Annotated in this window: 89 protein-coding genes, 1 tRNA gene and 1 pseudogene; 38 read left to right on the forward strand and 53 right to left on the reverse strand. The window is 69.1% G+C overall.

The genetic code is table 11. The features are described from left to right. Both ON26_RS25370 and ON26_RS25375 read right to left on the reverse strand, forming a co-directional pair. Positions 1 to 2,162, reverse strand: a 2,162-nt coding sequence (locus ON26_RS25370) for an ATP-binding protein (protein ID WP_040799525.1), incomplete at its 3' end; no start/stop codon positions are given. Between the two features lie 85 nt (positions 2,163 to 2,247). Then, the gene (locus ON26_RS25375; protein WP_040799399.1) at positions 2,248 to 3,537 is read right to left on the reverse strand and encodes an adenylosuccinate synthase; all 1,290 of its coding nucleotides are present in this window, start codon (positions 3,535 to 3,537) and stop codon (positions 2,248 to 2,250) included. A 288-nt stretch (positions 3,538 to 3,825) separates the two neighbouring features. On the opposite strand from ON26_RS25375, the gene ON26_RS25380 reads away from it, so the two are divergent. Both ON26_RS25380 and ON26_RS25385 read left to right on the forward strand, forming a co-directional pair. Beyond that, on the forward strand, positions 3,826 to 4,485 hold the full coding sequence (locus tag ON26_RS25380) for a hypothetical protein (protein WP_040799527.1): 660 nt from the start codon (positions 3,826 to 3,828) through the stop codon (positions 4,483 to 4,485). Beyond that, complete coding sequence (locus tag ON26_RS25385; protein WP_083884346.1) at positions 4,482 to 5,258, forward strand: site-2 protease family protein; 777 nt, start codon at positions 4,482 to 4,484, stop codon at positions 5,256 to 5,258. The genes ON26_RS25380 and ON26_RS25385 overlap by 4 nt, the downstream gene beginning before the upstream one ends. Before the next feature lie 85 nt (positions 5,259 to 5,343). Here the strand turns inward: ON26_RS25385 and ON26_RS25390 are convergent, their stop codons facing one another. From ON26_RS25390 to ON26_RS33960, 3 genes are all read right to left on the reverse strand, one after another. After that, the gene (locus tag ON26_RS25390) at positions 5,344 to 6,501 is read right to left on the reverse strand and encodes an FUSC family protein (RefSeq protein WP_174375445.1); all 1,158 of its coding nucleotides are present in this window, start codon (positions 6,499 to 6,501) and stop codon (positions 5,344 to 5,346) included. A 7-nt stretch (positions 6,502 to 6,508) separates the two neighbouring features. After that, positions 6,509 to 6,961 (reverse strand): DUF3151 domain-containing protein, encoded by a 453-nt coding sequence (locus ON26_RS25395; RefSeq protein WP_040799401.1) that lies wholly within the window; start codon positions 6,959 to 6,961, stop codon positions 6,509 to 6,511. A 636-nt stretch (positions 6,962 to 7,597) separates the two neighbouring features. Continuing rightward, positions 7,598 to 8,206, reverse strand: coding sequence for a hypothetical protein (locus tag ON26_RS33960; RefSeq protein ID WP_169333768.1), 609 nt, complete (start codon positions 8,204 to 8,206; stop codon positions 7,598 to 7,600). A 1,170-nt stretch (positions 8,207 to 9,376) separates the two neighbouring features. On the opposite strand from ON26_RS33960, the gene ON26_RS25405 reads away from it, so the two are divergent. Both ON26_RS25405 and ON26_RS25410 read left to right on the forward strand, forming a co-directional pair. After that, on the forward strand, positions 9,377 to 9,910 hold the full coding sequence (locus ON26_RS25405; RefSeq protein WP_051027559.1) for an Rv0361 family membrane protein: 534 nt from the start codon (positions 9,377 to 9,379) through the stop codon (positions 9,908 to 9,910). Between the two features lie 96 nt (positions 9,911 to 10,006). Beyond that, positions 10,007 to 11,071: a fused (3R)-hydroxyacyl-ACP dehydratase subunits HadA/HadB gene (locus ON26_RS25410; protein ID WP_245546047.1), complete on the forward strand. Its 1,065-nt coding sequence runs from the start codon at positions 10,007 to 10,009 to the stop codon at positions 11,069 to 11,071. 45 nt (positions 11,072 to 11,116) lie between these two features. Here the strand turns inward: ON26_RS25410 and ON26_RS25415 are convergent, their stop codons facing one another. The 3 genes from ON26_RS25415 to fbaA form a co-directional block, all read right to left on the reverse strand. Then, positions 11,117 to 12,571, reverse strand: a complete 1,455-nt coding sequence (locus tag ON26_RS25415) for a glycoside hydrolase family 183 protein (RefSeq protein ID WP_040799405.1) — start codon at positions 12,569 to 12,571, stop codon at positions 11,117 to 11,119. A 112-nt stretch (positions 12,572 to 12,683) separates the two neighbouring features. Further along, entirely contained in the window at positions 12,684 to 13,799 is a 1,116-nt protein-coding gene (locus tag ON26_RS25420) for a BTAD domain-containing putative transcriptional regulator (RefSeq protein WP_040799408.1), read from the reverse strand. A gap of 36 nt (positions 13,800 to 13,835) precedes the next feature. Further along, on the reverse strand, positions 13,836 to 14,885 hold the full coding sequence (gene fbaA / locus ON26_RS25425) for a class II fructose-bisphosphate aldolase (RefSeq protein WP_281032414.1): 1,050 nt from the start codon (positions 14,883 to 14,885) through the stop codon (positions 13,836 to 13,838). 154 nt (positions 14,886 to 15,039) lie between these two features. Between fbaA and ON26_RS25430 the strand changes: the two genes are divergently transcribed. Both ON26_RS25430 and ON26_RS25435 read left to right on the forward strand, forming a co-directional pair. Then, positions 15,040 to 15,783 (forward strand): VTT domain-containing protein, encoded by a 744-nt coding sequence (locus tag ON26_RS25430; RefSeq protein WP_040799413.1) that lies wholly within the window; start codon positions 15,040 to 15,042, stop codon positions 15,781 to 15,783. A gap of 4 nt (positions 15,784 to 15,787) precedes the next feature. After that, entirely contained in the window at positions 15,788 to 16,558 is a 771-nt protein-coding gene (locus ON26_RS25435) for a DedA family protein (protein ID WP_083884347.1), read from the forward strand. Between the two features lie 26 nt (positions 16,559 to 16,584). Here ON26_RS25435 and ON26_RS25440 read toward each other — a convergent pair whose 3' ends face one another. The 10 genes from ON26_RS25440 to clpB all read right to left on the reverse strand — a co-directional run bounded on the left by ON26_RS25440 (position 16,585) and on the right by clpB (position 26,921). Next, positions 16,585 to 17,673 (reverse strand): glycoside hydrolase family 76 protein, encoded by a 1,089-nt coding sequence (locus tag ON26_RS25440; RefSeq protein ID WP_040799416.1) that lies wholly within the window; start codon positions 17,671 to 17,673, stop codon positions 16,585 to 16,587. Between the two features lie 169 nt (positions 17,674 to 17,842). After that, positions 17,843 to 18,529, reverse strand: a complete 687-nt coding sequence (locus ON26_RS25445; protein ID WP_040799418.1) for a TrmH family RNA methyltransferase — start codon at positions 18,527 to 18,529, stop codon at positions 17,843 to 17,845. 48 nt (positions 18,530 to 18,577) lie between these two features. Further along, positions 18,578 to 18,901 carry a hypothetical protein gene (locus ON26_RS25450; RefSeq protein WP_040799421.1) on the reverse strand — a complete coding sequence of 108 codons (324 nt, stop codon included), beginning with the start codon at positions 18,899 to 18,901 and terminating at the stop codon, positions 18,578 to 18,580. A gap of 11 nt (positions 18,902 to 18,912) precedes the next feature. Further along, the gene (locus tag ON26_RS25455) at positions 18,913 to 19,620 is read right to left on the reverse strand and encodes a lysoplasmalogenase (protein ID WP_245546049.1); all 708 of its coding nucleotides are present in this window, start codon (positions 19,618 to 19,620) and stop codon (positions 18,913 to 18,915) included. After that, entirely contained in the window at positions 19,613 to 20,677 is a 1,065-nt protein-coding gene (locus ON26_RS25460; protein ID WP_040799424.1) for a beta-ketoacyl-ACP synthase 3, read from the reverse strand. Before ON26_RS25460 ends, ON26_RS25455 begins: the two co-directional genes overlap by 8 nt. Before the next feature lie 51 nt (positions 20,678 to 20,728). Next, positions 20,729 to 21,301, reverse strand: coding sequence for an orotate phosphoribosyltransferase (gene pyrE / locus ON26_RS25465; protein ID WP_051027561.1), 573 nt, complete (start codon positions 21,299 to 21,301; stop codon positions 20,729 to 20,731). A gap of 15 nt (positions 21,302 to 21,316) precedes the next feature. Next, complete coding sequence (locus tag ON26_RS25470; protein ID WP_051027563.1) at positions 21,317 to 22,129, reverse strand: SDR family NAD(P)-dependent oxidoreductase; 813 nt, start codon at positions 22,127 to 22,129, stop codon at positions 21,317 to 21,319. Between the two features lie 178 nt (positions 22,130 to 22,307). Next, entirely contained in the window at positions 22,308 to 23,330 is a 1,023-nt protein-coding gene (locus tag ON26_RS25475; RefSeq protein ID WP_373280961.1) for a TtfA family protein, read from the reverse strand. Between the two features lie 23 nt (positions 23,331 to 23,353). Next, positions 23,354 to 24,160 (reverse strand): DUF5666 domain-containing protein, encoded by an 807-nt coding sequence (locus ON26_RS25480; protein ID WP_040799547.1) that lies wholly within the window; start codon positions 24,158 to 24,160, stop codon positions 23,354 to 23,356. A 199-nt stretch (positions 24,161 to 24,359) separates the two neighbouring features. Further along, entirely contained in the window at positions 24,360 to 26,921 is a 2,562-nt protein-coding gene (clpB, locus tag ON26_RS25485) for an ATP-dependent chaperone ClpB (RefSeq protein ID WP_040799550.1), read from the reverse strand. Between the two features lie 288 nt (positions 26,922 to 27,209). On the opposite strand from clpB, the gene ON26_RS25490 reads away from it, so the two are divergent. From ON26_RS25490 to ON26_RS25510, 5 genes are all read left to right on the forward strand, one after another. Further along, positions 27,210 to 27,707: a YbaB/EbfC family nucleoid-associated protein gene (locus tag ON26_RS25490; RefSeq protein ID WP_083884348.1), complete on the forward strand. Its 498-nt coding sequence runs from the start codon at positions 27,210 to 27,212 to the stop codon at positions 27,705 to 27,707. Continuing rightward, positions 27,704 to 28,021 carry a WXG100 family type VII secretion target gene (locus ON26_RS31840; RefSeq protein ID WP_051027566.1) on the forward strand — a complete coding sequence of 106 codons (318 nt, stop codon included), beginning with the start codon at positions 27,704 to 27,706 and terminating at the stop codon, positions 28,019 to 28,021. The genes ON26_RS25490 and ON26_RS31840 overlap by 4 nt, the downstream gene beginning before the upstream one ends. A 64-nt stretch (positions 28,022 to 28,085) precedes the next feature. Next, on the forward strand, positions 28,086 to 29,171 hold the full coding sequence (locus tag ON26_RS25500; protein ID WP_218000629.1) for a DUF6882 domain-containing protein: 1,086 nt from the start codon (positions 28,086 to 28,088) through the stop codon (positions 29,169 to 29,171). 185 nt (positions 29,172 to 29,356) lie between these two features. Beyond that, positions 29,357 to 30,517 carry an FAD-binding oxidoreductase gene (locus tag ON26_RS25505; RefSeq protein WP_040799429.1) on the forward strand — a complete coding sequence of 387 codons (1,161 nt, stop codon included), beginning with the start codon at positions 29,357 to 29,359 and terminating at the stop codon, positions 30,515 to 30,517. 53 nt (positions 30,518 to 30,570) lie between these two features. After that, entirely contained in the window at positions 30,571 to 31,353 is a 783-nt protein-coding gene (locus ON26_RS25510) for an FAD-binding oxidoreductase (RefSeq protein WP_051027568.1), read from the forward strand. A gap of 7 nt (positions 31,354 to 31,360) precedes the next feature. Here the strand turns inward: ON26_RS25510 and ON26_RS25515 are convergent, their stop codons facing one another. The 8 genes from ON26_RS25515 to ON26_RS34965 all read right to left on the reverse strand — a co-directional run bounded on the left by ON26_RS25515 (position 31,361) and on the right by ON26_RS34965 (position 43,152). Further along, positions 31,361 to 32,533 carry an FAD-binding oxidoreductase gene (locus tag ON26_RS25515; protein ID WP_040799431.1) on the reverse strand — a complete coding sequence of 391 codons (1,173 nt, stop codon included), beginning with the start codon at positions 32,531 to 32,533 and terminating at the stop codon, positions 31,361 to 31,363. Positions 32,534 to 32,852: 319 nt separating this feature from the next. Next, positions 32,853 to 33,248 carry a heat shock protein transcriptional repressor HspR gene (locus ON26_RS25520; RefSeq protein WP_040799433.1) on the reverse strand — a complete coding sequence of 132 codons (396 nt, stop codon included), beginning with the start codon at positions 33,246 to 33,248 and terminating at the stop codon, positions 32,853 to 32,855. Beyond that, positions 33,248 to 34,411 carry a molecular chaperone DnaJ gene (gene dnaJ / locus ON26_RS25525; RefSeq protein WP_040799436.1) on the reverse strand — a complete coding sequence of 388 codons (1,164 nt, stop codon included), beginning with the start codon at positions 34,409 to 34,411 and terminating at the stop codon, positions 33,248 to 33,250. The genes ON26_RS25520 and dnaJ overlap by 1 nt, the downstream gene beginning before the upstream one ends. Positions 34,412 to 34,447: 36 nt before the next feature. Continuing rightward, complete coding sequence (grpE, locus tag ON26_RS25530; protein WP_040799437.1) at positions 34,448 to 35,137, reverse strand: nucleotide exchange factor GrpE; 690 nt, start codon at positions 35,135 to 35,137, stop codon at positions 34,448 to 34,450. Beyond that, the gene (gene dnaK / locus ON26_RS25535) at positions 35,134 to 36,978 is read right to left on the reverse strand and encodes a molecular chaperone DnaK (protein ID WP_040799439.1); all 1,845 of its coding nucleotides are present in this window, start codon (positions 36,976 to 36,978) and stop codon (positions 35,134 to 35,136) included. The genes grpE and dnaK overlap by 4 nt, the downstream gene beginning before the upstream one ends. Before the next feature lie 333 nt (positions 36,979 to 37,311). Continuing rightward, a complete protein-coding gene (locus ON26_RS25540) occupies positions 37,312 to 38,835 on the reverse strand; it encodes a dynamin family protein (RefSeq protein ID WP_040799440.1) in 1,524 nt (507 codons plus the stop codon). Beyond that, positions 38,832 to 40,676 (reverse strand): dynamin family protein, encoded by a 1,845-nt coding sequence (locus tag ON26_RS25545; RefSeq protein WP_040799442.1) that lies wholly within the window; start codon positions 40,674 to 40,676, stop codon positions 38,832 to 38,834. The genes ON26_RS25540 and ON26_RS25545 overlap by 4 nt, the downstream gene beginning before the upstream one ends. A 58-nt stretch (positions 40,677 to 40,734) precedes the next feature. Continuing rightward, complete coding sequence (locus ON26_RS34965; RefSeq protein ID WP_040799444.1) at positions 40,735 to 43,152, reverse strand: IniB N-terminal domain-containing protein; 2,418 nt, start codon at positions 43,150 to 43,152, stop codon at positions 40,735 to 40,737. Between the two features lie 328 nt (positions 43,153 to 43,480). Here ON26_RS34965 and ON26_RS25555 point away from each other — a divergent pair, with 328 nt between their 5' ends. From ON26_RS25555 to ON26_RS25580, 6 genes are all read left to right on the forward strand, one after another. After that, a complete protein-coding gene (locus ON26_RS25555; RefSeq protein WP_051027571.1) occupies positions 43,481 to 45,268 on the forward strand; it encodes an Hsp70 family protein in 1,788 nt (595 codons plus the stop codon). Continuing rightward, positions 45,261 to 47,783: a LuxR C-terminal-related transcriptional regulator gene (locus ON26_RS25560; protein WP_040799564.1), complete on the forward strand. Its 2,523-nt coding sequence runs from the start codon at positions 45,261 to 45,263 to the stop codon at positions 47,781 to 47,783. Before ON26_RS25555 ends, ON26_RS25560 begins: the two co-directional genes overlap by 8 nt. Before the next feature lie 39 nt (positions 47,784 to 47,822). Further along, positions 47,823 to 48,986 carry an Hsp70 family protein gene (locus tag ON26_RS25565; protein WP_051027572.1) on the forward strand — a complete coding sequence of 388 codons (1,164 nt, stop codon included), beginning with the start codon at positions 47,823 to 47,825 and terminating at the stop codon, positions 48,984 to 48,986. Between the two features lie 199 nt (positions 48,987 to 49,185). After that, positions 49,186 to 50,541: a S1 family peptidase gene (locus ON26_RS25570; RefSeq protein WP_040799445.1), complete on the forward strand. Its 1,356-nt coding sequence runs from the start codon at positions 49,186 to 49,188 to the stop codon at positions 50,539 to 50,541. A 116-nt stretch (positions 50,542 to 50,657) separates the two neighbouring features. Continuing rightward, the gene (locus ON26_RS25575) at positions 50,658 to 51,929 is read left to right on the forward strand and encodes a S1 family peptidase (protein ID WP_444543703.1); all 1,272 of its coding nucleotides are present in this window, start codon (positions 50,658 to 50,660) and stop codon (positions 51,927 to 51,929) included. A gap of 141 nt (positions 51,930 to 52,070) precedes the next feature. Then, positions 52,071 to 52,952, forward strand: a complete 882-nt coding sequence (locus ON26_RS25580; RefSeq protein WP_040799448.1) for an NRDE family protein — start codon at positions 52,071 to 52,073, stop codon at positions 52,950 to 52,952. 327 nt (positions 52,953 to 53,279) lie between these two features. Here the strand turns inward: ON26_RS25580 and ON26_RS25585 are convergent, their stop codons facing one another. Continuing rightward, the gene (locus ON26_RS25585) at positions 53,280 to 54,056 is read right to left on the reverse strand and encodes a DUF8020 domain-containing protein (RefSeq protein WP_040799450.1); all 777 of its coding nucleotides are present in this window, start codon (positions 54,054 to 54,056) and stop codon (positions 53,280 to 53,282) included. A gap of 447 nt (positions 54,057 to 54,503) precedes the next feature. On the opposite strand from ON26_RS25585, the gene ON26_RS25590 reads away from it, so the two are divergent. After that, positions 54,504 to 57,812 (forward strand): (Fe-S)-binding protein, encoded by a 3,309-nt coding sequence (locus ON26_RS25590; protein ID WP_040799453.1) that lies wholly within the window; start codon positions 54,504 to 54,506, stop codon positions 57,810 to 57,812. A gap of 36 nt (positions 57,813 to 57,848) precedes the next feature. Here ON26_RS25590 and ON26_RS25595 read toward each other — a convergent pair whose 3' ends face one another. From ON26_RS25595 to ON26_RS25615, 5 genes are all read right to left on the reverse strand, one after another. Continuing rightward, positions 57,849 to 58,172, reverse strand: a complete 324-nt coding sequence (locus ON26_RS25595) for a hypothetical protein (protein WP_157171997.1) — start codon at positions 58,170 to 58,172, stop codon at positions 57,849 to 57,851. A gap of 348 nt (positions 58,173 to 58,520) precedes the next feature. Then, positions 58,521 to 59,663 carry an acyl-CoA dehydrogenase family protein gene (locus ON26_RS25600; protein WP_040799455.1) on the reverse strand — a complete coding sequence of 381 codons (1,143 nt, stop codon included), beginning with the start codon at positions 59,661 to 59,663 and terminating at the stop codon, positions 58,521 to 58,523. Beyond that, positions 59,663 to 60,892, reverse strand: a complete 1,230-nt coding sequence (locus ON26_RS25605) for an acyl-CoA dehydrogenase family protein (RefSeq protein ID WP_040799456.1) — start codon at positions 60,890 to 60,892, stop codon at positions 59,663 to 59,665. Before ON26_RS25605 ends, ON26_RS25600 begins: the two co-directional genes overlap by 1 nt. Positions 60,893 to 61,007: 115 nt before the next feature. After that, entirely contained in the window at positions 61,008 to 61,628 is a 621-nt protein-coding gene (locus tag ON26_RS34760; RefSeq protein WP_245546051.1) for a hypothetical protein, read from the reverse strand. A 124-nt stretch (positions 61,629 to 61,752) separates the two neighbouring features. Continuing rightward, entirely contained in the window at positions 61,753 to 62,322 is a 570-nt protein-coding gene (locus ON26_RS25615; protein ID WP_085999090.1) for a YdcF family protein, read from the reverse strand. A gap of 142 nt (positions 62,323 to 62,464) precedes the next feature. Between ON26_RS25615 and ON26_RS25620 the strand changes: the two genes are divergently transcribed. After that, positions 62,465 to 63,787, forward strand: a complete 1,323-nt coding sequence (locus ON26_RS25620) for a UDP-glucose dehydrogenase family protein (protein ID WP_040799460.1) — start codon at positions 62,465 to 62,467, stop codon at positions 63,785 to 63,787. 168 nt (positions 63,788 to 63,955) lie between these two features. Continuing rightward, a complete protein-coding gene (locus ON26_RS25625) occupies positions 63,956 to 65,383 on the forward strand; it encodes a DUF7159 family protein (protein WP_245546053.1) in 1,428 nt (475 codons plus the stop codon). 650 nt (positions 65,384 to 66,033) lie between these two features. Here the strand turns inward: ON26_RS25625 and ON26_RS25630 are convergent. The 4 genes and pseudogenes from ON26_RS25630 to dcd form a co-directional block, all read right to left on the reverse strand. After that, positions 66,034 to 67,314, reverse strand: a pseudogene (locus ON26_RS25630) (YibE/F family protein); the annotation flags it as partial. A gap of 431 nt (positions 67,315 to 67,745) precedes the next feature. Then, complete coding sequence (locus ON26_RS25635) at positions 67,746 to 68,999, reverse strand: pyridoxal phosphate-dependent aminotransferase (protein ID WP_040799462.1); 1,254 nt, start codon at positions 68,997 to 68,999, stop codon at positions 67,746 to 67,748. A gap of 51 nt (positions 69,000 to 69,050) precedes the next feature. Then, positions 69,051 to 70,391: an NsdA family TPR-like regulatory protein gene (locus ON26_RS25640; RefSeq protein ID WP_169333770.1), complete on the reverse strand. Its 1,341-nt coding sequence runs from the start codon at positions 70,389 to 70,391 to the stop codon at positions 69,051 to 69,053. A 481-nt stretch (positions 70,392 to 70,872) separates the two neighbouring features. Continuing rightward, complete coding sequence (gene dcd, locus ON26_RS25645) at positions 70,873 to 71,472, reverse strand: dCTP deaminase (protein ID WP_040799466.1); 600 nt, start codon at positions 71,470 to 71,472, stop codon at positions 70,873 to 70,875. Positions 71,473 to 71,572: 100 nt separating this feature from the next. Between dcd and ON26_RS25650 the strand changes: the two genes are divergently transcribed. The 5 genes from ON26_RS25650 to ON26_RS35130 all read left to right on the forward strand — a co-directional run bounded on the left by ON26_RS25650 (position 71,573) and on the right by ON26_RS35130 (position 74,038). Next, complete coding sequence (locus tag ON26_RS25650; RefSeq protein WP_040799469.1) at positions 71,573 to 72,346, forward strand: SDR family NAD(P)-dependent oxidoreductase; 774 nt, start codon at positions 71,573 to 71,575, stop codon at positions 72,344 to 72,346. Positions 72,347 to 72,399: 53 nt separating this feature from the next. Next, positions 72,400 to 73,149, forward strand: coding sequence for a phosphatase PAP2 family protein (locus tag ON26_RS25655; RefSeq protein WP_051027576.1), 750 nt, complete (start codon positions 72,400 to 72,402; stop codon positions 73,147 to 73,149). A 166-nt stretch (positions 73,150 to 73,315) separates the two neighbouring features. After that, complete coding sequence (locus tag ON26_RS25660; RefSeq protein WP_157171998.1) at positions 73,316 to 73,717, forward strand: hypothetical protein; 402 nt, start codon at positions 73,316 to 73,318, stop codon at positions 73,715 to 73,717. A gap of 74 nt (positions 73,718 to 73,791) precedes the next feature. Continuing rightward, positions 73,792 to 73,862 (forward strand) — tRNA-Gly (locus ON26_RS25665). 8 nt (positions 73,863 to 73,870) lie between these two features. Continuing rightward, positions 73,871 to 74,038 (forward strand): DUF5615 family PIN-like protein, encoded by a 168-nt coding sequence (locus tag ON26_RS35130; RefSeq protein WP_169333771.1) that lies wholly within the window; start codon positions 73,871 to 73,873, stop codon positions 74,036 to 74,038. Here the strand turns inward: ON26_RS35130 and ON26_RS25670 are convergent. The 6 genes from ON26_RS25670 to ON26_RS25690 all read right to left on the reverse strand — a co-directional run bounded on the left by ON26_RS25670 (position 74,035) and on the right by ON26_RS25690 (position 78,404). After that, complete coding sequence (locus tag ON26_RS25670; RefSeq protein ID WP_040799473.1) at positions 74,035 to 74,448, reverse strand: hypothetical protein; 414 nt, start codon at positions 74,446 to 74,448, stop codon at positions 74,035 to 74,037. The two genes, ON26_RS35130 and ON26_RS25670, sit on opposite strands and share 4 nt — an antisense overlap. 31 nt (positions 74,449 to 74,479) lie before the next feature. Next, positions 74,480 to 74,992 (reverse strand): DUF2231 domain-containing protein, encoded by a 513-nt coding sequence (locus ON26_RS25675; protein WP_174375446.1) that lies wholly within the window; start codon positions 74,990 to 74,992, stop codon positions 74,480 to 74,482. 260 nt (positions 74,993 to 75,252) lie between these two features. Continuing rightward, positions 75,253 to 75,561, reverse strand: a complete 309-nt coding sequence (locus ON26_RS25680) for a hypothetical protein (RefSeq protein ID WP_040799475.1) — start codon at positions 75,559 to 75,561, stop codon at positions 75,253 to 75,255. Beyond that, positions 75,534 to 75,815, reverse strand: coding sequence for a hypothetical protein (locus ON26_RS33600; RefSeq protein WP_157171999.1), 282 nt, complete (start codon positions 75,813 to 75,815; stop codon positions 75,534 to 75,536). Before ON26_RS33600 ends, ON26_RS25680 begins: the two co-directional genes overlap by 28 nt. Beyond that, positions 75,805 to 77,100 (reverse strand): cytochrome P450 family protein, encoded by a 1,296-nt coding sequence (locus ON26_RS25685; protein WP_051027578.1) that lies wholly within the window; start codon positions 77,098 to 77,100, stop codon positions 75,805 to 75,807. The genes ON26_RS33600 and ON26_RS25685 overlap by 11 nt, the downstream gene beginning before the upstream one ends. 17 nt (positions 77,101 to 77,117) lie before the next feature. Further along, positions 77,118 to 78,404: a cytochrome P450 gene (locus ON26_RS25690; protein ID WP_051027580.1), complete on the reverse strand. Its 1,287-nt coding sequence runs from the start codon at positions 78,402 to 78,404 to the stop codon at positions 77,118 to 77,120. Between the two features lie 565 nt (positions 78,405 to 78,969). On the opposite strand from ON26_RS25690, the gene ON26_RS25695 reads away from it, so the two are divergent. From ON26_RS25695 to ON26_RS25710, 3 genes are all read left to right on the forward strand, one after another. Next, the gene (locus tag ON26_RS25695; protein ID WP_157172000.1) at positions 78,970 to 80,139 is read left to right on the forward strand and encodes a helix-turn-helix domain-containing protein; all 1,170 of its coding nucleotides are present in this window, start codon (positions 78,970 to 78,972) and stop codon (positions 80,137 to 80,139) included. Between the two features lie 106 nt (positions 80,140 to 80,245). Beyond that, positions 80,246 to 80,758 (forward strand): hypothetical protein, encoded by a 513-nt coding sequence (locus ON26_RS25700; protein WP_157172001.1) that lies wholly within the window; start codon positions 80,246 to 80,248, stop codon positions 80,756 to 80,758. A gap of 59 nt (positions 80,759 to 80,817) precedes the next feature. Further along, positions 80,818 to 82,221 carry a hypothetical protein gene (locus ON26_RS25710; RefSeq protein ID WP_157172002.1) on the forward strand — a complete coding sequence of 468 codons (1,404 nt, stop codon included), beginning with the start codon at positions 80,818 to 80,820 and terminating at the stop codon, positions 82,219 to 82,221. Between the two features lie 66 nt (positions 82,222 to 82,287). Here ON26_RS25710 and ON26_RS25715 read toward each other — a convergent pair whose 3' ends face one another. The 3 genes from ON26_RS25715 to ON26_RS25725 all read right to left on the reverse strand — a co-directional run bounded on the left by ON26_RS25715 (position 82,288) and on the right by ON26_RS25725 (position 84,794). Beyond that, on the reverse strand, positions 82,288 to 82,587 hold the full coding sequence (locus ON26_RS25715; protein WP_040799487.1) for a hypothetical protein: 300 nt from the start codon (positions 82,585 to 82,587) through the stop codon (positions 82,288 to 82,290). Positions 82,588 to 82,737: 150 nt separating this feature from the next. Next, a complete protein-coding gene (locus tag ON26_RS34285) occupies positions 82,738 to 82,947 on the reverse strand; it encodes a KOW domain-containing RNA-binding protein (protein ID WP_040799489.1) in 210 nt (69 codons plus the stop codon). Between the two features lie 155 nt (positions 82,948 to 83,102). Then, positions 83,103 to 84,794: a TerD family protein gene (locus ON26_RS25725; RefSeq protein WP_040799492.1), complete on the reverse strand. Its 1,692-nt coding sequence runs from the start codon at positions 84,792 to 84,794 to the stop codon at positions 83,103 to 83,105. Positions 84,795 to 85,444: 650 nt separating this feature from the next. Here ON26_RS25725 and ON26_RS25730 point away from each other — a divergent pair. The 3 genes from ON26_RS25730 to ON26_RS33605 all read left to right on the forward strand — a co-directional run bounded on the left by ON26_RS25730 (position 85,445) and on the right by ON26_RS33605 (position 87,697). Continuing rightward, positions 85,445 to 86,368, forward strand: coding sequence for a DUF3800 domain-containing protein (locus ON26_RS25730; RefSeq protein WP_157172003.1), 924 nt, complete (start codon positions 85,445 to 85,447; stop codon positions 86,366 to 86,368). Positions 86,369 to 86,671: 303 nt separating this feature from the next. After that, positions 86,672 to 87,190, forward strand: a complete 519-nt coding sequence (locus tag ON26_RS25735) for a hypothetical protein (protein WP_157172004.1) — start codon at positions 86,672 to 86,674, stop codon at positions 87,188 to 87,190. A gap of 285 nt (positions 87,191 to 87,475) precedes the next feature. Then, a complete protein-coding gene (locus tag ON26_RS33605; protein WP_157172005.1) occupies positions 87,476 to 87,697 on the forward strand; it encodes a hypothetical protein in 222 nt (73 codons plus the stop codon). A gap of 406 nt (positions 87,698 to 88,103) precedes the next feature. Here the strand turns inward: ON26_RS33605 and ON26_RS25745 are convergent, their stop codons facing one another. Together ON26_RS25745 and ON26_RS25750 are read right to left on the reverse strand one after the other, a co-directional pair. Then, positions 88,104 to 88,493, reverse strand: coding sequence for a hypothetical protein (locus tag ON26_RS25745; RefSeq protein WP_040799497.1), 390 nt, complete (start codon positions 88,491 to 88,493; stop codon positions 88,104 to 88,106). Further along, complete coding sequence (locus ON26_RS25750) at positions 88,483 to 88,836, reverse strand: hypothetical protein (RefSeq protein ID WP_157172006.1); 354 nt, start codon at positions 88,834 to 88,836, stop codon at positions 88,483 to 88,485. The genes ON26_RS25745 and ON26_RS25750 overlap by 11 nt, the downstream gene beginning before the upstream one ends. A gap of 177 nt (positions 88,837 to 89,013) precedes the next feature. On the opposite strand from ON26_RS25750, the gene ON26_RS25755 reads away from it, so the two are divergent. Further along, the gene (locus ON26_RS25755; protein WP_040799502.1) at positions 89,014 to 90,291 is read left to right on the forward strand and encodes a vWA domain-containing protein; all 1,278 of its coding nucleotides are present in this window, start codon (positions 89,014 to 89,016) and stop codon (positions 90,289 to 90,291) included. Between the two features lie 8 nt (positions 90,292 to 90,299). Here the strand turns inward: ON26_RS25755 and ON26_RS25760 are convergent, their stop codons facing one another. Beyond that, the gene (locus tag ON26_RS25760; protein WP_040799504.1) at positions 90,300 to 91,526 is read right to left on the reverse strand and encodes a PucR family transcriptional regulator; all 1,227 of its coding nucleotides are present in this window, start codon (positions 91,524 to 91,526) and stop codon (positions 90,300 to 90,302) included. A gap of 170 nt (positions 91,527 to 91,696) precedes the next feature. Between ON26_RS25760 and ON26_RS25765 the strand changes: the two genes are divergently transcribed. From ON26_RS25765 to kilB, 4 genes are all read left to right on the forward strand, one after another. Then, the gene (locus ON26_RS25765; protein ID WP_051027584.1) at positions 91,697 to 93,190 is read left to right on the forward strand and encodes a class I adenylate-forming enzyme family protein; all 1,494 of its coding nucleotides are present in this window, start codon (positions 91,697 to 91,699) and stop codon (positions 93,188 to 93,190) included. Positions 93,191 to 93,313: 123 nt separating this feature from the next. Then, positions 93,314 to 95,128 (forward strand): DUF3556 domain-containing protein, encoded by a 1,815-nt coding sequence (locus tag ON26_RS25770; protein WP_040799507.1) that lies wholly within the window; start codon positions 93,314 to 93,316, stop codon positions 95,126 to 95,128. Positions 95,129 to 95,153: 25 nt separating this feature from the next. Continuing rightward, complete coding sequence (locus tag ON26_RS25775; RefSeq protein ID WP_040799509.1) at positions 95,154 to 96,593, forward strand: phytoene desaturase family protein; 1,440 nt, start codon at positions 95,154 to 95,156, stop codon at positions 96,591 to 96,593. 60 nt (positions 96,594 to 96,653) lie between these two features. Continuing rightward, complete coding sequence (gene kilB / locus ON26_RS31845) at positions 96,654 to 97,052, forward strand: plasmid transfer protein KilB (RefSeq protein WP_051027586.1); 399 nt, start codon at positions 96,654 to 96,656, stop codon at positions 97,050 to 97,052. Positions 97,053 to 97,133: 81 nt separating this feature from the next. On the opposite strand, the gene ON26_RS25785 is transcribed toward kilB, so the two are convergent. The 4 genes from ON26_RS25785 to ON26_RS25800 form a co-directional block, all read right to left on the reverse strand. After that, positions 97,134 to 97,577 (reverse strand): helix-turn-helix domain-containing protein, encoded by a 444-nt coding sequence (locus ON26_RS25785; RefSeq protein WP_040799609.1) that lies wholly within the window; start codon positions 97,575 to 97,577, stop codon positions 97,134 to 97,136. Positions 97,578 to 97,718: 141 nt separating this feature from the next. Further along, the gene (locus ON26_RS25790) at positions 97,719 to 98,231 is read right to left on the reverse strand and encodes an NADPH-dependent FMN reductase (protein WP_040799511.1); all 513 of its coding nucleotides are present in this window, start codon (positions 98,229 to 98,231) and stop codon (positions 97,719 to 97,721) included. Between the two features lie 21 nt (positions 98,232 to 98,252). Further along, positions 98,253 to 99,368 carry a dimethylsulfone monooxygenase SfnG gene (gene sfnG / locus ON26_RS25795; RefSeq protein WP_040799514.1) on the reverse strand — a complete coding sequence of 372 codons (1,116 nt, stop codon included), beginning with the start codon at positions 99,366 to 99,368 and terminating at the stop codon, positions 98,253 to 98,255. A 137-nt stretch (positions 99,369 to 99,505) separates the two neighbouring features. After that, positions 99,506 to 100,897 (reverse strand): styrene monooxygenase/indole monooxygenase family protein, encoded by a 1,392-nt coding sequence (locus ON26_RS25800; RefSeq protein ID WP_040799517.1) that lies wholly within the window; start codon positions 100,895 to 100,897, stop codon positions 99,506 to 99,508. Positions 100,898 to 100,995: 98 nt separating this feature from the next. Here ON26_RS25800 and msrC point away from each other — a divergent pair, with 98 nt between their 5' ends. Continuing rightward, positions 100,996 to 101,481 carry a free L-methionine (R)-S-oxide reductase MsrC gene (msrC, locus tag ON26_RS25805; protein WP_040799520.1) on the forward strand — a complete coding sequence of 162 codons (486 nt, stop codon included), beginning with the start codon at positions 100,996 to 100,998 and terminating at the stop codon, positions 101,479 to 101,481. Here the strand turns inward: msrC and ON26_RS25810 are convergent. Then, entirely contained in the window at positions 101,478 to 102,698 is a 1,221-nt protein-coding gene (locus ON26_RS25810; protein WP_040799523.1) for an acyl-CoA dehydrogenase family protein, read from the reverse strand. The genes msrC and ON26_RS25810 overlap by 4 nt on opposite strands. Positions 102,699 to 102,798: 100 nt before the next feature. Between ON26_RS25810 and ON26_RS25815 the strand changes: the two genes are divergently transcribed. Further along, complete coding sequence (locus tag ON26_RS25815) at positions 102,799 to 103,101, forward strand: DUF1905 domain-containing protein (RefSeq protein WP_040799524.1); 303 nt, start codon at positions 102,799 to 102,801, stop codon at positions 103,099 to 103,101. Positions 103,102 to 103,190: the final 89 nt, after the last annotated feature.

Below are 103,190 nucleotides of genomic sequence, written 5' to 3' on the forward strand. Positions count from 1 at the left end.
ACCAGCCTGCCTTCCACCCTCGTGGCCAGGTCGGTCAGCCGGTCGGCGACCGACTGCTCGCCGAAGCGCGCGGCGACGTGCAGCGCGGTGGCCTCGATGGCGTACTGATGCGCCCCGGCCGCGGCCTCGGCGGCGTCGAGGGCCAGACGCACGGCGGTGCTGACGGTGCCTTCGGCGGCGGCGAGGCAGGCTTCGGCGATCGCGAGCTGCGGTTCGTAGACGGCGCTGTGCCTGCCGCCGCGCCGGTGCGCCTCCGCGATCGACTCGGCGCACTCGGCGGTGCGGCCGAGCGCGGCATAGGCCTCGGCCAGGCGGATGCGGGCCGGGAAGGTCCAGGCGGCAGCGCCTTCGGTGGTCAAGGCGGCCAAAGCCTGTTCGAGGTGCTCGATGCCGTCGGGGAAGCGGCCCCGGGCCACATCGACCGTGCCCTGCAGGATCTTCGACAGGCCCCAGGCCCGGTACTGACCGGGCGCGGAGTAGCCGAATCGCGGTGTGGCGCAGCGGTGGGCGGCGTCGTAGTCGCCGGAGTAGAGCAGGGCGAGCACCTCGGCGTGGGTGGACATGAAGCGGTTGAGCCCGTCGATGTGGCGGTCGACTTCGTGACTGCGCGCGGTGTACCGACGGGCATCGGCGCCACGGCCGGTGAGGGCGAGGGCGAGCCCGCCGCCGAACGCGGCCCACCACACCGCCCAGGGCGGGGCTCCCGGATCGGCCATCACCGGTGCGGCCTCGGCGAGCGCGTCGTCGATCCGGTTCTCGTTCACCGCGCAGGCCGAGGCGAGCCCGGCCATCATCGCCGTGATCTTCGGATGGCGCACCCGCGCGCGTACGTCGGCGAGCACTTCGTCGGCGCGATCGGCATCGCCCATGGACCACAACAGATTCGACACTCGCGTGCCGCCCCACCGAGCCAGTTGCGGCTCGGTGAGTTCGGCGGGGTCGAAGGCCGCGAGGGTGCGTTCGGCCTCGATGCGATGGCCCTGCCACAGCAGGGCGCGCGCCAGCAGGTCGGCGGCCTCCACCCCGCCCTGCCGCTCCACCGCGGCGCGGGCGAAACGCTCCGCCAGCGGCAGGTCGGCGACGGCGATGGCGTCGGTGGCCGCGGCTTCGAACAGCGCGAGATCGGCGGATTTGTCACTGTCCAAAGCCAATTCGGCCAGCCGGATACGTTCGGAGGCGGAGTGGACCGGGCGTTGCTGCAGAGCCGAGAACAACCGGCCGCGCAACCTGCGGGCCGAGGCGATGCCGAGCCTGCGGCGGATCACCTCGCCGAAGAGCGGGTGGTTGTAGCGGACGGTGAGCTGACGGCCGTGCTCGGCAACCTTGACGACGCCGCGTGTTTCGGCCGCCTCGACGGCGTCCTCGCCCGCCAGTTCGGCCAGCACATCGAGATCGATGGGCTCGCAGAAGGTCAGCAGTTCCAGCACCCGCAACACCGGCTCGGGCAACTGCTCCACCCGGTCCTCGAGCAGAGCGGCCAGTTCCGAGGTGACCGCCGCGCGCCCGCGCAACTGCCACACCCCGTTGACCTGCCGCAGCGTGCCCGCCTCCAGCGCGCCCTCCACCAAATGCTTGAGGAACAGCGCGTTTCCGCCGGAGGACTCCCACATCAGATTCGCGGTGAAACCCTCGAGCTGGCCGCCCAGCATGGATTCCACCAGTCGCACGCTCTGCTGCTCGGTGAACGGCCGCAGGTCGACGCGCAGCAGGTGCCCGTCCTTCCACAGCGAGGTGATCGCGTCGGGAACCGGCACGCCGCCGCGCACGGTCGCCACCACGCGCACCGCCTTGTCGATGGCCAGTTGCAGCAGCAGGGTCGCCGACAGCTGGTCCAGCAGATGGGCATCGTCGACGCCGATGATGGCGGCGCCGTCGGCCAGCAGCGCCTCGCGCGCGGCCGACAGGAAAGTGACCGGGTCGTGGGCGGTGTAGGCGCCGACCATGTGCGCGAACACGCCCAGCGGTATGCCGCGGGCGGATTCGGTACCCGCCACCCAGCGGATCCGGCCGCCTATCGCGGCGCCGACCTGACGGGCGAGCGTCGTCTTGCCTACACCGGCATCACCGGTGAGAACGGCCCCCACGTATTGGGGGCCGGTGATCGCCGCGCGGATTGCTTCGAACTCGGTTTCGCGCTCGACCATCGGCCAGTTCCGAGCCATGGCCCAACTGTAGAGCGTCGGCCCTGTCCCGCGCGGAAACTCCGCTGGCCCGCGCGGTAATTCGATACCGAAAGACCGTTACCGCTCAGCCGAGCACGTCGTGGCGCACGATCGTCTGATCGCGGCCGGGACCGACGCCGATGCAGGAGATCCTGGCGCCGGACAGCTCCTCCAGCCGCAACACATAGGCCTGCGCGTTGGCGGGCAGCTCCTCGAAGGTGCGGGCTTCGGAGATGTCCTCCCACCAGCCCGGCATCTCCTCGTAGATCGGCTTGGCGTGATGGAAGTCGGTCTGGGTGGTCGGCATCTGCTCCACACGCTGCCCGTCGACCTCGTAGGCCACGCAGATCGGCACCCGCTCCAGGCTCGACAGCACGTCCAGCTTCGTCAGGAAGTAGTCGGTGATGCCGTTGACGCGGGTCGCGTATCGGGCGATGACCGCGTCGAACCAGCCGCAGCGGCGGGCGCGTCCGGTGGTGACGCCCACCTCGCCGCCCTGCTTGGCGAGGAATTCGCCGTGCTCGTCGAACAGTTCGGTCGGGAACGGGCCCGAGCCGACGCGGGTGGTGTAGCACTTGAGGATGCCGAGCACGGTGCTGATCTTGTTCGGCCCGATGCCCGAGCCGACGGCCGCGCCGCCCGCCGTCGGGTTCGACGAGGTCACATAGGGATAGGTGCCGTGGTCGACGTCGAGCAGGGTGCCCTGCGAGCCTTCCAGCAGCACGGTCTCGCCGCGCTCGAGCGCCTCGTTGAGCTGCAGGCGGGTGTCGGCGATGCGGTGCTTGAACTTCTCGGCCTGGCCGAGCACCTCGTCGACGACCTGCTGCGGGTCCAGCGCGCGGCGGTTGTAGATCTTCACCAGCACCTGGTTCTTGAATTCCAGGGCGGCTTCGACCTTCTGGGTGAGGATCTTCTCGTCGAGCACGTCGGCGACCCGCACGCCCACCCGGGCGACCTTGTCCTGATAGCAGGGGCCGATGCCGCGGCCGGTGGTGCCGATCTTCTTGTTGCCGAGGAATCGCTCGGTGACCTTATCGATGGCCACGTGGTACGGCATGATCAGGTGCGCGTCGGCCGACAGCAGCAGACCCGAGGTGTCGACGTCGCGCTTCTCCAGCCCCTCGAGCTCCTCGAGCAGCACGCCGGGGTCGACCACGACGCCGTTGCCGATGACATTGCGCACTCCGGGGGTCAGGATGCCGGAGGGGATCAGATGCAGCGCGAACTTGTCACCGTTGGGCAGAACAACGGTGTGACCTGCGTTGTTGCCACCTTGATACCGAACCACCCATTGCAACCGGCCACCGAGCAGGTCGGTCGCTTTGCCCTTACCCTCGTCGCCCCATTGGGCGCCGATGAGGACGATTGCCGGCATTGTGGGTCTCCTACGGGTCGACGCGCAGCACGCCTGTGCTGCGGCTACCTGCCGTACTGAGGCGGTGGCCGGAAGCACAGTTTACCCAAGTGCTCTCCGGGGGCCGGTAACCAGGCACCCGTGCTCTGTCCGGGTCGGGCCGCGCGAGCCTGCGATCACAATGCCGACTCGGCCCGGGCACGAGCGGCCGAACGCGACTATGGTTGCTGCGGGCGAGCCGGATGGTCGGCCCGCTCATGCGTGAGGGTCGACCCCGGTCGGCCGGGAACCAGGAGGGTGTACGGCGGTTTGAGTACCCACGTTCTCCGCTGCGACCGGGCGCCGGTCCCGATCGCGCTAGCGGCACTGGCGACCACTCAGACAGCGGCCATCCCGGATACCGCGGTGATCGACGAGCTGCTGCCGGTCCTCGCCGCGGACAGCCTGCCTCGCCTGATCGTGCTCGGTGAGGACGCCGCGCTGGCGGCGGTCCTCACCCATCTGATGCGCACCGAACGTCTGCACGTCGAGATCGGCTACGTCCCCATCGACCGCACCTACGGCGCGCGCGCCTACGAGGTCGGCACCGGCAATTCGGCGGCCAAGCGCGCCATCGGCGGCAAGGCCACCGAGACACCGTTGATCCGCGACGACACCGGCACGGTGCTCGTCGGCCGGGCCAGCATCAGCGGTCCCGACGGCGGCAAGCTCGAGGGCGAGGCCTACGTCGACGACACGCTGTTGTTCAGCGGCCGGGTCAATGCCATGCACATCTCCCCCACCCTGCACATGCCCGGCGTGCGAGCCGCGGTGGCGAGGGGACTGCGCAAGCGCCGCTGGATCGAGGGCAGGGCCGCACAACTCGGCTCGCCCGGCGCGGTCGTCACCCGCGACGGCATCCGCAGCCCGCGCACCGTGCCGCGCTCCACGTTCTACCGCCATCACGAACCCTGGCTGCTGGTCCGATGAGCCTGTCCTCTCCCCTCGGTCGCAGCGCTGTGCGACCGAGCCCCATTTTTCTGCTGGTCGTCGCGGTCACCATCGGCGGCGGCGCACTGGCCTGGTTCTCCGAGACCGGCAGCACGACCGCGGGCATCGGGGTGTTCGTACTGGTGGTGGCGGGCTGGATCGTCACGCTGTGCCTGCACGAGTTCGCCCACGCCTATCTGGCCTGGCGGGCCGGCGACCGCGAAGTGGAATTGCGCGGCTATCTCACGCTCAACCCACTGAAATACGCGCATCCGCTGCTGTCGATCGTGCTGCCGGTGGTGTTCATCGCCCTCGGCGGCTTCGGCCTGCCCGGCGGCGCGGTCTACGTGCACTCGCACAATGTGAGCCCGCGGGAGCAGCGGATGATCAGCGGCGCGGGGCCCGCGGTCAACGCCGTCTGCGGTGTACTGATCCTGCTGGCAGTGGCGCTGTTCGGTAGCGCGACAAGCCATTCCGCGTTCTGGTACGGCCTGGCATTTCTCGGCTTCCTGCAGGTCACCGCGACCGTGCTGAACCTGCTGCCCATTCCCGGGCTCGACGGCTACGGCGTGCTCGAGCCCTCGCTGAGCTACCAGACCCGGCGTTCGCTCGACCAGATCAAGCCGCTGGGGATGCTGCTGCTGTTCGCGCTCATCCTCACCCCGGCGGTCAACGGCCCGTTCTTCGACGCGATCTACGCGATCTGCGAGCTGTTCGGCGTGCCGGACGTGTGGGTGGGGCGCGGCGCGGGTCTCGTGCGGTTCTGGCTCTGATTCCGATCCGTGGCCGCGGCACCCCTCCTCGCCGCAGCCGTTCCCGACGCCAGGGGCGGGCCCACGGCATGACGCGAGTAGCGGGCTAGTCGATCGAGTCCCTCGGCGTGACATAAGGATTGGCGACGGTCGGCGGCAGCAGCGCGATCGCCGACACCCGCCGCAGTCCGCAAGCCTGCAACAGATCCACCAGTATCGAGCGGACCTGCGCGAACACCACGTGCGCGGACAGCCCCGCACCCTCGACGAGTTCCGGCCGCGCCTGCTTGGCCACCGAACGCAGCACCCGGGCCGCCTCGGCTCGATCCGGTTGTTCGCCCGGGTCGGCCAGGATCGAGCGGCGCACCACGTCGACCGCCCCGGACAGCGCGGCGACCACCTCGATCAGGCGCGGGTCGAGGATTTCGTCGTCGCGGACGAGGGTCAGCGATCGCCGTAGCAGCACCCTGGTGTTGCGTACGGCGTTGTCCACCGGATCGGCGGCCTCACGCAGACGGTCGAGGCGCGGCCGGGAGTTCCAGTAGAGCGGGGAGATCCGGCTGATCTCCTTGCCGCCCTCCAGACTCGAGCGCAGCGACTCGATGGTCGACTGGGTTCCGCGGACCGTCTGCAGCGCGTCGGCGACCTTGCGCGCGTCCTGCTCCAGCAGCCCGTCCGCGCCCGCCGCCAGCGCGTCCCGCACCACCTGCAACACATTTCCGGCGTGGTCGCGCGCCCGGCGCACCGGATGCACCGGGATGGCGGCCACCACGACCACTCCCACCAGGCCGCCGACGAGCGCGTCGATCATGCGGTCGAAACTGGCGTTCGAGTCGGGCGTCATGAGCGTGGCGACCAGGACCGCCGAGCCGGCCGCCTGGATGCTGATGATCGAACCGCCGTCGACGAAGACGGCCAGGGCCATCGCCACGACCACCACCAGCGTGATCTGCCAGACCCCGCTGCCGACCACCGAGATGAACAGGTCGCCGATGCCGATGCCGACCGCCACCCCGACCACCAGTTCCGCCGAGCGGCGGATCTTCGCCCCGAACGACACGCCGATCGAGATGACGGCGGCGGTCGGCGCGAAGAACGGCGTCACGTGCCCGATCAGGTCGTGCGCGATGAACCAGGCCAGGCCGGCGCCGAGCGCGCACTGCACGATCGGGAGCGCGGACAACCGCAGTCGCGCCCAAGAGGCGCGCAGACGCCGCGCGCTGTCGGCCCTTGCCGCTTCGAAACGGGAGTCCGCGCGGGTCACTCCCGGCTCAGTCGAGGCCCAGCTCGGCCGCGGCGCGCGGATCGCAGTCTTCGAGCAGATCCAGGCAGCGGGCGTACTCGTCGTTCTCGCCGATGGCTTTGGCCGCCCGCGCCAGCGCGCCGACGCTGCGCAGGAAACCCTGATTCGGCTCATGGCTCCACGGCACCGGGCCGAAGCCCTTCCAGCCGTTGCGGCGCAGCAGATCGAGGCCGCGGTGGTAGCCGGTGCGGGCGAAGGCGTAGGCCGAGACGATGTCGTGGTTGACCGCGTCGTCGGCGGCCTCACCACGCTCGAGCGCGGCTTCGGCCAGATAGGCCCACGCGATCGAGGCGGCCGGGTGCTCGGCCACCACCTGAACGGGGTCGGCCTTGTTCAGCAAGGCCTCCTCCGCCTCGGAGTTTTCGGGTAGCAACACCGGCTGGGGTCCGAGCAGGTCTCCGAACGAGGTCATGCGGTTCATTGTGCACCGGTTCGCCCAGGCCGTGGCGACGGGGGAATCAGTGCTGCCGCCCCGCGCGGTCGATAGGCTGGCCGTCGAGTTCACTTCAGATCGGCGCGAGCAAGGGGTAGTGGTGTCCGACCCGAACGACGAGAAAAACCCGGCGCGTGACGCCGCCGGTTCCGGTGAGCGGCCGGAATCGGCCCCCGAATCGGATGCCGCACCCACCGTTCCCGCGTCCGCCGACTCGTCCGGTTCGACCCCCGTGAACGCCGAAACCGCTGGTGGACAACCGGGTTCGAGCAGCAGCTCCGCCGCATCGACGGCTACCCCCGGCTTCGCCTCCGGTACGGCGGCCGGTGATCCGGCGAAGGGCGGGCAGGACGGGTGGGAACGTCCGGTCTCCCCCACCGCCGACGGATCCGCGCGGCCGAAGGGCGTTCCGTTCACCCGCACGACCGTCGTCGGCGGTGACCGGCCCAGCGCGCCTTCGGCCGGTACGCAGAAACCGGCCGCCGCAACGACCGATAATTCCGAGGTGACCGGCGCGGGTGATCGCCCCGGTCCGGCCGGCGGCTCCGGCAACCCCGCCGCATCTGGCGCGCCTACGCCGGGCAATCCTTCGAACGCCGACGATCCCGGTGGGAACGCGCCCACTCAGCGGATCACGCTTCCCGGCGCGGCCACGACCCCGCCGTCGGGCTCCGGCACCTCGACGCCGGGCGGTGATGCGGGCGGGGCGGCGCCGACGCAGAAGATCACCCGGCCGGGGGCGGGATCGCCCGGCGATTCGGCCAAGCCTGCCGGGGACGCGCGGCGTCCGGCCGACGCTGTCACCCAACGGATCCCCACGACACAGGTGGGTGCCGGGGCGCCGGGCGCCGGTCCGGCCGCGGGCTCGACAGCCGCGACGCCCGAATCGGCGAAGGCCGACGACACGGTGACGGCCGGAAGCTCCGACGCGGTGGAGCCGATCACCGAGACGGGGCCTGCCGATACCTCCGAGGTCGCGAAAGATGCTGCCGCCGAGGCAGACAGGGGCTCCGAGGGCAGGACCCCGGGGGTCACGGTGACACCGAACACCGGGGGCGCCGCGAAGGCCGAGGGCGCCGCGCAGACCGGCGGAACCGGGCAGGCCGAGAAGGCAGTGCCGGACGGGGCGGCCGATGCGGGGGGCTCGGCGTCCGGTTCCGGGCAACAGCCCTCGACGAAAGCCGCCGCCGAGCCGAAGTCCGCGGACAACGAATCCGCGGACGAAACCCCCACGGCGGCGGCCGAAGTGCCGTCCGGCTCGAAGTCGGCTTCGAATGGCGTCCCCGACCAGTCGTCCGGGGATATCACTGCGGCGGAACGGGGCTCGGAAGCGGCGGTCGATGGCGCGGACACCGCGGCCGGCGAGGCGGGTCGCGAGCAGTCGAACACGGGCGATACGGGTGCGGATGCGCCCACCGCGGTGATCCGCCGGGAAGACATCGCGGCGGCCGCGGGTGCCGCGGGTGCGGCCGCCCCGGCCGAGCCGGATCCACAACCGGCTGATACGAGCCGGACGGTGGTGATCTCGCGGTCGGATCTGCCCGGCACAGCGGGGCAGGCAGACAAGGGCCCGCAGGACGGAACCATCGCGGGCGAGCGGAAGGCCGGGCCGCATGGCGGGTCGCCAGGCCCCGCCGGTGGTGCCGACGTGCCCGGTGACGTCGGCGAGGCCGATGCGGCGACGATCGCCATGCCGATGGTTCCGATAGACGATCAGAAGACGACCGCGCTCCCGGTCCAGCGACCGGACCAGACCGATCGGGTAACCGGGCGGCCGCCGTTGAGCAAGCCGCCGAGCACGCCGCGCCCCGCTTCCGGACCGCGGCAGGCCGGGTCGAAGCAGGCCGGACCGTCCGGTCCCCCGCCTGCCGGGCCACACGGCCCCGAACAGGGAAAACCCACAGGCCATGGCCAGAACCAGCTGCCTGGCCCCGGTCAGGGCCAGCCGCAAGGTCCCGCGCAGGGCCGGCCGCAGGGGCAAGCTCCCGGCAGGCCGCCCGCACCCGGTCAGGGTGGACCACAGGGCTCCGGGCCGGGACACACCCCGCCGCAAGGCCCCGCGCAGGGTGCACCGCGTTCCGGTCCACCGCAGGGACCCGGTCAGGGTCGGCCGCAAAGCTCCGGCCAGAACGGGCCGCACGGCCCCGGCCAAGGCGGACCGCAAGGCTCCGGCCAGAACGGACCACACGGCCCCGGCCAAGGCGGACCTCACGGTCCCGCACAGGCGGCTCCGACGGGCGCCCGGCAAGGCGGACCACACGCCCCTGCGCAAGGCGGACCCCAGGGACCGGCGCAGCCCGGACCACAGGGACCGGTCCGGGTCGGACCGGGCGGCCCCGTGCCGGGGAAGGCGGGCAGCGCCCCCTCCCGGCCGATCAGAACGCGACCCGTCCGGCGCAACCGGTGGACGAGCGGCCGCGGCAGCTCGCGCAACCGCAGCGGGTGCCGCCGGCTGCCGCGCAGCAGCCCGGGCAGCCGAAGAACGATTCCGAATCCGGGCACTCGCGGCGCTGGCTGCTCGCGGTCGGCGCGGCCGCGGTGGTGCTCGTGCTGGCGTTGATCGGTGTGGCGGCGGCGCTGATCGGTGGTGGCGATTCGGCGGAGGACAAGGTGCGGGCCGCCATCGGCGCGTACACCTCCGCGCTGCACGACGGTGACCTGGAGGGACTGCGGAACAGCACCTGTGGGACGCTGCACGATTTCTACCGGGATCTGCCCGCGGACCAGTTCGCCGGTGTGCATCAACAGTCGGTGGAGCAGCGCAGCATTCCGGTGGTGGCGAGCGTGGATGCCATCAAGATCACCGACGGCACCGCGCTGGCGCTGGCGACGGTGTACACCGAGGCCGACCCGGGGAACCGTTCGGAGCGAACCTTCGATCTCGAGGAAACCGGGGAGGGCTGGAAGGTCTGCGATCGGCCCGCGGAGTCACCGTGATCACGCCGCGGTATCCGGTCGCGGTCGTCACACTTACCTGGTCAATCGACCATCCCGGCCACTAACATGGCCGGGATCATGGGCAGTGAACAGACGATGACGGCACCGGAAACCGAGGCTGCGGCGATGGCGTCGCCGGAGATCACTTCGACGCGGGAGCTGGCGGGACGCCGTTTCCTGGTACGCGACCCGTATCACGTCGGCCGGGAGAAGGTCCGCGAGTTCGCGCGCGCGGTGCGGAACCGCCACGGCGCCCATCGATCCGACGAGCACGCGAACCGGCTCGGCTTCGAGCGCCTGCTCGCCCCGCCGACCTTCTCCTCGGTGATCGGGATGGCCGCCACCAACGCCCTGCTCGATTCGGTGCTGCTCGAATACGACCTGGCCCAGGTACTGCAGACGGATCAGACCTTCGAACTGCGCCGCCCGTTCCTGCCCGGCGACGCCATCCGCACCCAGGTGATCATCGAATCGATCCGCACCTTCGGCGACAACGACTTCATCAGCGTGCGCGCCGAGATGACCGATCAGCACGACGAGATCGTGCAGATCGCCTCCACGACGATCGTGGCCCGGCGCGGCGCGGAGATCGACCCGGACCTGGCCAAGATGGTGCAGAACATCTTCATGCACTCCCGCCCGGTCACCCCGGCCGCGGGCATCACCGAGTCCGGCGTGCTGATCGAGCTCGACGACCGGACCCCGGCGGGCCGCAAGGCCGCCCTGCCGCCGGTCCACACCATCCCGGTCTTCGCCGATCTCGCCAAGGGCGATGAGCTGCCCGCGAGCAGCGCCCGGCTGACCCGCGGCGACCTGGTCAACTACGCGGGCGTCGCGGGCGATCCCAACCCGATCCACTTCAGCGAGGAGGCGGCCCGGCTGGTCGGCCTGCCGACGGTGGTCGCGCACGGCATGCTCACCATGGGCCTGGCCGCCGACTACCTGACCTCCTGGCTCGGCGATCCGACCGCGATCGAGACGTTCAGCGTGCGCTTCTCCGGTTTCGTGCCGGTGGGCATCGATGCGCCGAGCGTCATCGATTTCTCCGGCAAGATCAAGGCGCTGCACGAGGACCGCCGGGCAGCCACCGTGATGCTCGGCGCGACATCGCAGGGCCGCAAGCTCTTCGGCCGCGCCGTCGCCGACGTCCGGCTCTCCTGACGAGACCGCCTCGCGGACACCACCGCGGGCCCGATCGCCGCGCGCTCAGCCCAGTTCGGCACGCATCAGGTAGACGTTGTAGTCGCTCCAGGTCGAGATGGTGAAGTACAGCTCGTCACCGCGCGACCAGGGATGTATGAAACCGCCGTACAGCTCGGCGTGATCGAACACCGTCACCGTCGGCGCGGGTTCCGACCAGGCGCCCTGCGGGGTGGCCGACTCGCGTACCACGATGGCGGCGCGGGCGGTATCGAGATAACTCATCTGCCACACACCGCGATCGGCGGCATAGCGCACGGACAACTCGCCCACCGGCGCGTCCACGATCGGCGTGGCGCCCGCCGGACCGCCGACCGGCGTCCACTGCCCGTCGCGCCAGTACTGGTAGGCGGTGGTGTTGAGGATCTGGTCGGCGGCGACCCTGGCCAGCCCGACCGAGCCGAGCCGGGTGCTCGGTGTGCCGAACATGTAGACGTACCCGTCGTGCGGGACCATCGCGCTGACCTGGAAGCTCGACAGGCCGAAGATGTTGTCCCAGCGGGCGTACCGATCCTTGGTCCAGGTCTGCCCGCCGTCGTCGGACCAGGCGATGCCGCCGTAGTTGGTGTAGAAGGTGCCGGGCAGGCTGTTCCAGGTGCGCAGCGACATGTAACTCATGTACTGCCTGCCGTCGAGGGCGAAGCCGGAGGTCGGGATGGTGGTCATCTCGACGTTGTCGAGCTTGCGGCTGGAGAGCACCTCGGCGGCGTGGCAGCGCCTGTCGGTGACCATCCGGTCGAAGGTCATGCCGTCGGACAGGTCGGTGTCGGTGCTGAACGCCAGCACATTGCTGCGCCAGTCCCCGCCCATGCCGCCGGGCGGATGGAAACCGCGGCCCACGGTGTCACCGAAGGCCACGGCGACCTCGCCGGGCGCGCTCTCCCACATGATGCCCAGGTCGGTACCGTCGACCTGCCAGCGTTTGTCGGTGCGGTTCACCGAATGCGCGCCGGTCTGCTTGGCGACCTCGGTCACCCGCACCACATGCGGCGCCGGTGGGGCGGGCTCGCGCGCGGCGGCCTCGGCGGGCGGGGTGACCGGAGCGGGCGGCGGCGGGCCCTCACCCGGATCGGGGCTCGGCCCGGGAATCGCGAAGTGGAACGGCTGTGGATTGAGCAGGAGTTCCGGGATGCCCAGGCGCGCGGCGAGACTCGGCGGTGGCTCGGGCAGGTCGGTGAGATCGGGGCAGGGGTTCTCGCACGGGTCGGCGGGCAGCGACATCTCGACGCGCACCGGCTCGGGTTCGGGCGCTTCCGGCGGCAGCACCGTGACGACCGGATACGGGATCGGCACCTCGACCGTCTCGGGGATCAGGTCCTCGTGCACCGGAACCGGATCGGTCACGCACGGTCCGACGCCCGGAATCGGCGCACGCTCCCGCGGGTCGGCCGAGGCCGAACCGTGGTGCAGCGCAACGAGTAATCCCGCGAGGCCGAGCGCGGCCGTCACGCGCATGGACATGCCAACCCCTTGTGTGCCGGATGGTCACCGATGATCAGCGACAGACCCTACCCGGGCGCGCCGGTTTCCGGTGATCGAAACGGCGACGGCGGCGCCGCGATTCGCGACCGGGCTACGCGGAGGCTTTGAAGGTGAGCACGGTGGAGCCGATGCGGATCATGTCGCGATCGGCGAGCAGCGCGCTCTCGATCGGTTCCTCGTTGATGTAGACGCCGTTGGCCGAATGCAGATCCTTGATGAGCAGGCCGGCGCGGCTGGGCATGATGTGCGCGTGATAGCGGCTGGCCTTGGGATCGTCGACGACCAGATCGTTGTCGGTCATCCGGCCGATCCGCATGCCCGCGTGCGGGATCGGCAGTTCCCGGCCGTCGGGCAGGCGCAGCAGACCGCTGCGGACGGTGCGCGGGCCCTCGGTGACGGTCTCGGTCATCGCCGCCGCCATCCGCTCGACCTGCTTGAACTCCCTGGTGCTCAACGGCTCCTGGCGCAGCACCCGCTGTTCCAGCTCCACCAGGGCGGGGCCGGGGTCGATGCCGAGTTCGTCGGCGAGCACGGTGCGCACCCGGCGGCAGGCGTCCAGCGCGTCGGCCTGACGGCCGGACAGATACAGCGCGGTGATCAGCTGGCCCCACAGCGGCTCGCGCAGCGGATGCTCGGTCGTCATGGTGACCAGTTCACCGATCACCGACGAGGCTCGCCCGCAGGCGATTTCGGCATCGATGCGGGCCGAGGCGGCCAGCAGCCGCTCCTCCTCCATGGCGGTGGCGAAGCTCTCGGCGAACTGCAGGCCGCTCAGATCCGACAGCGCGCGACCGCTCCACTCGTCGAGCGCGCGACCGTAGGCCAGCGAGGCACCGGTGTGGTCACCGATATCGGCGGCCTTGGCGCCGGTGTCGCAGAGCGCTTCGAAGCGGCCGATATCGCAGCTGTCCTCGGAGATCTCCAGCCGGTAGCCGGAGGACTCCGTGCGCAACACCGTCGCCGGGTCCACCCCGGCGGTGCGCAGCGCCTTACGGATATTGGAGACGAAGACCTGCAGGCTGGCCGCGTAGGAATCCGGCGGATCCTCGTTCCACACCATGTCCGCCAAGGCGGCCGAAGACACCGCGCGCCGCCGGTTGACGGTGAGCGCGGCCAGCAGGGCGCGCGGCTTGGGCCCGCCGACCGCCACCGGCTCTCCGCCGACGAACAACCGGACGGGCCCGAGCACACGTACATCCAGACTCATGAGCTCGGGCCTCGCCTATGCGATCAGACGCTGGAATCAGGCGCTGATCGACCGTCCGGCCGACCTGAGATCGTTGCACGCCTCGACGACGCGCTCGGCCATCGAGGCCTCGGCCTTCTTCAGGTAGCTGCGCGGGTCGTAGGTCTTCTTGTTGCCGACCTCGCCGTCGATCTTGAGCACGCCGTCGTAGTTGGTGAACATGTGGCCGGCGACCGGACGGGTGAAGGCGTACTGGGTGTCGGTGTCGACGTTCATCTTCACCACGCCGTAGCGCAGCGAGTCGTCGATCTCGGACTTCAGCGAGCCCGAACCGCCGTGGAAGACGAAGTCGAACGGCTGCGCGTCGGCGCCCAGGCCCAGCTTGGCGGCCGCGACGCGCTGTCCCTCGGCCAGGACCTCGGGACGCAGCACCACATTGCCCGGCTTGTACACGCCGTGCACATTGCCGAAGGTGGCCGCGAGCAGGTACTTGCCGTTCTCGCCCGCGCCGAGCGCGTCGATGGTCTTCTCGAAGTCCTCGGGCGAGGTGTAGAGCTTGTCGTTGATCTCGGCCTCGACGCCGTCCTCTTCACCGCCGACGACGCCGATCTCGACCTCGAGGATGATGTTAGCGGCCGCGGTGGCCTTCAGCAGCTCCTTGGCGATCTCGAGGTTCTCGTCGATCGGGATGGCCGAGCCGTCCCACATGTGCGACTGGAACAGCGGGTTGCCGCCCGCGTTGACGCGCTCCTGGGAGATCGCGATCAGCGGGCGCACGAAGCCGTCCAGCTTGTCCTTGGGGCAGTGGTCGGTGTGCAGAGCGATGGTCACGTCGTACTTGGCCGCGACCACGTGCGCGAACTCGGCGAGCGCGACCGCGCCGGTCACCATGTCTTTCACGCCCAGGCCGGAGCCGAACTCGGCGCCACCGGTCGAGAACTGGATGATGCCGTCGCTGCCTGCGTCGGCGAAGCCCTTGATGGCCGCGTTGACCGTCTCCGACGAGGTGCAGTTGATCGCCGGGAAGGCGAAGGAGTTCTGCTTGGCGCGAGCCAGCATCTCGGCGTAGACCTCGGGGGTTGCGATGGGCACTGAACAGACCTCCATGTACGACGCTCTCCGCCCGCCGGCGCGGGACGGGTGCTGATCCTGCTGATCAGCCTAGGCGAGGCGGCGGCCCGATCGACAGGGACCCCGGGACCCGCCGTGCGACCCGCGCCACAATTAGGCACGGTCCCGGAACATCGGTACCCTTGGCCACGTGATAGCGCTGGCCGGCACGGAGACCTTGACGACCGATCTCGCGTTGATGCCAGGCTTCCTCGACCCGGTGAATCTGCTCAACTCTTTCGGCACGTGGGTGCTGGCGGGGCTGTTGCTGGTGGTCTTCATCGAGTCGGGCCTGCTGTTCCCGTTGCTGCCGGGTGACTCGCTGCTGTTCACCGCCGGTCTCATCGCGGCCGCCAAGTCCGCGGAGATCGAACCCTTCGCCCCGATCGGCGTGCTGCTGGTGCTGATCCCGCTCGCGGCCTTCGCGGGCGACCAGGTCGGCTACATGATCGGCAAGGGCGGCGGCACGGCGTTGTTCAAGGACAACGAGTCGCGCTTCTTCAAGAAGAAGTACATCGACGAGTCGCACGCCTTCTTCGTCAAGCACGGCCCGATCACCATCATCCTGGCCCGCTTCGTGCCGTTCGTGCGCACCTTCGCACCGGTCGTGGCGGGCGCCTCGGGGATGAGCTACAAGGTGTTCGTCGTCTACAACGCGATCGGCGCGATCCTGTGGGGCTCGGGCGTCACCATGCTCGGCTATCTGCTCGGCCAGATCGGGTTCATCCGCGACAATGTCGATCTGATCTTCCTGCTCATCGTGTTCGTCTCGGTGGTGCCGATCTTCCTGGAGATCTTCAAGCGCTGGCGGGGCAAGGGCGGTTCCGCCGACGACGATGCCGACGCCGACACCGATGAGATCGCGGTGGTGAAAACCACCCCCGGTCAGAGCTGACCCCATGACCACCGCGTCGAGCGGGATGAGTTTTCTCGAATCCGCTGGTCCCACCCTGGTGTGGACCGTTGTCCTCAGCTTCGTCTTCCTCGAATGCGCGGTGATCATCGGCCTGTTCCTGCCCGGCGATTCCATGCTGCTCACCGCGGGCGTGGTGATGGCCGGTCACGAGATGGGCGAGAAGCAGATCTGGGCGCTGGCCGTCGGGGCGATGGTGGCGGCCGTGGCGGGCAATCAGGTCGGCTATGTTATCGGGCAACGCACCGGAACCGGATTCGTCGCGCGGCGCAGCGGCCGATACGTCAACGCCCAGAACCTGGAACGGGTCTCGGCGATGTTGCAGCGGCACGGCTTCTGGGCGGTGCTGGTGGCCCGCTGGATCCCGTGGGTGCGCACATTGTGCCCGCTGGTGGCGGGCGCGGCGCGGATGGATCACCGCCGCTACACCATCGCCAGCACGATCGGCGCGATCGTCTGGGCGCCGGTGCTGCTGCTGATCGGCTTCTACGCCGGTAGCCACCTCGCCAGGATTCCGTGGCTCATGCACGGCGTGACCGCGGCGCTGGTGATCGCGGTGGTGGTCGGCACGGTCGTCGGCATCAAGGGCTACCGCCAGGAGATGCGCCGCACCGGCGCGGCCGGCGAGGCCGGCGAGGCCGGCGAGATCGACACCGATACCGACACCCAGCCCATGCAGTACGCGGTGGACGTGCGCCGCGAGATCGATCCGCCGACGGTGGTGCTGCCGCGCTGGGAGCCGGGCACCTACCGCTGAGCCCGGTGTCCGGGAGAGCCCGCCGTCTAGAACCCGGCCGCGCTCACCTGGTACGCGGCCTCCATCAGCATCCACCCGCCCAGCTGCACCGACAGATCACGCTCGGGCACTTCCGAGGCGGTCACCGAACCACCCGAGGTGAAGTGGCCCGCACCCGTCGTGCCGCCGGGCAGCACCGCCCGTTTCGTCCAGTCGGCGCCGAACAGTGGCTCGCTCTCGATATCGAGCCGGTTCGCCCAGGCCGCCACGGCGGATGCCTGCACCAGCGAGGCCGCGGTGCGCCGGTCGTTCTCCTGGACGTGGCCCTCGCCGGGCAGCATCAGCGCGACCACCGCCAGGTAGCGGGCCAGGATGCCGTTGAAGAGGCCGCCGTCGCCACCGCCGCCGCCCGCGATCACTCCCCCGGCGGTCATGTGCTCCTCGACCGCGCCGAGCAACCGGTGCACCCGCTCCAGGTGCCGCGGCTCGTCGGTGTGCACGGCGAGCTCGGCTTCCAGGCCGAGCACCACGCCCTGGCAGTAGGTGAAGGTCGGGCGCTCGATCTCGCCGGAGGGCAGGTGGATGCCGTCGAGGATCAGACCGGTGTTCTCGTCGCGGAGCGTCGTGTCGATCCAGTCCGCCATCTGCTGGGCACGGGCGTGCCTGCCGAGCCTGCACAGCGCGATCGCGGCCGGACCGTTCGCGGGGGCGTTGTAGTAGTCCGAGTGCACGCGCCACGGGATGCCGCCGCCGGCTTCGGGCCGCCAGGCGCTGTAGAGCTTCTTCTCCAGCGCGGTCAGCGCGCCGCGCGCGGCGGTGACGCCCTGGATGCGTTCGGCGCGCTCCAGCGCGATCGCCAGCCAGGCCATGTCGTCGTAGTACTTGTTCGTCCAGCCGGTGATGTTGCGCATCCGGTGCGAGCGCACCAGTTCGGCGATCCTGGTGCGCCGCGCCGGGGTGGGCGTCCGGTTCACCGCGTCGACGGCGCAGTCGATCAGATGCGCCTGCCACCAGTAATGCCAGGAGGCGAACAGTCGCTCACGCCGGGTCGCCGGCCAGCCGACGACCGCCAATTCCGTTCCCGGACATGCCCACAACGCGCGCAGGTGCCGGGAGATGATGGCGGACTCGGCCATATCCGCCCGTTCCGACCACAGGGCGGGGGTCGGTGCTGTATCCGGCCCTGGTAGCGGGCTCCGCGTGGTCATAGCTCAATGGTGCCAGGTTCGCGGCGATTCTTGCCGCTGAATTGTTACCGGATGGCCACCGAATCCGTTATCGGCGACCGTGCGATCGGGTCCGTGGTCACCACGCCCTGGACAGGTCCGCGTGCGCGCGCACCCAGGCGTGCATGGCGATGCCCGCCGCCACCCCGGCGTTGATGCTGCGGGTGGAACCGAACTGGGCGATCGAAACCGTCATGGCGGCGGCCTGTTTCGCGTGTTCGGTGACGCCGGGCCCTTCCTGCCCGAACAGCAGCAGGCACTCGCGCGGCAGTTCGGCGGTTTCCAGCGGGACCGCGCCGGGCACGTTGTCGACGGCGACCACGGTCAGCCCGGCGCGGTCGGCATAGGAACACAGCGCGCCGATGTCGGTGTGGTGCTCGATGTGCTGATAGCGATCGGTCACCATGGCGCCCCGGCGATTCCACCGTCGCCTGCCCACGATGTGCACGGCGGCCGCGGCGAATGCGTTGGCGGTGCGTACCACGGTGCCGATATTGGCGTCGTGGGCGAAGTTCTCGATCGCCACATGGAACGGGTGCCTGCGGCGGTCGATATCGGCGACGATCGCCTCGCGGGTCCAGTACCGATAGGCGTCGACGACATTGCGGCGGTCGCCGTGGGCCAGCAGTTCCGGGTCCAGCCGCGGATCGTCGGGCGGCGGCGTGCCGAATTCGGCGATCCACGGGCCGAGGCCGTGCGGGTGCTCGCCCCATTCGGTCGGCCCGGCGGCCTGCTGCCCGGAGATGTCCGTCGACTGCTCTTCCACGCGCCTGATGCTAGAGCCGCCCGGCCCCGGCTGCGGCGCGCGCCCTCGTCAGTAGGTCGAGGAACTCGTGCCGGCGGTGACGATCGCGACGACGATGAACGCCACGGCAGCCAGCACATAGAGCAGCAGCAGGACGGTGCCGATGATCCCGCAGATATAGCCTGCCTTGGCCGAGCCCAGCCCACCCGTCATGCCGCCGGATGCCTCGATCTCCTTCTGTACCCGCGAGCCCATGTACCAGGCGAACGGCGCGCACAGCTGGCACAGCACAAGGCCGAGGATGCCGAGCACCAGGACCGTCGTCGCCTGCGGGTGATCCTGCGGGTACCCGTAGGGCGCGTACGGGTTTCCGTACGGGGGAGGGTAGGTCATGCCGCCTGATGCTAATGCGTGCGAGCGTGTGCGCGGGGGTCGGCGAGCAGGTATTGCGCGGCGGCGTAGGTGCCGAGGACGACCGCCTCGGTACCGCGTCGCGCCCTCGTCGAGCGGGCGAAGACGCGCCGCAGGATGATCAGGCCGTCGGAGAGGGTGAACAGCAGCGAGCCGAGCGCCAGCCGGCTGCGCGGATCGGCGTCGGGGACGTTCAGCCCGGCGATGTTCAGCGCCTCCGGAGCCAGCTCCGGGTCCGAGGCCAGCACGCCCGCCGTGGCGAGGGTCGCGCCGTAGGCGGTGAGCGGCGCCGCGACGGACGGTGTCCTGACCCACATGAGCACGGCCGCGCCGAGCCCGGCGGCGGCCCGCTGCACGGCGATCGCCCGGGTGGGCCTGGCTCCGCGTCGCCACCACAGTCCGGCATATCCGGTCTGCATGACGGCGAAGGCCGATGCGCCCGCGACCAGGCGACGGTCGTCGTCGGGGTCGATGAGCAGCACGTCGCCGACGGTCGCCGCGCCGAGCGAGGCGAGCAGCACGGTGCGCTCGACCGGTTCGATGTCCACGCCCGCGGTCGCCACGTCGGCGGCGAGCAGGGGCATCAGCAGCGGCTTGGTCAGCCACTGCAAGGTGTCGCGGCCGGTGGCGGCGCCGTACACGGTCACCGCCGCCGCGGCGAGATAGCCCAGCCGAAACGGGCGCACCCGCTGATCAGACACCGAAGCTGGCTTCCTTCGGAGCGGGCGGCAGGGTCACGACCTGACCGGCGTAGCTCAGACCCGCGCCGAAGCCGAGCAGCAGCGCGAGCTGACCGCCCTTGGCCTTGCCGGTCACCAGCATCTCCTCCATCGCCAGCGGGATGGAGGCGGCGGAGGTGTTGCCGGTGTTCTCGATATCGTTGGCCATCGGGATGTCGTCGGCCAGACCGAGATTCTTCTTCATCAGCTCGTTGATGCGGGCGTTGGCCTGGTGCGGCACGAACACCTCGATGTCCTCCTTGGACACCCCGGACGCCTCCAGCGCGCTGGACAGCGCGCGCGGCAGGGTGACCGCGGCCCAGCGGAAGACCTTCGGGCCCTCCATCCGCAGCGACATGCGGCCCACCGGCTCGACCTCGGGGTCGGTGCCCTGCAGTTCCTGCGCGCGGTGCATGTAGGCGAGGAAGTCGATGTCCTGGGCGATGGCGTCGGCGTTCTCGCCGTCGCTGCCCCAGACCGTCGGGGAGATGCCGTTCTCCTCGCTCGGGCCGACCACCACGGCGCCCGCGCCGTCGCCGAAGATCATGGCGGTGCCGCGGTCGGTCGGATCCAGCCCGACGGTCATCGTCTCGGCGCCGATCACCAGGATGTATTCGGCCGAGCCCGCGCGGATCAGGTCCGCGGCCACGCCGAGGCCGTAGCCGAAACCGCCGCAGCCGGAGGTGAGGTCGAAGGCGGCGACGCCGTTCATGCCCAGATCCGCGGCGACCGTCGGCGCGCCGTGCGGGGTGAGCTTGAGCCAGCTCGACGTACACAGCAGCACCATGCTGATCTTCGACCGGTCGATGCCGGTGTTGTTCAGCGCGCGCTCGCCCGCCGCTACGGCGATCGAGCGCAGCGTCTCGTCGCCGCTGATCCAGCGACGGTTGCGCACGCCGGTGCGCTCGTAGATCCACTGGTCGGTCGAGTCGAGGACCTCACAGACCTCGTCGTTGCTGACGATGCGTTGCGGCCGGTAGGCACCGATACCGAGCATCGCAACATTGTCGCGACCTTTGTTAACTGCAATGCTCACCACTGGCGACTCACACGTCCTTACACCAAGCAGACAGACAGATCATCGTCCAGGCTAACCCAGCGCCAGATCGTCGAGACCGAGGATCGACCGATATTCCAGTCCCTCGGCGGCGATGACCTCACCGGCCCCGGTTTCGCGGTCCACGACGGTGGCGACGCCGACCACCTCGGCCCCGGCCTCGCGCAGCGCACGCACCGCCGTCAGCGGCGAGTTTCCGGTGGTCGTGGTGTCTTCCACGACGAGCACCCGCTTGCCGACGACATCGGGTCCCTCGATCTGACGCTGCATGCCGTGTGTCTTGGCGGCCTTACGCACGACGAAGGCGTCGATGGGGCGGCCGGGGGCGTGCATGACGGCCAGCGCGACCGGGTCGGCGCCCATCGTGAGCCCGCCGACGGCGTCGAATTCCCAGTCGGCGACCAGCTCGCGCAGCAGTTTGCCGATCAATGGCCCGGCCTCGTGGTGCAGCGTGGCCCGGCGCAGGTCGACGTAGTAGTCGGCCTCCTTGCCGGAGGACAGGGTGACCTTGCCGTGCACCACGGCGAGCTCGCGCACCAGTGCGGCCAGCGCATCGAGGTCCGTCCGGGAGAGCTCGGGCCGTGCGGCCCGCGCCTGGTCGATCATGATGTCGTCTCCTTGTCAGGTACGTCCGCGTGAGTTGAACAAGCCCCGGTTCATTCGGACCTGCAGACCCCGGGGGATGAGGCCGGCAATGGTGGTGAGTGCCTTGTACTGCACGCCGGGCACGCTGATCACGCGATCGGCGTCCAGGTCGCGCAGCGAGCCGCTGACGACCTGATCGACGGACAGCCACAGCGGCTCGGGCAGCGAGGACATCTCGATACCGGCCCGCTGATGGAACTCGGTGCGCACGAAGCCGGGGCACAGCGCCTGGATTCGCACCCCCGTGCCGGCGAGTCCACCCGCCAGTCCCTCGGAGAAGGATACGACGTAGGACTTGGAGGCCGAGTAGGTCGATCCCCGGCCGGGAATCAGGCCCGCGACGCTGGCGACATTGACGATCGAGCCCTTGCCCGCGGCCATCATCGAGGGCAGCGCCGCATGGGTGAGCCGCAGCACCGAGGTGACGTTGACGTCGAGCTGGGCCTGCAACTGCTCGTAGGGCAGCTCCCAGAACTCGCCCGAATGCGCGAAACCCGCATTGTTGACCAGGAATTCGACGCCTTCGGCCACCCGGGCGGCGACCCGCTCACGGTCCTGCTCCTCGGCCAGATCCGCGGAGAGCACCTCCGAGCGGGTCGCGTAGGAGCGTTCCAGCTCCTCGGCCAGGGCCCGGAGCCGTTCCGCGTCGCGCGCGACGAGCACCAGGTCGTAGCCGAGGGCGGCCAGCCTGGTCGCGTAGCCCTGACCGATGCCGGAGGTGGGTCCGGTGATCAGGGCGATGGGGCGGGTGGCCCCCGGCAGGCGCGCGGGGGGCGGGTTGTCGGTCATGACTTCGCCAATCCGATCGGCGGGGTGGTCGTTTCGGCAGGGCGCCGGGTCGCTTCTGCCGCGGCGGGCCGGGGCGCGTCCGTGGTCGATCCAACCACTTCGTCACCGGACCGGGTCACGGCGGCCGCGATCCGGGTCGTTCCGCCCCGGAACCGGGGCATTTCGGCACCGGGCCGGCTCACTTCGGCACGGGACCCTGGTACGGGCGGAAGCCCGGATGGAACGGTCCCCCCGCCGGGCGCGGGCGATCCTCGTCCTCGAACTCGGCCGCTTCGCGTGGGGCGCGCTCGTCCCGGGCGCGGTCCTCGTGCGCGCGCTCGTCGCGGGCGCGGTCGGGCACGACGGCCAGCGAGGGCCGCCTGGCGCCTTCCGCGTCGGCGCGGGCCGCCCTGGCCGCGGCGATCTCATCGGCATCGGGAAGATCGACGTCACGGTCGTCGCCGCCACGATCGCCGGTGGCGCGATCGCCTGCGTCGCGGTCGTCGTACTCACGATCGACGGCCGGGCCGTCGGGATCGTCGTCGTCGAAGTCGTCGAACTCCGGATCGCGGGCGGGCGGACGGGGGCGGACACGCTCGGGTTCGCGCGCTTCACTGACCGGCGGCAGCACGTGCAGCAGGCCCGACAGCCGGAGCACCGCGTCGATCGCGGTCTCCCAATCACGGGCGATGGTGCCGACATTGAGCATGCCCAGGGTCCAGTTGCCCTCGCTCCACAGCATCTGCACGGTGTCGGGCAGCGTCTCGATGAACGCCACCATCCGCTGGTCCACCGCATGCCGGGCGATCTCCGGATTGGTCGCGAACACCACCCGGTCACCGATCGCGCCGAGCAGTTCCAGATCGGCGTCCTTGGGCGGGGCCGCCGTCTTCAGTCGCATGTCGACGTCGATGTCGGAGCCGATCTGACGACGCACGGCCACCAGCGTCGCGGCGTCCTCGAGATCGAAGAGGACGAACTTCTCACCCTTGCGGATGCCCGAGACCACGTCCACCGCCGACAGATAGCCGAGCTTGGCCAGCGCACCGCGCCGCCACGTCGACGTGAGCGCCGGTTCCACCGATACGTAGGTGTATCCCTGGGCCTTCGCCCACACCTGGCGCGCGTGACCGGACCGCTGCCGCTGGACCCGATCGAAATACAGCAGTACGACCGCACCCACGAGTGCGATCGCCGCCAACCCGAACCACATAGCCGTCATCGCGGTCTACCCTAATATCCCGATCATCGTCCACCACCGGGCAACGCGGTGCTGACGATGATTCTCGCCTGAATCGTGCCGTCCGAGCCCTTCTCCCCCTGCACGACGACCATCTCCCCGACCGGCAGATCGGCGGCGTGCAGCACCGACAGCGAGATCACCTGGGTCGCCGCGTCGGTGCGCACGGTGACATCGCCCCCGGTCATGGTCGCGATGGTGAGGGTGCCGCCGTCATTGGCGGTGATGGTGCCGACCGTCGCGCCGAGTTCCTCGAGTCCGAGCTCGGGTAGTCCGGGCAGTCCCGACAGGCCGGGCAGTTGCCCGGTGGTGCTCGGCGCCGCCTGGAACGGCAGCGTGTGCGTAGTGCCGGTACTGCCGGCCGCGGTGGTGTCGGTCTCCTCCCCGCCGCCGAGCAGCAGGCCGGCGGCGACGCCGACCACGCCGACCAGCGCGATCACGCCGAGGCCGAGCGCGATCCACAGACCGGTATTGCGCTTGTGCGGGCCCTGCCCCGGCGGCACGTACTGATCCGGCGGCGGGTTCGCCCCCGGCGGCGGGCCGGGCATCCCGGGCTGCTGCCCCGGCGCCCCGGCCCAGGTGCCGCCCGCCCACTGCTGATCGCCCTGCCATCGGCCGCCGGGCTCGTAGGCGCCCCACTGGCTGTCCAGCGGCGGAATCTCGCGGGTGGTTCCGGCGGAGGGCGGCGTGGACCACGGGTCGTACTGCTCGGTGGGCGGATATTCACCGTGCCCGAAGGCCCCCGGCGGGCCGAGGTGTTCGGTCGGCGCATCGCCCGGCCGCTGCCCCCAGGGATCCTTCGGGTTGGTCATGCCTTTCAGACTAGGGGTGTGCGCGAGGATCCGCCGCAGTTCGCCCGCCGACATCGCTCGTGCCGCGACCAGCGCAAGCCCCGTGAACACGACACGTCCCCACCGGGATTCGACCGGTGGGGACGTGTCGGTGTGATGAGCGGTCAGCCGGCGCGCGCAGTGGCCGCCGGCGTCACCGGGATCAGCGGTTCCCGCGGGATCAGGCCGCGGGGCCGACGACCAGCTCGCCGCCGTCCGCGCTGACACCCACGTTCACGGTGTCCCCGTCGACGACCTTGCCCGCCAGCAGTTCCTTGGCGAGGGTGTCGCCGATGGCCTGCTGGATCAGCCTGCGCAGCGGACGCGCGCCGTAGACCGGGTCGTACCCGCGCATCGCCAGCCAGAGCCGCGCCGCCGGGGTGACCTCGAGGGTCAGGCGCCGCTGACCCAGCCGCTTCTGCAGCTGGCCGAGCTGGATGTCGACGATGTGGGCGAGCTGCTCCTCGTCGAGGGCGTGGAACATGACCACGTCGTCGAGGCGGTTGATGAACTCCGGCTTGAAGGCCGAGCGCACCGCGTTCATCACGAACTCCTCGTCACCGCCGGCACCGAGGTTGGAGGTGAGGATGAGGATCGTGTTGCGGAAGTCGACCGTCCGGCCCTGACCGTCGGTCAACCGGCCCTCGTCGAGCACCTGCAGCAGGATGTCGAACACATCCGGGTGCGCCTTCTCGATCTCGTCGAAGAGCACGACCGTGTACGGCCGCCGTCGCACCGCCTCGGTCAGCTGACCGCCCTGGTCGTAGCCGACGTAGCCGGGAGGGGCGCCGACCAGGCGCGCGACAGCGTGCTTCTCGCTGTACTCGCTCATGTCGATGCGCACCATCGCGCGCTCGTCGTCGAACAGGAAGTCCGCCAGCGCCTTGGCCAGCTCGGTCTTGCCGACGCCGGTCGGGCCGACGAACAGGAACGAGCCGGTCGGCCGGTTCGGGTCGGCCACGCCCGCGCGCGCCCGCCGCACCGCGTCCGAGACGGCCTGGACCGGGGCCTGCTGCCCGACCACGCGGCGGCCCAGTTCCTCCTCCATCCGCAGCAGCTTCTGGGTCTCACCCTCGAGCAGCCTGCCGACCGGGATGCCAGTCCAGGACGAGACCACCTCGGCGATGTCGTCGGGGCCGACCTCCTCCTTGAGCATCAGCTCGCCGCCGGAGGTCGCGCTCGACGACTTCTCGGCCTCGGCGAGTTCCTTCTCCAGCGCCGGGATGCGGCCGTAGCGCAGCTCGGCGGCCTTGCCGAGATCGCCGTCGCGTTCGGCGCGCTCGGACTCCCCGCGCAGCGATTCCAGCTGTTCCTTCAGCACCCGGACCTGATCGATGGCCTTCTTCTCGTTCTGCCACCGGGTGGTGAGCTGATTGAGCTTCTCGCGATCGTCGGCCAGCTCCTGGCGCAGCTTGGCCAGGCGCACCTTGGAGGCCTCGTCGGTCTCCTTCTCCAGCGCGACCTCCTCGATCTCGAGCCTGCGCACCGCACGCTCGACCTCGTCGATCTCGACCGGTCGCGAGTCGATCTCCATGCGCAGCCGGGACGCGGACTCGTCGACCAGGTCGATCGCCTTGTCCGGCAGGAAGCGCGAGGTGATGTACCGGTCCGACAGCGCGGCCGCGGCGACCAGCGCGGAGTCGGTGATCCGCACGCCGTGGTGCACCTCGTAGCGCTCCTTGATGCCGCGCAGGATGCCGACGGTGTCCTCCACCGACGGCTCGCCGACCAGCACCTGCTGGAAGCGCCGTTCCAGAGCGGCGTCCTTCTCGATGTGCTGGCGGTACTCCTCGAGCGTGGTCGCGCCGACCAGCCGCAGCTCGCCGCGGGCCAGCATGGGCTTGATCATGTTGCCCGCGTCCATCGCCGATTCGCCGGTCGCGCCCGCGCCGACGATGGTGTGCAGCTCGTCGATGAAGGTGATGATCTGGCCCGCGCTGTTCTTGATGTCCTCGAGCACGGCCTTGAGCCGCTCCTCGAATTCACCGCGGTACTTCGCGCCGGCCACCATCGCGCCGAGGTCGAGCGAGACGACCTTCTTGCCGCGCAACGATTCCGGCACGTCGCCGGCCACGATCCGCTGGGCCAGGCCCTCCACGATCGCGGTCTTGCCGACGCCGGGTTCGCCGATCAGCACCGGGTTGTTCTTGGTACGACGGCTCAGCACCTGCACGACGCGCCGGATCTCGGTGTCGCGGCCGATCACCGGATCGAGCTTGCCGGTGCGGGCGGCCTCGGTCAGATCGGTGGAGTACTTCTCCAGCGCCTGATAGGTGGACTCCGGATCGGGGCTGGTGACGCGGGCGCTGCCACGCACGGTGGTGAACGCCTCGCGCAGCGCGTCGGCGGTGGCGCCGTGCCCGACCAGCAGCTTGGACACCTCGGAGTCACCCGCGGCGAGGCCGACCACCACATGCTCGGTGGAGACGTACTCGTCGCCGAGCTCGGTGGCCAGGCGCTGGGCAGCGGTGATCGCGGCCAGCGCTTCGCGGCCGAGTTGGGGTTGCGTGGTCGCGCCGGTGGCGCGCGGCAGCCGGTCGACGAGATCCTGCGCTTCGCGCCGCACCGCCGCGGGCTGCACGCCGACGGCTTCGAGCAGCGGACCCGCGATGCCGTCGGTCTGATCGAGCAACGCCACCAGCAAGTGCGCCGGACGGATCTCCGGGTTCCCCGCGGCCGAGGCGGCCTGCAGGGCAGCGGTCAGAGCCGCCTGGGTCTTAGTGGTGGGATTGAACGAGTCCACCCTCATCACCTCTTGGGTTGTGTGCGGTTGTTGTTGCTTGCTTCAACGTATACAAAGTTGAGTCTGTTCCGCTCAAGTCAGAAATTTTCCGCCGACTCGACCGACCTCTGTCCGGCTGGAAACGCACAGGTCAGCCGCCCTCACGCTACGCCGCGTCACGGCGTGGACGTGATCCATCTCGCGCGCCGCCCGCGGCTCCGGAACGTGACTTGCCCCACAATCGGAACCGCCGATCCGGCTGGTCGCGTCCAATCCCACGTCAGAGCTTCGTCGACAGTGGGATGCAAAGTGGCCGAGGACTATCCGGAAGTGACGCGGGAGAGCAACGCCGCCCTGCGATCGCAGATCGAATCGATGCTGGACTCCTACGAGCGCGACACCTCCGCGTTGCGCGATGCCCAGTTGCGCGCGGCCGAACCGGTGAGCGTGTGGTCCGACGACAATCTGGTACGGGTCACCGCGACCATCGCCGGCGTCGTGGAAGTCCACCTCGAGGCGGAGGCGTTCAAGAACTCCACCCCGCAGAAGCTGGGCGCCTCGATCACCGCGACCGTGCAGGAGGCGGCGCGGGCAGCCGCGGCCGGTCTGGAGCAGGCGATGGCGCCGTGGACCGCGCTGGCCGATTCGATGCCGGACCTGCCCGACCTGATCCCCGGCGCGCCGTCGACGAAAGACCTTCTCGCTCAGCTCGCTCCGCCACCGCCCGACCAGGTGCCCCCGCCGCCCTCGGACGGCGGAGACGACGACGAGGACGACTACTTCCGCAACCAGGGATATCTGCGATGAGTTCCTTGCAAGCCGACCCCGATGCCCTGCGCGATACCAAGACCGCGTTCGACTCGGCCGCCTCGGCGATCACCACCGCCGCCGACCGGCTGGCCGCCGTCATCGCCGCCGAAGGCGAGTGCTGGGGCAACGACGAGATCGGCCGATCCTTCGCCCAGAACTACACCAACGGCGTCGAGCAGGGGCAGAAGGCCGTCGGAAACCTGGCCACCACGATGACCCAGCTCGGCGCGAACATGGTCACCATCGCCGACAAGCTCGTGGAGCAGGACACCGAACGGGCCGCGCAGCTGAAGAACTCGACCGGCACCTAGGCAGGCATGAATATCGGAACAGCGCAGACGCTTTCCTCGCGAATCGGATGGATAGGGTCGATGCATGGCTGAGATCACGCTGGCGAATCTGTTGGACGATGCGGCATTGCTGTCGCTCGAACACCAGATCCATCTGTCGGAAGTCGCGGGGGACCGGCCGTGGAGCGTCGATCTCGCAGGGGCGGGGCGATTCACGTTCACGGGTGATCAGCCGATCGAGGCGCAGCGGGTGCATCTGCTCGGCTCGGCAGCGCCGGGGCCCGCGTCGTTCCTGTGGTCGTGGGCGAATCCGAGTGGATACTCCGAGGAGGTGACGGGTCTGGCGAAAACGGTGCGCGACTTCGGGATCCGACACGGAATTCGTGAACTCGCCGATCCGGAGGTGCCGTTCTCGGCGCTACCGGGGTCGCCGTCGGATCCGCCGATCGTGGCCGCGATTCTCATGGACGCGGCGAAAGCTGTCTGCGGGCTGTGGACTTCGTATACGGGGCCGGTCGGCGGCGGAACGCGCGCGGCCTTCCTGATCGAACATCCGTCGTTCCTGTTGCCCGCTCCGACGGGCCCGCGCATCGCCACGATATTGCGGCGAGGATTGTCGCTACCGACGCTGCAGGATCATCGGCGGGCGCTGTACAGCTATGTGACCAAGCGCGGATTGCAGGGGCGGCCGAATGCGGATTGGTCGCAACTGGATATCACCGGGCCCGGAATCACGGCGACGGTGGCGTTCGACCGATACGCCCGGACCACGAATATCGACATCCGGATGGACGGGCCGAGCGACACCGGTGAACTGCTGCTCGCCACGGCGTTCGACGGACGCGACCCGCAGGGCAGGCCGATCGTGAACCGGCCGCCGGTGGACCCGCGGTACCTGGACCGGGTGCTGCACTACCTGCAATACGCGCCGGTGGTGCTGGCCGCGCGCAGTCGTGACACCGACGATTTCGATCCGGCGGAGCGCGATGTGCCGATGAACTTCCACACCGACGGAGTGTTCGTGTGGCCGGGCGCGGTGCCGCATTACCTGCGCAAGTACGGAGTGCCGCCCGAGCCGGCGTTGGTGCAGCACATCATCGCCAGGAACTTCGAGATCGGCGAGGTCGACGACGCGGCTCGCCAGGCCGCTGTCGCCCGAGTGACCAGCTGAAACCCGCGTTCGGAGTGCCCGTTCTCCCGGGTTCACCGCGGGTGTGCGGACCGACATGAAATCAGCCCACCCGACCCGGCCGTTTTTCAGGGATACTGGGAGCCGATGGACCGCCGGATCACGGCGGTCCCTGCGCACGCGGTCGAAGAATGCGCAGATGGACGGGAAGAAAGGAAGCCCCTGTCGTGGATGCGCGTTCGGCAGCGCTGGTCCGCGCCAATCTCCGTGCGGTGATCCAATCACCGAGCGGACCCGAGCGGTTGATCAGTGCGTTCTATGGTCATCTGTTCGCCGAGAACCCAGGGCTTCGCGAACTCTTTCCCCCCGCCATGGACATGCAGCCGAAGCGGCTGGCCACGGCGATCGCCTTCGTCCTCGATCACCTCGAGGACTGGGACCGGGCACAGAACTTCCTCGAGCAGCTGGCCCGCGACCACCGGAAGTACGGGGTCACGGCCGAGCACTACGACCTGGCCGCGATGGCCCTGCTCGACGCTTTCCGCACCTACAACGGGCCGGCCTGGACCAGGGAATTGGAAGAGGGCTGGCGGGATGTGGGTATTTTGATTTCGGCGTCCATGGCGATCGGCGCCAACTCCGACAAATCCCCGCCGTATTGGGAGGCGACGGTGGTGGGGCATCGGCGAGTGCTCGACGATCTGGCGATCGTGCGCCTGCAATCCGATTCTCCGGTCCCCTATCAGGCCGGGCAATACGTGCCGGTCGCCGTCCCGCAGCGGCCCAAGATGTGGCGGTATTTCTCGCCGGCGATTCCGTCGAATCCCTACGGCGAGATCGAATTCCACGTGCGCAAGGTGCGCGGCGGATGGGTGAGCCCGGCCATCGTCAACGAGACCCAGGTGGGAGATCGCTGGCTGATCGGCGGGCCGCTCGGCGGCCTGCACATCGACCGCGACAGCGGCAAGGACGTACTGCTGATCGGCTCGGGCACCGGCATCGCGCCGATGCGCGCGCAGCTGATCGAGATGAGCCAGCGCGGGGTGAATCCGCGGGTGCACTTCTTCATCGGCGGGCGCTATCCGTGCGACCTGTACGACGTGGAGAACATGTGGCAGCTCTCGCAGAGCAACCCGTGGCTGACGATCGTGCCGGTGTGTGAGCAGAAGTCCAATCCGTGGTGGTATCCGCATCCGCCGACCGACGCCCCCTACGGCATGCACCGCACGCTGATCGGCAATCTGGGCGCGGTCGTGGCGAGCTTCGGCGCCTGGGAGGACCGGCAGATCCAGATCGCCGGGTCAGCGACGATGATCGCCGACACGCGGCGTGCGCTGATCGCCGTCGGCACTCCCGAGCACATCATCAGCAGCGACCCGATCGGGTAGGTCATAATCGCCGGACGGGAGAGCGCGGTCACGCCGCGGGGACAGGAGTTCGGATGACGGAGCCGGGGGCGCTCGACCAGGGTGTCGCGCAGAGCGAATGGACAGCGACCGTGGTCGGGCACCATCGCCTGCGCCACGACATCGCGGTCATCCGCTTGATCGGTGAGTTCGTGCCGTTCCGCGCCGGGCAATCGGTGGAGGTGCGCACCGCCGCGCACCCCGAGGTGCGCCGCAGGCTCTCCCCCGCGCTGCCGCCCTCGCTGGACGGCAAGCTGGAGTTCCATGTGCGGACGGTGCCGGGCGGGTGGCTCAGCGGCAGCCTGGTCGCCGACACCGAAGCCGGAGACGAGTGGCGGATCAGCGCGCCGGCGGGCACCTTCCACGTCGATCCCGAGGGCGACGAGGTGGTGATGATCGCGGGCGGCACCGGGCTGGCGCCGATGCGCGCGCAGATCCTGGAACTGGCCCGCGCGCCGCAGCCGCCGCACACCTATCTGTTCGTGGGCGGACGCAGCCCGCGCGACCTGTACGCCTCGGACATGCTGGTGCTGCTCGCGGCCGAACTGCCCTGGCTGACCGTGGTGCCGGTGGTCGACCGGCTCTCGGACCCCAACTGGGCCGACGAATGGTACGAGCACGCGCGGGCCGAGGTCGATGTGGACTTCCCGGCCGACGATCTGCTCGAGGGCACGCTGGCCGACGTCGTCGGTTCGCACGGTGCGTTCGATCACCACCAGGTGCTGGTGTGCGGCTCGCCCGCGATGACGAGGGCGACGGTCGACCGACTGGTGGCGACGGGCACCCCGCGCGCGGCGATCCAGTTCGAAGGGATCTGACGCCCGGTCAGAAGAGCGGGTCGTGGCGGATGTTCTTGGCCGGCGCGCCGACCGACATCAGCCGGAACCGGGTGGTCTGGACCATCGACGGGGAACCGGCGATCTGGATGTCGTGGTCGGTCCACGGGCCGGACTCCGCGACGATCTTGCCGAGCTGACCGACCAGCCGGGGCTGCAGACCGGGGAACCGCGGTTCCGGTTCACCGGGCGCGCGGTAGAACCACCACGGTTCCTCCTCGCTCTCGGCGACCGGGGTGACGGTCAGCCACGCGTGCTCGACGGCCAGTGCGCTCAGGATCTCGAGATCGTAGAGATCGCAGGGATGGTGGCCGCCGACGAACAGGTGGACCTTCGGGTTGCTGCGCCGCTGGGCCATCTCCAGCAACTGTGCACGCAACGGGGCGATGCCGGTCCCGCAGCCGACCATGAGCATTTTGCGTTTGGCATTGCGCGCGACCCCGAGCCCACCGAGCGGGGAACCGATCAGCCACTGATCGCCGACCTGCGTCTGACTGATGATCGCCGGGCTCACCCAGCCGCCCATGATGCCACGGACATGGAATTCGATCTCGCCCTGCGGATTCGACGGCACGGCCGGGGAAAGATATCGCCACATCCGCGGTCTGGACGGAATCTGCACACTCATGTACTGACCCGCCGCGTATTCCATCGGTTGATCCAGCCGGAGCCGGATGACCGACAGATTTCGCAGAACCGCGCGGTTCTCCACGACCCGGGCCGACCACACCGCCGGTGAGGCCTCCTGTTCGGCGGCGCCGAGCATGGTGTCGGAGATGAGCGCGAGCCCCTCGTCCCAGGCGCGGTCCACCTCGTCGGTCCACATCTCGGTGCCGGCGAACTGGCGCATCGCGGACTTCAGCGACGACGCGACGGCGACGTAGTGCTCGCCGCGGACGCCGTATTTGCGGTGGTCACGACCCAGCTGGGCGAGGAAGGGAACCAGCTCGTCGGGGTCCTCGAGCTGGTCCAGGGTGTAGGAGATGGCGTTGACCAGGCGGTCGCGCTGCAGATCCATCGCCGCCGGGAAGAGGTCGCGCACCGGTGGGTAGTTGGTGAACAAGATGGCGTAGAACGCCCGCGCCAGCCGCTCGGGTCCGTCCTCCTCCGCTGCCACCGCCTTGAAGGTAGTTCTGATCAAAGCGACGGTCCGCGAATCCATTTGCGCCACAACCTCATTTCGCACTCGAACACTGACCGTGCCGGCGAGTGATGTGCTGCGGCGCACTCGACAGCAGCCGATAACCATGGAGAGTGTAGGCGAGGATCGTCGGCAACGGAACGATAACAATCGACATCACGTGACAAATAGCGTCGAAACAAGAACGCCATGGGAATTATCCGCAAATAACAGACCGGAAGCCCGATCGACGCCGCTAATTCCTACAGACTGGTCGGCCTGACCGGTGCCGGCAATATCTCGGTTACCGATACGACGAAGGCCGGGCCGCACAGTTCGTGCGGCCCGGCCCGTGCCGTGTTCAACGCTGGTGTCTGGGCTTCCAGACCACCAGCGCGGTGCTGCGCTGCGGCGGCGAGAGGTCGGGCCGGTAGCCCGCCCTGGCCCGCTCCAGCTCGGCACGCAGCTCGGCGACCTCCTCCTGGAGGCGCTCGACCTGGTTGGTGAGCTCGATGATGCGCTTGATGCCCGCCAGATTGACGCCCTCGTCCTGGGACAGCCGCTGCACCTCGCGCAACAGCTCGACGTCCCTGGCCGAGTACCGGCGGCCGCCGCCCGAAGTGCGTTGCGGCGTCACCAGCCCGAGCCGGTCATACGTGCGCAGCGTCTGCGCGTGCATGCCCGCCAGCTGGGCCGCGACCGAGATCATGAAGAACTCGGCACGCGCCCCGGCGGACGCCTTCGGATCGTCGGACATCACGCACCTGCCCATCCCGCCCGCGGATCGAATCCGGCTGCCTTCTCCGCCTCACGATAACGCTCGAGCGCCTCGACGGCGGCGTCGTCCAGTTTCTGCGGCACCGCGACCTTGACGGTGACCAGCAGGTCGCCTGCGCCGCCGCCGCGCTTGGGCACACCGCGCCCGCGGACCCGCAGAGTCCGGCCGTCGGCGGTGCCGGGCGGCACCTTCACCCCGACGCGACCCTCCAGGGTCGGCACCGAAACCGTCGTGCCCAGTACCAGTTCGGCGTAGCTGACCGGCAGCGCCAGGGTCAGGTCGTCGCCGTTGCGGCCGAAGACCTTGTCCTGGCTGACGTGCACGGTCACGTACAGGTCGCCCGAGGGGGCGCCCCGCAGACCGGCTTCGCCCTGGCCCGCCAGCCGGATCTTCTGGCCGTCGCTGACGCCGGGCGGGATCCGCACCGTGATGGTGCGGGTCCGGTTCTGGATGCCGTTGCCGTGGCAGTCCACGCACGGGTCGTCGATGATCGAACCGGTGCCCCGGCAGCCGTCGCAGGGTTCGCTGAACCCGAACGCGCCCTGGTTGCGGTTGATCACACCGGTGCCGTTGCAGAGCGGGCAGACCCGCGGACTGGTCCCCGGCTTCGCGCCGCTGCCGTGGCAGGTGGTGCACGGCGAGGGACTGGTCATCCGCAGCGGAACGGTGACGCCCTGCGCGGCTTCGCGGAATCCGAGAGTCGTCTCGGTCTCCACGTCGGATCCCCGACGCGGCCTGCTGCTCCCGGTGCGGGCGCCGCCCCGGTTGAACAGGCCGCCGAGCAGGTCGCCGAGCCCGCCGTCCCCCGCCGAACCACCGGCGCCGAAGATGTCGCCGAGGTTGAACTCCTGCGAGAAGCCACCCGCCCCGCCGGGCGCGAACCCGCCGCGAGGGTAGCCACCGCCGGCGAACAGCCTGCGGGTTTCGTCGTACTCCTTGCGCTTGGCCGGGTCGGAGAGCACCGCGTGCGCCTCGCTGACCGCTTTGAAGCGCTCCTCGGCCTTGGTGTCCCCCGGATTCGCGTCCGGATGCAGATCACGGGCGAGCTTGCGATACGCCTTCTTGATCTCGTCCTGCGAGGCGGAGGAGGGAACGCCGAGTTCCTTGTAGTAGTCCTTCTCGACCCACTCTCGTTGGCTCATCGGTCACTCCCTCCTTCCGCCTGTCGCGGGATCGTGTCAATCCTTGTTCGCGGCATCTTCATCCGATGCCTCTGCTCCGTCCGACGTGACCTTCGCGGTCTCGTCCGCCACGCCATCGGTGACGCCGACCAGCGCGTGCCGCAGCACCCGATCGCCGAACCGATAGCCCTTCCGCATGACCGTGCCGAGCACCTGATCGTGGCCCGAACCCTCGTGCTGCACGGCCTCGTGCAGGGTCGGGTCGAAGGGGTCGCCCTCCGCGCCGAACTCCTCGAGGCCCTGCTTGCGCAGCGCGTCGACGAGCTTGTCGGCCACCGACTTCAACGGCCCGGACTCGAGGTCGCCGTGTGCGCGCGCCCGGTCCAGGTCGTCGAGGACACCGAGCAGCTCGGTGACCACGGCGGCCTTGGCGGCGTCGACGGCGGCCTTGCGATCGCGGTCGACCCGACGCCGGTAGTTGGCGTACTCGGCGGTCAGGCGCTGCAGGTCGGCGGTGCGCTCGGCGAGCTCACCGGAGGCCGATTCGGCCACGGCCGCGGCTTCCGCGCCTGACCCCGGCTCGGCGTCGACCTCGACGACCTCGGCCTCCGCGGCGGTGTCGGCCGCGGCGCCGTCGGCCGCCGGATCGGGCGCGGACTGCTCGCCCGCGCCCGCCGTGCGGACCTCACCGGTCTCGGGGTCGATCTTGCGGTTGTCCACCACGGTGATCGGCTCCTTCTGGGTCACTTCTTCTCCGTGTCGACAGGCTCGTCCACGACCTCGGCGTCGACGACGGAATCGTCGGCCCGGTCGGACGAGGAATCACCCGACGCGGCGGACTCGGCTGCCTGGGCGTCGTAGATCGCCTGGCCGAGAGCCTGCGACTCGGTGGCCAGCTTCTCCACGGCCGCCTTGACCGCGGCGATGTCGGTGCCCTTCAGGGCCTCCTTCGCCTCGCCGATGGCCGCCTCGACCTTGGTCTTCACGTCGGCAGGCACCTTGTCGGTGTTGTCGGCGATGAACTTCTCGGTCTGGTGGACCAGCGACTCGGCCTGGTTGCGGGTCTCGGCCTCCTCGCGACGGGCCTTGTCCTCGGCCGCGTGCGCCTCGGCGTCCTTGACCATCCGGTCGATCTCCTCCTTGGACAGGCCGGAGCCGTCCTGGATCTTGATCGTGTTCTCCTTGCCGGTGCCCTTGTCCTTGGCGGTCACGTGCACGATGCCGTTGGCGTCGATGTCGAAGGTGACCTCGATCTGCGGCACGCCACGCGGGGCCGGCGGGATGCCGGTGAGCTCGAAGGAGCCGAGCAGCTTGTTGTGCGCGGCGATCTCGCGCTCACCCTGGAAGACCTGGATCTGCACCGACGGCTGGTTGTCGTCGGCGGTGGTGAAGGTCTCCGAGCGCTTGGTCGGGATGGTGGTGTTGCGCTCGATGAGCTTGGTCATCACGCCGCCCTTGGTCTCGATGCCCAGCGACAGCGGGGTGACATCGAGCAGCAGGACGTCCTTGACCTCGCCCTTGAGCACGCCGGCCTGCAGTGCGGCGCCGACGGCCACGACCTCGTCCGGGTTCACGCCCTTGTTGGGCTCCTTGCCGCCGGTCAGCTCACGCACCAGGTCGGAGACGGCGGGCATACGGGTCGAGCCACCGACGAGGACCACGTGGTCGATGTCGGAGACCTTGATGCCGGCGTCCTTGACGACCTGCTGGAACGGCGCGCGGGTGCGGTCGAGCAGATCGGAGGTGATCTTCTGGAACTCGGCGCGGGTCAGCTGCTCGTCGAGGAACAGCGGGTTCTTGTCCGCGTCCACGGTGATGTAGGGCAGGTTGATCGAGGTGCTCTGCGAGGAGCTCAGCTCGATCTTGGCCTTCTCCGCCGCCTCGCGCAGGCGCTGCAGGGCCATCTTGTCCTTGGTCAGGTCGATGCCCGAGCTCGCCTTGAACTTCTCGACCAGCCAGTCGACGACGCGCTGATCCCAGTCGTCGCCACCGAGGTGGTTGTCACCGGAGGTGGCGCGGACCTCGACGACGCCCTCGCCGATCTCCAGCAGCGAGACGTCGAAGGTGCCGCCACCGAGGTCGAAGACCAGGATGGTCTGCTCGTTGTCGCCCTTGTCCAGACCGTAGGCCAGCGCGGCCGCGGTCGGCTCGTTGACGATGCGCAGCACGTTCAGGCCGGCGATCTGACCGGCTTCCTTGGTGGCCTGACGCTGGGAGTCCTCGAAGTAGGCGGGGACGGTGATGACCGCGTCGGTGATCTCCTCACCCAGGTAGGCCTCGGCGTCGCGCTTGAGCTTCATCAGCGTGCGCGCGCTGATCTCCTGCGGGGTGTACTTCTTGCCGTCGATCTCGACGGTCCAGTCGGTGCCGATGTGGCGCTTGACCGACCGGATGGTGCGATCGACGTTGGTGACCGCCTGGTTCTTGGCGGGCTGGCCGACCAGCACCTCACCGTTCTTCGCGAACGCGACGATGGAGGGCGTAGTACGCGAACCCTCGGAGTTGGCGACGACGACCGGTTCACCACCTTCGAGAACGGCGACGACCGAGTTCGTGGTCCCGAGGTCGATTCCGACCGCACGAGCCATGAGTAGTTCCTCCTCTTGGTTTGCCCCGCGACTGGTCAGCCGCTTCGGCGTCCTGCTCTTCAATACTGAGCGGGGTCGGCTCAATCTTGCACCCGGTTCCCACCGGCGTCAACTACAAGTTGAGTGAATCACGCTCAAGTCCGACGAAGACGACAACCAGCCACCGCGCGGACTTATTCCGTGACCGGCGGAGAAATTTTCATCCGCCCGTTCCACAGGTCTACCCAGCCCGGCGGACGTTCACCGGCAACCACGCCGCCGAGCTCGAGGGCGGCCGGGTTCGGGCAGATCGATCCCGGCGGCGTCGAGCCGCCCACCTGCGGGGCGAACGACTCAGCGAGCCTGCGGCAATACCGGAAGGATGCCCTCCGCGCTGCGGGCGGCCGTCAGGCAAGCGGCCCGGGTGTGCCGATCGGCCAAGGGGTGCGCCGATCGGTCCCGCCACTTACGCACCAGCTCGACCGCGCGCCCACGGGCCAGCGCGGCCGGCGCGTCGGCGGGCAGCCCGAGCCGCAGATACGGCGCGACCCCGGCGCCGCCCAGCAGGCGGTGCAGCTCGGCCAGGTCCTCGGGCGGGAGCGGCAGTTCCCCGGCGCGCAGCCGGCTCAGCAGGCGCAGTTCGGCGAAGCCGTGCACATCGGCGAGCAGGGTGCGCACCCGCGGCAGCAGACCGTCGGCGGCGGTGCCCGGATAGGCGGTGAGCACACCCGCGAGCGCGGTGAGCGCGGAGTGCGCCTTGAGTTGATCGGCGCGCTGGGCGAATTGGATGTCGAGCACCGCGCGCAGCTCCTCGATCCCGCTGCGCTCGGCCAGTTCGGCGGCCAGCGCGGCGGAATCGCGCACGCCGAGCCGGATCAGCGTGACCGCCATCCGGATTCCGAACAGGCCGAACCGCGCCGCCAGCGCCGCACGAACGTCCGGCGCGACCGGCAGGGCGATATCGGGCCCGGCGAACCGGTCCGCCGAGAGCATGGCCGCGCCCAATTCCCCGGCCGGCACCCCGGCCAGCGCCTGGAACGCACGGAATTCCTGCTCGCGCAGAGTCGCCGCCGCGAACGCCAGCAGCCCCGCGACCGGGATCACCGCCTGGCACAGGCCGGTGCGTTCCAGCTCGCCGGCGAAGCGGGCGGCCACCTCGCGCGCGGAATGCAGCGCGTCCAGACCGCCCGCGCCGATCTCGTCGGCCCGCGAGACCACGCCGATCACACCGAGCGGACCGGCCGCCGAGCCGCTGCCCGCGCCGACCCGCTCCAGGAAATCGAGATCGGCGGTGTCCAGACGACGCAACAGATAGACGACGGCATCGGCGCCGGGAACGCGGACCGGTCCGACCTCGTCCGCGTCGGGAGTCAGCAGCCGGGCGGTGCGCCTGGAAACCTCCCGCGACAGCGACGAGGTGCCGGGAGTGTCGACGAGTGTGGTGCGCGCCAGCGTCGCGGCGGGCCACTGCACCTCGAGGTGGTCGACCTCGTGCGGGCCGGGCCGGTTCCAGGCCGGAGCGGACAGATCGAAGGTGAGCCCGTGTGCGCCACCGCCGCGGCGGACCACGACGTGCGCGCTCGCGCCGTCGGGGGCGATCGCGGTCACGCCCGGGGTGGAGCCGTGGCGGTACCAGGTGACGACGCGGGTGCACTCGGTCGCGTCGGTCGGGGCGATGTCCTGGCCGACCAGCGCATTCAGCAAAGTCGACTTACCCGCCTTGATCGATCCGGCCAGGGCGACCCGCAACGGCTGGTCGAGGCGCCGGGCGCACTCGGCGAGCATGGCGCGCGGGCGCGGCTGATCGGCGAAGGACTGCCCGGCCAGGGCGATGAGTCGATGGGCCTCGCCGACGATTCCCGGCGCGTCGGTTCTCACCGGGCGACCCTACCGAGAGCGGAACCGGGAGCCTGATCGGAGCGTCCCATCAGCTCCGCGTATGCGCGCAGTTCGGTCACGACGCGCAGCCGGCGTTCGAGTTCTTCGCAGCGGGCGGACCGGCGGGACGATTCCATCGATGCGGCATCCTGGGCGGCGCGCAGCGAATCGTCGATGGAGCGCAGCGCACGGTCGGCGACGCCCGCGTAGTGGTCGCGCAGGGCGCGGTGGATGCGGTGCAGGCGATCCTTGGATTCCTTGCCCGCCTGGAACGCCACGTCGTCGACGAAGCGGCGCACGGCGGTCTTGGCCTCGGCGCGTCGGCGTGCCAGCCGGGCCTGCTTGTCGTCACGGAAGGCCTTGCCGCCCACCAGCACGCCCGCGCCGAGCGAGATCGGGTTGAACATCGCCAGTCCGGCGAAGGTACTGGCCAGGCCGACCATCAGCACGCCGCCATAGGAGCCGCGCATGCCGACCAGCAACTTGCTGCCCAGGCCGATGTCGGGTTCCAGTTCACCGAGGGTCGCGGCCGCGACCGCGCCGCTCTCGCCGCCGACTCCGGCTCGCACGTCCGGCAATTCGACCGTGCCGCTGTGGGAGAAGTGCTCGGCGACCCGATCGGCCAGGGCCGTCGCGCGCTTGTGCGTCCACAGCAGGTTCTCGCCGAGCGCGCTGTCCACGGCGTCGGTCAGCCACTCGGCGATCAGCGCCCAGTGCCTGCCCGGGTCGTGGTCGTCGATCCACTCCTCGCCGGTTCGGGCGATGCCGCGCAGGCGATCTCGCAGATCGTGGTCGACGTCGCCGGCCAGGTCGGTGATGCCGTCGGCGAGGGTCTGCTGCCAGGCGGCGGTGCGGCGGTGCAGGTCCTCGGCGGCGGTCCTGGCCGAACGCAACTCGCCGACCGCGGTGGCGCTGCGGTCGGGGTCGCGCAGCGCGAGCAGTTCGCTGCCCAGGGCGAGCGCGAGATGTTCGGCGGCGGAATGGATGTCACGGGCGAGGGCGGCACGGGCGGCGGACCGGTCGCGCGCGACCACCTCCTCGCGCAGGAACCGGTACAACTCGCCGTACCCGGATTCCAGCCCCAGCATCTTGTCCTGGGTCCGCATCGCGTGTGCACGCAGCAGCGCCGACACCGGCACGATCGGCAAGTCCAGACCGGCGCGTTCGAGATGAGCCGCATCGGCGTCGCGCACCTGACGCCAGTGCGGATACAGGTCGATCTTGGTGAGCACCAGCGCCACCGACGGGCACAGCTCGCGCACCTGGCGCAGGAACCCGAGCTCGGGCTCGGTGAGTTCGGTGGACGCGTCGGAGAGCACCAGCACCGCGTCGGCCGAGGGCACCATCGCGAGCACGGTCGCCGCGCCCGCGCCCGCCCGGCCGCCCACTCCGGGGGTGTCGACCAGCACGATGCCGTCGTCCAGCAGCGGATTGGGCAGCCGGACCTCCTGGCGCGCCACCCGCCGTCCGCCGGCCTGCGGGGTGCGCTCGCCGAGGTGATCCAAGGGCACCTCCACCCGGTGTTCGGCGCCGTCGCCGGGATCGAGGCAGACGAGCTCGGCGCACGGCGCGGGGCCGGAAGCCAGCACGGTCGGCACCGCCGTGGTGGCATCGTCGCCGACCGGGCAGACCTCGGCATTCAGCAGTGCGTTGACGAACCGGCTCTTGCCCTGCCCGAGCAGGCCCGCGACCACGATCCGCCGCCGTGGATCGCGCACCCGCTCGCTCGCCGCCGCCAGGCGCGCCACCAGATCCGCGCGCCCGGCGGCCCGCGCCACCGCGATCGTCTCGGTGAGTACCGGCAGCAGCGGTACGGCGGAGGGCTCGGCGGTAGTCACCATCGCTCGTGCAGACCTTTCGGAAGAAGCGCGAAATCCTCTGACGCTGAATTCTGTTGTCTCAGTGGATGAAGCCGTCGTCCATCGGGTCGGCCGCGCCACCGCTCTCGACACCGGCTCCGGCCGTGCCGAACAGCCCGGCCTCGCCCGATCCGGTGAGCGAACCGCCGAGACCCGAGCCGAACGCGCTGGACACATCGACCGCCGACCAGGTGCCCGCCGCACCGGCCACCGAACCACCGACCCCGGCCGTCGCATCGAGCGAGTGCGACACCGATCCGCCCAGCGAGCCGCTCGCATCCGCGGCCCCCGTCAGGCCGCCGGCCGGACCGCCCGCGATCTCCGTACCGCCGGTCAGGCCGCCCGTGGTGTCCACACCGCCGGTCAAGCCGCCCGTGGCATCCGTCGCACCGGAGAACACGCCCGTTACCTGTGTGCCGCCCGACAGACCGGACTCGAGTCCTGCCGTCGCACCACCACCGAACCCGGCTCCTACGCCGCCCCCCAGCCCCAGGCCGGCTCCGAGCCCCGCCTCCAGACCCGTTCCCAGCCCAGCCTCCAGACCGGCTCCGAGTCCCGCCTCCAGACCCGTTCCGAACCCAGCCTCCAGACCGGTTCCCACACCCGCCTCCAGGCCTGCGTCGAGACCCGCCTCCAGTCCCGCGTCGAGAGCCGAGCCCAGCCCGGCTCCCGATGCGGTCCCGAGCCCGATGTCCAACCCCCCGCCCGATCCGATCTCCAGCCCGGTCCCGAGGCCGGCGCCCACGCCCGACAGGGCATCGACCGCGCCCGCCACACCGCCGGAAAGGCCTGACACGCCGTCGAACGCGCCCCCGGCTCCGATCGCAGCGCCCAGCCCCGTTTCCAGCCCGGCGTCCACCGCCGCTCCGGCACCGGCAAGGGCACCGGCACCAGCAGTGACGGACCCTTCTACCGCGCCGCCCGACCCGGTTGCCGCGCCGACGCCCGCCTCGACCGCCCCGTCGATCGCCGTCCCGAGCCCCCCGCTCAACCCGGCGCCCGTCTCCGTACCCGCACCGACCGCTGCGCCGATGGCCGCGCCGAGGCCTGTCCCGAGGCCGGTGGTCGCATCGAGTCCACCAGCGATCTCACCCCCTACCCCGGCGACCACCCCCAACCCGGTGTCGAGGCCGACGCCCAGGTCCGCACCGGCCCCCACCGCGCCACCGAGACCCGCCGTCACATCACCGACCGCACCCACCACACCATTCAGACCCGCCCCCACGGTGCCCGCCAGATCACCGCCGACGCCCACCGCGCCATCGATACCCGCCGCCACGGTGCCCGCCAGATCACCATCGATCCCCACCGCGCCACCGAGACCCGCCGTCACATCACCGACCGCACCGACAGCGCCGTCCAGTCCCGCTCCGATATCACCGGCCGAGCCCGCACCGGCACCGACCGCGCCACCGAGACCGGCCGCCGCCCCACCGACCGCACCCACGACACCGTTGGCGCCCGCGCCCACATCGCTCCTCAGACCACCACCGACACCGATCGCACCGCCGAGACCGGCGGCCACATCACCAACCGCTCCGACGACACCGTCGAGACCGGCACCCACGCTCCCCACCAAGCCGCCACCGACACCGGCCCCGAGCCCGCCGCCGAGACCAGCCGCCACCTCACCAACCGCACCGGCACCTGCGCCCAATGCCCCACCGAGCCCTGCCGTCACGTCCCCGACCGCACCCACCGCACCGTTCAGTCCCGCACCCAGACCCGCCGCCACATCACCAACCGCGCCGGCGCTTGCATCCAATGCCCCACCGAGCCCTGCCGTCACGCCCCCGACGGCACCCACCGCACCGTTCAGCCCGGCACCGATGCCCGCCGCCAGATCCGCACCGGCACCCAACGCACCGCCCAGACCCGCCGTCACGTCACCGACCGCACCCACCGCACCGTTCAGCCCGGCGCCGATGCCCGCCGCCAGATCCGCACCGGCACCCAACGCACCGCCCAGACCCGCTGTCACGTCACCGACCGCACCCACCGCACCGTTCAGCCCGGCGCCGATGTCCGCCGCGAGGTCGGCTCCGATTCCGATCGCAGCACCGAGGCCGAGATCCAGCCCGGCCCCGAGGTCGAGCCCGGCCCCGAGGTCGAGATCTCCGCCGAGGCCCGCTCCGGCGTTCCCGCCGAGGTTCAGGCCCAGGTCGGCGGCGACGCCGGTGGCGGCTTCGATGCCGGCGCCCGCGGCGGCTCCCGCTACGGCTGCGCCGGTGGCCGCTGCCGTGGTGCCGCCCGCGGCGACGATGGCGGACAGCTGGGAGCCACCGCTGACCAGAGCCGATTCGGCGACCATGGGGGCGACAGCGGCGATGTCCTCGGCGGTGACCTCGCACAGTCCCGCGGCGGTGAGGGCGGCCTGGGGGTCGGCGCAGTAGCCGGTGGCCGCCTCGCGGTCGCGCAGCAGGCCGAGGATGAACTCGAGAATCGCGTTGGGGGTCATTCGGATCGTCTCCTGAAGATGGGCGGGCCGAAGCGCTCCGCACTCGTTGGAATACCTGTCACGCTAGGTAGCCGGAGCGTTACGGCGTAACGGGGACGAGCCCTGATATCCGTCGCGCGAACGCATTAGGGGACAGCCGGGCGTTAGGGGAATTTCCCCCAAAATCCCCGGGGGAAGTAACAACGGTGACACAGCAACCGACAGAGGTGGCAGGTTCGGTCGGCCCCTGGGCCGCACCGCGAAATGGCAACGGCGCCACACCCTGCTCCACGCGACATCGGTCAACCCGCGATCCCCGGCGGATCACCCAGTCTCCGAAGAGGTTCACATGACAGAGCTTCAGGCGCTCGGCATCACCATCGGGTCGGCCGGTACGGTCGCGGTCGCCACGGGTGGGACCGGCGCCCCGGACACCGATCCGGCCGGCGCCGGCCTCGTGCTGACCCACCGCAGCGCGTTGCGCCTGAACCGCACGGGCGGAGCCCATTTCGCCGACGCCGGCGCACCACACGCGGACGGCATTGTGCTGGAGGGCTTTCCATCCAGAGTCGGCGACCCGGTGGCCATCCTGGCCGACGACGGCTCCGGCCACGCCGCCCAGGACCTGGTGGCCATCGCGGTCGACCGCCTGATCGAAGAGACCACCGCCGCCACCGGAGACCGTCCGGCGGCGGCGGTGCTCTGTCACCCCGCGTGGTGGTCCGCGCACACCGTCGAGTTGCAGCGCGGCGCGCTCGCCGGCACCGGCGCCACCGAGCTGACGCTGATGCCCGAACCACTGGCGGCGACCCGCTGGCTGGAGGCCGCGTACGGACCGCTCGCCGGCGACGCGCTCGTCGTTCTCGATCTCGGCGCGACCGGAGCCAGCGCGACAGTCGTGCGCACCGGCCCGCACTCAGCCACCTCGGCGACGGTCCGTTCCGAGGAACCCGCGGGCGACGAATTCGATCTCCTCACCATGCGCTATGTCTTGGCAAATGCCCTCGGCGACAGGGATATCGATCCGTTCGATCCGGTGACCGAGCGCCGGCTGGCGATATTGCGCGAAAATTGCCGCGCCGCGAAGGAAATTCTGTCCGGAAATACCGCGACGGCGGTTCATGTTCCGCTGGACGGCGCGAGTGGTCGAGTTCGCCTGATACGCGACGAACTCGAGGAATTGTTGCGCGGCCATCTGCTGACCTGCCTCGATCTCATCCGCGACGCGGTGCACCGCGCCGGCCTCGGCCTCGGGGATGTGGACCGGATCCTCCTCATCGGCGGCGGCGCATCGATTCCCCTGGTAGCCGAATTGATTTCGGGCGAATTCGGCCTACCCGTGGTGGCCGCGCCCGAGCCCGCGCACACCGCGGCCAGGGGCGCGGCTCTCGCGGCCGCCGACCTGATCGCCCACGCCGTGCCCGACACTCTCGCCGAGGCCGAGACCACCGAACTCGCGCGGGTCGTTCCCTCCGCCACCGCCGCCGCCGAACTTCCCCGCACCACCCGCCGCCGCCGGCTCGGCGGCGGACAACGCGCCGGAGTCCTCGCCGCCGCGGTCGCCGCCATCGCCCTCCTGGCCACCGGCACCGTCGCGGTCGGCCCCGGCCTGCCGAGCGACGCCGCGCCACCGGCTCCGGCCGAACGGACCGAGGTCGCGCCCGCTCCCGGTGCGGCCACCCCCGCGACAGCGAACGCCCCGGACTCGTCCGCCCCCGCGGGCGTGGACTCACCGGCCGCCGAACAGCCGGGATCCCCGGCCCGGTCCGATTCCGCTGCGGCGCTACCCGGTTCGCCGACCGCCACCGGCCGACCGGACGCCGGGCAATCCCCGGCCGGACAACCAGCCGAAGCCGTCCCCACCGGCGGTCAGGCCCCGGCCGACATCCCGGTCTCCCAGCCCGAGCCGGGAGACCGGCCCGCCCCGGCGCCGGCTCCGAGCCCCTCGCAGGGCGGCGGATACACACCCGCGCCCGCCCCGTCGACCGGCGGCCTCGGCAACACCGTCGGCAACACTCTCGGCGGCGTCGTCGGCGGCGTGGGCGAGGGTGTCGGCAAGGTCGGCGAAGGAGTCGGCAAGCTGGGCGAGGGCATCGGCGATGGCGTCGGCGGCGTACTCGGGGGCCTCGGTGGCTGAAATCGCGGTCGACTCGCTCCCCTATGTGCGCGACATTCTGCGCGAACTCGACAATCTCGATCGGCAGCCCGTCACCTGCCTGGTCCGCGGCCGGTCCGGCACCGGCAAGTCGACGCTGCTCACGCTGATCCGGTCGCGGCTGCGCGGCGCCGGAGTCGCCTTCCAGGAGCGTGCCGAGCTCCGCAACAGCCCCTCACGCAACGGTTCCGACCGGGCGCCCGGCGACGCGTTGATCATCGATGATGCCCACACCCTGAGCGCGGACGAACTGGACACGCTGTGCGCCGTCATCGCTGCGGGCGGACGCACGGTGGTGGTGGCGACGCAGCCGCGCCCGCACGACCCGGCCCTGCGCGCGCTGGCCGAGGCGATGGCGCGCGGCGGCCGGGTGCTCGACCTGCGTCCACTGGGGACCAGCGATCTGCTGCCCTTCGCCAGGGAACTCGGCATGATGGTGCCGCGCCCGGTGGCCGAGCGCATCCATCAGCAGACCGGCGGCATTCGTGGCGGGGTCGTGGCGGCGCTCTCGGCGGCCTGCTCGGCCCGGCTGGACGCGAGCGTCCGCGCGGTCGACGAGGCGGTCGCGACCTGGGTACGCACCCAATTGGAGAACCTCGAACCCGATCTGCTGGAAACTCTCGCGGTGGCCACCACCGGCTCCGGCCTCGATGCGGGCGAACTCACCGACGTACTGGGGTTGCGGCCGGGTGAAGCCCACGCGCTCATCGACCGGGCCCGGGCGACCGCTCTGGTCACCGACGCCGATCTGCTGCTCGAACCGGCCATCGCACCGCTGCGGACCATGCTCGGTGACCGCCGGTTCGTCGCGGTGCAGCGCAGACTGCTCGGCACCCGGCTGGAGGCCGGGCTGTTGCGCGACAACACCGCGCTCATGCTGGCCGAATCCGGGGTGCGCGATCCGCGGCTGGCCGGTTTTCTCACCGAGGCCGCCGAACGTCACGGCGACACCGCGGCGCGCTACTACGCGGCCGCCACCACCGCGGGCGCCGACCCGGCGAGGCTGGCGCTGCGCTGGGCCGAGGCCGCCGCCCTCGCCGGCGACGGCGATACCGCGATGCGCCTGGCGGAGCCGGTGCTCGCCGACTCCGGCGCCACCGCCGACGACATGGCCACGGCGGTGCGGATCTGTGCGGGCGTGCTGACCCGGCGCGGTCTGGCGGGCCGGGCGGCCAAGCTGTATCGCTGGCTCGGCGCCGACCGGGTGGGGCCGGACTGGGCGGTCGGCGCGACAGTGCTGAACCTGACCGGCGACCCCGCCGGGGCACACGAGCTGTCCGCGAGCGCGGGGCAGTGGCCACCGACCGAGGCCGGGGAGCACACCCGGATCATCGCGACGGCGCTCGGCGGCAGCCTCGATGGTTCCGAATCCGACAGCGCGAGAGCCATTTCCGCGCTGATCCAGACCGTGCACGCCGATGCGGGCATCGACCGGTTCCTGCCCTGCGGCGCGCTGCCGGTCGCCGCGCTGCTGAGCCTGAGCGCCGGGCAGCCGCACCGGGCGGGTGACGCGCTGCGCCGGGCGGCCGCCTCCGGACTGCGCACCCCGCAGTTGACCGTGCTCGCCGCCTGGACGGCCATGCTCGGCGGCAACGAGAAGGTCGCCGCGCGCACGCTCGCCGCGGTGGACTTCACCCGCCTGGACCGGCGCGATCAACTGCTCGCCCACGGCGCCGCCGTCGGCCTCGCCCGGCGCGCGGGCGACCACACCGCCCTGACCAGGGCCTGGCGGGCCGCCTGCCCGCTGTTCGACGACGTGGACGCCGACCTGCTCGCGGTCCTGCCGGTCGGCGAACTGCTGCTGGCCGGCATCCGGCTGCACGACGAAGCGCGGGTGCGTCCCCTGGTCGAGGCGACCGAGGTGGTGCTGCGCAGGCAGGGCAGCCCGCCCGCCTGGTCCAACGCCTTCCACTGGTACGGGGTGCAGGCCGCGATCGCCCGCGAGCGTCCCGACGAGCTGCTGCCGCCCGCGCAATCGCTCAAACAGGCCGCCGAGGCCGGCGACCGGCACGCCGCCGTACTCGCCGACGCGGGCCGCACCTGGGTGCTCGTCCTGCGCGGCGAGGTGGACCTGCCCGCCGTGACTGCTGCGGTCACCGGATTGTCCGAAGCCGGCCTGATCTGGGATGCCGCCCGGCTGGCCAGCGAAGCCGCGCTCGCGGCCGCGGACTCCCCGACCGCGACCACACTGCTGAAGATGGCGCGTACCGTGCGTACCCGGGCACAACCGCAGGAGCAACCGGCCGCGCCCGCCGTTGTCCGCCGGACGCGGGCGACCCGCGCCGCCGAGCCTGCCGTGCTCAGCGATCGCGAACGCGAAGTCGCCGAACTCGTCTTGCTCGGGCTGACCTACCGCGAGATCGGGGCGCGGCTCTATATCTCGGCCAAGACCGTGGAGCATCACATCGCCCGGATCAGACGTCGGATCGGTGCCGGGTCGCGATCGGAGTTATTGTCGATGCTCCGCGCCATGGGACACGGGTCGCTGCTCGTGTGAGTTCCGCGCGCGCCGAACTACGCCGAAGCGAGGGATGTGATGGCCACAGGGGTGGGCCTGCGGATCGCCGATGACGGGTGCACGGCCGCCGTCCTCACCGACGTCGGCGAACTGCACTACATCGAGCGCGACTGCGTGCTGCACATGTCCGACGACGGCGATACCGTCCTCGGCGGCCCCGCGCCCGACGGTCCGGCGCACACCATCTCCGGCTTCGTGGCCAAGCTGGGTGATCCGGCGGGCATCCCGGTCGACGACGGCGAGGCCTATCGCGCCGAAGATCTGGTGGCCACCGCCCTGTTCTGCCTGATCAACCTCACCACCGAGCACCTCGCCGGGGCGGCGGAGTTCTACGCCACCCATCCCGGCGACTGGCCCGCCGAGTACGTGCAGGCGCTGCGCGAGGCGCTGGACTATCTCGGGCTCAAGGCGGTGGTGCTGGCCAGCGAGGCCGACCTGCCCTCGGCCGAATCCGGCGCCCCCGGCAAGGCCTTCGCCTACGACGCCGCACGAGCCGCCCTGACCGCCGTGCTCGCCACCCCGGCCGGCCTGACCCCGCCGGACCCCACCACGGCGGAGAACTCCACGGTGGTCACCGACATCATTCCCGCGGTCGTCACACCCGAGCCCCAGCAGGCGTACTCGGCCGCGATGCCTGCCGCCGGATCGGTTGTGCCCGTGGTCGTTTCCGCCCCCGGGCAGCCGACCACCGCCGGTCCGACCGCGACCATCGCCGAACCGCAGACCGTCGGTCCACCGCCCGAGGCCGCGCAGCCACAGGACAAGCCGGGCAAACGGGTGCCGATGCTGGTCGCGGTGGCCGCGCTGGCCGGACTCGCGCTCGGCGGCGTCGGCGTAGCGGTGCTGTTCCAAGGTGAGCAGTCCCCCGCGCCGCCGAATTTCCCCGACGCCAAATCGGGCGCGTCCAGTACCTTCGCCCCGCCGCCGCCCACGCTCGCGACCTCGATGCTCCTCCCGCTGGAGCCCGCGCAGCCACCCGCCCCCGAGTCGACGACCGAGGCGCCGACCACCACCGAGGCGCCGACGACCACCCCGGAACCGACCACGACGACGCCACCGGTCACCACCACCCGGGAGCCCACCACCACGCAGCCGACCACGACCACCCGGCGCAACCCGTTCGTGCCGTACGACCCCGGAACCGACGACTGGCGCACCCCGTACTGGCGTCAGGACCGCTGACCGCCGGGCGTCCGACGCGGTGACTGAGACAGTCGCCGACCACAGAACGCGGTTTGTGCCCTAGAGTGTGTCGCTGACCGTAGTCGCGGCCGTCAGGCCGGCGCACGGTCGAGCTGGACCACCTCTGTGCGCCAACGGATTCGCCACCGCTGGCCCACGGATTCACCTGGCACGCCTCGCGTGCCGACGAAGGGACTTCATGCGCAAGTTGGTGGCGCGTCGCGCCGCGGTCAGGGCAGCTTCCCTCGGAGTCGCCGCGACCGTTCTCCTGGCCCCCTTGTCCGGCACCGCGAGCGCGAATCCCGCGCCGGGACAGCTCAGCGCAGATGCTCTGCCCGCCGAACTGGTGGAAGCGATTTCGCGTGATCTGCGGATGACTCCGACGGAGTATCTCGACCGCGCCGCCCGCGCCCAGCAGTTGCGCACCTACGCCAGCGACTTCCGCGCCGAACGGCCGGACCAATTCGCCGGCGCGTGGATCGCCGCCGACGGCAAGCCGGTGATCGCGGTGACCTCCGCCGACGCCGCGCGCATCGCCACCGCCGACGGCTACCTGGCGCACCTCGCGCCGGTCTCCGCCGACAGCCTGGAAGATTCGCTGACCCAGCTCGCCCAGTGGATGAGCGGCCTGCCGCGCGAGCTGTCCTCGGTGATCAACTCGGTGGCCATCGACTTCCTCAACAGCCAGTTGGTGGTCAGTGTCGCCAACACCCCGGCCGGGCACATGCTCAACCTGCCGACCCTGATCGCCAACATCAAGGTCATCCTCACCCCGGAGAGCGGCGGCCCGGTCGAGCGGCGGCCGATGGGCGGCGACACCTACATCACCGCGGCGCACGGCCTGCAGGACGACAACCTGCTCGGCGTCGACGTCTGCTCGTTCGGCTTCAACAGCGTCGACGCGGCCGGCAACGCGCTGAACATCAGTGCCGGACACTGCAATCCGAACATCGACGAGTCCGATCAGCACGCGTCGGTGTACCTGCCGAACGTCCGGGACATCACCAACAGCCCCGAACTCGGCTCCTTCGCGCGCGCCCGGCTCGGCGGACCGGCCGCACTGGACTACTCGGTCATCCAGCTCAACAGCACCGCCGTCGGCGGCGGCATGGACCGTCCGGTCGTGCGCGGCGCCAACGGCACCACGCTGACCGTCACCGGCACCGCCGAGCCGATCATCGGCGCGCCGGTCTGCAAGTCGGGCCAGACCTCCACCTTCACCTGCGGCTTCGTGGTCGCCGACCGGGTGGAGACCCAGCTCTACACCGCCGACGGCGACAGCCGCACCATCCGCGGCTTCGCCAGCTCGGCCTGCACGCTCGGCGGCGACAGCGGCGGCGCGATCGTGACCGGGACCCTGGCGCTCGGCATCACCAGCGGCTCCAACGCCGCCGACGCCCCGGACTGCAACGAGGCCAATATCGCGCTCGCGCCCTACGGCGGCACCGCCACCCTCGGCATCCCGATCCGCTCGATCCTGGCCGATATCGACGCCACTTCCGGCGGCGGCCTCGGCAGCGGCATCCAGGTCCGCACGGGCGTGAACGCGAGCTGATATCGGACCGCACGGTATGAGTGGGCACAGCGGCCTCGACCCCATATAGTCGCTTCATGCTCCTGTCACGGATGGGTCGACTCAGGCCGGCACGACATTCCGCACTACGAAAGTCGGTGATCGCCGCTTCGGCGGCGATCCTGCTGTTCGGCCCCACAGCCGCTGTGGCCTCCGCCGAACCGGATGCCGGAAACAGCGTCGAGCTGCCCGCCGAACTGGTGGAAGCGCTCGGCCGCGATCTGAAGATCTCGGCCGAGGACTACCTCGCGCGGGCCGACCTCGCCCAGCAGGTTGCCGCCTTCGCCACCACCGCGCAGCGTCAGTACCCGCAGGTGTTCGCCGGATCCTGGCTCGACGACGCGGGCAAGGCCGTCGTCGCGCTCGCCCAGGGTCCCGGCGCCGAGGAGGCTCGCGTGGCCGCCGAGTCCGCCGGCTTCCAGGTGCGCAATGTGGCCAAGAGCGAGGCCACTCTGCGCGGCGAGAAGTCCGCGTTCGAGCGCTGGCTGGAGACCCAGCCCGAGGCCGTGTCCACGCTGATCCGCGGCGTGGTCATCGACACCGTCAACAACAGCATCGCGGTGCGCGTCGACCAGGCGGGCGTGCCGATGCCCAGCTTCATCGATCCCGCGCGGGTCATCGTGATCGCTCCGCCGGTGGCCGCCGAACCGCTGCCCTCGGCCACCCCCATCGCGAGCGAGCTCAACCGCGGCTCGGTGACCGGCGGCGACGGCTTCACCTCCGCGGGCAGCCAGTCCTCGCTGCGCTGCTCGTTCGGCTTCAACGCCACCGACTCCTCGGGCGCCCCGGTCAACATCTCGGCCGGCCACTGCGACCCGGAGATCGGCGCCGCGGGCACCGCGAACGCCGCGGTCGTGCACGAACTGCTGGCGGGCGACACTTCCGGTGCGCGGCTCGGCTCGTTCCAGAAGTCGGTACTCGGCTCGCAGGACTACTCGATCATCCGCATCGACGACGCGGTCGCCGGCCGCTTCGCCAACAACGGGATCCGCGTGCCCGGCGCCACCCCGGTCCGCGTCGAGGGCGTGGCCGTCCCGGTCGTCGGCGCTCCGGTCTGCAAGGCGGGCTCGCGCACCGGCTTCAGCTGCGGCATCGTCAATGCCGTCGACCAGACCGTTCAGGTCGGCGACCGGCTGCTCACCCAGAGCTTCTCGGCCAACATCTGCGCGCTGCCCGGTGACAGCGGCGGCCCGATCGTCACCGGCCGCCTCGCGCTCGGCATCTCCAGCGCCTCCTCGGTGGCCGACTATCCGATCTGCGCCATCCCGAATCTGATCGGTGCGCTCACCGGCAATGCGCCGCAGCTGTTCGCGCAGCCGGTCTCGGTGGTGCTCTCCGACAACCCCGGGCTGCGCATCCGCACCGAGTGACACCACAGCATCGCTGAAAAGGCCGCCCGCTGCGCGCGAGCGGCCTTTTCGCTGTCTCGGGCAGGCACTGTACTGCCCTTCAGCACCTCGGCGGCAGGGAACCGATTTCGAGCCCGGCCGCGGTCCGGCATCCTGGATCGCATGTGTCTGGTGCTCATCGGCTGGCGAGTCCATCCGGAATATCGGTTGATCGTCGCGGCGAATCGCGACGAGTTCTACACCCGGCCCGCCGAGTCCGCCCGGTGGTGGCCGGAGATTCCCGGCTTGCTCGCCGGCCGGGATGTGGGCGCGCTCGACCGTGGGCCCGGTGATCCGCCCGGCACCTGGCTGGGGCTCTCCGGCCTCGGTCGGCACAGCCGGTTCGCCGCGGTCACCAATGTGCGCAATCCGAACAACGAACGCACCGGCGCACGCTCGCGGGGCGCGCTGCTGATGGATTTCCTGCGCGGCGCCCAGGACCGCAATCCGGAGCCGAACGTTTCGGGCCCCGGCCGCTACCTGACCGAGGTCGCCGCGGCACCGGACGACTACAACGGCTACAACGTCCTGGTCTCGGATCTGGCCGAGCTGTGGTGGCACTGCAATCGCAGCACCCGGCCGCCGCGGGCCCTGGCGCCGGGCTATCACGGGCTGTCCAACGGCCGGTTCGTCACCTCGGCCGCACCGGAGCCGGGGGCGATCGCCACCGCGCCCCACACCATCTGGCCGAAGGTCGGCGACGGACTTGCCGCGCTGCGCAAGGTGATCGAATCCGACCCCGCCGCGACCGAGCACTATTTCGATGTCCTCGCCGACCGCACCGAGGCGCCCGACGACCTGCTGCCCGACACCGGCGTCGGCTACGAGATGGAAAAGGCGCTCTCGGCCCGCTTCATCGCCAACGACCACCACGGAACCAGGGCGAGCACGGTGCTGCTGGTCCGGGAGGACGGCGGCTTCGAGTTCACCGAACGCTCGTTCGCGACCTTCGGCAGGCCGCTGGGCTCGGTCGCCTACACCGGCGAGCTGCCGCTACCCCACTGATCACCCGGCCGGTCGGTCACCAGGCGACCACCCGCCGATGCGGATCTCCGCCGCACTGCTCCCCTTCCGGGCGCTTCGCCGGGTGCGTGGCGGCCGGCTGCGATATGTGCCCGGCTGCGCGGTGCCCGGCTGGGGCAGTACGCGAGGACGGCGCTGGATCGCCACCGCGCCGCCGAACGACCTCACAACTGTTGCTCGGTGTCGACTGCTCGCGGGCGCACCCACGATGTGCGCGGTGCACGACATCGGCCGGCGGCGCTGCGGCCGGGAACGCGAAAGGCCCGCTCCGGCAGTCGGAACGGGCCTTTCGCGGGTCGTGCGGCCGAACTACTTCGGCTGCTCCGCGCCCTCGGCGGGAGCGGCCGGCTTGTCGGCCCACTGGGTGGTGCCCTCGGGGGCGTTGAAGGTGTTGATCAGCTCGATGCCCGCGGCGAGCAGGGTCGGGCCGCCGACGGCGACGGTGCCCAGGATGCCGCCGACGCCCGCGCCGGTGAGCAGGCCCGGGACGCAGCCGGCCGCGATGGTCGCGATGCAGCCGATGGCCGCGCCCACGGCGGTGCCGACGAAGCTGCCGATCGCGGTGCCGATACCGAACTTGCTGGAGAAGTCGTTCTGCGCGCGCTGGTTCTCCACGGCGGAGGCGACCGGCTTGACCGCCAGCGGCTTGTCACCGAGGTTCAGGCCCGCCGGCTTCTCCGGGGTGATCTCCAGGACGGTGCCGTCCTCGACGATCTCGGACTTGACCGGGATCGGCGTGCCGAGCACGTCGAAGACCAGCGGGAGCTGGAGCACGAGGTTGCCGGTTTCGTCCTTGATCTCGGCGACGGGCGTCGCCTCGGCCAGCTTCGCCGGATCGTCCTGATCCTCGGCCGCGATCGGCTCGAGGACCTTGCTCGGATCGAAGGGCGCGCCCGGCTGGACGTCGACGTAGATCAGCGAGAAGGTGCCCCCACGCAGCTTCGTCACGATCGTCTGGTCGACCATCTTGACCGAGTAGTCGACCTCGGGAGCAGCCGGAGCCGGGTCGGCGTACGACACACCGGCGCCAACCGTCATCGCGCCGGCGACCAGTGCCGCCGCCGCGGCGCTCTTCCGGAAATTCAATTCGATGTCCTATCCAGTAGGGGTCACGATGGTCAGCACGCGCGAGAACTCACTCGATCCGAAATGTGGTCTGTCACTTCGGATTCTCCCCGAGCAGCGTGGATGTGACCATTGCGAACAAGTCGTCGGTAGCGTAACCGACCGGACAGCGGAATGCGATATACCCCACGAAATCCGCGAACTAAGCGTGTCCTTATCACGAAGACCGCCAACAGGCGCGTTTACGGTGGACAAAGCCCGGACACACAGGACATAACGACTTGTGTGAGATCGATCACTGGCTCGCGGCGGCTAGATGCCCAGTATGCGGGCCTGCAGGTCAGCAACGGATCGTACAATGGACGGGGTAAGTTACCGGTGGGTAACTTACCGGCGGTTACGATACGAGCCGACCGGTCGGCGCACGTCGGCCACACGCTCGTGTTGCCTCGAAAGAAAGGTCGCGACATGAATGCCCTGACAGTGACGCTGGGCACGATTGGGGCGGCGCTCAGCCTCTTGTGTTGGGTGTCGTTCTTCGGCGGCGTCGGGAATATCGTGCGGACCATCAGACTCGGGCAGTCCGCGCCCGACCGTTGGCGGCCGTTCTTCCCGCGGTTCAAGCAGATGATCATCGAGTTCCTCGCGCACACCCGGATGAACAAGTTCCGGACCGTTGGCTGGGCGCACTGGCTGGTGATGATCGGCTTCCTCGGCGGCTTCATCCTCTTCTTCGAGGCCTACGGCCAGACGATCGACCCCGAGTTCCACTGGCCGATCATCGGCAATCTGGCGATCTACCACCTGTGGGACGAGATCCTCGGCATCGGCACCGTGGTCGGCATCCTGACGCTGATCGTCATCCGTCAGCTGAACCACCCGCGCGACCCCGAGCGGCTCTCCCGCTTCAGTGGCTCCAAGTTCGGCCCCGCGTACGTCATCGAGTCCATCGTCCTCGTCGAGGGCCTGGGCATGATCTTCGTCAAGGCGGGCAAGATCGCCACCTACGGTCACGCGAACCCGGCCACCGACTTCTTCACCATGCGCGTGGCCGAGCTGCTGCCCGCGAGCCCGACGATGATCTCGGTCTTCGCCTTCTTCAAGCTCATGTCCGGCAGCCTGTTCCTGCTGCTGGTCGGTCGCAACCTGACGTGGGGCGTTGCCTGGCACCGGTTCGCGGCGTTCCCGAACATCTACTTCAAGCGTGACGAGGACGGCGGCGTCGCCCTCGGCCCGGCCCGTCCGATGATGTCGGCGGGCAAGGCGCTCACCATGGACAACGTCGACCCCGACACCGACACCCTCGGCGCGGGCAAGTTCGAGGACTTCACCTGGAAGGGCATCCTCGACTTCACCACCTGCACCGAGTGCGGTCGCTGCCAGTCGCAGTGCCCCGCCTGGAACACCGGCAAGCCGCTCTCGCCCAAGCTGCTGATCATGTCGCTGCGCGACCACGGTTATGCCAAGGCCCCTTACCTGCTGGCGGGCGGCCGCAAGGACATGGGCGGCGACGAGATCGGCCTGGTCGACGCCGACGGCAAGCCGGACGAAGCCGCGCTGGCCAAGATCCCCGAGGCCGCGCGCGCCGAGGCCGAGCGGCCGCTGGTCGGCGGCGAGGACGTCAACGGCATCATCGATCCCGAGGTGCTGTGGAGCTGCACCACCTGTGGCGCCTGCGTCGAGCAGTGCCCGGTGGACATCGAGCACGTCGACCACATCATCGACATGCGCCGCTACCAGGTGCTCATCGAGTCGGACTTCCCCTCCGAGCTGGCCGGTCTGTTCAAGAACCTGGAGAACAAGGGCAATCCCTGGGGCCAGAACGCCAAGGATCGCCTGAACTGGATCAACGAGGTCGACTTCGACATCCCGGTCTTCGGCCAGGACGCCGACAGCTTCGACGGCTACGAGTACCTGTTCTGGGTCGGCTGCGCGGGCGCCTACGAGGACCGCGCCAAGAAGACCACCAAGGCCGTGGCCGAGCTGCTCGCCACCGCGGGCGTGAAGTTCATGGTGCTGGGCCAGGAAGAGACCTGCACCGGCGACTCGGCGCGCCGCGCGGGCAACGAGTTCCTGTTCCAGCAGCTGGCCATGCAGAACATCGAGCTGCTGAACTCGGTGTTCGAGGGCGTCGAGGATCGCAAGAAGAAGATCGTCGTCACCTGTGCGCACTGCTTCAACGCGCTGAACAACGAGTACCCGCAGGTCGGCGGCACCTACGAGGTCGTGCACCACACCCAGCTGCTCAACCGCCTGGTGCGGCAGAAGAAGCTGGTCCCGGTGGCCTCGGTGTCGCAGAACGTCACCTACCACGACCCCTGCTACCTGGGCCGCCACAACAAGATCTACAACGCGCCGCGTGAGCTGATGGAGGCCTCGGGCTCCAAGCTGGTGGAGATGCCCCGCCACGGCGAGCGTTCCATGTGCTGTGGCGCCGGTGGCGCGCGCATGTGGATGGAGGAGCAACTCGGCAAGCGCGTCAACATCGACCGCGTGGACGAGGCGCTGTCCACCTCGCCCGCCAAGATCGCGACCGGCTGCCCGTTCTGCCGCGTCATGCTCACCGACGGCGTCACCGCCCGTCAGGAGAAGGGCGAGGGCGAAGGCGTCGAGGTCGTCGACGTGGCCCAGCTGATGCTCGACTCCATCGAGCGCATCGATGTGGCGAAGCTGAGCGAGAACCTGGTCGTCGTCCAGGAGCCGAAGGTCGAGGCCGAGCCCGAACCCGCTGTGGCCGCGACGGTCACCGAGGCCGAGGCTCCCGCTGCCGCCGAGGCCGCGCCTGCCGGCGGCGGTCTGGCCATGAAGGGCGGCAAGGCGCCCGGCGGCGGCGGACTCGCCATGAAGGGCCCCGCCAAGGCCCCCGGCGGCGGTGGTCTCGGCATGAAGGGCGCCGCCAAGGCCCCCGGTGCCAAGTCCGCCGACTCGCCTGCCGAGGCATCCACCGCCACCGAGGCCGCGCCCGCCAAGGGCCTGGCCATGAAGGGCCCCGCGAAGGCGCCCGGCAAGGGACTCGGCATGAAGGGCGCCGCCAAGGCCCCGGGCGCCAAGGCCGCCGACTCGCCCGACGGGGCGTCGACCGCCGCCGAGGCCAAGCCCGCCAAGGGCCTGGCCATGAAGGGCCCGGCCAAGGCGCCCGGCAAGGGACTCGGCATGAAGGGCGTCGCCAAGGCGCCCGGCGCGAAGGCCGCCGCTCCGGCCGCGGAATCGGCTCCGGCCGAGACCGCACCCGCCACGGCGACGGCTTCGGCTGCCGCCGAGACGCTTCCGTCCAAGCCCGCCAAGGGCCTGGCCATGAAGTCCGGCTTCAAGCGCCCCGGCCCCAAGGCCCCTGGCGCCACGGCAGCGGCTCCCGAGGCGCCGGCCACGGATTCGGCTCCCGCCGACGCGGCTCCGGCCGCGGAGACCGTTTCGGCGACGGAAACCCCCGCCGCCGAGACGGCTTCGGCTCCCACCGAAACCATGCCGACCAAGCCCGCCAAGGGCCTGGCCATGAAGTCCGGCTTCAAGCGGCCCGGCCCCAAGGCGCCCGGCGCCAAGGCAGCGGCCCCCGCCGCCGAGGCGGATCCGGCCGAACCGGTTGCGGCCACGGCGGATCCGGCCCCGGCTCCGACCCTGGAGAAGTCGGCCCCCGCCCCGGCTCCGTCCCAGACGGAGACCAACGGCTCGGCGAAGGCCGCCGCGAACGACGACTCGGACCGCCCGGCCCCGCCGACCGCCAAGCCCGGCGGCCTCGGCTTCAAGTCCGGCGCGAAGGCTCCCGGCCGCCGCAACTGACGCGATAACAGAACACAGAATTCGACCCCGGATCGGTCACCTCGATCCGGGGTCGAATTGCGTCCGAGGCAGCACTATTCGGTTTCCTTCGAAGACGAGCTCGAACTCCCCCGCTTCAACGGACGCGACACTCCCCCTCGTTTGCTCACTCGCGCCCCTCGGATCCGGCACCGGAACCGCCTCGTCGAGGTAGTCGAGATCGGACGCGTCGACGCGAATACGCGGATCGGCATACGCGGCGGCGGTGTCGCGCCATGCCTCGAGTGTCTCCGTGAGGCCACTCAGTCGCCCCACCGACAGACCACCTCGCGCCTGAGCGAGGAAATCGGCGACGAACTCGGCACGCTCCGATTCCGGCAACAGCTCGACCCACGGGAAGGTGATCGTCAGCCTCGGTACCCGATTCATGAGCGGCACCGAACCAGTTCGATGGTCAGGACCGGTTCGCTGCGGGGTCCGGCCGCATCCGGAGGCCCTCCGGGGTGAAGGTGAAGGCATCGGGAAGGGATACCTGGCCGGTGCGGATCGCCAGCGCCTCCACCGGAGGTGCCGATGGATGCGGTGCGACGGTTCTTCATATCGACGGAGCCTACGAGAGCTCTTGCGCGATAGCTCGCCACGCCGGCAGAACGCCTCTCCAGCGGCCGACCTCACGGTACGGAAAGAAGAGCCCGGAACCGCGAAGGCTCCGGGCTCTTTTCGTTCACCCTACGGCCGCGTGAGTTCCGCGTACCGGGTGCGGTGGTAATCCGTGCTGCCGAACTCGCGCTCCAGCACCGTGAGCCGCTTGAAGTAGTGGCCGATGGCCAGTTCCTCGGTCATGCCCATGGCGCCGTGCAACTGGACGGCGTTCTGGCCGATGAAGCGGGCCGCGCGGCCGATGGTGACCTTGGCGGCGGAGAGCGCGCGGGCGCGTTCGGCCGGCTCGGCGGACAGCGCGGCGCCTGCCAGTTGCGAAGCGGCGGCGGCCTGTTCGAGCTCCATGTACATGTCGACCATGCGGTGCTGCAGGGCCTGGAAGCTCGAGATCGGGACGCCGAACTGCTGGCGCTGCTTGGTGTATTCGACGGTGTCGGTGAACACCTTGCGCAGCAGGCCGACGGCCTCGGCGCTGATGGCGGCGATCGCGTGCGCGGCGGTGGGCTCGACAACCGCCCACGCCTGGCCTTCGGCGCCGAGCAGGGCGTCGGCGGGCAGGCGCAGGCCGGTGAACACGAAGTCGGCGGCCTGGCGGTCGTCGATCGTGCGGTAGCCGTGGTACTCCACGCCGGCGGGCAGGTTCTGCGGGTCGAAGGGCAGCACGAACAGCGAGAGGCCGTCGGTGTCGCGCTCCTCGCCGGAGGTGCGGGCGGAGACGATCAGGTGGGTGGCCAGCGGGGCGCTGGTGACCAGGATCTTGACGCCGTCGAGCACCCATTCGTCGCCGTCGCGGCGAGCGGTGGTCCGCACGGCGTGCAGGACGTTGCCGGAGGTGGGCTCGAGCGCGGCGAAAGCGGTGCGCACCGAACCGGCCACGATGCCGCGCAGCAGTTCCTCCCGGCCGCCGGAGCGACCCAGCAGGCCCGCGCCGACCACCACGGTGTCGATGAACGGTTCGGCGACCAGCGCGCGGCCCAATTCCTCGGCGATGACCAGCAATTCGGCGGCGCCGCCGCCCATGCCGTCGACCTCCTCGGGCAGGGTCGCGCCGAGGATGCCGAGCTCCTCGGCGAAGCCGCGCCAGATGGCGGGCTGCCAGCCCTCGCCGGTCTTGATGGCGGCGCGGCTCTTCTCGAGGTCGTAACGGGCGGCGAGGTAACCGGCGACGGTGTCGCGCAGGAGCTGCTGCTCCTCGGTGAGTGTGAAGTCCATCAGAGCCCCAATGCTGCCTTGGCGAGAATGTTTCGCTGAATTTCGTTGCTGCCCGCGTAGATCGAGCCGGCACGGTCGTTGAAGTAGCGCAGCGGCGCGACGGCCTGCCACTCCGCGCCGCTGTGATAGCCGTCGGCGGGCGGGGTGTAGTTGGCGATCGGGCCGCCCGGCGCGGTGGCGTGCGGCTGGTAGGCCCAGCCCTGCGGACCCGCCGCCTCCAGCGCGAGTTCGGTGAGCTGCTGGCTCAGTTCGGTGGACAGGATCTTCAGCATCGACGACGAGGGTCCGGGGTTCTTGCCCTGGGCCATCAGCGACAGCGTGCGGTGCTCGAGCACCTCGAGCACCTCGGTGCGGATCCGGGCGTCGGCCAGGCGCGCCGCGAAGGCCGGGTAGTCGATGAGCCTGCCGCCGTCGGGGCCGGGCTGGGAGGCGGCGGCCTCGGTCAGCTCCTGGGCCATGACCTGCAGCATCGGCGCCATCGCACCGCCGCGCTCGTGCACGAGCAGGTACTTCGCGACGGTCCAGCCCTCGTCGATCTTGCCGAGCACATTGCTCTTGGGCACGCGCACGTTGTCGAAGAAGACCTGGTTCTGCACCTCCTCGCCGGAGGACATCACCAGCGGGCGGATCTCGATGCCCGGGGTGTTCATGTCGATGAGCAGGAAGGTGATGCCCTCCTGCTTCTTGCCGGTGCGCGAGGTGCGGACCAGGCAGAAGATCCAGTTGGCCTCGGTGGCGTGGGTGGTCCAGATCTTGGAGCCGGTGCAGATGAGGTCTTCGCCGTCGGAGACGGCGGCCATCGACAGCGACGCCAGGTCGGAACCGGCTTCGGGCTCGGAGTAGCCCTGGCAGAAGAAGACCTCGCCGGTGAGGATGCGCGGCAGGTAGAAGGCCTTCTGCTCCGGGGTGCCGTAGGCGATGATCGCGGGCGCGACCATTCGGATGCCCATCGGCGAGAGCACCGGCGCGCCCGCCAGCGTGCACTCCCGGCTGAAGATGTAGTGCTGGGTCAGGCTCCACTTGCACCCGCCGTGCTCCACCGGCCAGTGCGGCGCGGCCCAGCCGCGCTTGTGCAGGATCGCCTGCCAGGCCATGCTGGCCTCGTGATCGGGGTAGACGCTCGTCATGAGGCGTCCGGCCCGGCGGATCTCGGGCGTTAGTTTCTCGTCGAGAAAGGCTCGCACCTCGTCCCGAAAGGCCAGGTCGGCCTCTGACCAGTTGAAATCCATCTGTCCTCCCGGCTGCACAGGCTGTTGGCCTCAGGCCAACACGACCCTCAATCTAAGGCCAGGGCCAGCGGAAATCAAACTGATGCCACATGCCCGCAGTTAGCCCGCTCACCACTCAGCCGCACTGGCTCGTTTCGCCGATCTTCACCACCGAGAGCACCGCCTCGAACTCACCGATCGTTTCGCCCGGCGCCGGCTGCTGCCCCACCACGACCCAGTTCCGATCCAGCACCTGCCTGCGTCCCTGCCCGGTCGCGTCGGACGACCGCGAGAAGAAGACGCCCGCGGCCTGGATCAGATCCTGCGCGTCCTGCAGGTTCATGCACACCACCGCGGGCATGATCGCCGCCGGAGCCGGAGCGGGCGTTTCGGTGGTCACCGGCGGCGCCACCGGCGCGACCGGGGGCGGGGCGGCCGGCAAGGGGCTCTCGACGGCAGGCGCGGCTCGCGTGGTCGGTTCCGCGACGGCCGGAGCCGTACTCACCGATGTCACGCCCGCCGGTGCCGCACCACTCGATGTCGAAGCAGCAGCCGCCGACTCCTCCTCGCCGGATCCGCCGATCGCCCCGCCCACCACGGCGAGCACCAGCACGACGCCGACGGCGACCAGCGCCCACGCCCACGCCGGGGTCGACTTCCGTTGCGGCGGATAGGGACCGGGCGGACGCTGCCCGTACTGCGGGTTCTGCGGCGGGTACTGGGGGCCGCCCTGCGGCGGATACTGGGGATAGCTCACGGGGAATCATGATCCGGCATCTACACGGCAATTCTCGACAATGTCCACTGTTCAGTGGACGAACCAGGTGCTATCCCACCTCGCCCGGCGCCGCCGCGGCCCGGTGCCACTCACTCGCATCCGATCAGCATTTCTCGAAGAATGCCTCGATATAGGCGGCGGATTGGTAGAGGTAGTCGTAGGCCCAGCGGGCGGGCGAGAGTTCCGGGCGCGGGTCGGCGAAGAGCAGTTCCCCGTCCCAGCACTTGCCGATGACGTAGCGGGCGCGGGAGATGTGCGGGGTGAAGGTGACGACGATGACGCGGGTCCAGCTTTCGGCGCGGGCATAGGCGGCCAGGGCGCGGCCTTCGCCTCGGGTCGTGCGCGGATCGGGGTCGAAGCAGACGACCTCGAAGCTGTAGCCGCCGTGGCAGATCCGGTTCATGCGGGCGCTGTATTCGTACGGGTCGGAGAACAGCACGCGCGGGGCATATCCTTCGCGCGCCAGGCGCAGAGCCAACTGCTCACGACCGTCATGGGCTCCGCCGAGGACGAGGATCGCGTCGGCGGGCGCGGGTGGATCGGTGCGCGGACGCACGTACACCGGCCACAGCGCCGCCACCGCGCCGAGCGCCAGCAGGGCGGCGAAGCAGGCGAGCAGGACATGGCGGGTTCGCCTCCGCACTCGGATACGGGCCGCCCGGACACCACTCATCGCCGACGATGCTAGGCCGCGCGTGGGGTCTCCTGTCCCGCGCAATGCCCCCATCAGCGTGTTTCCGCCTGTACATCCGTTGTTGCCGTGACCCTTGCCGCACCGACGCGGCGTCGTCACGGTGGCGGCGTACCAATCGAGCATGCGATGCACAGTCTTCGGTACCGGCTATCTCGGGGCGACGCACGCGGCGTGCATGGCCGAACTGGGCCACGAGGTGGTCGGCGTCGACATCGACCCCGGCAAGGTGGCCAAGCTCTCCGACGGAGTGGTTCCCTTCTACGAGCCGGGCCTCGAGGCGGTGCTGCGACGCAATCTCGACGCGGGCAGGCTGCGCTTCACCACCTCCTACGACGAGGCGGCCGAGCACGCTCGGGTGCACTTCCTCGGCGTGGGCACCCCGCAGCGCAAGGGTGAGTACGCCGCCGATCTCACCCACGTGCACGCGGTGGTCGACGCATTGGCGCCCCGGATGCGGGAACCGTCGGTGATCATCGGCAAGTCGACCGTCCCGGTGGGCACCGCCGCGGCCCTCGGCCGCCGGGCCAGGGCTCTGACCGGCGCCGAGGTCGAGGTGGCCTGGAATCCGGAGTTCCTGCGGGAGGGTTTCGCCGTGCAGGACACGCTGCGCCCGGACCGCCTGGTGCTCGGCGTGGACCGCGACCGCCCCGGCTCCGCCTGGGTCGAGGCCGTGGTGCGCGAGGTCTACGCCGAACTGCTCGACAACGAAGTTCCCTTCCTGAGTACCGATCTGGCGACCGCCGAACTGGTGAAGGTCTCGGCCAACGCTTTCCTCGCCACCAAGATCTCTTTCATCAACGCCGTCTCGGAAGTCTGTGACGCGACCGGCGCCGATGTGACCGTGCTGGCCGACGCGCTCGGCTACGACGCCCGCATCGGCCGCCGATTCCTCGACGCGGGACTCGGTTTCGGCGGTGGCTGCCTGCCCAAGGACATCCGCGCGTTCATGGCGCGCGCCGGTGAACTCGGCGCCGAGCACGCGGTGGCCTTCCTGCGCGAGGTCGACAACATCAACATGCGCCGCCGGACGAAGGTCGTCGACATGGCGGCCGCGGCCGTGGGCGGCTCGCTGCTCGGCGCGAACGTGGCGGTCCTCGGCGCGGCCTTCAAGCCCGAATCCGATGACGTGCGCGACTCCCCGGCGCTGAACGTCGCGGGCTTGATCCAGTTGCACGGCGCCGTGGTCACCGTGTACGACCCGAAGGCGCTGGAGAACTCCCGGCGGGTCTTCCCCACCTTGAACTACGCCACCTCGGTCGCCGAGGCCTGTGATCGCGCCGACGTGGTGCTCGTGCTCACCGAATGGGACGAGTTCACCGCCTTGCGGCCGGCCGATCTGGACGGCGTGGTGCGCGCCCGCTCGATCGTCGACGGCCGCAACTGCCTGGATCGGGCTGCCTGGCGAGGCGCCGGATGGGTGTACGCCGGACTCGGCACCCCGTAGAGTGGCCTGGCGAGGCCTCGCCGGGACCCCATGTCCGGGTCACAAGCCTCCGGTGCGAGCGGGCGCCGCCGGTAGGGTCGCCGGAAGCGGATCGCACGGATCGTGTCGATCATGCGCAAGGGCGCGCGTTCGAAGGCGAGGGCGCGCGGGAGACGAGATAGGCAGCAGATGAGTTCGGTACTGGGAGTGTCGGTGGGGGCGAGCACCGTCCGTCTGGCGCGTCCACACGCCGGAAACTCCGCCGCGAACCTCGATCCGGGCGCTTTCGACATTCAATCTATCCGAGTATCGCCGCCGCAGCGCGCCGAAGAGTTGGCCGCCGAAGCGGTCGGCGTCGCACTGGCCACCTCGCCGGATATCGTCGCGACCGCCATCACCTACCGCAACGAGCAGCAGGCGCACGCGCTGCGCGCCGCGATGGCCCGTCAGCAGCTGACCAACTACGAGCTCGTCCCCGAGACCGTCGCGGCGGTGGAGTACGCCCAGGCCACCGGCGACGTGCGCGGCATCTCCTCCCTGGTGGTCTACGACCTGGGCGGTTCCGGGCTCACCGTGAGCGTGGTCGACGCCCAGACCAGGGAGATCCGCCACACCGAACGCACCAGCGACATCAGCGGCGACTACCTGGATTCGCTGATCCGCGAACAGCAGATCGCCTCCGGCCGCATCGCCCACCCGCAGGACGAAGCGGGACTGGCCGCGCTCGACGCGCTGTGCCGGGAAGCCAAGGAACAGCTGTCGTCCAATACCGCGGTGGCGCTGCCCAGTCAGCAGGGACTGGTGCTGCTCACTCAGGAGAACTTCGAGTCGCTGATCATGCTGGCGATCGAGTCCTCGGCCCGGATGGCCCGGGATGTGATCGTGCGCTCGGACCGACCCGTGCACGGCGTGCTCGCCATCGGCGGAAGCGCGCGAATCCCGTTGCTGGGCAAGGTGCTCGAGCGGTGGATGGGCGTCTCGGTGATCGTGCCGGAGAGCCCCGAGACCGTCACCGCGCGCGGTGCGGCGCTGCTGGCCCGTCCGGTGCAGTCCACCCCGGTCGCGCCGGCCGGCATCACCCCCGCCCGCCCGGCGCCCGGGCCCGGCGGCGCCTCGGCACAGGGACAGAACGGGCGGGTCGGCGGATTCGACGCCGAACTGTCGCCCGCGTGGTTGTCCTCGGCGCCGAAGAAACGCACCGCCAAGCGCGACGCGAGCATGCCCGACTGGTTGGCCGCCGCGCCGGCCAACGCCCGCAAGCCCGAGGTCAGTGGCGCGGTGCTCACCGTGAGCGCGCTCATCGTGGTCGCTGCCATCGGGATCGGTCTCGGCTACGGCCCGCAGGTGCTCGAACGCGACCGCAGCAGCGAAGAGGTCACCTCGATCCCCACCACCACCCCGGCGCGCACCACCACCCTGGAACCGCAGATCGCCGTGGCACCCGAGACCACCGAGGTCAAGGAGTCGATCGCGGTGGCCCCGCCGCGCGACACCGCTACCGAGCCGCCGCCCACCACGCCCGGCCCCAACACCTTCGTCGTGCCCGGCCTGCCGCCGATCGTGCTGCCGACGATCCCCCCGGACGCCTTCCCCTTCCCGGCTCCGCCGCAACGCTGAGCCCGGACTGCCGGGCAGGCGCCGCCTCAGCGTCACGGGTATTCCTCGCCGGAATCGCTTCCGCCCCAGGGCTGTCCGTAGGGGCCTGACCGATGCCTGCCTCGCTCGGATGCGCCGTGCTCGCTGCGCCACCCGTCGGCAGCGCTGTCGTCGGCCTGCCACGGGTCGGCGGACGCGCTGTCCGCTTCCCACGCGGCCGCGGACCTGTCGCCCGCGTCCCAGCCCCCGGCCGGTCCGTTCGCGACAGGCCAGGCCTGTGCAGTTCTGCGGTCCGCCTGCCACGACTCGACGGGCCTGTCCTGCGCCGGCCGGCCCTCGCCCGCACCTCCCCCGGTCTGCCGGTGCTCGGACGGCCCTCGTCGGGCAGGCGTTCCCCGGCCCTGCCACCCGCCGGCCGCCCCGCTCTGCGACGAGCGGCCGCCCATACCCCGCTCCGCGATGGGCCAGTCCCCGGTGCCGGGCCCGGTCGCATGCGTTCCGGCGCTGCGATCCCCCGCCCGGCCACCGGTCCCGCCCGCTGCCGGGTTGCGCTCGGCGGCCGCGGTCCCGGGCGAACGCCGCCGCGGTCCTCCGCTCGCGGCGGACCGTCCCTCGGCACCGCGTTCGGGTCGCCGTCGGGCCGGACGCCCCTCGGACTCCTCGGCGGCGCCCCGGCCGTGCCGCGGCCCCGAAGCTGCCACCGCCACTTCGGGTTTCGACTCGGATGAACCGAACGGCCGGGCCAGCATCACCGCGATACCGGTGGTCAACGGCACCGACAGCGCGAGCGCGATGCCGCCCACCGAGGAGCGCGCGATCTCGATCGCCACGGCGTCACCGACGAACACGTCCCGAATGGAGCGCCCCGCCACGCTGAACAGCAACAGCAGCGGCAGCGCGCCACCGGCGTAGGCGAGCACCAACGTGTAGACGGTGCTGGCGATGTGGTCACGGCCCACCCGCATGGCGGCAGCGAAGACCTCGCGTCGCGAAGCCTCCTTGTCCAACTCGGCCAGCTCGAAAGCCGCCGACGCCTGGGTGATGGTGACGTCGTTGAGGACGCCGAGCGAGCCGATGATGAAGCCCGCCAGCAGTAGCCCGGTGATGGAAACGTGCTGGATGTAGGTGGCGACGTTGGTGTTCTGTTCCTCCGACAGACCGGTCAGCCGCGTCATCTCGATCGCCAGCCAGGACAGCACCGCCGCGAGCACCATCGAAGTGAGGGTGCCGAGCAGCGCCGAAGAGGTGCGCAGATTCACCCCGTGCGCGAGATAGAGCACGGCATAGAGAATCAGCGAGCCCGCGACCAGCGCGACCGGGATGGCCGGTTTGCCGTCGAGCAGCGCGGGCAGCAGGAACAGCACCAGCACCGCGAACGCGAATCCCAGGCCGAGCAGCGCCCGTACGCCGCGCCAGCGCGCCACGACGATCACCACGATCACGAAGACCAGCGCGATCAATGCCAGCGGGAAGCCGCGCGCGTAGTCGTCGAAGGAGTACATCGGCGTGCCGTAGGGATCGGTCTGGCGCACGATGCGGATCTCGTCACCGCTCACCAGCGATGGCTGGCCGGGGCCGGGCGAGAGCTCGAGCAAAGTCCGGTTGCCCGCGTGCGGTCCGGATTCGATGTCGATGAGCACGCGTTCGCACTCGTAGTTGGTGTTGCGCGGCGCTTCCGGCTTGTCGGCGAACACTTTGCCGATGGAAGGACTGCCGCACGCGCCGATATCCGCGGCGATCACCGTGCCCGCTTCGGTCTCCACCGCCCCGCCGCCCGCCGTCTGCATCGGCAGCGGGATCTCGATGTTCTGCCGGTCGGGCCAGAGCACGACGGCGGCCACCAGGGTGAGCGCGCCGATCACGGTGAGCAGCCCGATCACGACCCGGGCCGCGGTCGCGCCGATCGCGATCGGTCCGGAATGGTCGTGATGGTGGTGATGGTGGTCGCTCACCGGGCTCCTGACTGTCCGTCGTGTCCCGGGTGCCGTCACCGGACACGGAAACGGCGGCGACCGGGAAGCTAGGCGATGCCGAGCTTAGAGGATGCGCTGTTCACGATGACATTCTCCGAAACAACGAAGACGTTCTCCGGAACAACACGGAGGGTGAACGCAGAAGTCGGGAAGGGGGCGGCGGAGAGCAGGGGGATGTCTCCGCCGCCCGCAGGGTCGGCGGCCCAGGGGGGTAGGCGGCCGGAACCCGAGGTCCAGGTTGCCCAGGGGGGGTAGGCAACCCGACCGGGCACTTGATGTGCCGAGAGCAACTGTACACAAAACTTCGTGTTTTGCGCTAGCCGATCTTCAAAACTCGCCGATATCCGGACATCAAGTATGTTTTAGGCCCGTAAGCGGGGCGATTTTGCGCCGATCGCCCCTGCTCACCGTTATTGCCGGTAGCTCGCCAGGAAGTTGCCGAACCGCTCGATCGCCACCGCCAGATCCCGGGCCCACGGCAGCGTCACGATGCGCAGATGATCGTGGTGCGGCCAGTTGAAGCCGGTGCCCTGCACCATCAGGATCTTCTCCTGCAGAAGCAGATCCAGAACGAGCTTCGCGTCGTCGTGGATCTCGTAGACATTCGGGTCCAGCCGGGGGAAGGCGTAGAGCGCGCCCTTCGGCTTCACGCACGACACCCCGGGGATCATGTTCAACCGCTCCCAGGCCACATCGCGCTGTTCGAGCAGTCGCCCGCCGGGCAGGATCAGATCCTCGATGCTCTGGTAGCCGCCGAGCGCGACCTGAATCGCGTGCTGTGCGGGCACATTCGGGCACAACCGGGATGTCGCCAGCAGGTCGACGCCCTCCAGGAACCCGCTCGCGTGTTCCTTGGGGCCGGTGATGACCATCCAGCCCGAGCGGTAGCCCGCGACCCGGTAGGCCTTGGACAGGCCGTTGAAGGTCAGGCACAGCAGATCCGGCGCGAGCGTGGCCAGCGAGGTGTGCTTGGCGTCGTCGTAGAGGATCTTGTCGTAGATCTCGTCGGCCAGCAGCAGCAGCCGATACTTGCGCGCCAGGTCGACGATCTGCTGCAGCACCTCCGCCGAGTACACCGCGCCCGTCGGATTGTTCGGGTTGATGACCAGCAGCGCCTTGGTCTTGTCGGTGATCTTGGCTTCGATGTCGGCGATGTCGGGCTGCCAGCCGTTGGACTCGTCGCACAGGTAGTGCACCGGCGTGCCACCGGCCAGGCTGGTCATCGCCGTCCACAGCGGGTAGTCCGGGGCCGGGATCAGCACCTCGTCGCCGTTGTCCAGCAGTGCCTGCATGGTCAGCGTGATCAGCTCGGAGACGCCGTTGCCCAGGTAGACATCATCGACATCCACCTGGGGAAAGCCGGGGACCAGCTCATAGCGGGTGACGATCGCCCGCCGCGCGGACTGGATGCCCTTGGACTCGGAGTAGCCCTGCGCGTGCGGAAGCGCGGCGATCATGTCGCGCATGATCACATCGGGGGCGTCGAACCCGAAAGGCGCGGGATTGCCGATGTTGAGCTTGAGGATGCGATGGCCCTCCGCCTCCAGCCGTGCCGCGTGTGCGTGTACCGGTCCACGGATCTCGTAGACGACGTTCTGCAGCTTGGTGGACTGCTCGAGCACACGCGGCGGGTGATGCGGTAGATGAGGACTCACCTGTCCCATGGTGCCACCACGGGCAAACCGATTATTTGCCGCGTCGGTCGGGGCCGCGATTCACGCGCCGATCGAATGGCCGCCGGCCGAGATGCCCTTGGCCGAGGGCGCGGCACAGAACTCCTCGATGCGTTCGTCGAGCTCACGGGCTCGCGCCGAGTCGCGGAAGCGCGGCGCGGCGATCCGGCGCCGCACCCCGGCCAGTCGTTCCGGAAGCTGGGCGATCCGCCGGTCCTGGTCCAGGACCAGCACGGGGGCAAGCACTTCGGCCGCGCCGTCGAGGCTGCCGTTGATCAGATGCGCGGCGGCATTGTCCACCCGGGTCAGCGCCTCCGCGCCGTAGGAGCGCTTCTCCAGCGGACCGCTCGCGTACAGCTCGATCGCCCGGCTGGTCGCGGCCAGCGCCTGCTCGGCCTGACCGAGGTGGATGTAGGTGGCGCCCGCGTAGTACTGGGCCTTGGCGTCGGGGAAGCCGAACACCCCGCCGATCTCGTCGTGCAGGTCGTCGGCGGCGCCGTGCGTGCTCGCCTCGTCGGCGGCCCGCACGCAGCGATCGGTGTCGGCGGCATTGCCCAGCGTCGCCCACATCCTGGCCTCGATATTGAACAGCCGCACCCGCGCCGTCGCGGATTCGGCGTATTCCTGGCCGCTCTGGGCCAGCAGCACGGCTCGGCGCGGACGCTGCGAGCGGCATTCGATCAGCGCGTGCATCCCGCGCGTCCAGGCCCGCAACCCGTTGTGGTCGCAGAGCTCGGCGTAGGCCCAGGCGGCCCTGACCTGTTCGGCGGCGGCGTCGAGGTAGCCGAGGTCGGTGCTGGCGTTGGCGAGCAGACCGGTCAGCGTGCCCGCCAGCAGGTACAGATGCCGGGTGTCGGCGGGCCGCTGATGGCCCTCCAGCAGCCGGTAGACGCGGCGGCGCACGCGCAGCATCTCGACGGTCATCGGCACCGGCGGTATGTGCACGTAGTCGTTGGCGATCCGCACGACATCCGCGTCGAGCTGCTCCAACGTGGTGGCACCGACATTGGTGCTCTCGGCCCGGCCGACGTGATCGCTGGCCTCGTGGGCAGCCGCCATGATCAGATCCCTCTCCGAAATCGACGCCAACGCATCACTTCTGATCGCACCGGAGCCGATGAAGGCCAGCAGATCCGCGTCGCTCGCACTACCGGACGGCCTCGCGGGAGCCGTCCCCGTGTCGGCCGCGGTCCCTCGATCGAGCAACGGCTGATCGATGAGGGCCGCGAACCGCGCCCGCACAACTTCGTCGGACCTGGCCAGGGAAGTGTCCAGGGCGGCTTGGTTCACCGGACGCGGATGCACCCGGCTACCCCCCGCCTCCCATTTGGATACGAGCCTCTCGTGCACACCGAGATGTGCGGCGAACTCCCGAATGCTCATCCGCTTGGCATCGCGAAGGGCCCGGGTCTCTCTCCCTGACCACTGCCGGACCACGATGACATCCCTTCCCCGACCGAACTCCCTTATCAGAGTACGTTTCCGGATGTGTCCCCGGCCACAGTCAATTCGGCAAAGGCACAGAGGGCAGTGCGGGGGCAGCAGAAGGTGAGCGTGGCGAACTCCCCCTCACGCGGCGTGTCGGGGCACTCTCGAAGGGTGTGGCGATGTCGCCGCTCGGGCCGCGTGATCCGCCGGGACGGGTGCTCCCGGAGCGGGTTTCGCGCGCGGGCGGCGAGCTCCCGCCGAATCGTCGGGGAAGCGGCGGGAGTGCGGTGGCGGGGACCGGAAGTGCGCCGCCGGTCCCCGCCATCCGCGGGTAGCGGCGTAACCGATTGTCGCGCAACAGCGCTCACGCAATGCGCTGCCACACAAACTCGATTCGACGACATCGCATTCCCGGCAGACACCGGGCGCTACCGGCTCAGCGCGCTTCCACCGCGTCGATCGCGTCGGTCGGCAGCGGGAAGTTGAGATACGAGCGCGACGGCGTCGGCCCACGCTGGCCCTGATACTTCGAGCCCGCGGCCGCGCTGCCGTAGGGATGCTCGGCGGGGCTGCTCAGCCGGAACAGGCACAGCTGGCCGATCTTCATCCCCGGCCACAGCGTGATCGGCAGGTTCGCCACGTTCGACAGTTCCAGCGTGATGTGACCGCTGAAGCCCGGATCGATGAATCCCGCGGTCGAGTGCGTCAGCAGCCCGAGCCTGCCCAGGCTGGACTTGCCCTCCAGCCGACCGGCCAGGTCGTCGGGCAGGGTGCAGACCTCCAGCGTCGACCCGAGCACGAACTCGCCCGGATGCAGCACGAACGGCTCGCCCTCGCCCGGTTCCACCAGGCTGGTCAGCTCGTCCTGGCGCTGAGCCGGGTCGATGTGGGTGTAGCGGGAGTTGTCGAAGACCCGGAACATGCGGTCCAGCCGGACGTCGATGCTGGACGGCTGGATCAGGTTCTCCAGCAGCGGCTCGACCCCGAGACGCCCAGCGGCGATCTCCGCACGGATGTCACGATCGGAAAGCAGCACGCCATGAGCCTAGCGCTCGCTTGCATTCGGTCATCACGCCCACGGTGACAAGCCGCGACAGATAACCTCTCGTTGACACATTACGGAAGGACCTCCCACAATGACCGACGCCTCACCGTTCGACCTCACCGGTCACGTCTCCGTCATCACCGGCGGCAATTCCGGCATCGGCCTCGGCTACGCCCGCGGCCTGGCTCGCGCGGGCGCGGACGTGTGCATCGTCGGCCGCAATGTCGAACGCAACGAGGCCGCGGCCGAAGAACTGAGCGAGTTCGGCCACCGCGTGCTGACCCTGGCCTGCGATGTCGCCGACGAACAGCAGGTCGCCGACACCATCGGCCGGGCCGCCGCCGAACTGGGCCGCATCGACTCCTGCTTCGTCAACGCGGGCGTCCCGCAGGGCACCGTCTCCTTCCTGGAGACCGACCTGGCCGAATTCCGCCGCGTCACCTCCGTCAACCTCGACGCCGCCTTCGTCACCCTGCGCGAAGCCGCCAAGGTGATGGTCGCCCAGGGCGAGGGCGGCAGCCTGGTCGCCACCGCGAGCCTCGTCGCCAAGCAGGGCGCCCCTCGCGGCCAGTCCTACGCCGCCAGCAAGGCGGGCATCATCGCCGTGGTGAACTCCATCGCCGTCGAGCTCGCCAAGCACGGTATCCGCGCCAACTCGGTGCTGCCCGGCTGGGTGGAGACCCCGATGACCGAGGACCTCTTCAACTGGGACCGCTTCCGCGACCGCGTCCTGCCCCGCATGCCCGTCGGCCGCTGGGGCCGCGCCGAGGACTTCGAATCGGTGGCCGTCTACCTGGCGAGCCCCGCCAGCGCCTTCCACACCGGCGACTCGCTGCTCATCGACGGCGGCTACAGCAAGTTCTGACCCGGCCGGTATCCCCGGGCCGGTTCCCGGCTCGGGGATGCCAAGGTGGACAGGTGACCGCACCGCCACCCCCGCACGCCCGATCGCTCCCGGCGCTGGCTCTGATCACCGCCGTGTTCGCGACCTGCTTCGGCGTGCTCACCTGGCAGGTCGTGGTCCACGATGTGGGCGCGCGGGCCCCGCACGACCACGGCGGGCTGCTCGTCGTCGACCCGTGGGTGTCCGGATGGATCATCGAGCACCGCGCCGGCCCGCTCACCGCGCTGGCCTATTTCGTCAGCACCGTCGGCGACACCCTGTCCATGACCATCCTGGGCACCGTCGTCTGCGCCTACCTGCTGCGAACCGGCGACCGCGCCCGCGCCACCCTCGTCGCCGTCGCGGGCTTCGGCGCCGCCGTGATCGTCTTCGGCGGCAAACGACTCATCGGCCGCGAGCGCCCGCCCGTCGCCGACCGGCTCACCTACGAACCCAGCCTCTCCTACCCCTCCGGCCACGCCGTCGCCAGTTGCGTCGTGATCGCCGTCTGCGCGGCGGTCTTCATCCCTCGCCTGCAACGCCTCGTCGCCCGGGTCGCCGCCTGGGCGCTCGCGACGGTGTTCGTCTTCGCGGTGGGATGGTCACGGGTGTACCTGGGGGTGCACTGGCCCACCGATGTGCTCGGCGCGTGGTGCGGCGGCCTCGCGTGGATGGGGGTGTGCCTGGTGGTGTTCCGCAGTCGCCCTCGAACACCCGAGGACACCGACGACCGACCGGTCGCACCCGTCGATGCGAGACGATCGGATGCGCCGGAACATCGCTGACCCGGCCGGTCGAGAGGTGATTTCCAGCCGTCCGCGGCCAGGCGTGCGCACCGGGTGAAAGGCACTCGTACACAGCATGATTCAATGTCCGGTTCGTTCGCGGCAGCTGCGACGACTGTTGACGGAACATCTTGTCGACACCATCACTTATGTGAAGGACATCCCCATGACACGCAGAACCACGCGGCACGTTGTCACCGTGATCGCCACCGGAGTAGCGATCGCCGGAGCGGTCGTCTCGGGCGCCGGTATCGCCGGCGCCGCGCATGTCCCCGCAGGGGGCAACGTCCGCTACATCTTCTGCTCCGACGTACCGGCAGGCCACGAGATCACCTACTACGACAGGTTCGGCAAGCGGGACGAGATCGTCACCCTGACCGAGCAGACAGGCGACGATCTGTGGTGCCGCCACGTCGACGTGACGTTCTCGAACGAATCCGTCACCTGGTCGGCGATCAAGCACGAGGAGGCCGGCTACGTCTACACCGCGATCTACGTGAACGGAACAATGGTGGCTCGCGAGGAAGGCCGCTCGGACTACGGCTACACCTGGGCGCAGGCCTACTGACACCGGCAACTCGACCTGGGCTTCTCGCGCGCGTTGGGTAGCTCTGCTATGCTCCCAACGCGCGTGCAAGACCTGCCGATGTAGTTCAATGGTAGAACTTCTGCTTCCCAAGCAGACAGCGCGGGTTCGATTCCCGTCATCGGCTCAACCATAATGACCAGGACTTTCGTCCTGGTCATTATTCGTCTCACTCCTGCTCGAATCCCACATGCCAGGCACGTTCGACCAGAAGGAAACCGGACCACCGACGACCAGGTGACGGCTGTCGCCGACGCAGAGGATCGGGTCGTGGTGTCCAAGGACGCCGACTTCCGGATCTAGCTCCCGACGTCGAGGGCGGTCAATAGGACCAGCACGAGCGTGGCGATGGCCAGTACCCCGTGGCCACCCACGATCGCGACCGGGAAATGGCGCTCCGCCGGCGTCTCGGCCACGATCGGGGCGCGGCCCCGGTAGACCGGCAGCCACCGCAGCAGCATCACGAATCCCAGCAGTGCGACCGGCACCAGAAGGCCGAACGCAACCCACGCCAGCGCGTCGTTGTCGACGAAGAGATAGATGATCCAGACGACCAGTCCGGCCACGGCGAGTAGGAAGTGCCCGAACACGACCGGAGCGGGGAGGTGGCTGGAACCGGATTGGCGTGCACCGCCTTTGGCGATCCAGGTGCTCAGCAGAACGAACCCTCCGGCGGCGGTGAGCAGCCAGAGGATCAGAGCAGCGAGGCCCATGATGACTCCTGAGTGTGAGCAGGAAGAGAGGTCAACGGTGATATCCGGTGACCTGGGTGGTTTCGTCGGCGACCCGTACGCCGTAGTGGTACGCGAGTTTGCCGCCCAGATATCCGGAGACGCCCAAGGTCGCGAAGGCGACGAGCGACACGATCAACGGACCGGCCGGGGTCGCGACATCGACTCCGGTTCCCGCGGTCCGCCACCAGAAACCCAGCGCAAACGCGACGGTGACAGCCAGGTTCAGGCTCATGTGCACCAGCCCGATGCGGAACGCCGGTGTTCCGGAAGGAATCGAGAACAGGTCGAGGAAACCGACCATGGCAGCCGCGAGGGCGCCCAGTACGCCGATCGCGAGCAACCACTGCGCGCCGCGGGCGAGCGCGGCCGGATCGTCGACCACGTGGGAGCCGATATCGAACACCACACTGGCCAGCCAGGCGCCGATCGGGACGGTGACCAGGATCGGGTGGAAAGGATGCCCGTACGGCCCAGCCAAGGCGGCACTGACCGGCCGTTTGGCCTGCCGCATCTGGTCGGTCATGACACCTCCGTTCAACCATCCGCTGTTACCCGGCAAATATCGGTGTAATAGCGGTTTCGTGGGGTCGAGATGCACTCGTCCTAGCTGTACCCGATCGATTTCGAACCACACGATCGACGCGATCATGATCAGATGACCAGCGTCGGCACCCTCCCGGCAGTGCACACGCGTCGACTGCACTCGAGGTAGTTCACCGGCCCGCACCTGGTGAGGGATCGGCCGCGCAGCATCCGTCGGCGGAGCCGGTCCGTGATGTGAAGTCAGGGGTTGGGGGTCCAGCCGCGCACGCGAGGAATGACGGCCTGTGGCACGACCAGCGTGGCTGCCAGGGTGAGCGCTCTGGTCGCGGTCCCGAAGTGTTCCAAGCTCGGAGCCAGGATCGTGGCGGCGCGGATCTTGTGGGCGCTGTCGATGATGAGCGTGGTGGGCATGAAGGTGTCCTCGTCGATGTCGAGGATGCGGGTGAGGGTGTAGCCGTCTGCGGTGGCGAGTTCGACGAGGGTGTGCCGGTCGGTGTCGGGCGCGGAGCTGACGGTGAGGTTCAGCAATCCGAGAGCGATGTTGTCCATACGTTTCCTTCCATCCAGCCGCGATCGCGGAAGTACCGGTAGCCGTCCCTGCTCACCAGGAGGGCGGCGACCTTGGTGGAGCAGTGCCAGGCACAGTCGCCGTGGAGATGCAGCGCGATCGTGGCGTCCCGAGGCGAGCGCGTCGGCCAATGCGGGTTGTCGTGGCGGCGCTCGTCGGTAATGCGAATGCTGGGGGCGTGTTCGAGCGGGATGACCACACCGGCGGGCGACGGCGACGGCGTGTCAGTGACCACGGTGGTGCCCTCCTGGGTGGTGTGGCGGGTCCAGGTAAACGGGCAGGGACTGATGTCCGTGGGAGACGAAGCTGGACAACGGTTTCAGCTCGTGGGCTTCGACCGCGAGTGTGAGGTCCGGGAAACGCCCGAAGAGGGCGGGTAGTGCTTCGGCGGCTTCCAGGCGGGCCAAAGGCGCGCCCAGGCAGTAGTGGGGTCCGTAGCCGAAGGACAGATGTTCCTTGTTCGGGCGGGTCGGGTCGAATGCGTCAGGGTTCGGGTGGTGCGCGCTCGGGCTGCGGTTGGCGGCGGCGAAGCAGGCGAGAATCGCGTCACCGGCTTTGATCCGCTGACCTGCGATGTCGACATCGGTGACCGCGTAGCGCAGCGGCAGGTTCGGTACGGGTGGCGCGTAGCGCAAGCACTCTTCGATCAGACTCGACCAGGTGACACTCCCGACGCGCAGTTGCGCCAGCAGTTCGGGCCGGGTCAGCACCTGGTAGACGGCCTGATCGATCAGGTTCGCCGTGGTCTCGTAGCCGGCGCTGATCACCAACAGCAGCGTGTGGACGAGTTCTTCTTCGGTGAGCCGGTCGGCCTGTTCGTCGCGGTGGCTGATGAGCAGGCTGGTCATGTCCGCACCGGGCTCGACGCGGCGGCGCGCGACCAGTTGGGTGAGGGTGTCGAGGAGTTCGGTGAAGGTGGCCTGCGGGTCACGCTGCGGGCCGGTGCAGAAGATCTCGTCGACACACACCCGCAGGCGTGCTTGGAGATCAGCGGGAACCCCCATCAAGGCCGAGATCACTCGCAAGGGCACCTGGGTGGCGTAGTCCTCGCGCAGGTCGATCACCGCCCCGTCGGGTCGGGCGGCGAGATCGTCGAGCAGCCTGCGGACGATCATTCTGATCTGCGGGCGCAACGCGGTGACGCGGCGGGCGGTGAAGGCGGGCCCGACGAGTTTGCGCAATCGTTGGTGGTCTTTGCCGTAGGCGGTGAACATGTTGCGCACCGAGATCCACGCGATCTGTGGCCAATCCGGCGGGATCTGTCCGGCACGGAACTTCGGCCAGTGCCGGTGGGCGTCTTTGGACACGCGCCAGTCGGTGAACAGCTGCTTGATCACCTCGGCATCGGTGACCGCCCACGCAGGGATATCACCGGGCAGCACCACCGGCACCAGCGGCCCCCGATCCCGCAGTGCGATGGCTTCATTGGTGATGTCGGAGCCGGTGACATCCAGCACGATCGGACCACGATCACCACCAGGCACGGATATAGAAGCAGGGGCGGGTTGCAGATCGGTCATCACAGATCACCTGACATTCAGCGGACGGTCGGAACGGACAGTGATGCGGCAGCGGGAAAGACCACGGGCAGCGATTCCAAGGACCGATGGAACGGTCCCGGCCGCCACCTCAGCTCTTCGGCGGGGACAGCGAGTTCGATTTCGGGCAGTACGTCGAGGAGTTGATCGATCGCGTCGCCGGCGATCAGCTCGGCCAGAGCGCGTGCAGGGCACCGATGCGGGCCCGCGCCGAGTCCCAGATGGGATTCGTTGCCGAAGATGTTGCCGCCCACTACGGCCGGATCGTTGTTGCAGGCGGCCAGACTGATCACGATCGGCTGATGCGCAGGCACCCACGTCTCGCCGACGAGCTGCGGTCGACGCGGATACGACATACAGAAATTCGCCAACGGCGGATCACGGAACAACACATGAGTCAGCGCGTCACGAGTCGAGACCTCCCCCGCGACGACCCGGCCCCCGAAATCCGGCCGGCTCATCGTCAACGACACCGTGTTGACGATCAGATTCGTCAACGGCTCACTCGCCGCCGCATACAGGGTGAACAGCTGATGGACCAGTTCCACATCATCCAGACCCGCAGGATGCGCGAGCAGCCAGGACGTGACGTCCTCCCCCGGCTCGACACGCTTGCGAGCGACGAGCCCGCCCAACGCCGCCACCGCCAACCGGTTCCCACTCACCGCATCGGCGGTGGAATCGAACATCATCGCCATCCCGGCGGCAGCCCGCTCACTGATGTCGGAATCGCACCCGATCAGCTCGCCGATCACCTCGAAAACCAACGGACGTGCGTAGTCGCCGAGCAAATCGGCCCGGCCGGTGGTGCTGAACCCGTCGATCAACCGCGCCGCGCTGCGCTCGACCACCGCGTGCAGGGCAGTCAGATCCACGCGAGCCAGGGCGTCCACATTGGCCGCGCGATACCGCACGTGTTCGATACCGCTGCTGCGCAGCGCATTCGGACGCTTCTGCATCATCGGCAGCACCGGGCACCCCCGCGGTATGTCACGCTGCCAGGAACTGGGATCGGCGGGGAAGTGGTCGGGATCGTTGAGGATCTTCAACGCGGTCCAGTAGCCGATCACCAAGGTCGCGGGGACCCCGGGAGCCAGCCAGACCGGCACCAGCGATCCGAACCGTGCACGCATCCGGGCATAGGCGGCGTGCGGGTTGGACGCGAACTGTTCGGTGTACAGAGGGACACGCGACTCGTTGTCGGCATCCGGTGGCGAGCCACGACCGGCGGGGCAACCGCTGGGAGCGGTGCCATCGAATTGCCTGGTGGACAGAGAGGTAGCCATCGGTGCCGCACCGTGTCGGGCGACCATCGGGCGGTCGACGTGCTCGACGACTACCGCTCGGGTATCGGTCGGACCGTCGGAGCCAACCCGCTCACGGTGAGAAGCCCTGGCTCCGCCGATCGACGGAGAGACCGACATGACTGACCGCCTCGACCTGACGAGGTACGGGAGGACAGTGAAGAACGCCGATAGCGGCGACAGCGCCAGAACGATCCAGGCATCGTTGACGTTCAACTCGGATCCTTTCGCAGCAGGCAGATCGGACGGTTCACGACTTGCTGCGATGTCCGACCTGCTCCGGAAATCGCGCCCGTATTGTTGAGTCCCCTCGGGAGCGGCGGATAAGACGTGGCCACTCCGAGCGCGTCCATGCCACTGCCTTCCGTCACCGCCGTAATGGTGAGCACCCGGCGTCGAGGGGCCGAACCAGGTGCATGCCGCAAGGGGTGCGGGTGGTTCGGGTTACCGATGACGCTCGACGCCGGGGCCGATCAGGACGTTACGGCCCTGCGACCAGGGCGAATGTTCGGAGAATGTTCGACATTTCGGGCGTAGCGTGTACTGCATGGCACGGACCAATGTCGGCAAGAACATTGCCCGAATCAGAAAGCAGCGCGGCCTTACCCAGCACCAACTCGCCGCCGCCGCCAACGTGAGCCGATCCATGCTCGCCCAGGTCGAGACCGGGCAAGAACGTGGCTCGACAGTGTGGGTCGGATCGGTTGCCCGCGCACTCGGGGTCGACCCATCGGAGTTGTACGGCAAGGACAGAGAGCCGGCTGAACTAGCCACAGTCGTGCCGATCTTGCGGCGCACACTCGCTGCAACGGATTTCGTCGACGACGTCGAACCCGTCGAACTGCCCGAACTGGCCCGACAGGTTGCCCAAGTTTCGCAATGGCGTCGTGACGCCAAGTACACGCGGATCACAGAGACGCTGCCGGACCTGGTCGACGCTCTACTCGTCTCGGGGCAGCACAGTGGGCGGCCCGCCTACAGCCTGCTCGTGGACGCCTACCGAGCCGCGAATACCGTCGCCCACAAACTGGGGTACTCAGACCTCAGTATGACCGCAACGGACCGGATGGTGTGGGCGGCGGAGCGATCCGGGGACCCCCTGCTTCTCGGCACCGTTCACTACGTCCAAGCCGCCACCTTTTCCCGCGTCGGTGCCACCCCGAAAGCACTGCGGCTCATCGGTCGATCGCTCGGCGACATCGAACCTTTCGTGGATGAGGATGCCACGGCCGCCGCGGTCGCTTCGATGCTGCACATGCGCGCTGGCACAATCGCCGCCGCAACGGGCGACGCCGACACCTCACGGACGCACCTCGACGAAGCCGAGCACCTGGCCGGCCACATCGGAGACCGCGTCATCTACAACACCCCGATCGGCCCTGCCAACGTGAGCGCCTACCGGGTTTGTGCGGAAGCGGATCTCGGCGAGCCCGGCAAGGCAATCGAGTATGTACAAGCGATGCGGATACCCAACGGTTTTCCGGCCGAGCGCCGCGCCTACTTCTGGGTTGATGCGGCGCGCGCGTATCTCGGAGCGGGACAGCTCGAGGCGGCGACGGGCGCCCTTGTCGAATCGCGGGCAGCGAGCGCTGAGCATTTCCGTGCATCACGGACTGTGGATGACACGATCGACACGCTCGCAGCGTTGCAGCGGCGGCCGTCGGACACGCTGCGGAGTCTGGCGCGGTCGGCAGGAATGACTGCTCTCAACCCGTAGACGCGACGAATAGCCCTCACTGATCCTCGGTCGCCGTCTCGGCAGCCGGGAACCATTTTCTGTGACGAGCAACATTCATCGACGACAACCGCTGGAAGGGGAAAGCGTGGGGACCGACGAGCAGTTGAGCTTGGACTTCGAAGTTCAACGGACCGCTTGGGGCGATTGGGTCGACCCCGAACGCCGGAGAGCCCAGGCACAAAAGTTCATGGACCGTGCGGGTATCGCCCGCATCCCGGCCACGCCCTGGCCCGCCGATTCGCCGGAGGTGAAGCGGCTCGACGCCCTTGTCACCGAACTGTTTCCCGATATGGAGACAGCCACGAACCCCGAGAATTCGGATACGGCGGACGCGTTCATCTGCTTCGTCGGCGAATGCTATATCAAATTCGCGCAAGCACAATGGTTCGAATACAGGTGGCGCGGCCGTGACCACTCCTTCTACGACAGAGTGAACCCGGGACTTCGATGGTTCGGAGACGACGACGCCGAGGAAGGGTTCACGATGCTGGAACTCATGCGGATCGTCGTCGGACATTCCGAATATGGTGACGGCTTCTCACTTCTGGCCGATGAGATGCGCGAGGAACACGACCGAATCGTGAATTCGGTTCGGTGACGCTCGCCGACGCAATGCGTCGGATCTGAGATGGACAGAATTCCGGGGGTGGGTGAGTCATGTCTCGTGACGGATACGACAGAGATCGCGATTCCTTCGACAACAATGCGCGCGGGCGGATCTGGGAAAATGGCACCGACCGCCATTACCGTGATCGCGAGAATGGATATCTCAAGCCATCACACGAACAAGAATTGCATATCGAAGTAGGCGCGAATCGTCGTTACGACAAGCAGCGAGGAGCCGTCGAGAACGGTCCCGTTCGAGCCATCGAAGACAAATCGGGCGAGATCAGCGGACGTAAAGATGAAAGCCAGCTGGAGCGCGACTATGAATTGATCAAGGACGGCAAGGTCGAACATCTTCTCCTGCGCTCGGTCGCGGGCGAACGTATCTCGCCGAAGGCGCAGGGATTGATCGCCAAGCTACAGCGGGATTTTCCGGATAAGTTCACCCATCAGATCGTGCCCCGGGCGGACGCCCGCGAGGTCTGGGCGCTGGGTCGGCAACTGGAACGCGGTCAGCAGCTCGAATTGCCGGGGATCGGTCAGCAGGCGCGGGAGCAGGTTCGCGATCGCAAGGACCCCGGGCAGGTGAAAGCGTTCACGAAAGCACTCGAGACAGGTAAGTCGCTTGCCGATCAGCGCGAGCGTCACCGGGAACAGGTGCACCAGCAGCTGCGGGAGATCGCCGACCGTGCCGAGGCGGGAAAGTCACTGGCCGCGGAAACGCTACAGAAGCAACATGAGCGGTTGTCGAAGCGGTTGGACAGTATCCGGGAGGCCGAGCGCAGGAACGAACGCCATCTCTTGCAATCCCTGGGGTTGCGGCTGAGTGAGGACCGGATGCGCACGGTCGAGCAGATGAGGGAGGAAGAACGTGAGAGGCGCCGTCAGGATGTGGTTCGCGGTCTCGAGAAGATCGGACGCGAAGTCGAGCAAGGATACTGGCGGGAGATCGCTGTGGAGCACAATGCGCGGGTCCAGCAGTTGGGTATCGAGCATGTGCGGGCGGTAGAGCAGCGTTTCCATGGCAGGGAAGGGCTGGAGCGGGAGATCGCGGTCGAGCAGGCTCGTCGGCAAGCCGACCGGTTACAGATCACGCCGGAGAAGGTCGCGGGCCTGGACCTGGAACGATTTCGAGCCGTCCGTGACGGTCAGGACACCGGATACCACTTCCCGGACAAGACCCACACCTACCAGCGGTCGGCAATGCCGGCTGTGGAAGTCGAGCACGACGCGCCGGAACGACGGCTGGCGCGGATGGTGCGTGATGTCGACCGGGGATTATCGGTCGATCAGGTCCTGATGCGTGAGGTACTGGACATCAGCAGCCCCGAACCAGCGACAGAGGCGGCGCGGCAGACCTCGATTCATCGACCACCAATGAGCCAGGGACGGTATCGAGAGGCCGAACGCCACCGGGAACGAGGAATCGACCGCGGCCCGGATCGTGTGCGTTAGCCAAGTCAGGTTCCTCCACCACCAGTGAGGGCAGGCCGACAGCCCGCCCTCACTTCGGCACACGCCCTAGAAGAGGCCGTCGAAGCTGCCGGTCGCGGTCAGCGTGAGCAGGTGCAGCGGGAGTTCGGAATGCGGCACCACCGACAGCCGGAACCGGTTGCCGTTCAGCTCGTCGCACAGCACCACGGCATCAGGCACGTAGCCGACGGCGAGCTTGTCGGCATTGCACGCCCACTCGGCGTTGTAGCCGGAGTAGTGGCCCAGATACGTGGCCGCGCTCGCAGTGCCCGCGCCCAGTCCGGACGTGAGTGCGGTAATCGCGCCCGCGGCGAGAACGGACGCGGCGATACGGGTACGGAGGGACAAGTCGTCTCCTGTGATCGAGTCACCGGCCGAGCGCCGGCGAACCTTTCAACTTGACCTCTGTGATCATTGAAAGCCAACTAGTGCAGATTTATTCGTGAGTAGCTGCGGCATCCGCGCAGTCGCCGCAATACCTACCCCGCGTGCACAGAATCAGAGAAGTTCGACTTCGGTGAACTCAGCGGTCAGACTGTGCTGCTGTCCCCGAAGCACGCCGCCTTCACGATGTACCACTCCCTCGTGGAATTCGATGCGGAGCCGTGCCCGCCGAGTATCGACCTCTCGAACTACCCCACAGATCCCACTGAACGGGCCTTCGGGGAAGTAGACGACATCTCCCGGCGCGTACTCCACGATCCCCACGCGCTCACAGTAGTCGAATCGCCCAGCTTCGCCGCCCATCCCAACACCCGAGCCGCGCCGCGTGAAGCCAGTCAACCGTACGCAGTACGCGGCATTCAGGTGCCCCCGGCACCCTGATCGTGCATCAGTTCGGACCGCTCCGGACAAGCCTGCTTCTACAAGCGTGCCCCCTTCTCCAAATTACACTGGCGACAAAGGATCTGAAGATTGTTTACGCTCGTGGCTCCGCCCCGGCTGAGCGGAATCACATGGTCGAACTCCAGATAGTGGATGGCTCCGCACTGGCAGCATTTGCCGCCGTCGCGCTGATACACCTCGGACCTGACGTGCGGCGGGATCGAGCGGGTGTCGCGTTGTCCGGGCGCGAGGACCAGGCGTTTGGCGACACGCAGCGCGCCTTCGAGAACCGCGGCGGCCCATTCGGCGTCGTGTACCTGATAGGTGCCACCCCCACGGGCGGTGGTCGCGGCCACGACGACGTTGCCGTACTCGCTGGTGACCGAGACGATCTTGGCCCACGAGAGTTCGCTGCCCGCACCGGGACCGACGAACCGGAGTTTCTTGTTGCTGGCGATGATCCGCCCCGGGGTGTGCTTGGGTCCGCTCGCCAGGTACTTGACGTGCATGGCGTCGGTCTCGAGGTAAATGAATTCGTCGGCTTCCAGGTGCACCCGCGTCGACTGCACCCGAGGTAGTTCCCCGGCCCGCACCTGGGTGAGGGATCGGCCACGCAGCATCCGTCGGCGAAGATCGTCGATATGACGCTGCGCCGGGCTCAGGTTGGTCACCGCGCCCAACGTGGCCACCGCACGTTCGAACTCGTCGAGTTCGTGCTCTTCGATCTGACTGTCGGCGAACGCGAAGGTCACCACACGCTCGAGATATCCGATTGCCAACGGCATCAACGCTTCCCGGCCCGTGTCGATGTGCACCTGGTGGAAGTTCAGCGAAACCCATAGCGCGTCCCAATCCGGCCCCAGCGGTCCGGTTGTCGTGAGCACCTGCCATGCCTGGGCGCGCCAGCCCTGCATGATCTGCTTGACATCGTTCTCGCACCAACGGCATGGTCGTGCTCCGCGGAATCGAGACTGCACGGGACGCCCGCACCGTTCGCAGCTCCCCTGCCCGGCAGGAAAGATCTGGCGACGGTCCTCGCTCCAGATGCCGTTGTTCCACCAACGCAGCCAGCCGGGGCGATCCGGGTCGGCGTACCAGCCGGGTTGCCGATTCGGCTCAGAGGAAGGCGCGCTCGCCCCTGAGGAGGCTGACGCATGATGCCGTGGGGGCGCGGCAGGCCCCGCCGGCGCCGGGACGGGCGCGGGAGCCGACGACGGTTCGGCCTCGTCATCGACCTGTACGCCGAACTCCTCGGCGAGTCCGCGCAGACCGCTGCTCCATCCTTGAACCACGCAGCGGAACTTCCATGCTCCGTTGCGTCGGTAGAACTCACCCAGGACGATCGCGGTCACCGCTTCGGCCTGGTCGACCTCGAACGAGAGCGCGGCATTTCCGCTGCTCTGCTCTCGTACGGATACGGTGAGTCCGCGGATATCGCGGAACGATCCTTCGTCAACCGAACCGGTGATCACGATCCGGGAAATCTCCGGCTCGACCCGAGCGAGTGCGACGGTCACCTCCGGGCGCGCCGTCGACGCCTCGGTGAGGGATACCGCTCCGGAGGGATGCCTCGGTGCGTTGAAGAACACGAAGTCCTTGTCGTCACGGATCTTCCCCGTCTCGGTGACCAGGAGTGCCTGCGGATCCACCGCGTCGCCCCCGGACCAAGTGAGCGTGACAGCCATCTCCGATGTGGGGACAGGGGCGTTTGCTCCCGGTGTCAGCTTCACGTGTTCGCACCTGTCACGCCGGTGAGTGATCTTGGCTTGACGATGGTTTCCTCCAACCTCTAACGCTGCGTCACCATATCGGCGCGTTCGCGGGAATGTTACAGCGCCACAACGGGTTTCCGAGCGAGTCGGTGAATCGCGCGGCTCGAGGTCGGCCCGAACGAACCGCTCGATATGCGCTGGCTCCACCAGCGCCTTCGCTGTGCGCACCAAGAGCCATCGCAGGCGTCCACCCCTCGTCGACGCCCTCACCTCGCCCGGCGTGGCAAACAGACCGCGGTCAGCGGGACCGCTGCCACGAGGTGTTCTGCCCGGCCGCGCGAAACTCTCCCGATCGCCGAGATGATGGGACCTTTCCCCGGCGCGGAGGTCGACGATCAGTGATCTCTCGACGCCTCCGAACAGGGCGGGTCGAGGCTGCGCGGGAACACGATGCAGGCCACCGCTCGGTAGGGCCACACGACCTCGGTCCTGTCGCCAAGCCGTTCTCGATCACACGGGACGTATCAGCGTCTACGACACGTTGTGCCTGTAGGTTGCGATGAGCTGGCGAACTTGGCATCATCGAAGGCGCAAAAGCAAACGTCGCACACCGTGCGGCAGGTCCTAAGGCCACCCCTCCAAGGGTGGCCTTAGTTGTGTCCTGGGTCATGATCATCGACCATTGGCCGGTGCTTCTGTGCTATCTCGATGAGTCGGGGGATGAGCAGGCTCTCAGGACTGCGACCGATCCGCCGGTACTTGTCATCGCCGGACTGGTCGTAGATCATCAGCGGGTCCACGGCTTGGTCTACAACTTCCTACAGCTCAAGAAGAAGTTCCGGCCCATGCTTGCGCAGCCTACGGTTCAGTTGAGCGACCTGATCACGCACGAGATCAAGGGGTCTGACCTGCGCAAAGACATCCGCAACGGGGGACGAAACGCCCGGCGTGCTGTCTACGCGCTACTGAACGACACACTCGACCTTCTCGAAGAATGCAACGCGAAGATCGTCGGCGAGATCCATATCAAGGGGACGGAGCCGCTCGCTCGTTGGGTGTACGCGGTCACTGTTGCCCGAGTCGCGGAACAGCTCGAAGCGCAGTCACGAGCAGCCAACACCTCCGGCGCTATCGTTCTCGATGCCAGAACCAAGTCGAAGAACGTCCCGTCAGTACACCGGATTACCACTGAGCGGTTCCGTGCTGGCGGGAATCCATACCCTCGACTGGTAGAAAGCCCCGTCTTCGGGCATTCCGACGCACATGTTGCATTGCAGGTCGCCGATCTGCTCGCGTCGGCGTTGTTGTTTCCCATGGCCTGTTTCGCCTACTCCCAGGGACTGATCGACAACATCCATCTCACTGAGAGCTACGGTGAACTTCGGGACCGCTTCGGCTCGCGGCTGCGACTGCTCGAGCATCGGTACGCGGGGACAAATGGGCGGCATGCCGGGGGCATCGTCGTGAGGGACAACCTCAACAACCAGAGGTCCATGATGCTCTACAAGGACTGCCCATTCGATACCGAGCGCAGAGACTCTCTCGAACGACGTCGGTCGTCCGTTTCAGGATCGGCATCGGCGATGGCCTGACAATTCTCCGGATCGCTCCGCTAGCGGAGCCTGACGATCAGTGAGCGCTCGACGCCGCCGAACAGGGCGGGTCAGCGGCGCTGCGCTGCCACTCGTGCACGCGCATGTCCACGTTCACCGCGGTCGGGGCTCGATTCCGTGCGGTGATCGAATGCGACTTCGACTCCGATTTCGCGATCACCGACAGCCGCATACTCGCCGGCCCATTCGTCACCGATGGCTGACCGACATGAAATCGCCATCGCCGAACGGCCCGACGGCAACGGCGAAGACCGTGTACTCGTATTCGATTACGGCGTCGCCGTGCTCGACGGAGCGACCACGCATCATCCCGACATCCCCACAGCCTCCGGCTACGTCGATACACTCGGCCCCGAACTCACCACCCGGCTCGGCCACGGCACGCCTCCGAGAGTCGCGGTGGGAGAGGCGATCCACACCACCGCCGAGAAACTGCGGTTGCAACCCGGCGCATCTCCGTCCAGCACGATCGCCGTGGTTCACGTCGGCCCGGACATCGTGACAGCACTGCTCCTCGGCGACAGCTCGGTAATCGTCGGCACCAAGGACGGCAATGTCGAGGTCCACTCCGATGACAGACTGCACGCACTCAGCGCATCGCTGTCGGACCGCTACCGGCGCCGACTGGCCGCCGGCTCGGGCTACGACCGTACCCATCACGAGCTTCTCCGCGACCTCCAACAGCACCAACGCAGCCATCGAAACCGCACCGGGAGTTACTGGATTGCCGAAGCCGACCCAGCGGCAGCGGACCACGCTCTCGAATTCGCCTACCCACGCGATTCGGTCGCGCCTGGTTGATCGTCGCGACCGACGGCGCTCGCGACACCCTAGAAGCTCTCGGCGTCGAGTGGCCCACCGTATCGGACGAGTCCTCTGCCGGTCTGCGCGAACTTCTGGACCGAGGCCACGCGTGGGAAGCCGACACCGACCCCGGAGATCGGAAGGACACGGTGGAGCGCCTCTTCGGGGTGCTGAACCCGCAGCAGAAGCATTGTCAATGGAAATCGGGGCGTTCCGAACTCGCGACCCCTGACTACTGTCAGGTTTGCTACTCAGCGTTCGAAAGGCGGCGAAATGCTCCGGATGGCAACGAAAATCGTTGTGGTGATCGGTATTACGGTGGCGGTTGGCTTCTCGCCCGCAATGGCGGCGGCCGCGCCGGCGATGGCGGATCCCGTCGTGACCCCCCAGCCTTCCACCGGTTCCGCCGCGATGGACCTCACCCGGGTCCTGCTGATGTGCCTGACGAACGGTTCCTCGGTCATTCAGGGTGATCCGATGGGTTTCCCGGTGGTCTGCGTCTAGCGGACTGCTGCACATCTCGGGTGTTCCGGCCCCGCGACGTCCACTCCGGGAAAGAGTGTGCATCATTCTTCCGCCATGGCCTTCTCGAACCGTCGACCACGGTGGCCACGGGACCGTACAGGCTCTCGACGAACGCAGCGGTGGGGCAGGGGGACCGATGGTTCGGGCTCTGCTGGAAGACGCGGACCCTGGTAGACCGGGCGGCCGGACGCCCGTTCGCCTGGGTCGACGACGAGATCACCGACGCCGACCGCGACTGGGTCGCTACCCACCATCCCGGCCGTGCGCTCCTGAGGCATGTCGAGTCGTTCCGAGGGCTCGGTGACGAGGACTTCGCAGCCCTCCACCAATGGCTGCGAGTGACCACAGCTTCTCGCCGGCACCGGTGACGAGAGTGCCGGCACGGCTAAACCGTGCCGTGCTCCCAAGCGACCGCGTCGAGGCGGACCTGATCGTTCTCGAGCCACGCCCAGATCAACTCGCCGACGACCTCGACATCGTCGACCGTGGCGTACACGTATCGACCATCCTCCTCGGGGGGATGCATTTCCAGCGAGTGGTCGGTAGCGCTGTTGCGATAGGTCTGAATGAAACCGCCCTGACCTGACCTGCTCACAGTCATGAACGGCCCACTCCGCACGTGGGGCAGCCTGCCCAGCCAGTAGTGCAGATGATCTCGGGTCAGGGTGGTGAACTCCCGGGCACCGACCGTCACGTTCAAATTGCTGTGCGCTACCGGGGCCTCGGCGGGGAGTACGTCGCTCCAAGGGCCGGTGAGATCGCTGTCAGTCCTCATCGACGTACTCCGAACAGAATTCGAGTTCGGCGTGCGGAATGAGAGCGGTCACCCGACTGGTGAGCATCGCCTCGAACTCGGGTTGCCAGCGGTAGAACCGGCTGAAGATCACCGGGTAGTCGGAATCGGCCGATACGGAGAGGTTCTTTCCGTCTCCACCGAACGTGATGAACACTTCATCGCTCAACCGCTCTTTCTCGAGCACATCGGTGAGCAGGGCGGCCACGCCGGCCCGCTCACGTTCGTCGCGCAACTCCCGAATCGAGAACGCGACATCGATATTCACTGACACGCACTCGACGGTAGCTCCCGCCACCGACACAAACGGACGAACCGACCCCACCGCGAACTGCGGGCACCTTCTCGCTCCTCGCGCAATCGTGCGATCGACCGACGCGCCGACGCCTCGACCCGGTGATACTCGGCGGATGATGCCGGTCTATCTGTGCGGCGAGGGGCGGACAGAGAGACTGAGCAGCGCCATCGGTTGCACGCACTCCTCCGGCGAGAAAGAAGGCCAGTGACCGCGATCCCCTTGGTGAAGGGCCAGAACAGCGCGCTGCACGCGAGCGAGATCACGATCTCGGTGCAAGTGGCGGCGCCGGTCGACGTGTCGGCGTTGCTGGTGACGGCGAGCGGGAAAGTCCGGTCGGACAACGACTTCGTGTTCTACAACAATCCCACCGGGCCCGGTGTGCGACTCACTCCGGGATCGGCGGGATCGCCTGCCTCGCTGTCGATCTCGACTTCGGCGATTCCAGCCGAGATCGCCGAGGTACGGGCCGTGATCACGCTGGACGACCAGAGCGCCGCCTTCCGGCACCTGCCCCCGCCGCTCGCGATCGTCGCGGACAGGTTCGGCAATCCCCTGTTCCACTTCCGCATCGAGCAACTCGCCGACGAGTCCGTGCTGATCGCGTTCGAGCTGTACCGGCGCGACGGGGCGTGGAAGGTGCGCGCGATCGGGCAGGGTTATGCGGGCGGGTTCGCCGAGCTGGTGACCGCACACGGCATCGTGGTGGACGAGCCGCCGACGATCTCGCCCCTGCCGACCGCGGCGCGGCCGCTGATCCGCTTCGTCCCCGGAGAGAATCTGCTGTCGTTGGAGAAACGGCGGCAGCTGAATCTGCGGAAAGAGGCTGTTCTCGACGTTCTCGCCACCAAGGGCGCGCAGGAAGAACGCGCGCGGATCGTGCTGGTCATCGACAAGACGGGCAGCATGGGGACGCTGTACCGGATGGGGGTGATGCATCGGGTGGTGCAGCGGATGATTCCGGTGGCGATCCAGCTCGACGACGACGGGAAGCTCGAACCGTATCTCTACGCCAAGGATTTCGCCTCGTTGCCGCCGGTGACGGTGGAGGGCGCGGAGCAGTGGTGCGACACCTATCTGCACATGGCGGGCAGGCACGGCGGGATCGATTACGCCCGCATCGGCGGGGTCAACAACGAGATCCCGATCATGCGCGAAATCATCGACACCCTCGATCCGACGATAGATCCCACCCTGGTGCTGTTCTTCACCGACGGCGGATTCAGCCAGAAGAGCAAGATCGCCGCGCTGCTGCGGGAAGCCTCCGGCCTGCCGATCTTCTGGCAGTTCATCGGGCTCGGCGCGGCGAACTACGGCCTGCTGCGCGCACTGGACACGATGGACGGCCGGGTGGTCGACAACGCGGGGTTCTTCGACGTCGACGATATCGACCGGATCGCCGACGAGGACCTGTACCGGCGGCTGCTGGGCGAGTTCCCGGACTGGTTGCGGGCCGCCAGGGCGGCGGGCGTGCTGCGGCGGTAGGCGCCCGCTCAGCTCGGGCGGCTCATGCCCAGCTGCTCGGAAACCCGCAGGGCGACTTCGATATCGAGCCGGTCGACGGTGAGCGGGTGGCCGAGCACTTCCTCGGCGCGGCGGATCCGGTAGTGCACGGTGTTCTTGTGGATGTGCATGCGGGCGGCGGCGTCGGTGAGGCTGCCGCGGCAGTCCAGGTAGGTGCGTACGGTCTCGCGCAGGCGGGCGGTGGTCTCGTCGTCGCGCATGAGTGCGCCGAGAACGCGGTGCACCCAGGCTCGGGTATCGGCGAGGTGGTCCATCAGCAGGCCGGTCAGCGCCACGCGCGAGTGCAGGGTCAGGGGTGAACCGCTGTCGGCGAGCAGGGCGAGGTTGCGGGCGCGCTGGGCGTCGCGGAAGGTCTGCCGGAAGCCGTCGAGACCGGCGCCCAGGTCGCCGACCGCGACATGAATGCCTTTCCGGCGGGCCAGCTCTCGTTGGAGCAGTTCGACGTCGAGGGACGGTTTGCCCGCCGAGGAGATCCACACCCAGCAGTTCTGTTCGTCGATCAGCGCGGTGAGCGGTTCTTTGCCGGTGGCGGCGGTAAGCATCGCGACGCCCGCGCGCAGCAGATCGCTCGCGGGGACACCGGCTTGGCGGACGGAGACGATGGCGGCCAGGTGCCACCCGCGCAGGGAGGTGGCCAGCATGTGTTCGGCGGAGGCCAGGTCCAGGTTCTCGGTGTCGAGCACCGCGCGGATCTGCGCGGCCCGCATGGTCTCCGAGCGCATGTCCCAGCGCCTGCGTTCGCTTTCGTAGATGTCGACGATGCCCTCGATGACGCGGTCGATGTAGGTGTTGACCACCGTCGCGCCGCGGCCGGCTGTCTCCAGCGCGACCTCGGCGGGCAGCTCGGAGGCACGCAGTTCACTGATGATCCGCTGGGTGAGCCAGTGCTCGCCGAGACGGTAGGCGCGCAGCAGCGCTTCGGGCGCCATGCCCTGCTGGGCGACGCGGCGGGCGTATTCGGCGGCGGCCAGCGGCACGGTGATGTCGTCGCGGGAGGCGCTGAGGGCGAGCATGTCGATGATGGCGGCCAGGTTCGACGCGGTGCTGGCGATCATCAGCCGCCGCACTTCGTCGTCGTGGTGGAACTCCGGGATCCGGTCGATGAAGACCGCGGTGACATCCGCGGTGATCTGATCGAATTCGGCCCTGAGACGTTCGGCGACCGCGCGGGTGGCCTCGTCGACGTCCGTACTCATGCCCGGACCGTACCGGAGGGTTTGCTGCGGTTCAGGTGCTTTCCCCAGCTTGTTGTGCTGGCGGCACAAAGCCGGGCGAAGACTCTGGGGCGCGAGCCCGTAGCCGCTGCCCCACCGCCGGGCTTACCTTTGCGATGTAATCCGCATCACATCGACCCGGTGAGGGCATCGTGCAACAAATTGTCGGTTTGCCGGAATTCCGCGCCACGTGGCATCCCAGCGGCGCGTGCATCGCAGACGATCGCGAACAACTGGACAACCAATCCTTCGCCCGCAGGGTGCGGGCGGCGGCGACCGTTCTCTACGCCCACGGAATTCGTCGGGGCGATGTCGTCGCGGTGGTTCTTCCGAATCGTCTTGAATTCGCCGTGATCATGTTCGCCGCGTGGCGGCTGGGCGCCGCGGTCACGCCGGTGCGGCCGGATTCCACGGCCGAGGAGATCGGCTACCAGGTTCGCGACAGCGCGGCCTCGGTAGTGGTCACCGTGACCGGCGAGGAGGCGGGGACGCTGGCCATGGCCGAGGTGGCGGGACCCGATGCCGAGGAGGGCGCGCACGAGGCCGTCACGCCGGAGTCGGACACGCCCGCCCTGATCATCTACACCAGCGGCACCACCGGGCAACCGAAGGGCGTGGTGCTCGAGCACGGCAACGTCGCGGCCATGTGCGACATGGTGGTCGAGGCGTTCGGCCTGGACAACACCGATCACAGTCTGCTGATCCTGCCGCTGTTCCACGTCAACGGCATCGTCGTGAGCATCCTGTCGCCACTGCTGGCGGGCGGCCGCGTCACGATCGCCGGGCGGTTCTCCGCCTCGGCCTTCTTCGACGTGGTCGAACGGGTCCGGCCCACCTACTTCTCGGCGGTGCCCTCGATCTACGCCATGCTGGTCGCCCAGCCGGCGAGCAGCACGCCCGACATGTCCTCGCTGCGGCGGGTGGTCTGTGGCGCCGCGCCGATGCCCGCGGAGCTGATCGGCCGCTTCGAATCCCGGTTCGGCGTCCCGATCGTCGAGGGGTACGGGTTGTCCGAGGGCACCTGCGCCTCCACGCTCAACCCGCCCGCCGGACCGCGCAAACCGGGCACCGTCGGCGTCGCGCTGCCCGGCCAGACGGTGGCGATCATGGACCCCGAGGGCCGCCTCGTGCCCGACGGCGAACGCGGCGAGGTGGTGATCCGCGGCGCCAATGTGATGCGCGGCTACCTCGGCAGGCCGGAGGCCACCGCGCAGACCGTGATCGACGGCTGGCTGCACACCGGCGATGTCGGCTACCTCGACGAGGACGGCTACCTCGTGCTGGTCGACCGGATCAAGGACATGATCATCCGCGGCGGGGAGAACATCTACCCCAAGGAGATCGAGAACGTCCTGCACACGCATCCCGCGGTGCTGGAATCCGCGGTGGTCGGCGCGCCGGACCCGGTGCTCGGCGAGGTGCCGGTGGCGTATGTGGTGACGATGCCCGAGGCGACGGTCGATGCCGCCGAACTCCTCGCGCACTGCCGGACCTCGCTGACCCGCACCAAGGTGCCGGTGTCGATCGACATCACCGAGGCGCTGCCACGCAACGCGGTGGGAAAGATCGACAAGAAGAAGCTCAGGGCCCTCGCCGCCACGGCTGATGCCACGGCGGATACGGCAATCGCCGTCGCCGGAGCATAAACCTCGACACCCGACTGCATCCGCCCGAAACGACTTTCGGGCAGGTGAATGCTGCGCCCGTTTCGCGCGTTCGCCGCAATTCGATCCACAGCTCTGTTTCATCCGACAGAAAGGGCCGGAACAATGGGGTTCACAACAGCAGAACTTCCTCCCGTCGATCCGGGGGAATTCCTGAAGAAACCACTCGCCGAGCGAATGCGGATACTCGCATTGCACTGGGTGGACTACGGCTTCGGCTCGGCCAGGATGATCCAGCTGATCTATGTGCTCAAGGTCGCCCTGATCTCGGTGCTCGCCGGCGTCGCCCTGGCGACCTGGACCTCCGGGGTCGGCCCGTTCTGGGACGTCTCGGCGTGGTGGAACCAGCCGGTGGTCTACCAGAAGCTGGTGCTGTGGACGGTACTGCTGGAAGGACTCGGCCTCGCCGGCTCGTGGGGGCCGCTCGCGGGCAAGTTCAAGCCGATGACCGGCGGCGTGCTGTTCTTCGCCCGGCCGGGCACGATCCGGCTGCGGCCGTGGCGGTGGATGCCGTTCACCAACGGTGACACCCGCACCTTCCTCGACGCGGTGATGTACGTGGCGTTCGTGGTGACGCTGGTGGTGGCCATCGTGGCGCCCGGCGTGAGCAGTGCGTCGCTGTCGGAGGCGCTGCCGGACAACACCTCCGGCCTGGTGAACCCGGCGCTGCTGATCGCACCGATCGTGCTCTACGTGCTGTTGGGCCTGCGCGACAAGACCGTCTTCCTCACCGCGCGCGGCGAGCAGTATCTGCCCGCGCTGGTCTTCTTCGCGACGCTGCCGTTCGTGGACATGATCATCGCCGCGAAGCTGCTGATCTGCGTGGTGTGGATCGGCGCGGGCGTGTCCAAGTTCGGCAAGCACTTCAGCAATGTGGTGCCGCCGATGGTCTCCAACGGCCCGGTCGTGCCCGGCAAGTGGATCAAGCGGCTGAACTACCGCGACTTCCCGCACGATCTGCGCCCGTCGAAGACGGCCTCGTTCCTCGCCCATGTCGGCGGCACGACCGTCGAGATCATCACCCCGCTGGTGCTTCTGTTCTCCACCAACCACTGGCTCAGCGTGGCAGGGGTGATCATGATGGTGATCTTCCACGCCTTCATCACCTCCACCTTCCCGCTGGCGGTGCCGCTGGAATGGAACGTGTTGTTCGCCTACCTCTCGGTGTTCCTGTTCCTCGGCTTCCCGAACGAAAGCGGTTACGGTCTGGCCGACTTCTCGACGCCGTGGCTGCTCGCGCTGATCGCGGTCGCGCTGGTCTTCTTCCCCGTGCTCGGCAATCTGCGGCCCGATCTGGTGTCGTTCCTGCCGTCCATGCGGCAGTACGCGGGCAACTGGGCCTCGGCCCTGTGGGCCTTCGCACCCGGCGCCGAGGAGAAGCTGAACACCCTGGAACATCGCCCGACGCAGAACCAGATCGATCAACTGCTGGCCATGGGCTATCCGCGCGAGGTCGCCGAGATGACCATGCAGCAGACCATCGCGTGGCGGTCGATGCACAGCCAGGGTCGCGGGCTGTTCTCCGCGCTGTACACCCACATTCCCGACCTCGACCGGTGGACCGTGCGGGAGGCGGAGTTCGCCTGCAACTCCCTCATCGGCTTCAACTTCGGGGACGGCCACCTGCACAACCTCGATCTGATCGAGGCGGTGCAGCGGCGGGTCGGCTTCGCGCCGGGCGAGTGGATCGTCGTCTGGGTGGAGTCGCAGGCCATTCACGAAGGCGTTCAGCGCTACCAGGTCATCGACGCGGCGCTCGGCGTCGTCGAACGCGGCACCTGGCAGGTCGGCGACGCGGTCGATGCGCAGCCGTGGCTGCCCGACGGACCGATTCCGCTCCAGGTGACCTGGCGGTCGCCGGACTACAGCGGACCGGCTCCGGCTCCGGCTCCGGCTCCGGCTCCGCAGACCGTCAGCTGACATCACCCGTAGGAAGGCAGAACCCATGAGCACCGCGATCGTGGTCGGCAGCGGACCCAACGGTTTGGCGGCGGCCGTCGTCCTGGCTCGGGCCGGACTGGAGGTCACCGTGCTGGAGGGCGCCGACGAGATCGGCGGCGGCACGCGCAGCAGCGAAGCCATCGTGCCCGGCCTGCTGCACGACCACTGCTCGGCCATCCACCCGATGGCGGTGGGTTCTCCCTTCCTGCGCGGCCTTGACCTCGAGCGCTACGGATTGTCCTGGGCGTGGCCGGAAGTCGACTGCGCCCACCCGCTCGACGACGGCGGTGCCGGGGTGCTGTTGCGCTCCGTCGCCGAGACGGCGGCGGGGCTCGGCCGCGACGACCGGACCTGGCGGTTGCTGTTCGAGCGTACGGCTGCCGGCTACGAGCGCATGAGCGCCGACATCATGCGCCCCCTGCTCCGCGTGCCGCGCCATCCGATCGCCCTGGCACGTTTCGGGCTGCCCGCGCTCATCCCCGCCACGACACTGGCCGAGGTCTTCCGGACCGAGCAGGCGAAGGCATTGTTCGGCGGGGTCGCGGCACACGCGTTCCATCCGCTGCATCGGCCGCTCAGCGCGAGCATCGGTCTGGGCATCCTCACCGCGGGCCACACCTACGGCTGGGCGGTCGCCCGCGGCGGATCGCAGCGGATCGCCGACGCGATGGCCGCCGCCCTCGGCGACCTGGGCGGGAAGATCGAGACCGGCGTGCCCGTCCGAACGATCTCGGATCTCCCCCCGGCGGATCTGACCCTGTGGGACGTCTCGCCGACCGCCGTCGCCGACATCCTCGGCGACCGCCTGCCATCCCGGATCAGCAAGGCGTACCGGAGGTTTCGCTACGGTCCGGGCGCCTTCAAGGTCGATTTCGCGGTGGAGGGCGGTGTGCCGTGGACCGCGCAGGCCGCGCGCCGCGCGGGCACGGTCCACCTCGGCGGCGGCTTCGCCGAGATCGCGGCGACCGAACGCGATATCCATCGCGGGCGTATGCCCGAGCGCCCTTTCGTGCTGGTCGGGCAGCAATACCTGGCCGATCCGCAGCGATCGGCGGGCGACATCCACCCGCTGTGGACCTACGCCCATGTTCCGCACGGTTACACCGGCGACGCGACGGCGGCCATCGTCGACCAGATCGAGCGCTTCGCCCCCGGTTTCCGCGATCGAATCGTCGGCACGGCAGTACGCAGCGCCACGGAATTCGCCCGCTACAACCCGAACTACGTCGGCGGCAACATCATGACGGGCACGAAGGACATCCCCCAGCTCCTATTCGGCCCGCGAACGACTCTGCAGCCCTACGACATCGGCCTGCCCGGACACTATCTCTGCTCGGCGGCCGTACCGCCGGGCCCCGGCGCGCACGGCATGTGCGGGGCGAACGCCGCGCAGCGGGCCCTGCGCCGGGCGGGTATCGCCGTGCCCGCACTGTCTGCCCACTGATCCCGGGATCCCGCTGTTCTCGCTGAGCCGCCGACACGCGAGCACGCATAGGCTCGTCCTGTGCTCACCGCTCTGATCGCTGTTGCCGGAACGCTTCTCGGCGCCATCATCACCCACTGGTTCCAGCGTTCGGCGGCCGAGCGCGCGGCACAGCACGCTGTCCTCGAACGGCTGCGTCAGGATCGCTTGCTCGCCTACTCCGCTTTCGCGACGGCGGCCATGGACTATCGCCGTCAGCAGGTCGACCGCTGGCACAGCGTCCGGCGCGATCCGTCTTCCGAGGCCATCCGGGCCATCCGCCTCGAGGACGATCCGGATACGCACAAGGAAGCGATAGCGCGAGCATCGGAATCCATCGATGTCTTCGTCCGGCGTGCCGCGCTCGGCGTCCAGGCGTTGCCCGCACCACGCCGGGCGAGGGCGATCGGCCCGAGCGCCGCCGACGCGACACCGAGCTGAACTTCATGCCGCAACACCCTGCGGGTCCGCAGCCCTGCGATATCGGCCTGCGCGAACACCGTCGCCGCTGAGCCCCCGCCGTCAGTACAGCCCGACCGCTTCGGGCAGCGTCACGGCATCCTCCCCGACGCTGTGCCCGCTCTCCTCCTGCTTGCGCCGGTATTCGAGCAGCGAGGAGACCAGGACGCGCCGACGACGGCCCATGAACCGGTACCGGATCTGTCCCTCGTGCAGAAGCTTGACCAGATGCGGCCGGGAGACACCGAGGAGTTCGGCGGCCTGCTGGGTGGTCAGTTCCACATGCGCGGGGATCACCGTGACACCGCGGCCGACCGCCAGGTTCTCGAGCACCTCGCGAAGGGGACCCAGCGCCCGGGGCGGAAGGTGCACCGGCTCCGCCGTCCCGGCGACCGTGAGGTCGACAGCGCTGCCCTCGGGTGCGTCCGTCTCCAGGTCTCGCAGCGTTTCCAGGGCCTGCCGGGCCTGTTGCTGTTCGGCTGCGTTCGGATTCTCGTGGTCGGACATCGCCACCACCTCCACCTGCAACCTATGAAACCGGCGAAACGAACACAACGGCCGTCCGTTAACGATCCGATGCCGATGCCGCCACCTCGGGCGATGTATCGCATCCGGTCGGACGCACGGCACCGTCGCGCGCTCGCCGGTTCAGCCCTGGCCGGTGACCACCGTTCCGGTGAGCGCCGACACCACCGGCCGCCAGCGCTGCGCATACGCGGTGAGCACACCGTCGTCGTGGAATGTGCTGTCGGACAGGTACAGACCGGGCAGCGCGGTGGTGGCACCGAGTTCCACCAGCACCGGTTCCAGGTGCACGATCGGGGCCAGCGAGTGGGCCGGGCTGCCACCGAGCATCAACGGCACGGCCAGAACACCCGCCAGACCGGTCCCGCCGGCGAACTGTTCGAGGAACAGTTTCAGCAGCCCGGTGTAGGTGGCTTTGAAGGTGGGACTGGCGAAGATCACCAGCTCCGAGTTCGCGACCGTGCGCACGGCCTCGGCCACCTCCTCGTCGCCCCAGGTCAGCAGCTTGGGACCGAGGTGAACCAGGTCGAGGACGGCCGGTTCGGCGCCGGGAGCCAGGCCCTCGGCGAGCAGGGTGGCGGCGGTGCGGGTGCGTGAGGCCGGCTTGGGGTTGCCGACGACGACGGTGACGGTCATGACTGGAGTCCTGTTCGGGGGTCAGGCGCGGGCGGCGGCGGGTTCGCGGACGGCTTCGAGTTCGCGGACCAGCGGGAGCACCTTCTCGCCGAAGTACTCGATCTCTTCCTGGAAGTGCAGGAAACCGCCGAGGATCAGATCGACGCCGAGGTCGCGGTAGGCGACGATGCGTTCGGCGATCTGCTCGGGGGTGCCGATGAGCTGGGTGCGGAAACCGTCGTTGTACTGCACGAGGTCTTCGAAGGTGGAGTCGGCCCACATGCCCTTGCGGTCGCCGGTGGACGCGCCCGCCTGCTGCACGGCGTCGCGGAAGCCCTCCACCGCGGGCTTGTTCGCCTTCTCGATGATCTCGCGCAAGGTATCGCGAGCTTCTTTCTCGGTGTCGCGGGCGATGATGAAGCCGTTGAGGCCGAATTTCACCTCACGATTGTGCTCGCGGGCGACGGCGCGCAGGTCGTCGAGTTGTTCGGTGACGCCGTCGAAATCCTTGCCGTTGGAGAAGTACCAGTCGGCGTAACGGCCGCCGTTGCGGCGCGCGGCGGTGGAGTTACCGCCCTGGAAGAGTTCGGGATTCGGGCGATCCGGGGTGTTGAGCGGCTTGGGCTTGAGGGTGAAATCGCGGATGCGGTAGAAGTCGCCGCCGTAGTTCACCTCGTCCTCGGTCCAGATCTTGCGGATCACCTCGAGGAATTCGGCGCTGCGCCGGTACCTTTCGTCGTGTTCGAGCCACGGCTCGCCGAGCGCCTTGAATTCGCCCGCGAACCAGCCGGAGACGACATTGATGGCGAAACGGCCGTTGGACAGGTGGTCGGCGGTGGCGCCGAACTTGGCCAGCACGGCCGGATGCCAGAGGCCGGGATGGACGGCGGCGATCACCTTGAGCCGTTCGGTGGCGCCGAGCAGGGCGAGGCTGAACGAGGTGGATTCGTGCTGGAATTCCGCGCCGTAGGAGGCGGTGTAGCGGACCTGGGAGAGGGCGTATTCGAAGCCGTTGTTCTCGGCGGTCCTGGCCAGCTTCTTGTTGTATTCGAAGTCCCAGCTGGTGCGCTGCTCGATATCGCTGGTCACCAGGCCGCCGCTGACATTGGGCACCCAGTAGGCGAACTTGATTTCGTCGGCGAACCGCTCGGTGGTCATATCCACTCCATCACTCGGGGGAAACCGTCCCGGCCATGCAACACCGGACCGGCCGAGGTGAGGAGGGTTTGAATCCGGCCGATCGGATGGGTGCCTGCGCCCGCCCCGTGGTGGTTGCGGGCGCCGGGCTCCGGTGGTCAGTTGGCCGTCAGCGCCGGGGCGAAGGACGAGCGGGTGAACCGGCCCGCGGGCGCGAACCGGGCGAGCAGATCAGCCGCGTCGACGCCGGTCACCCGGGTGATGTAGGCGTCGGCCTCCTCGCCGGATGTGATGTCGAGCAGCGGCTGCGGGCGGTGCAGCAGCCCGACCAGGGCCGCGGCGAACTTCGGGTCCACGGCCGCGGCGGCGAAGAATTTGTTGCCGATGTCGCCGAGTTCGGGGTCGCTGAGGAACAGCCGGGTCACCCGGCTCGCGGCGTCGCTGCGGGCGGCGAGGAATTCGGCGTAACGGGCGGTGAGCCACTGTTCGTCGAACGGGCCCTCGTGCACGGCGGCCGCGGCGACCAGTCGCTGTGCCTGGATGAGTCCGCTCTGCGCACCCTGACCGGCGATCGGGTCGTAGGCCACGGCGGTGTCGCCGAGCGCGGCCACCGCGTGCCCCTGTGCGGTGCGGCCGACGCCGATGCGGACGACCGGGCGGACCGCGCCCTTCAGCCAGGAATGCGGGTCCTCCGTGATCGTGCGGACGGCCTCGACCTCCGGCAGGTCCCAGTCGATGTAGTCGCGGTAGAGATCGCGCACGACGCCGAGGGCGGAATCGGCCGACTCGGCCGTGGCGAAGCGCCGCTCCCAATCACTGCCCGGTCGCGCCCAGCCGAGGAATGCCCAGCTCGGACCGGCGTCCTTGTGCAGGTACGGGCCCCACCAGCCTTCGCCCTGGTCGGCGAGGATCGAGAAGCCGCTGTGCGCGCCGCCCGCCCGGCTGCGGTGGGCGAAGACCTGCTCGTCGTAGCCGAGGCCGGTGACGGTGACCGTCAGCAGCTTGCGCTGCGGGGCGGCGTAGACGGTGCGGGACTCGTCGACGGGGAACAGTTCCGACAGCCCGCCGCGGCCGGTGGCGACCAGGGTGAGGTCGGCCGCCGCGGCGATGGCGTCGATGGTCTCCAGGGTGACCTGTTCGACGACGAACCGGCCGCCGCGCTCCTGGAAGGCGGTCAGGCGCTCGTCGGCCTTGAGCCTGGTGTCGACGGCGACGCCGACGTAGCCGTCGAAATGCCCATCGAACTGGATCAGTTCGGGACGCTCGGGGCCGGGTCCGGCGATGCGGACGCTGAGGCCGGTGTGGCGGGGTGCCCGGGCGGTGTAGGTGTCCAGGCCGAGCGCGGCCTCGGCCTGCTGGGCCTCACCGAATTCCAGCGCGGTGCCGGTCGCGGGCACGTCATCGCGCAGGGCGCGCTGGTCTCTTTCGCTGTAGAGGGTGACCTCGAAACCTGCGTCGAGCAGGCCGAGTGCCGCGGTGACTCCGGTCTGTCCGGCGCCGATCACAGCCGCCTTGCGTGTGGAACGGGAAACGGGATTCGTGGACGTCATGGGTGGATGATGCGCTGGTAGCGAGCTGCTACCAGAGGATTTCGATCAGCGAGAACCGATGACGGCGAGTCGTCGCGCGAACCTCTACCATCCCTGCCATGTCGTTCACCGTCGCAGCACCCACCGGGGATCGGATCGAGGACTATCGCCTGCTCGGCGCGCAGGCCGAAGCGCTCGTCGACGGCGAGCCGGACCGGATCGCGAACGCGGCCAACCTGTCCGCGCTGATCTTCCACAGTCTGCCCGACGTGAACTGGGCCGGTTTCTACTTCGCCGACGGCGAGGAGCTGGTGGTCGGGCCGTTCCAGGGCAAGCCGGCCTGCGTGCGAATCCCCTTCGGCGCGGGGGTGTGCGGCACGGCGGCGGCCACCCGGACCACCCAGCTGGTCGCCGATGTGCACGCGTTCCCCGGCCATATCGCCTGCGACGCCGACTCCCGCTCCGAGATCGTGGTCCCGCTGGTGCGCGGGGGCGTCGTGGTGGGCGTGCTCGATCTCGACAGCCCACGGCCCGGCCGCTTCGACGAGGTCGACCGGGCCGGTCTGGAAGCGCTCGCGAAGATCTTCGTCGACAGCCTGGGCTAATCCGCGCCGCTGTTCGATCCGCGCTCCCCCGCGCTCCACGCGAACGGCAGATCGGACCCGTTGAGCAGGTGGTCGCCGATCGCACGCGCCTTCTGGACGGCCGGGTTGTGCACCGAAACCGTGCGGGCGTTGCGCCAGTGCCGGTCCAGCCGCAGTTCCTCGGAGACGATCGACGCGCCGCCGACCTCGAACAGCAGGCCGGTGGCGGGCAGCACGGTGTCGATCACCCCCAATTGTGCTTGCGCGGAGGCCAATTCGACGGCGACCAGTTCGGCTTCGTCCTTCGCCCCCGCGGCCAGCACGGCATCGAGGCGATCGGCCACGGCGAGGACGGTGGCGCGGGCGGTGAAGGCGGCGGCCGACAGCTTGCCGATGACCTCCTGCACCAGCGGATCGTGGCGCGGCAGGTCGGCGGCGGAGTGGGTGTATCCACGGGTGCGCCGAGCCACCCAGCCGCGGGCGTCGGATTCGGCCCGCGCGGCGATGCCGGCGAGCACGGCCAGCTGGACGAGCTGCAGGTAGGCGGTGGAATAAGTCGGTCCGGGCGCGCCATAGCCGGGGCCGAGGATGCGGTCCTCGGTGACGACGACATCGGTGAACTCGGTGGTGCCGCTGGCGGTGAGCCGCTGGCCGAAACCGTCCCAGTCGTCGTGCTGACGCACGCCTTCGGCATCGGCGTCGACCAGCAGGCCGACTCGTTCACCGTCGCGATCGGCGGCCACCAGGATGTAGTCGGCGTAGAGGGAACCGGTGCTGTAGTACTTGGTGCCGTTGAGCAGCCAGTGGTCGCCCTGGCGGGTCAGCGCGGTGCGGTAGCGGTCGACCGCGCCCACGCCGGGTTCGGTGATGGCATTGCCGACCAGCGTGCCCGAGGCGGCAGCGCGCAGCCAGCGCTCGCGTTCGGGGCCGGGTTCTGCCAGCAGCTGGTCCTCGACGAAGGCCCAATGCACGCGCAGGGCCTGCGGCAGGTTCGATTCGGCCGCCGCGAGGTCGATGAGCAGCCGGAACAGCTGGCGCACGCTCGCTCCGAATCCGCCGAACTCGACCGGCACCCGCAGCGCACCGAACTTGGCCTCGCGCAGCAGTTCGACTTCGTCGTAGGCGAGTCGGCGGTCGATTTCCCGCTCGACCGCGCCCGCGGCGATCCGCTCGAAGATCGGCTGGAAGACCGCGTCCAGATCGGCATCGGATGTGGTTGTCGCTTCGATGGAGGTCATGGGCTCACCTTGGCCCCGCGAGCGCCCGCGCTCACCGGTTGCGCGCAGCCGGATCGGAATCCTTCCCGTTCCTGTCGGTGCCCGCGGCTAGGGTCGCGGCGTGGCTGAGTCGCGGTTTTCGTTCACGGCACGGGTGTGGGAGCACGACGGGGAGGGCGCCTGGTTCTTCCTGACCGTCCCGGAGGAGGTGGCCGACGAGATCGAGGATCGTTACGCACACCGCGCCGGCGGATTCGGGTCGGTGAAGGTGCGGGTGCGGATCGGCGGGAGCGACTGGTCGACCTCGCTGTTCCCGAGCAAGAAACTCGGCACCTACATCCTGCCGCTGAAGAAGGCGATCCGGGTCGCCGAGGAGCTCGGAGCGGGGTCGGAGCCGAAAGTGGAGCTCGAGGTCGCTCTGTAGCGCGGGCCGCTGCGCACCGGTCCGCACGGTCGGCCGGAAAGCGGCCCCGCGGGCTGCTAGCGTTCGGCACAGCGCCAACAACGACGTAT

This window comes from Nocardia higoensis NBRC 100133, assembly GCF_000308595.1.
Classification (GTDB): Bacteria; Actinomycetota; Actinomycetes; order Mycobacteriales; family Mycobacteriaceae; genus Nocardia; species Nocardia higoensis.

Bases quoted from the DNA above. Each gene is read 5' to 3' on its own strand.
- ON26_RS25375 (WP_040799399.1), bottom strand. From the start codon at position 3,537: ATGCCGGCAATCGTCCTCATCGGCGCCCAATGGGGCGACGAGGGTAAG.
- ON26_RS25385 (WP_083884346.1), top strand. From the start codon at position 4,482: ATGAGCCTGTCCTCTCCCCTCGGTCGCAGCGCTGTGCGACCGAGCCCC.
- ON26_RS25395 (WP_040799401.1), bottom strand. From the start codon at position 6,961: ATGAACCGCATGACCTCGTTCGGAGACCTGCTCGGACCCCAGCCGGTG.
- ON26_RS25410 (WP_245546047.1), top strand. From the start codon at position 10,007: ATGACGGCACCGGAAACCGAGGCTGCGGCGATGGCGTCGCCGGAGATC.
- ON26_RS25415 (WP_040799405.1), bottom strand. From the start codon at position 12,571: ATGTCCATGCGCGTGACGGCCGCGCTCGGCCTCGCGGGATTACTCGTT.
- ON26_RS25420 (WP_040799408.1), bottom strand. From the start codon at position 13,799: ATGAGTCTGGATGTACGTGTGCTCGGGCCCGTCCGGTTGTTCGTCGGC.
- fbaA (WP_281032414.1), bottom strand. From the start codon at position 14,885: ATGGAGGTCTGTTCAGTGCCCATCGCAACCCCCGAGGTCTACGCCGAG.
- ON26_RS25435 (WP_083884347.1), top strand. From the start codon at position 15,788: ATGACCACCGCGTCGAGCGGGATGAGTTTTCTCGAATCCGCTGGTCCC.
- ON26_RS25440 (WP_040799416.1), bottom strand. From the start codon at position 17,673: ATGGCCGAGTCCGCCATCATCTCCCGGCACCTGCGCGCGTTGTGGGCA.
- ON26_RS25450 (WP_040799421.1), bottom strand. From the start codon at position 18,901: ATGACCTACCCTCCCCCGTACGGAAACCCGTACGCGCCCTACGGGTAC.
- pyrE (WP_051027561.1), bottom strand. From the start codon at position 21,301: ATGATCGACCAGGCGCGGGCCGCACGGCCCGAGCTCTCCCGGACGGAC.
- ON26_RS25470 (WP_051027563.1), bottom strand. From the start codon at position 22,129: ATGACCGACAACCCGCCCCCCGCGCGCCTGCCGGGGGCCACCCGCCCC.
- ON26_RS25475 (WP_373280961.1), bottom strand. From the start codon at position 23,330: ATGACGGCTATGTGGTTCGGGTTGGCGGCGATCGCACTCGTGGGTGCG.
- ON26_RS25480 (WP_040799547.1), bottom strand. From the start codon at position 24,160: ATGACCAACCCGAAGGATCCCTGGGGGCAGCGGCCGGGCGATGCGCCG.
- ON26_RS31840 (WP_051027566.1), top strand. From the start codon at position 27,704: ATGAGTTCCTTGCAAGCCGACCCCGATGCCCTGCGCGATACCAAGACC.
- ON26_RS25500 (WP_218000629.1), top strand. From the start codon at position 28,086: ATGGCTGAGATCACGCTGGCGAATCTGTTGGACGATGCGGCATTGCTG.
- ON26_RS25510 (WP_051027568.1), top strand. From the start codon at position 30,571: ATGACGGAGCCGGGGGCGCTCGACCAGGGTGTCGCGCAGAGCGAATGG.
- ON26_RS25515 (WP_040799431.1), bottom strand. From the start codon at position 32,533: ATGGATTCGCGGACCGTCGCTTTGATCAGAACTACCTTCAAGGCGGTG.
- ON26_RS25520 (WP_040799433.1), bottom strand. From the start codon at position 33,248: ATGTCCGACGATCCGAAGGCGTCCGCCGGGGCGCGTGCCGAGTTCTTC.
- dnaJ (WP_040799436.1), bottom strand. From the start codon at position 34,411: ATGAGCCAACGAGAGTGGGTCGAGAAGGACTACTACAAGGAACTCGGC.
- dnaK (WP_040799439.1), bottom strand. From the start codon at position 36,978: ATGGCTCGTGCGGTCGGAATCGACCTCGGGACCACGAACTCGGTCGTC.
- ON26_RS25545 (WP_040799442.1), bottom strand. From the start codon at position 40,676: ATGGTGACTACCGCCGAGCCCTCCGCCGTACCGCTGCTGCCGGTACTC.
- ON26_RS34965 (WP_040799444.1), bottom strand. From the start codon at position 43,152: ATGACCCCCAACGCGATTCTCGAGTTCATCCTCGGCCTGCTGCGCGAC.
- ON26_RS25555 (WP_051027571.1), top strand. From the start codon at position 43,481: ATGACAGAGCTTCAGGCGCTCGGCATCACCATCGGGTCGGCCGGTACG.
- ON26_RS25565 (WP_051027572.1), top strand. From the start codon at position 47,823: ATGGCCACAGGGGTGGGCCTGCGGATCGCCGATGACGGGTGCACGGCC.
- ON26_RS25570 (WP_040799445.1), top strand. From the start codon at position 49,186: ATGCGCAAGTTGGTGGCGCGTCGCGCCGCGGTCAGGGCAGCTTCCCTC.
- ON26_RS25580 (WP_040799448.1), top strand. From the start codon at position 52,071: ATGTGTCTGGTGCTCATCGGCTGGCGAGTCCATCCGGAATATCGGTTG.
- ON26_RS25590 (WP_040799453.1), top strand. From the start codon at position 54,504: ATGAATGCCCTGACAGTGACGCTGGGCACGATTGGGGCGGCGCTCAGC.
- ON26_RS25600 (WP_040799455.1), bottom strand. From the start codon at position 59,663: ATGGACTTCACACTCACCGAGGAGCAGCAGCTCCTGCGCGACACCGTC.
- ON26_RS25605 (WP_040799456.1), bottom strand. From the start codon at position 60,892: ATGGATTTCAACTGGTCAGAGGCCGACCTGGCCTTTCGGGACGAGGTG.
- ON26_RS25615 (WP_085999090.1), bottom strand. From the start codon at position 62,322: ATGAGTGGTGTCCGGGCGGCCCGTATCCGAGTGCGGAGGCGAACCCGC.
- ON26_RS25620 (WP_040799460.1), top strand. From the start codon at position 62,465: ATGCGATGCACAGTCTTCGGTACCGGCTATCTCGGGGCGACGCACGCG.
- ON26_RS25625 (WP_245546053.1), top strand. From the start codon at position 63,956: ATGAGTTCGGTACTGGGAGTGTCGGTGGGGGCGAGCACCGTCCGTCTG.
- ON26_RS25635 (WP_040799462.1), bottom strand. From the start codon at position 68,999: ATGGGACAGGTGAGTCCTCATCTACCGCATCACCCGCCGCGTGTGCTC.
- ON26_RS25640 (WP_169333770.1), bottom strand. From the start codon at position 70,391: ATGAGCATTCGGGAGTTCGCCGCACATCTCGGTGTGCACGAGAGGCTC.
- ON26_RS25650 (WP_040799469.1), top strand. From the start codon at position 71,573: ATGACCGACGCCTCACCGTTCGACCTCACCGGTCACGTCTCCGTCATC.
- ON26_RS25660 (WP_157171998.1), top strand. From the start codon at position 73,316: ATGACACGCAGAACCACGCGGCACGTTGTCACCGTGATCGCCACCGGA.
- ON26_RS35130 (WP_169333771.1), top strand. From the start codon at position 73,871: ATGACCAGGACTTTCGTCCTGGTCATTATTCGTCTCACTCCTGCTCGA.
- ON26_RS25670 (WP_040799473.1), bottom strand. From the start codon at position 74,448: ATGGGCCTCGCTGCTCTGATCCTCTGGCTGCTCACCGCCGCCGGAGGG.
- ON26_RS25675 (WP_174375446.1), bottom strand. From the start codon at position 74,992: ATGACCGACCAGATGCGGCAGGCCAAACGGCCGGTCAGTGCCGCCTTG.
- ON26_RS25680 (WP_040799475.1), bottom strand. From the start codon at position 75,561: ATGGACAACATCGCTCTCGGATTGCTGAACCTCACCGTCAGCTCCGCG.
- ON26_RS25685 (WP_051027578.1), bottom strand. From the start codon at position 77,100: ATGACCGATCTGCAACCCGCCCCTGCTTCTATATCCGTGCCTGGTGGT.
- ON26_RS25690 (WP_051027580.1), bottom strand. From the start codon at position 78,404: ATGGCTACCTCTCTGTCCACCAGGCAATTCGATGGCACCGCTCCCAGC.
- ON26_RS25695 (WP_157172000.1), top strand. From the start codon at position 78,970: ATGGCACGGACCAATGTCGGCAAGAACATTGCCCGAATCAGAAAGCAG.
- ON26_RS25710 (WP_157172002.1), top strand. From the start codon at position 80,818: ATGTCTCGTGACGGATACGACAGAGATCGCGATTCCTTCGACAACAAT.
- ON26_RS25730 (WP_157172003.1), top strand. From the start codon at position 85,445: ATGATCATCGACCATTGGCCGGTGCTTCTGTGCTATCTCGATGAGTCG.
- ON26_RS33605 (WP_157172005.1), top strand. From the start codon at position 87,476: ATGGCAACGAAAATCGTTGTGGTGATCGGTATTACGGTGGCGGTTGGC.
- ON26_RS25745 (WP_040799497.1), bottom strand. From the start codon at position 88,493: ATGAGGACTGACAGCGATCTCACCGGCCCTTGGAGCGACGTACTCCCC.
- ON26_RS25760 (WP_040799504.1), bottom strand. From the start codon at position 91,526: ATGAGTACGGACGTCGACGAGGCCACCCGCGCGGTCGCCGAACGTCTC.
- ON26_RS25770 (WP_040799507.1), top strand. From the start codon at position 93,314: ATGGGGTTCACAACAGCAGAACTTCCTCCCGTCGATCCGGGGGAATTC.
- ON26_RS25775 (WP_040799509.1), top strand. From the start codon at position 95,154: ATGAGCACCGCGATCGTGGTCGGCAGCGGACCCAACGGTTTGGCGGCG.
- ON26_RS25785 (WP_040799609.1), bottom strand. From the start codon at position 97,577: ATGTCCGACCACGAGAATCCGAACGCAGCCGAACAGCAACAGGCCCGG.
- ON26_RS25790 (WP_040799511.1), bottom strand. From the start codon at position 98,231: ATGACCGTCACCGTCGTCGTCGGCAACCCCAAGCCGGCCTCACGCACC.
- sfnG (WP_040799514.1), bottom strand. From the start codon at position 99,368: ATGACCACCGAGCGGTTCGCCGACGAAATCAAGTTCGCCTACTGGGTG.
- ON26_RS25800 (WP_040799517.1), bottom strand. From the start codon at position 100,897: ATGACGTCCACGAATCCCGTTTCCCGTTCCACACGCAAGGCGGCTGTG.
- msrC (WP_040799520.1), top strand. From the start codon at position 100,996: ATGTCGTTCACCGTCGCAGCACCCACCGGGGATCGGATCGAGGACTAT.
- ON26_RS25810 (WP_040799523.1), bottom strand. From the start codon at position 102,698: ATGACCTCCATCGAAGCGACAACCACATCCGATGCCGATCTGGACGCG.